Origin of the sequence: Rhizobium sp. ZPR4 (genome assembly GCF_040215725.1) — a bacterium.
Taxonomy (GTDB): domain Bacteria; phylum Pseudomonadota; class Alphaproteobacteria; order Rhizobiales; family Rhizobiaceae; genus Rhizobium; species Rhizobium rhizogenes_D.
Genome location: NZ_CP157967.1, coordinates 899,909 through 1,015,251, shown reverse-complemented (window position 1 = coordinate 1,015,251; position 115,343 = coordinate 899,909). Strand labels below are relative to the sequence as shown.

100 protein-coding genes and 4 tRNA genes (1 of these 104 cut by a window edge) are annotated in these 115,343 nt (G+C 59.1%); 40 read left to right on the top strand and 64 right to left on the bottom strand.

Features of this window, described 5'->3' with window-relative positions; genetic code table 11:
• Nucleotides 1-323 precede the first annotated feature (323 nt).
• Nucleotides 324-1,697, bottom strand: coding sequence for a PleD family two-component system response regulator (locus ABOK31_RS04925; RefSeq protein ID WP_174174350.1), 1,374 nt, complete (start codon nt 1,695-1,697; stop codon nt 324-326).
• A 16-nt stretch (nt 1,698-1,713) separates the two neighbouring features.
• Nucleotides 1,714-2,085, bottom strand: coding sequence for a response regulator (locus ABOK31_RS04920; RefSeq protein ID WP_028754034.1), 372 nt, complete (start codon nt 2,083-2,085; stop codon nt 1,714-1,716).
• 131 nt (nt 2,086-2,216) lie between these two features.
• Here ABOK31_RS04920 and ABOK31_RS04915 point away from each other — a divergent pair, with 131 nt between their 5' ends.
• Both ABOK31_RS04915 and ABOK31_RS04910 read left to right on the top strand, forming a co-directional pair.
• Complete coding sequence (locus ABOK31_RS04915; RefSeq protein ID WP_349957948.1) at nt 2,217-2,525, top strand: DUF3572 domain-containing protein; 309 nt, start codon at nt 2,217-2,219, stop codon at nt 2,523-2,525.
• 2 nt (nt 2,526-2,527) lie between these two features.
• Entirely contained in the window at nt 2,528-3,175 is a 648-nt protein-coding gene (locus tag ABOK31_RS04910; RefSeq protein ID WP_174174347.1) for a hypothetical protein, read from the top strand.
• A gap of 17 nt (nt 3,176-3,192) precedes the next feature.
• On the opposite strand, the gene ABOK31_RS04905 is transcribed toward ABOK31_RS04910, so the two are convergent.
• A complete protein-coding gene (locus ABOK31_RS04905) occupies nt 3,193-3,771 on the bottom strand; it encodes a GNAT family N-acetyltransferase (protein WP_349957947.1) in 579 nt (192 codons plus the stop codon).
• Between the two features lie 83 nt (nt 3,772-3,854).
• Here ABOK31_RS04905 and ABOK31_RS04900 point away from each other — a divergent pair, with 83 nt between their 5' ends.
• The 3 genes from ABOK31_RS04900 to ABOK31_RS04890 all read left to right on the top strand — a co-directional run bounded on the left by ABOK31_RS04900 (nt 3,855) and on the right by ABOK31_RS04890 (nt 7,841).
• Nucleotides 3,855-5,144 carry a DNA polymerase IV gene (locus ABOK31_RS04900; protein WP_349958859.1) on the top strand — a complete coding sequence of 430 codons (1,290 nt, stop codon included), beginning with the start codon at nt 3,855-3,857 and terminating at the stop codon, nt 5,142-5,144.
• A gap of 190 nt (nt 5,145-5,334) precedes the next feature.
• Nucleotides 5,335-6,375 (top strand): GH25 family lysozyme, encoded by a 1,041-nt coding sequence (locus tag ABOK31_RS04895; protein ID WP_349957946.1) that lies wholly within the window; start codon nt 5,335-5,337, stop codon nt 6,373-6,375.
• Between the two features lie 194 nt (nt 6,376-6,569).
• Nucleotides 6,570-7,841, top strand: a complete 1,272-nt coding sequence (locus ABOK31_RS04890; RefSeq protein WP_349957944.1) for a L,D-transpeptidase family protein — start codon at nt 6,570-6,572, stop codon at nt 7,839-7,841.
• Here the strand turns inward: ABOK31_RS04890 and dnaE are convergent.
• The gene (gene dnaE / locus ABOK31_RS04885) at nt 7,838-11,326 is read right to left on the bottom strand and encodes a DNA polymerase III subunit alpha (RefSeq protein ID WP_174175003.1); all 3,489 of its coding nucleotides are present in this window, start codon (nt 11,324-11,326) and stop codon (nt 7,838-7,840) included. The genes ABOK31_RS04890 and dnaE overlap by 4 nt on opposite strands.
• Before the next feature lie 356 nt (nt 11,327-11,682).
• On the opposite strand from dnaE, the gene ABOK31_RS04880 reads away from it, so the two are divergent.
• Both ABOK31_RS04880 and ABOK31_RS04875 read left to right on the top strand, forming a co-directional pair.
• Entirely contained in the window at nt 11,683-12,276 is a 594-nt protein-coding gene (locus ABOK31_RS04880; protein ID WP_349957942.1) for a hypothetical protein, read from the top strand.
• Nucleotides 12,277-12,355: 79 nt separating this feature from the next.
• Nucleotides 12,356-12,823, top strand: coding sequence for a DUF5680 domain-containing protein (locus ABOK31_RS04875; protein ID WP_174174337.1), 468 nt, complete (start codon nt 12,356-12,358; stop codon nt 12,821-12,823).
• Between the two features lie 111 nt (nt 12,824-12,934).
• Here the strand turns inward: ABOK31_RS04875 and ABOK31_RS04870 are convergent, their stop codons facing one another.
• The 25 genes from ABOK31_RS04870 to ABOK31_RS04750 all read right to left on the bottom strand — a co-directional run bounded on the left by ABOK31_RS04870 (nt 12,935) and on the right by ABOK31_RS04750 (nt 37,000).
• Nucleotides 12,935-13,618 carry an ABC transporter ATP-binding protein gene (locus ABOK31_RS04870; protein ID WP_174174335.1) on the bottom strand — a complete coding sequence of 228 codons (684 nt, stop codon included), beginning with the start codon at nt 13,616-13,618 and terminating at the stop codon, nt 12,935-12,937.
• Nucleotides 13,619-13,632: 14 nt separating this feature from the next.
• Nucleotides 13,633-14,943 (bottom strand): lipoprotein-releasing ABC transporter permease subunit, encoded by a 1,311-nt coding sequence (locus ABOK31_RS04865; protein ID WP_174174333.1) that lies wholly within the window; start codon nt 14,941-14,943, stop codon nt 13,633-13,635.
• 27 nt (nt 14,944-14,970) lie between these two features.
• Complete coding sequence (gene proS, locus ABOK31_RS04860; protein ID WP_174174332.1) at nt 14,971-16,293, bottom strand: proline--tRNA ligase; 1,323 nt, start codon at nt 16,291-16,293, stop codon at nt 14,971-14,973.
• Nucleotides 16,294-16,911: 618 nt separating this feature from the next.
• Nucleotides 16,912-17,187: a DUF1467 family protein gene (locus ABOK31_RS04855; RefSeq protein WP_349957939.1), complete on the bottom strand. Its 276-nt coding sequence runs from the start codon at nt 17,185-17,187 to the stop codon at nt 16,912-16,914.
• 98 nt (nt 17,188-17,285) lie between these two features.
• Nucleotides 17,286-17,690 (bottom strand): methylmalonyl-CoA epimerase, encoded by a 405-nt coding sequence (gene mce / locus ABOK31_RS04850; RefSeq protein ID WP_174174328.1) that lies wholly within the window; start codon nt 17,688-17,690, stop codon nt 17,286-17,288.
• A gap of 24 nt (nt 17,691-17,714) precedes the next feature.
• Nucleotides 17,715-19,388: a ribonuclease J gene (locus ABOK31_RS04845; RefSeq protein ID WP_174174326.1), complete on the bottom strand. Its 1,674-nt coding sequence runs from the start codon at nt 19,386-19,388 to the stop codon at nt 17,715-17,717.
• A gap of 14 nt (nt 19,389-19,402) precedes the next feature.
• Entirely contained in the window at nt 19,403-20,167 is a 765-nt protein-coding gene (locus ABOK31_RS04840; RefSeq protein ID WP_349957937.1) for a biotin--[acetyl-CoA-carboxylase] ligase, read from the bottom strand.
• Complete coding sequence (nuoN, locus tag ABOK31_RS04835; RefSeq protein WP_349957936.1) at nt 20,167-21,609, bottom strand: NADH-quinone oxidoreductase subunit NuoN; 1,443 nt, start codon at nt 21,607-21,609, stop codon at nt 20,167-20,169. Before nuoN ends, ABOK31_RS04840 begins: the two co-directional genes overlap by 1 nt.
• An 18-nt stretch (nt 21,610-21,627) precedes the next feature.
• Nucleotides 21,628-23,139, bottom strand: a complete 1,512-nt coding sequence (locus tag ABOK31_RS04830) for an NADH-quinone oxidoreductase subunit M (RefSeq protein ID WP_174174321.1) — start codon at nt 23,137-23,139, stop codon at nt 21,628-21,630.
• A complete protein-coding gene (gene nuoL / locus ABOK31_RS04825; RefSeq protein ID WP_174174319.1) occupies nt 23,139-25,133 on the bottom strand; it encodes an NADH-quinone oxidoreductase subunit L in 1,995 nt (664 codons plus the stop codon). Before nuoL ends, ABOK31_RS04830 begins: the two co-directional genes overlap by 1 nt.
• A gap of 7 nt (nt 25,134-25,140) precedes the next feature.
• Nucleotides 25,141-25,449, bottom strand: a complete 309-nt coding sequence (gene nuoK, locus ABOK31_RS04820; RefSeq protein ID WP_007689961.1) for an NADH-quinone oxidoreductase subunit NuoK — start codon at nt 25,447-25,449, stop codon at nt 25,141-25,143.
• A gap of 31 nt (nt 25,450-25,480) precedes the next feature.
• The gene (locus ABOK31_RS04815; RefSeq protein WP_174174317.1) at nt 25,481-26,095 is read right to left on the bottom strand and encodes an NADH-quinone oxidoreductase subunit J; all 615 of its coding nucleotides are present in this window, start codon (nt 26,093-26,095) and stop codon (nt 25,481-25,483) included.
• A gap of 149 nt (nt 26,096-26,244) precedes the next feature.
• Nucleotides 26,245-26,736 (bottom strand): NADH-quinone oxidoreductase subunit NuoI, encoded by a 492-nt coding sequence (gene nuoI, locus ABOK31_RS04810; protein ID WP_092710917.1) that lies wholly within the window; start codon nt 26,734-26,736, stop codon nt 26,245-26,247.
• 40 nt (nt 26,737-26,776) lie between these two features.
• Entirely contained in the window at nt 26,777-27,820 is a 1,044-nt protein-coding gene (gene nuoH, locus ABOK31_RS04805) for an NADH-quinone oxidoreductase subunit NuoH (RefSeq protein ID WP_015339512.1), read from the bottom strand.
• A gap of 12 nt (nt 27,821-27,832) precedes the next feature.
• Nucleotides 27,833-29,914, bottom strand: coding sequence for an NADH-quinone oxidoreductase subunit NuoG (nuoG, locus tag ABOK31_RS04800; RefSeq protein ID WP_349957934.1), 2,082 nt, complete (start codon nt 29,912-29,914; stop codon nt 27,833-27,835).
• Nucleotides 29,915-30,155: 241 nt separating this feature from the next.
• On the bottom strand, nt 30,156-30,947 hold the full coding sequence (locus ABOK31_RS04795) for a 5' DNA nuclease (RefSeq protein WP_349957933.1): 792 nt from the start codon (nt 30,945-30,947) through the stop codon (nt 30,156-30,158).
• A 9-nt stretch (nt 30,948-30,956) separates the two neighbouring features.
• Nucleotides 30,957-32,261 carry an NADH-quinone oxidoreductase subunit NuoF gene (nuoF, locus tag ABOK31_RS04790; protein WP_174174312.1) on the bottom strand — a complete coding sequence of 435 codons (1,305 nt, stop codon included), beginning with the start codon at nt 32,259-32,261 and terminating at the stop codon, nt 30,957-30,959.
• Between the two features lie 10 nt (nt 32,262-32,271).
• Nucleotides 32,272-33,393: an NADH-quinone oxidoreductase subunit E gene (locus ABOK31_RS04785; protein WP_174174311.1), complete on the bottom strand. Its 1,122-nt coding sequence runs from the start codon at nt 33,391-33,393 to the stop codon at nt 32,272-32,274.
• A gap of 15 nt (nt 33,394-33,408) precedes the next feature.
• Nucleotides 33,409-33,726 (bottom strand): hypothetical protein, encoded by a 318-nt coding sequence (locus tag ABOK31_RS04780; protein ID WP_174174310.1) that lies wholly within the window; start codon nt 33,724-33,726, stop codon nt 33,409-33,411.
• Nucleotides 33,726-34,916, bottom strand: coding sequence for an NADH-quinone oxidoreductase subunit D (locus ABOK31_RS04775; RefSeq protein ID WP_047627059.1), 1,191 nt, complete (start codon nt 34,914-34,916; stop codon nt 33,726-33,728). Before ABOK31_RS04775 ends, ABOK31_RS04780 begins: the two co-directional genes overlap by 1 nt.
• 65 nt (nt 34,917-34,981) lie before the next feature.
• Nucleotides 34,982-35,584, bottom strand: a complete 603-nt coding sequence (locus ABOK31_RS04770; protein ID WP_075852281.1) for an NADH-quinone oxidoreductase subunit C — start codon at nt 35,582-35,584, stop codon at nt 34,982-34,984.
• Nucleotides 35,585-35,602: 18 nt separating this feature from the next.
• Nucleotides 35,603-36,184, bottom strand: a complete 582-nt coding sequence (locus tag ABOK31_RS04765; RefSeq protein ID WP_015339504.1) for an NADH-quinone oxidoreductase subunit B — start codon at nt 36,182-36,184, stop codon at nt 35,603-35,605.
• The gene (locus ABOK31_RS04760) at nt 36,175-36,540 is read right to left on the bottom strand and encodes an NADH-quinone oxidoreductase subunit A (protein WP_034489570.1); all 366 of its coding nucleotides are present in this window, start codon (nt 36,538-36,540) and stop codon (nt 36,175-36,177) included. Before ABOK31_RS04760 ends, ABOK31_RS04765 begins: the two co-directional genes overlap by 10 nt.
• Before the next feature lie 258 nt (nt 36,541-36,798).
• Nucleotides 36,799-36,875 (bottom strand) — tRNA-Asp (locus ABOK31_RS04755).
• 48 nt (nt 36,876-36,923) lie between these two features.
• Nucleotides 36,924-37,000 (bottom strand) — tRNA-Asp (locus ABOK31_RS04750).
• A 391-nt stretch (nt 37,001-37,391) separates the two neighbouring features.
• On the opposite strand from ABOK31_RS04750, the gene ABOK31_RS04745 reads away from it, so the two are divergent.
• A tRNA-Val gene (locus ABOK31_RS04745) sits at nt 37,392-37,467 on the top strand.
• A gap of 366 nt (nt 37,468-37,833) precedes the next feature.
• Here the strand turns inward: ABOK31_RS04745 and ABOK31_RS04740 are convergent.
• The 6 genes from ABOK31_RS04740 to ABOK31_RS04715 all read right to left on the bottom strand — a co-directional run bounded on the left by ABOK31_RS04740 (nt 37,834) and on the right by ABOK31_RS04715 (nt 52,114).
• On the bottom strand, nt 37,834-39,126 hold the full coding sequence (locus ABOK31_RS04740) for a capsular biosynthesis protein (protein ID WP_349957931.1): 1,293 nt from the start codon (nt 39,124-39,126) through the stop codon (nt 37,834-37,836).
• Complete coding sequence (locus tag ABOK31_RS04735) at nt 39,126-40,703, bottom strand: sulfatase-like hydrolase/transferase (protein WP_349957930.1); 1,578 nt, start codon at nt 40,701-40,703, stop codon at nt 39,126-39,128. Before ABOK31_RS04735 ends, ABOK31_RS04740 begins: the two co-directional genes overlap by 1 nt.
• Nucleotides 40,704-40,834: 131 nt before the next feature.
• Entirely contained in the window at nt 40,835-41,689 is an 855-nt protein-coding gene (locus ABOK31_RS04730; protein WP_349957929.1) for an SDR family oxidoreductase, read from the bottom strand.
• 18 nt (nt 41,690-41,707) lie between these two features.
• Entirely contained in the window at nt 41,708-43,066 is a 1,359-nt protein-coding gene (locus tag ABOK31_RS04725; protein WP_349958857.1) for an aminotransferase class I/II-fold pyridoxal phosphate-dependent enzyme, read from the bottom strand.
• Between the two features lie 62 nt (nt 43,067-43,128).
• Nucleotides 43,129-50,592 carry a beta-ketoacyl synthase N-terminal-like domain-containing protein gene (locus ABOK31_RS04720; protein ID WP_349957927.1) on the bottom strand — a complete coding sequence of 2,488 codons (7,464 nt, stop codon included), beginning with the start codon at nt 50,590-50,592 and terminating at the stop codon, nt 43,129-43,131.
• A 343-nt stretch (nt 50,593-50,935) separates the two neighbouring features.
• Nucleotides 50,936-52,114, bottom strand: a complete 1,179-nt coding sequence (locus tag ABOK31_RS04715) for a polysaccharide biosynthesis/export family protein (RefSeq protein ID WP_349957926.1) — start codon at nt 52,112-52,114, stop codon at nt 50,936-50,938.
• Nucleotides 52,115-52,766: 652 nt separating this feature from the next.
• On the opposite strand from ABOK31_RS04715, the gene ABOK31_RS04710 reads away from it, so the two are divergent.
• From ABOK31_RS04710 to ABOK31_RS04680, 7 genes are all read left to right on the top strand, one after another.
• The gene (locus tag ABOK31_RS04710; RefSeq protein WP_349957924.1) at nt 52,767-53,603 is read left to right on the top strand and encodes a class I SAM-dependent methyltransferase; all 837 of its coding nucleotides are present in this window, start codon (nt 52,767-52,769) and stop codon (nt 53,601-53,603) included.
• Between the two features lie 140 nt (nt 53,604-53,743).
• A complete protein-coding gene (locus ABOK31_RS04705) occupies nt 53,744-54,808 on the top strand; it encodes a hypothetical protein (RefSeq protein ID WP_349957923.1) in 1,065 nt (354 codons plus the stop codon).
• A 1-nt stretch (nt 54,809) separates the two neighbouring features.
• A complete protein-coding gene (locus ABOK31_RS04700) occupies nt 54,810-56,090 on the top strand; it encodes a capsule biosynthesis protein (RefSeq protein WP_349957922.1) in 1,281 nt (426 codons plus the stop codon).
• Nucleotides 56,091-56,103: 13 nt separating this feature from the next.
• Complete coding sequence (locus ABOK31_RS04695) at nt 56,104-56,757, top strand: ABC transporter ATP-binding protein (RefSeq protein ID WP_349957920.1); 654 nt, start codon at nt 56,104-56,106, stop codon at nt 56,755-56,757.
• A gap of 95 nt (nt 56,758-56,852) precedes the next feature.
• A complete protein-coding gene (locus tag ABOK31_RS04690) occupies nt 56,853-58,052 on the top strand; it encodes a capsule biosynthesis protein (RefSeq protein ID WP_349957919.1) in 1,200 nt (399 codons plus the stop codon).
• Between the two features lie 17 nt (nt 58,053-58,069).
• A complete protein-coding gene (locus ABOK31_RS04685; RefSeq protein ID WP_349957918.1) occupies nt 58,070-59,176 on the top strand; it encodes a hypothetical protein in 1,107 nt (368 codons plus the stop codon).
• A gap of 56 nt (nt 59,177-59,232) precedes the next feature.
• Complete coding sequence (locus tag ABOK31_RS04680) at nt 59,233-61,419, top strand: glycosyltransferase family 2 protein (protein WP_349957917.1); 2,187 nt, start codon at nt 59,233-59,235, stop codon at nt 61,417-61,419.
• A 22-nt stretch (nt 61,420-61,441) separates the two neighbouring features.
• On the opposite strand, the gene ABOK31_RS04675 is transcribed toward ABOK31_RS04680, so the two are convergent.
• Complete coding sequence (locus ABOK31_RS04675; protein ID WP_349957915.1) at nt 61,442-64,897, bottom strand: AAA family ATPase; 3,456 nt, start codon at nt 64,895-64,897, stop codon at nt 61,442-61,444.
• Nucleotides 64,897-66,132 carry a DNA repair exonuclease gene (locus ABOK31_RS04670; RefSeq protein WP_349957913.1) on the bottom strand — a complete coding sequence of 412 codons (1,236 nt, stop codon included), beginning with the start codon at nt 66,130-66,132 and terminating at the stop codon, nt 64,897-64,899. Before ABOK31_RS04670 ends, ABOK31_RS04675 begins: the two co-directional genes overlap by 1 nt.
• Nucleotides 66,133-66,356: 224 nt before the next feature.
• Here ABOK31_RS04670 and ABOK31_RS04665 point away from each other — a divergent pair, with 224 nt between their 5' ends.
• Together ABOK31_RS04665 and ABOK31_RS04660 are read left to right on the top strand one after the other, a co-directional pair.
• The gene (locus tag ABOK31_RS04665; protein ID WP_349957911.1) at nt 66,357-67,343 is read left to right on the top strand and encodes an aldo/keto reductase; all 987 of its coding nucleotides are present in this window, start codon (nt 66,357-66,359) and stop codon (nt 67,341-67,343) included.
• A gap of 107 nt (nt 67,344-67,450) precedes the next feature.
• Nucleotides 67,451-68,188 carry an SDR family oxidoreductase gene (locus ABOK31_RS04660; protein ID WP_349957909.1) on the top strand — a complete coding sequence of 246 codons (738 nt, stop codon included), beginning with the start codon at nt 67,451-67,453 and terminating at the stop codon, nt 68,186-68,188.
• Between the two features lie 150 nt (nt 68,189-68,338).
• Here the strand turns inward: ABOK31_RS04660 and ABOK31_RS04655 are convergent, their stop codons facing one another.
• Nucleotides 68,339-68,857, bottom strand: coding sequence for a helix-turn-helix domain-containing protein (locus ABOK31_RS04655; protein WP_174174283.1), 519 nt, complete (start codon nt 68,855-68,857; stop codon nt 68,339-68,341).
• A gap of 89 nt (nt 68,858-68,946) precedes the next feature.
• Here ABOK31_RS04655 and ABOK31_RS04650 point away from each other — a divergent pair, with 89 nt between their 5' ends.
• Nucleotides 68,947-69,588 (top strand): dihydrofolate reductase family protein, encoded by a 642-nt coding sequence (locus ABOK31_RS04650; RefSeq protein ID WP_349957907.1) that lies wholly within the window; start codon nt 68,947-68,949, stop codon nt 69,586-69,588.
• A 190-nt stretch (nt 69,589-69,778) separates the two neighbouring features.
• Here the strand turns inward: ABOK31_RS04650 and hupB are convergent, their stop codons facing one another.
• From hupB to clpP, 4 genes are all read right to left on the bottom strand, one after another.
• Nucleotides 69,779-70,054, bottom strand: coding sequence for a DNA-binding protein HupB (gene hupB / locus ABOK31_RS04645; protein ID WP_015339480.1), 276 nt, complete (start codon nt 70,052-70,054; stop codon nt 69,779-69,781).
• Between the two features lie 203 nt (nt 70,055-70,257).
• Nucleotides 70,258-72,678 (bottom strand): endopeptidase La, encoded by a 2,421-nt coding sequence (gene lon / locus ABOK31_RS04640; protein ID WP_174174281.1) that lies wholly within the window; start codon nt 72,676-72,678, stop codon nt 70,258-70,260.
• Nucleotides 72,679-73,098: 420 nt separating this feature from the next.
• Nucleotides 73,099-74,376, bottom strand: a complete 1,278-nt coding sequence (gene clpX / locus ABOK31_RS04635) for an ATP-dependent Clp protease ATP-binding subunit ClpX (RefSeq protein WP_047627083.1) — start codon at nt 74,374-74,376, stop codon at nt 73,099-73,101.
• 297 nt (nt 74,377-74,673) lie between these two features.
• On the bottom strand, nt 74,674-75,306 hold the full coding sequence (gene clpP, locus ABOK31_RS04630; protein WP_174174280.1) for an ATP-dependent Clp endopeptidase proteolytic subunit ClpP: 633 nt from the start codon (nt 75,304-75,306) through the stop codon (nt 74,674-74,676).
• 411 nt (nt 75,307-75,717) lie between these two features.
• On the opposite strand from clpP, the gene ABOK31_RS04625 reads away from it, so the two are divergent.
• Nucleotides 75,718-76,962, top strand: coding sequence for a GGDEF domain-containing protein (locus tag ABOK31_RS04625; protein WP_349958855.1), 1,245 nt, complete (start codon nt 75,718-75,720; stop codon nt 76,960-76,962).
• Nucleotides 76,963-77,102: 140 nt separating this feature from the next.
• On the opposite strand, the gene pstB is transcribed toward ABOK31_RS04625, so the two are convergent.
• From pstB to ABOK31_RS04590, 7 genes are all read right to left on the bottom strand, one after another.
• Complete coding sequence (gene pstB, locus ABOK31_RS04620; RefSeq protein WP_083961298.1) at nt 77,103-77,936, bottom strand: phosphate ABC transporter ATP-binding protein PstB; 834 nt, start codon at nt 77,934-77,936, stop codon at nt 77,103-77,105.
• Between the two features lie 29 nt (nt 77,937-77,965).
• Nucleotides 77,966-78,817, bottom strand: a complete 852-nt coding sequence (gene pstA, locus ABOK31_RS04615) for a phosphate ABC transporter permease PstA (RefSeq protein ID WP_174174276.1) — start codon at nt 78,815-78,817, stop codon at nt 77,966-77,968.
• 11 nt (nt 78,818-78,828) lie between these two features.
• Nucleotides 78,829-79,800, bottom strand: a complete 972-nt coding sequence (gene pstC / locus ABOK31_RS04610; RefSeq protein ID WP_174174274.1) for a phosphate ABC transporter permease subunit PstC — start codon at nt 79,798-79,800, stop codon at nt 78,829-78,831.
• 76 nt (nt 79,801-79,876) lie between these two features.
• Nucleotides 79,877-80,848 carry a phosphate ABC transporter substrate-binding protein PstS gene (gene pstS, locus ABOK31_RS04605; protein WP_234910559.1) on the bottom strand — a complete coding sequence of 324 codons (972 nt, stop codon included), beginning with the start codon at nt 80,846-80,848 and terminating at the stop codon, nt 79,877-79,879.
• A 314-nt stretch (nt 80,849-81,162) separates the two neighbouring features.
• Entirely contained in the window at nt 81,163-81,507 is a 345-nt protein-coding gene (locus ABOK31_RS04600) for a cupin domain-containing protein (protein ID WP_349957904.1), read from the bottom strand.
• A 140-nt stretch (nt 81,508-81,647) separates the two neighbouring features.
• A complete protein-coding gene (locus ABOK31_RS04595; RefSeq protein ID WP_349957903.1) occupies nt 81,648-82,931 on the bottom strand; it encodes an O-acetylhomoserine aminocarboxypropyltransferase in 1,284 nt (427 codons plus the stop codon).
• 168 nt (nt 82,932-83,099) lie between these two features.
• Nucleotides 83,100-83,528: a CoA-binding protein gene (locus tag ABOK31_RS04590; protein ID WP_015339469.1), complete on the bottom strand. Its 429-nt coding sequence runs from the start codon at nt 83,526-83,528 to the stop codon at nt 83,100-83,102.
• Nucleotides 83,529-83,641: 113 nt separating this feature from the next.
• Between ABOK31_RS04590 and ABOK31_RS04585 the strand changes: the two genes are divergently transcribed.
• The 9 genes from ABOK31_RS04585 (at nt 83,642) to ABOK31_RS04545 (ending at nt 91,397) form a co-directional block, all read left to right on the top strand.
• The gene (locus tag ABOK31_RS04585; RefSeq protein ID WP_174174269.1) at nt 83,642-83,968 is read left to right on the top strand and encodes a hypothetical protein; all 327 of its coding nucleotides are present in this window, start codon (nt 83,642-83,644) and stop codon (nt 83,966-83,968) included.
• A gap of 823 nt (nt 83,969-84,791) precedes the next feature.
• Nucleotides 84,792-85,628: an EamA family transporter gene (locus ABOK31_RS04580; protein WP_349957902.1), complete on the top strand. Its 837-nt coding sequence runs from the start codon at nt 84,792-84,794 to the stop codon at nt 85,626-85,628.
• Between the two features lie 237 nt (nt 85,629-85,865).
• Nucleotides 85,866-86,330 (top strand): 50S ribosomal protein L13, encoded by a 465-nt coding sequence (gene rplM / locus ABOK31_RS04575; RefSeq protein WP_004122374.1) that lies wholly within the window; start codon nt 85,866-85,868, stop codon nt 86,328-86,330.
• A gap of 2 nt (nt 86,331-86,332) precedes the next feature.
• Nucleotides 86,333-86,803, top strand: coding sequence for a 30S ribosomal protein S9 (gene rpsI, locus ABOK31_RS04570; protein ID WP_075852256.1), 471 nt, complete (start codon nt 86,333-86,335; stop codon nt 86,801-86,803).
• Between the two features lie 139 nt (nt 86,804-86,942).
• Entirely contained in the window at nt 86,943-87,206 is a 264-nt protein-coding gene (locus ABOK31_RS04565) for a hypothetical protein (protein ID WP_174173789.1), read from the top strand.
• Nucleotides 87,207-87,270: 64 nt separating this feature from the next.
• Nucleotides 87,271-87,648, top strand: coding sequence for an antibiotic biosynthesis monooxygenase (locus tag ABOK31_RS04560; RefSeq protein ID WP_174174267.1), 378 nt, complete (start codon nt 87,271-87,273; stop codon nt 87,646-87,648).
• Nucleotides 87,629-88,582, top strand: a complete 954-nt coding sequence (speB, locus tag ABOK31_RS04555) for an agmatinase (RefSeq protein WP_349957899.1) — start codon at nt 87,629-87,631, stop codon at nt 88,580-88,582. Before ABOK31_RS04560 ends, speB begins: the two co-directional genes overlap by 20 nt.
• Nucleotides 88,583-88,719: 137 nt before the next feature.
• Complete coding sequence (gene argC, locus ABOK31_RS04550) at nt 88,720-89,652, top strand: N-acetyl-gamma-glutamyl-phosphate reductase (RefSeq protein WP_349957898.1); 933 nt, start codon at nt 88,720-88,722, stop codon at nt 89,650-89,652.
• Between the two features lie 434 nt (nt 89,653-90,086).
• Nucleotides 90,087-91,397: a tlde1 domain-containing protein gene (locus ABOK31_RS04545; protein WP_174174262.1), complete on the top strand. Its 1,311-nt coding sequence runs from the start codon at nt 90,087-90,089 to the stop codon at nt 91,395-91,397.
• A 24-nt stretch (nt 91,398-91,421) separates the two neighbouring features.
• Here the strand turns inward: ABOK31_RS04545 and ABOK31_RS04540 are convergent, their stop codons facing one another.
• On the bottom strand, nt 91,422-92,525 hold the full coding sequence (locus tag ABOK31_RS04540; protein WP_349957897.1) for a COX15/CtaA family protein: 1,104 nt from the start codon (nt 92,523-92,525) through the stop codon (nt 91,422-91,424).
• A 112-nt stretch (nt 92,526-92,637) separates the two neighbouring features.
• Between ABOK31_RS04540 and ABOK31_RS04535 the strand changes: the two genes are divergently transcribed.
• Nucleotides 92,638-92,847, top strand: coding sequence for a DUF2842 domain-containing protein (locus ABOK31_RS04535; protein ID WP_174174258.1), 210 nt, complete (start codon nt 92,638-92,640; stop codon nt 92,845-92,847).
• Nucleotides 92,848-92,982: 135 nt separating this feature from the next.
• Complete coding sequence (locus tag ABOK31_RS04530) at nt 92,983-94,242, top strand: GNAT family N-acetyltransferase (protein WP_349957895.1); 1,260 nt, start codon at nt 92,983-92,985, stop codon at nt 94,240-94,242.
• Here the strand turns inward: ABOK31_RS04530 and ABOK31_RS04525 are convergent, their stop codons facing one another.
• Entirely contained in the window at nt 94,243-96,498 is a 2,256-nt protein-coding gene (locus ABOK31_RS04525; protein ID WP_349957894.1) for a Wzz/FepE/Etk N-terminal domain-containing protein, read from the bottom strand.
• Nucleotides 96,499-96,697: 199 nt separating this feature from the next.
• Here ABOK31_RS04525 and ABOK31_RS04520 point away from each other — a divergent pair, with 199 nt between their 5' ends.
• The 6 genes from ABOK31_RS04520 (at nt 96,698) to ABOK31_RS04495 (ending at nt 102,910) form a co-directional block, all read left to right on the top strand.
• Complete coding sequence (locus tag ABOK31_RS04520) at nt 96,698-97,273, top strand: polysaccharide biosynthesis/export family protein (protein WP_069616269.1); 576 nt, start codon at nt 96,698-96,700, stop codon at nt 97,271-97,273.
• A gap of 12 nt (nt 97,274-97,285) precedes the next feature.
• Nucleotides 97,286-98,431, top strand: a complete 1,146-nt coding sequence (locus ABOK31_RS04515) for a glycosyltransferase family 4 protein (protein WP_174174255.1) — start codon at nt 97,286-97,288, stop codon at nt 98,429-98,431.
• A gap of 76 nt (nt 98,432-98,507) precedes the next feature.
• On the top strand, nt 98,508-100,064 hold the full coding sequence (locus ABOK31_RS04510; protein WP_349957893.1) for an undecaprenyl-phosphate glucose phosphotransferase: 1,557 nt from the start codon (nt 98,508-98,510) through the stop codon (nt 100,062-100,064).
• Entirely contained in the window at nt 100,061-101,323 is a 1,263-nt protein-coding gene (locus tag ABOK31_RS04505; protein ID WP_174174253.1) for an O-antigen ligase family protein, read from the top strand. The genes ABOK31_RS04510 and ABOK31_RS04505 overlap by 4 nt, the downstream gene beginning before the upstream one ends.
• Nucleotides 101,320-102,555, top strand: a complete 1,236-nt coding sequence (locus tag ABOK31_RS04500) for a glycosyltransferase family 4 protein (RefSeq protein ID WP_349957891.1) — start codon at nt 101,320-101,322, stop codon at nt 102,553-102,555. Before ABOK31_RS04505 ends, ABOK31_RS04500 begins: the two co-directional genes overlap by 4 nt.
• Before the next feature lie 64 nt (nt 102,556-102,619).
• Entirely contained in the window at nt 102,620-102,910 is a 291-nt protein-coding gene (locus tag ABOK31_RS04495) for a DNA-binding protein (protein ID WP_349957889.1), read from the top strand.
• Between the two features lie 106 nt (nt 102,911-103,016).
• Here ABOK31_RS04495 and ABOK31_RS04490 read toward each other — a convergent pair whose 3' ends face one another.
• A complete protein-coding gene (locus ABOK31_RS04490; protein WP_349957888.1) occupies nt 103,017-104,039 on the bottom strand; it encodes a PHB depolymerase family esterase in 1,023 nt (340 codons plus the stop codon).
• 223 nt (nt 104,040-104,262) lie between these two features.
• Nucleotides 104,263-104,475: a hypothetical protein gene (locus ABOK31_RS04485; protein ID WP_075852240.1), complete on the bottom strand. Its 213-nt coding sequence runs from the start codon at nt 104,473-104,475 to the stop codon at nt 104,263-104,265.
• Nucleotides 104,476-104,713: 238 nt separating this feature from the next.
• Between ABOK31_RS04485 and ABOK31_RS04480 the strand changes: the two genes are divergently transcribed.
• Both ABOK31_RS04480 and ABOK31_RS04475 read left to right on the top strand, forming a co-directional pair.
• Nucleotides 104,714-105,109, top strand: a complete 396-nt coding sequence (locus ABOK31_RS04480; RefSeq protein WP_174174250.1) for a hypothetical protein — start codon at nt 104,714-104,716, stop codon at nt 105,107-105,109.
• Between the two features lie 93 nt (nt 105,110-105,202).
• Nucleotides 105,203-105,898, top strand: coding sequence for a thermonuclease family protein (locus ABOK31_RS04475; RefSeq protein ID WP_349957887.1), 696 nt, complete (start codon nt 105,203-105,205; stop codon nt 105,896-105,898).
• A 36-nt stretch (nt 105,899-105,934) separates the two neighbouring features.
• Here ABOK31_RS04475 and ABOK31_RS04470 read toward each other — a convergent pair.
• Both ABOK31_RS04470 and ABOK31_RS04465 read right to left on the bottom strand, forming a co-directional pair.
• Nucleotides 105,935-106,011: transfer RNA gene (locus ABOK31_RS04470), tRNA-Pro, on the bottom strand.
• An 86-nt stretch (nt 106,012-106,097) separates the two neighbouring features.
• The gene (locus ABOK31_RS04465; RefSeq protein WP_174174248.1) at nt 106,098-106,502 is read right to left on the bottom strand and encodes a BA14K family protein; all 405 of its coding nucleotides are present in this window, start codon (nt 106,500-106,502) and stop codon (nt 106,098-106,100) included.
• 175 nt (nt 106,503-106,677) lie between these two features.
• Between ABOK31_RS04465 and ABOK31_RS04460 the strand changes: the two genes are divergently transcribed.
• Nucleotides 106,678-106,938 carry a hypothetical protein gene (locus ABOK31_RS04460; protein WP_349957886.1) on the top strand — a complete coding sequence of 87 codons (261 nt, stop codon included), beginning with the start codon at nt 106,678-106,680 and terminating at the stop codon, nt 106,936-106,938.
• Between the two features lie 78 nt (nt 106,939-107,016).
• On the opposite strand, the gene ABOK31_RS04455 is transcribed toward ABOK31_RS04460, so the two are convergent.
• The 8 genes from ABOK31_RS04455 to ABOK31_RS04420 form a co-directional block, all read right to left on the bottom strand.
• Nucleotides 107,017-107,343 (bottom strand): hypothetical protein, encoded by a 327-nt coding sequence (locus tag ABOK31_RS04455; RefSeq protein ID WP_349957885.1) that lies wholly within the window; start codon nt 107,341-107,343, stop codon nt 107,017-107,019.
• Nucleotides 107,344-107,592: 249 nt separating this feature from the next.
• Nucleotides 107,593-108,696 carry a porin gene (locus ABOK31_RS04450; protein ID WP_349957884.1) on the bottom strand — a complete coding sequence of 368 codons (1,104 nt, stop codon included), beginning with the start codon at nt 108,694-108,696 and terminating at the stop codon, nt 107,593-107,595.
• A gap of 357 nt (nt 108,697-109,053) precedes the next feature.
• Entirely contained in the window at nt 109,054-109,599 is a 546-nt protein-coding gene (locus ABOK31_RS04445; protein WP_106997502.1) for a MerR family transcriptional regulator, read from the bottom strand.
• Nucleotides 109,600-109,831: 232 nt separating this feature from the next.
• A complete protein-coding gene (locus ABOK31_RS04440; protein WP_069616254.1) occupies nt 109,832-110,170 on the bottom strand; it encodes an integration host factor subunit alpha in 339 nt (112 codons plus the stop codon).
• 107 nt (nt 110,171-110,277) lie between these two features.
• Nucleotides 110,278-111,249, bottom strand: a complete 972-nt coding sequence (locus ABOK31_RS04435) for a beta-ketoacyl-ACP synthase III (protein ID WP_349957883.1) — start codon at nt 111,247-111,249, stop codon at nt 110,278-110,280.
• A gap of 19 nt (nt 111,250-111,268) precedes the next feature.
• A complete protein-coding gene (gene plsX, locus ABOK31_RS04430) occupies nt 111,269-112,315 on the bottom strand; it encodes a phosphate acyltransferase PlsX (RefSeq protein WP_174174245.1) in 1,047 nt (348 codons plus the stop codon).
• A gap of 102 nt (nt 112,316-112,417) precedes the next feature.
• Nucleotides 112,418-112,975 (bottom strand): DUF177 domain-containing protein, encoded by a 558-nt coding sequence (locus tag ABOK31_RS04425; protein ID WP_174174244.1) that lies wholly within the window; start codon nt 112,973-112,975, stop codon nt 112,418-112,420.
• A gap of 9 nt (nt 112,976-112,984) precedes the next feature.
• Nucleotides 112,985-113,542: a ubiquinol-cytochrome C chaperone family protein gene (locus ABOK31_RS04420; RefSeq protein ID WP_174174243.1), complete on the bottom strand. Its 558-nt coding sequence runs from the start codon at nt 113,540-113,542 to the stop codon at nt 112,985-112,987.
• A gap of 280 nt (nt 113,543-113,822) precedes the next feature.
• On the opposite strand from ABOK31_RS04420, the gene ABOK31_RS04415 reads away from it, so the two are divergent.
• Nucleotides 113,823-114,332 carry an outer membrane protein assembly factor BamE gene (locus ABOK31_RS04415; RefSeq protein WP_075852230.1) on the top strand — a complete coding sequence of 170 codons (510 nt, stop codon included), beginning with the start codon at nt 113,823-113,825 and terminating at the stop codon, nt 114,330-114,332.
• A 99-nt stretch (nt 114,333-114,431) separates the two neighbouring features.
• Here ABOK31_RS04415 and ABOK31_RS04410 read toward each other — a convergent pair whose 3' ends face one another.
• Nucleotides 114,432-115,343: the final stretch of a sodium-translocating pyrophosphatase gene (locus ABOK31_RS04410; RefSeq protein ID WP_174174242.1), read on the bottom strand. The gene runs 1,227 nt beyond the window's last position; the window shows 912 of its 2,139 coding nt (coding positions 1,228-2,139); its start codon lies beyond the right edge, outside the window — the gene reads right to left on this strand; the stop codon is at nt 114,432-114,434.

Genomic DNA, 115,343 nt, shown 5'->3' with positions numbered 1-115,343 from the left:
GGTAGAAAAGATCGAATACAGATATTCAAGGGTATTTGAATATACAAATTACACTTAGTTAATCCATCACCTTCCAACGGACATCTCATCGACAAGCCGCCAACAAAACAAAACTATATACCAACACAACAAGAATATTTCAAAGGCACCAAAAAAGCGAAGGCATATACCAAATTCAAAAGTATAAGTATGCGGCGTTTCTTTAAAATAGAGCTATGTGGCTATGCCTGCAGGTTAAAGAACAAAAAAATTTGAATTGTTGTTCAAAACCCGAAAAATACCCTCAATATTCATGGGTAACCGCACTTCTCGACCATTCATCCCTAGGCCGCTGAAGCGACAACCCTGTTGCGTCCTGCTCTTTTGGCCTCGTAAAGCGCAAGGTCCGCCTGCTTCATCAATTGCTCCGGCGTCTCGATTGTCTCCAAACGGCACGAAATCCCGAAGGATGCCGTGATGTTAAGCGCAACACCGTTTTCGCGCAATTTCACTGGCATATTTTCTACCGCAGCGCGTAGCCGTTCTGCGACTGCGGCAGCCGTATCGGCAGGCGTATCCGGCATGACCACAACGAACTCCTCGCCTCCATAGCGGCATGCGAGATCGGCACCGCGCACCGTGGACCGGATCCTTGCGGCAAATTCCTTGAGAACTTCATCGCCGGCATCGTGGCCATGGGTATCGTTGACGGTCTTGAAGCGATCTATGTCCGTAATCAGAATCGAGAGCGGCCGGCCTCGCGCCAAGGAGCGGTCGAAAAGCACCTTGAGATGATTGTCGAGGTAGCGCCTGTTGTGCAAACCAGTGAGCGCATCGGTGACAGCAAGTTCAATCGTCTGCTGCACGCTGGCGCGCAGGCGATCATTATAGCGTTTGCGGCGTATCTGCGTGAGGCAGCGAGCGACGAGTTCGTTCGGATCGATCGGCCGGACGATATAATCGTTGACGCCGAGATCCAGCGCGCGGACGATCATGTCGTCTGCTCCCTGCTCCGTCACCAGCAGCACGGGTAGAAAACGCGTACGCTCCAGCGAACGAAGCTGCGAGCAGAGCCGCAGCGGGTCGTAGTCGTCGAAATTCGAGTTGACGATGACGAGTTCGAACGGCCGTTCAGCTGCCTCAAACAAGGCTGCCTGCGGATCGGACATCGCGACGACCTGAGCAATCGGCTTGAGCGTGCGGATGATACGCTCCTGCGAATTGGCGCGGCCATCGACCAGCAGCACTTGGCCAGCTTCCTCGGCGCGGCCGTCGCCGGCCCGCATCAGATCGTCGATACCGAAATTGCGCGCGGTCTCGTTGCGCATATGCAGCTCGTCGCTCAAGGTCTTCAGGCGAAGCAGGCTCTTGACGCGTGAAATCAGCTGCAGGTCATTGACCGGCTTGGTCAGGAAATCGTCGGCACCGGCCTTCAGACCGCGCACACGGTCGGCGGGCTGATCGAGCGCCGTGACCATGACGACAGGAATATGCGTGGTGCGAGGATCAGATTTCAGGCGTTCGCACACCTCAAAACCATCCATGCCGGGCATCATAATATCGAGAAGGATGAGATCGACTTGCGTGCTCGCGCAAATGGCGAGCGCCTTCAAACCGTCTTCAGCGGTCAGCACTTCGAAATATTCGGCAAGCAGCCGTGCTTCCAGAAGCTTCACATTGGCCGGAATATCGTCGACTACCAGAATGCGTGCGGTCATCAGTTCTTCCCCATCATCAGGCGTCGCCCAGATAGGTCTTAATGGTCTCAATGAATTTCGGCACCGAAATCGGCTTCGAGACATAGGCCTCGCAACCGCCCTGACGAATGCGCTCCTCGTCACCCTTCATGGCGAAGGCCGTGACCGCGATCACCGGGATGACGTGCAGATCGTCGTCCTCCTTCAGCCATTTGGTAACCTCCAGGCCAGAAACTTCCGGCAGCTGGATATCCATGAGGATCAGGTCGGGGCGATGCTTGCGCGCAAGATCGAGCGCTTCCATGCCGTTGCGGGTCTGGATCGTCGTATAGCCGGAAGCCTCGATCAGATCGCGAAAGAGCTTCATATTCAGCTCATTGTCTTCTACAATCATTACCTGCTTAGGCATGGAAAGCTGTCCCTGCATCCGGTATTGCATCCATTCTCTCGAAATATAGGGTCGCGAGGAACCGATTCCAGAAATACTTGAATCGCAAACTACCGGCATTTGGTTGAAAAATAGGTAACTCACCCTTCAAAATGCAAAGTAACTTCAAGAACCCGAAGAAGAGCGCGGCCGACCCGCAAGAGACTGCGATTGCCGTACTCGGCTGGCTGGCCAATGAACCGGATATGTTCGGCCGCTTCTTGGCGCTGACCGGTGTAGAGCCGGCACAGGTGCGCAACGCCATCAACGAGCCCGCCTTTCTTGCCGGCATGCTCGACTTCCTCATGAACCACGAACCGACATTGCTGGCCTTTTGCGAGGCGAGCGGCATTCCGCCGGAGGCCGTCGCCGCCGCGTCGGCGCATTTTTCGCCGCCCGGCCTCGCCTCTGGAGAATACTGATCATGGATGCCCCGCTCGAATTCGACGTATCGCATATCCGGCTGCAGGAGCGGCCGCTGATTGTTTGTGATGTCGACGACGTCGTCTTGCACTTCTTTGCGCCCTTCCTGACCTTCATCGACGCCGAAGGCCATGAATTCCTGCCGCGCTCCTTCCGGCTGACGGGCAACATCGTCTCCAAGGCCAATGGCTCCGCGCTGGAAGAAAAGGATGTGCACCGGCTGATCGAGGCATTCTTCGAGGCGCAGGAACAGTGGCAAACGCCGCTTGATCGCGTCGTCGATACGCTCGGCGAATTCTCGAAAGATGCCGACATCGTTTTCCTGACAGCCATGCCGCCGCAATTCTGGGAACAGCGACGACGGCTTCTCGACAGGCTCGAACTTGCCTATCCGCTGCTCGCGTCGCTGCAGCCGAAGGGGCCGATCGTGCGCTCGCTGCATCGGCAGCGCGCAACGCCCGTAGCCTTCGTCGACGACATGGCTCACAATCTGCATTCGGTCAGCGAGCATGTTCCGGAATGCCTCCTCATCAATCTGAAACCGGATTCCATCGTTCACCGCATGGCGCCGGTCGCAGCCGCGGGTATTCCGGAAGCCAACGAATGGAGCCAGGCAGCGCCGCTGATTCAGGCCCATATCGCGCGCTGACACCACTGGCCATACCCTCAAAGGACGAGGCGCATCAGAGGCCTGCCGTCCTTGCGCTTCGCAACTTCCGAAAATCCGGCTGCCTCGAATATGCGCTGCGAGCCGACATAGAGGCCGACGGACTTCGATTGCTTCGTACGCTCGATCGGACAGCCTTCCAGCAGGCGCGCGCCGGACGCGCGGGCGAAATTCACGGCCTCCGACAACATGCGATGACTGTGTCCCTTGCCGCGATCCTTCGAATTCATGAAGAAACAGCTCACTGCCCAGACCGAGCTGTCCTCCGCATCGGCGGGATCGAGCGGGCGTGACACTGTTTTCGGCGAGTTCCATTGCGGCAGCTCGCTACGCGGACCGACCTGCACCCAGGCAATCGGCTGCCCGTCGATATAGCCTAGAAGCCCGGGCGGCGGCCCTACCGCGATGCGTTCCTCGATCAACTGCTTCTTTGCCATCGCATCCATCGTCTTGCGCTGCGATGTCGGGACGCGGAAATAGGTGCACCAGCAGCCATAGCAGGCGCCGCTTGGTCCGAATAACGTCTGGAAATCGTCCCAGCGATCCGGCGTCAACGGCTGTACGCTTAAATTCTGCACTCCCGCCTCCCCAACAGTTTCCGGGCTTGAGACTCGCAAGTTTAAAACATAAAGTAGCGATGTTCAATTTTTGTTCTCGCTCGATGACCCATGCGCCCGACAAGATTTCCGGCTTCTGTCGCGATTGCTTGAGCGAGCAATCGGCCACGCGCACGCGCTGTCGGAACTGCGGCAGCCCTCGCCTCGTCTACCATCGGGAGCTTTACGCGCTGACGCTGGCGCATATTGATTGCGATGCCTTCTATGCGTCGATCGAGAAGCGTGACAATCCGGAGCTCGCCGACAAGCCTGTCATCGTCGGCGGCGGCAAGCGCGGCGTCGTCTCCACCGCCTGCTATATCGCCCGCATCCACGGGGTGCGTTCCGCCATGCCGATGTTCAAGGCGCTGGAAGCTTGCCCGCAAGCCATCGTCATTCGTCCAAACATGGAAAAATACGTCCGCGTCGGCCGCGAGGTTCGGGGCATGATGCAGGAGCTGACGCCGCTGGTTCAGCCACTTTCGATCGACGAAGCCTTTCTCGAGCTCGACGGCACACAGCGGCTCCATCACGATCCGCCGGCCCGCATCCTGGCGAAATTTGCCAAACGGGTGGAGCGGGAAATCGGCATCACAATCTCGGTCGGGCTTTCCTATTGCAAGTTCCTTGCCAAGGTGGCCTCCGACCTGCAGAAGCCGCGCGGCTTCTCCGTCATCGGCCGCGAAGAGGCTCTCTCCTTCCTGGAGCCCCGGCCGGTCACGACCATATGGGGGGTCGGCAAGGCCTTTGCCGCAGCGCTTGAAAGCGACGGCATCCGTACCATCGGCCAATTGCAGGCCATGGAGGAAGGCGATCTCATGCGTCGCTACGGCGTCATCGGGCAGCGGCTTTTCCGCCTCTCGCGCGGTATCGACGACCGAACCGTGCATCCCAACGAAGCGGCAAAGAGCGTGTCTTCCGAAACCACCTTCTTCGACGATATCTCCCGCCATGACGATCTCGTGCCGATCCTGCGCGACCTCTCGGAGAAAGTTTCGCGCCGCCTGAAACGCAGCGACATCGCCGGCCAGACCGTGGTGCTGAAGCTGAAAACATCAGATTTCAAGACCCGAACGCGCAATCGCCGCCTGGAGGATCCGACACAGCTTGCGGACCGGATTTTCCGTACAGGATTGCGCATGCTCGAGCATGAGACTGACGGCACGAAGTTCCGCCTCATCGGCATCGGTGTTACCGATCTCGGCGACGCCGGGCGTGCGGACCCGCCCGATCTTATCGATGTGCAGGCCACGCGACGGGCCGCTGCGGAAGCAGCCATGGACAAGCTCCGAGAAAAATTCGGCAACAAGACTGTCGAGACCGGCTACACGTTTGGCGACAAACGCCATAAATAACAATTCTTTAGCACAAGTCACCAAATGGTGATTTTTGACTGTGCCGCAAATAATTGCGCTACGCGCGCGATTCTTTAGCGCGAGAAAGCTCGGATTCAAACTTTTTTGGTAAATTTCCATTAGGACTTGGATTCTGTAACTTCCGAACGGCGCGGATCCGCCGTCGATTGTGTTTTGCGTACGGGTTCCTATGCGTCTATCGGCTGTATCGACCATTTTTCTTGCCTGCCTGACGATTTCAGGCTGCGCCGCCCGAGGTGAGCGCGAAGCCGCGCAAGCCGCCCCGCCCTCCAAGGAATTGACGGGCTCCATCGCAAAGACCAGCAGACCGACGCCGTCCGTCGAAATCGGCGAGACGGTTTCGCGCGTCGAGCGGCAACAGGCGCTCGCAGTCGCCATGCCGACGAATCTGCGGCCGGAGGGGATCATGCCTTCCGACCAGAGTAACGACGATACGCCCGTGCCGCTGCAACGGCCGCTCGCCATGCTCTCGCCATCGAACCCGATGCCCCGCGCTCTGCGACAGCAGCCGATGCAGATCTACAGCCATCGTTTCCGCGATGCGAAGCCGATCAACTTCGGTACGTCCACCTCGCCCCGCAAGCTCGCGGTCCATGGCGTCGACGTCTCGCGCTGGCAGGGCGAGATCGACTGGGATACGCTGCGCACCCAGGGTGCGAACTTCGTCTATATCAAGGCGACGGATGGCGGCGATCATCTCGATCCCATGTTCAAGAAGAACTGGCGGGCCGCTCAGCAGGCCGGCCTGAAGCATGGCGCCTATCATTTCTTCTATTGGTGCCGGACTGCCGGAGAGCAGGCCGACTGGTTCATCCGCAACGTCCCGAAGGAGGCCGGCGCTCTTCCGCCTGTTATCGACGTGGAATGGAACGGCGAGTCGAGCTGCAAACGGCGCCCCTCGCGTGAGCAGGTTCTCGCCAAGATGCAGGTGTTCATGGACAAGCTGGAAAAGCATTACGGTCAGCGTCCGATCGTCTACACCGCGCCGGATTTCTATCGCGACAATCTGAGTGGCGAGCTGCTCAACTATCCCTTCTGGCTGCGCGCTGTGGCTCAACATCCGTCCAAGGTCTATCCCGGCCGCAAATGGCTGTTCTGGCAATATTCCGGCTCTGGCGTATCGCACGGCGTCGAGGGCAGGATCGACCTCAACGCCTTCCACGGCAGCGAGCAGGACTGGCACAATTGGGTGGCCTCCAGCGTCCACTGATCCTTCGAAAGTCCAAGATTTCAGGCATCGCCGAAGCAGAGTTTGACCACTCCGCTTCGGCGATGCCGCATTTGGCTGCAGTGAAGCAGGCTCGCGCTTTCGTGCGCCCAGCAAAGCACCACCTTTCAGCAAGTCTTCCTTAAACTTCGAAGTCTAACCTTGGCCGCAACGAGTATTGCGTTTTGGTTGTGTCTATGAAGCCATTTTTGTTGCTTGGGCTCGCGCTATTGTCGGCCACCGCCCTTTCTCATCCCGTCTTTGCTGCGCCGGATGCCCGCACCCTGCAGATCGTAGTGTCGAAAGACAGGCAGTCGCTTGCGGTCTATGACGGCGACCAGGTGATCGCGACCTCGAAGGTTTCGACCGGCAAACGCGGCCATACGACGCCGAGCGGCATCTTCTCCATTCTGGAAAAGAAGGTTTATCACGAGTCCAATCTCTATTCGGCTGCGCCCATGCCCTTCATGCAAAGGCTAACATGGTCAGGCATCGCACTGCACGAATCGAACTCGGTTCCGAATTATCCGGCATCCCATGGCTGCGTGCGTATGCCAAAAGCCTTCGCCAAGATGCTCTACCAGATGACCGAGCGCGGCGTACATGTGGTCATCGCCAATCAGCCGCTGGTGCCGCAGCCCTTCGAAAACGCGATGCTGTTCCAGCCGCTGGCTGCTCCGCCGCCGGCATTGTTTTCCGGCATTGAACTGCGGCCGATGACCGCGAGCTTTCTGCAGCAAGGGCAACCCCTGCAGGTTGCGACAAACGATGTTACCTCGATCCAGATACCGAAGGTTCAGGAGATCGTTGCGCGCCCTGCCGATCCCGCTCCGCTCAGCATTCTCATCACCCGGCGCGGCTTGCGCGAAAACGTGCGCGACCTTCAGGGCATCCTGAATGGCATGGGCTTCATCACCGGAACGCCTGACGGCATGCTCGGGCCGGCGACGGTGCAGGCGATCGAAGACTTCAAGAAGGCGCATGATATCAAGACTACAGGCGGCCTCGTCAGCCCTGCGCTGATGAAGGCCGCCTATGCTGCCGCCGGCAAGGGCGAGCCGCCGAACGGTGCCATCATGGTCCGCCAGAACTTCAAGCCGCTCTTCGAAGGTCCGGCCATCATCGCAGAACCGCAGGAAGCGCTCGGCGTGCATTTCTTCACCGCCAACGCGATCGACCGTATCAGCGGCAAGGCCGACTGGTTCGGCATGACGCTCGAAGAAGATCTGAGCAAGCAGACGAAGAAGCGCTATGGCATCACCAGCGAGGAGCAATCACAATCGCTCGATGCCGCCGGGCAGGCGCTCAGCCGCATCACCATTCCCGACGATGTCCGCCACCGCATCGAGGATATCCTGACGGCCGGCTCGTCGCTGACGATTTCCGACACCGGCGTTGGTCCTGAAACCGGCAACGAAACCGATTTCATCACCATCACCAATAACGGCGCGTTGGGTAAGAAGGGCTAAACCAATTCGACGTCGATGACACCCGGCGCCGTACGCAATGCGGCAGCGATTTCCGGCGTGATGCGATATTTCTCCGGCAAGGCCACCTCGACCTCGCGCATCCCTTCCTCCTTGATGACGATGAAGGAGACGAGGCCGTCGCCCTTGGCATTCAGATGCGCGGCAACCGCCTTCAGCGGCCCGGAATCGCGGACATAGACGCGCAGCGCCTTCTGCATCTGCAGCGACTTTTCCTCCAGCGATTGCGCCGTCTGCAGGCGCAGGCTGATGCCTTCCGGGCGCTCATCCGCTTGGGCCGTGATGACGAAGGATTTGCCGACTTCGAGAACGTCGCGATACTGGTTCAATGTTTCCGAGAAGAGCACGGCTTCGAACTGACCGGAAGCATCGGAGAAAACGAAGATGCCCATCTTGTTGCCGGTGCGCGTCTTGCGCTCCTGCTTCGAGATGACAGTGCCGGCAAGGCGGCCGTTGCTCGCGCCCTGCTTCACCGCAGCGGAGAAATCCGCGAAGGGCTGCACGCGCATCTTGTCGAGAACGCTCTTGTAGGTGTCGAGCGGATGCGCCGTCAGATAAAAGCCGAGCACCTGGAATTCGCGCAGCAGCCGTTCCGAGGCAAGCCAGGGCGTGTAGGATGGGAACACGATCTTTTCCGGGCCTGAGGCAGCGCTTCCGAACATGTCGTGCTGGCCGCTGCGCTTGTTTTCCTGCGCCACCTGGGCATAGCCCATGATGCGGTCGAGGCCGGCGATCAGCTGGGCGCGGTCGATTTCGAAGCAATCGAAAGCGCCGGCGCAGATCAGGCTTTCCAGAACGCGGCGATTGATCTGCTTGGGATCGATGCGCAGGCAGAAATCCTCGATGCCGGCAAAGGGCTGGTCGCCGCGCACTTCGACGATATGATCGACGGCGGATTCACCAACGCCCTTGATGGCCGCCAGCGCGTAATAGATGCGGTTGTCGCCGGTTTCAAAATGGCGGAACGAAGTCTGCACCGAAGGCGCAATGACCTCGATGCCCAGGCGCTTGGCATCCTGACGGAAGTCGTTGACCTTTTCGGTGTTGGACATATCGAGCGTCATCGACGCTGCCAGGAACTCCACCGGATAGTGGGCCTTCATATAGGCGGTCTGGTAGGAGACGATGGCGTAGGCAGCCGCGTGCGATTTGTTGAAACCGTAATTGGCGAATTTCGCCAGCAGATCGAAGATGACGTCAGCCTGCCCCTTCGAAACCTCGTTTTTGATGGCACCATCGACGAAGCGCTCGCGCTGCTGGTCCATCTCGGCCTTGATCTTCTTACCCATGGCGCGGCGCAGAAGATCGGCCTCACCGAGCGAATAGCCCGAGAGCACCTGGGCGACCTGCATCACCTGCTCCTGGTAGACGATAACGCCCTGGGTTTCTTTCAGCAGGTAATCGATCTTCGGATGGATCGATTCGATCTCTTCCTCGCCGTGCTTGCGGGCGTTATAGACCGGAATATTCTCCATCGGGCCAGGACGATAGAGCGCCACTAGCGCGATGATGTCCTCGATGCAGTCCGGGCGCATGCCGATCAGCGCCTTGCGCATGCCCGCACTTTCCACCTGGAACACGCCGACCGTCTCACCGCGCGAGAGCATGTCGTAGCTCTTTTTGTCATCGAGCGGGATGCTGGCCAAATCAATCGAGACGCCGCGCTTGGCGACGAAATCGACGGCCGTCTTCAGAACCGTCAACGTCTTCAGACCAAGGAAGTCGAACTTGACGAGACCGGCCTGCTCCACCCATTTCATGTTGAACTGAGTGACCGGCATGTCCGAGCGCGGATCGCGGTACATCGGCACGAGCTTCGACAGCGGACGGTCGCCGATGACGATACCGGCGGCGTGTGTCGAGGCGTGGCGATAAAGGCCTTCGATCTTCTGGGCGATGTCGAGAAGGCGGGCGACGACCGGCTCCTTGTCCGCCTCCTCCTGCAGGCGCGGCTCCTCCTCGATCGCCTTGCTAAGCGGCGTGGGATTGGCGGGATTGTTCGGCACCAGCTTGCAGATCTTGTCGACCTGGCCATAGGGCATTTCCAGCACGCGGCCGACGTCGCGCAAGGCGGCGCGCGCCTGCAGCGATCCGAAGGTGATGATCTGCGCCACCTGCTCGCGGCCATATTTGGCCTGCACATAGCGGATCACCTCTTCGCGCCGGTCCTGGCAGAAGTCGATATCGAAGTCCGGCATCGAGACGCGTTCCGGATTAAGGAAGCGCTCGAACAGCAGCGAGAAGCGCAGCGGATCGACGTCGGTGATGGTCAGCGCATAGGCGACCAGCGAGCCCGCGCCGGAACCGCGGCCGGGGCCGACAGGGATGTCGTGGCGCTTGGCCCACTTGATGAAGTCGGCAACGATCAGGAAGTAGCCGGGGAACTTCATACGCTCGATGACGCTGAGTTCGAATTCCAGCCGCTCGCGATAGTCCTTTTCCTCATAACCCGGCGCCATGCCGAGCGAGGAGAGACGCTGGTCGAGCCCTTCGACGGCCTGGGCCCGCAACTCCGCCGATTCGGCACGTTCGGCCTCCTCCGCATCATCGGTAGCCCCGGTGAAGCGCGGCAGGATCGGCTTGCGCGTCTTCAGGATGAAGGAGCAACGACGGGCGATCTCGACGGTGTTTTCCAGCGCCTCTGGCAAATTGGCGAAGAGCTTGGCCATATCGGCGCGGCTTTTCAGATAGTGATCCGGGGTCAGGCGGAAGCGCGTATCGTCCGAGACGATGGCGTTGTGGGCCACCGCCATCAGTGCGTCGTGCGCATCATAATCATCGCGCGTGGGGAAAAAAGCTTCGTTGGTCGCAACGAGCGGAATCTCATGCTCGTAAGCCATCGCGATCATCTTCTGTTCGTGGCGACGATCATAAGTGCCATGACGCTGCAATTCGACATAAAGCCTGTTGCCGAACTGTCGTTTCAGTGCCAGCAGCCGGGAGAGCGCCTGTGCGGCATGCCCTTCCTTCAGGGCCATATCGACCGGGCCGGTCAACGAACCGGTGAGCGCGATCAGGCCTTCCGTGCCGATCTCTTCCAGCCAAGATGCAGCGACGTGAACGGCATGATTGCCTTCGCCGCCGAGATAGGCACGGCTGACGAGATCGACGAGGCGTTCATAGCCCTCTTCCGTCGCAGCAAGAAGGACGATGGACGGCAGCTTTGCCAAAGCCTGTTGCGGCCCGCGCTTTTCGCCCTCGCCGCCATCTTCCATATCGATCGATACCTGGCAGCCGATGATCGGCTGCAGCCCTTCGTCCATCGCCTTTTGCGAGAACTCCAGAGCGACGAAAAGATTGTTGGTATCGGTAATCGCGATGGCAGGCTGGCTGTCGCCGGCAGCCTTGGCCAAGATCTTCTTGAGCGGCAATGCGCCCTCTAGCAGAGAATAGGCGGAATGAACCCTAAGGTGTACGAATTCCGGCATCTCGCCGACCGGAACAACTGCGCCACCCATATCCGCCATATCAAACCCTTCCGCATGCTCAGATGAATCGGCGGCATTTTCGGCATTGCGGATCAGAAAGTCCATAAGTTGCTCCCATCAAATACGGGAGCAGCATGTGCATATGGGGGATAAAACTTACATCGCCATCATGATCAGGGAAAAGCTGGCAACGAACATGACGATGGAAGTGAATGCTGCAACGTCTCGAATAATGTCGGTCATTTACGCGCTCCTTACTCGTTATGTTTCTTTTTTGTTCTATTTTTGTTCGAGAGTCAATAGAAGCATCAATAAATTTCATCAGGCGGTTTTTCAGCTCTCCGATAGACGCCGGGGCAACCCGAGGCTATGCAAAGGCGAATAGGGAGATCACGATGAAATCACTTGGCTGCGTTCTCATTCTTCTGTCGCTTACAACCGCCGTCCGTGCCGAGGACGTCATCGCACCAAACCGCATCGTCGATGCCGTGATCGGCGACTGGAACAAGGACGGCAATGCGGACCTTGCCCTTCTGGTGGCACCCGCTCCAGGCGATGAGGCTGACACTTCCATCGGGATCTACATCTATCTGCGCGACCGTGAACATTCTTTGCTGCAACTCGCCGTAAACGCGCCGGATAAGATATGGGGCAGAGCCGCGCCGGATGGCATTTACGGCCAGGAGCCATCGATCGCCGCGCTGCCGAACGGCTCAATCGCGATCACCTCGCAAAATGATGCCATCGGGCGCGATCGCTGGCACCAGACGTTGACGCTCGCCTATCGCAACAACAGCTTCGTGGTTGCCGGCTACACCTACGACTCCCGTGATACGCTCGAACCGGACAACAGCCATAGCTGCGATTACAATGTGCTGACCGGCAAGGTGACGAAGGATGGCAAGACACTGAAGGCCGATGCCAAGACCGTCACAATTCAGGACTGGCAGGACGACATCGGGCAGAAGGCTTGTGGCAACAGCCAATAAGTGACTTTGTTCTCTTTTTGTTCTTTACAAAATATTCGATCAGTGGCATCGTTTGCGCTCACCAACATTGGAGAGGGTCATGCCGGATCTTGCCGAGCTGAACGATTTTATTGTCGTCGCCAAAGCCGAGACCTATGTCGGCGACGGGGAGAGATTGCCATCCTGCCGCAGCGGTTCGCATGACATCGGCTTTACGAGCGGCCGCTGGCGTTATCTCGACAGCTATTTTGGCGGCACGGATTTCGCCGGACAGGAGCTTGTCTGGCAGGATGACGAGCCGGTCTGGGCCATGAATTATTTCGGCCATATCGTCGAGCCCGATCTCATCGACGGGAGGCGTGCCGGCATGGTCATCAAGGCGGCGCTGCTGCGCCTTTATCTGGATGAAAAACGCTTTCTCGGAGGCTTCGAGTTCGAACACGCGTTCGGCCGCTATATCGACCAAAGCACGGGAACCTGCAGCCATTTCATCGGCCATGAGGCCATCATGGTGAACGGGCGCAAGGCCTATGAGCTGGATTATCGCGGCGGCCTGATCGTTCCCTAAAGCACGTCGCGATATTTCAGATTCGCTTCCTGTGCTTTAGGTCTTTGATTTTGCACATGTGGTTGTCGTAAAACCGCTACGCATTTTTGCGCGACGTGCTTTAACGAGCGATCAGACTTCAACCACCTTGCCATCGCTCAGCGTGACGCGACGATCCATGCGGGCGGCAAGCTCATGATTGTGCGTGGCAATCAGGGCCGCAAGGCCCGATTGGCGCACCAGCGCTTCCAGTGCATCGAAGACGTAATGAGCCGTGTCCGGATCGAGGTTGCCGGTTGGTTCGTCCGCCAGCAGCACCAGCGGCGCATTGGCGACGGCGCGAGCGATCGCCACGCGCTGCTGCTCGCCACCAGAGAGCTCGGCCGGGCGATGATCGGCGCGGTGACCGATACGCATGTAATCGAGAAGCTGGGCGGCACGCGCGCTGGCATCCTTGCGCGAAAGACCGGAAATGAGCTGCGGCATCATGATGTTCTCGAGAGCCGAGAACTCCGGCAGCAGGTGGTGAAACTGGTAGACGAAGCCGATCTCGCTGCGGCGGACAGCCGTGCGCTTGTCATCCGACAAGGCTTCGCAGGCCTGGCCGTTGACGAGCACCTCGCCGCCATCCGGATGCTCAAGCAGGCCGGCGACATGCAGGAGTGTCGATTTTCCCGTGCCTGATGGAGCGACCAGCGCCACCATCTCGCCGCTGCGCAAGGTGAAATCAGCACCCTTCAGGATCGACAGGCGCGTCTCTCCCTGCCCGTAATGACGCTCCACGCCAGAGAGCTGGAGAACGACGTTGCGTTTCATCAAATGCGGTATCCTTATTCGTAGCGCAGCGCCTGCACCGGATCGAGCCGCGAGGCACGCCAGGCCGGAAAGATGGTGGCAAAGAAGGACAGAGTGAGCGCCATCACAATGACGGAGATGGTCTCACCGAGATTCATCTGGGCCGGCAATTTGCTGAGGAAATAGACTTCCGGATTGAAGATCACTGTGCCCGAAATCCAGGAGAAGAACTGGCGGATGGACTCGATGTTCAAGCAGACCAGGACACCGAGTACGACGCCCGCAAGCGTGCCGACGACGCCGATCGCCGCCCCCGTCATGAAGAAGATGCGCATGATCGCGCCCGAGGTCGCACCCATGGTGCGCAGGATGGCGATATCGCTGCCCTTATCCTTCACCAGCATGATGAGGCCCGAAATGATGTTCAACGCAGCGACGAGGACAATCAGCGTCAGGATCATGAACATCGTATTGCGCTCGACCTGCAGGGCCGAGAAGAAGGTGGCATTGACCTGCCGCCAGTCCGTCAGGAAAATCTGCCGCCCGGCCGCCTCCTCGATCTTCGGTCTGAGATCGTCGACGTCATCGGGATTGGTGATGAAGAGCTCGATCTTCTCGACGATGCCCTCGGCATTGAAGAAGACCTGTGCCTCCTCGAGCGGCATGAAGACGACGGAGGAATCATATTCCGACATGCCGACTTCGAAGATGCCGGAGATCGTATAGGCTTTGACGCGCGGATTGACACCAAAGGGCGTGACGTCGCCATCCGGCGCCGTGAGCGTGATCTGATCGCCAACCGTCAGACCCAATTGCCGCGCCAGCCGGCTGCCAACCAGGACACCCTGTCCCGAAGCGAAACCAACCATGTCTCCGGAAACGATGTGATCGGAGACCGATTTGAGCTTGGTCAAATCCTCCGAGCGGATGCCGCGCACCAGTGCGCCGGTGCCGGAGCCGCCGCGGCCGGAGGCAAGCGTTTCGCCCTCGACGAGCGGCAAGGCCATCGTAACGCCAGGAACTGCGGAAAATTTCTTCGCCAGATCGGCATAATCGTTCAACGGCGAATCGATCGGCTGAACAACGACATGACCATTGAAACCGAGAATCTGCTTGAAGAGCTCGGCACGGAAACCGTTCATCACGGCCATGACGATGATCAGCGCCGCAACGCCGAGCATGATGCCGACCAGAGAGAAGCCGGCAATGACCGAAATCGAGGCTTCCTTGCGCCGGGAGCGAAGGTAGCGCCAGGCCACAAGCCGCTCGAAACCGGAAAACGGGCGAGACGATGGGCCGGCCTTGAACGAATTTTCCTGCTGTTCCACTGCCGCGCTCACCGCCATTCGCCTTCCATCCTTTAGTATCGTCAATCAGCCTGCCAGCCGATTGATCGCTGCCTCGACCGTCATCGTCTCGCGAGCGCCGGTCTTGCGGTCCTTCACTTCCACTTCGCCGCTCGCAATCGAACGCGGGCCGACGATGATCTGCACAGGCACACCGATCAGATCGGCCGTTGCGAATTTCGTTCCGGCGCGCTCGTCGCGATCGTCGTACAGCACGTCCTTGCCGGCCTTCGACAATGCGGCATAGACCGTTTCGCAAGCCTCGTCACAGGCTTGGTCGCCGGCCTTCATGTTGATCACCACGACATCAAACGGCGCGACCGAAGCCGGCCAGATGATTCCGTTCTCATCATGCGATGCTTCGATGATGGCGGGAACAAGGCGTGTCGGACCAATACCGTAAGATCCCATGTGGACAGCATGTTCCTTGCCGTCCGGACCCTGCACCTTGGCACCCATAGGCTCGGAATATTTCGTGCCGAAATAGAAGATATGACCGACCTCGATGCCGCGCGCCGACAGGCGATCGCCTTCCGGAATGGCGTTGAAGGCGGCTTCGTCGTGCATTTCCGAGGTCGCGGCGTAGACCGAGGTCCACTTGTCGAAGATGCTCTTCAAGCCGGCGACATCATCGAAATTCGTGTCTTCACCAGGAATGTCGAAATTGACGAAATCCTTGTGGCAGAAGACCTCCGACTCGCCGGTATCGGCAAGAATGATGAATTCGTGGCTGAGATTGCCGCCGATCGGGCCAGTGTCGGCCCGCATCGGGATTGCTCTCAGGCCGAGGCGATTGAAGGTGCGCAAGTAAGCGGCGAACATCTTGTTATAAGATTGTACGGCGCCTTCCTGCGTTAGATCGAAGGAATAGGCATCCTTCATCATGAATTCGCGCGAGCGCATCGTGCCGAAACGCGGACGGATTTCGTCACGGAACTTCAGCTGGATGTGATAGAGGTTCAGCGGCAAGTCCTTGTAGGACTTGATGTATGACCGGAAGATGTCGGTGACCATCTCCTCATTGGTCGGACCATACAGCATGGGCCGATCCTGCCGATCCTTGATGCGCAGCATCTCCTTGCCGTAGGCGTCATAGCGGCCGCTTTCCTGCCAAAGCTCGGCCGACTGCAGTGTCGGCATCGACAGCTCGATGGCGCCGGAACGGTTCTGTTCCTCGCGGATGATCTTGTTGACCTTGTCCAGCACGCGTTTGCCCAATGGCAGCCAGGAATAGATGCCTTGCGACTGCTGACGGATCATGCCGGTGCGCAGCATGAGCCTATGGGAAACAATTTCAGCCTCCTTGGGATTTTCCTTCAGGATGGGCATGAAGTAACGAGACAGACGCATGACGCTTGTTCCAGATTGTTTGACGTTCCGCTGAGGGTGGAATCGTTAGCAAATTATGTACTGGAGGCAGTTCATAACTGCTTCGGCGCAGGAAGGAAACCCGCATTCTTCAACAGAAGAATTTGACAAAAGCCCGAGAATACAGGGGATAGAGCCTATTTTCGATGTTTCGAAAAAGCGCACGTTTATAAGGATTTACGACGGAAATTCGTCAACAGAAAAATTCTGCGCGGCTGTAGCAAAAAAGCAAAAAAAAGGATGACAAAGCTCAATGTTTGAGCTAATTTTAGCTCACAAAAGAGGCAAGAAGGCTAAATTCTTGCCGTTTCGCGGTCAAGTCTTGGGAGGATCAGATCTTAGGCGCGCTCGTTCGCTGCCCCGGTAACGGATAAGGATCACGCGATACTTTAAAACAAGGCTTATAGCCTTGTTTTTTTTTGCTTTCTCAGCGCCTCAATGTGCCATGACTTGCCCGGAACCTTTGGTTCGCTCTTCAGCTGAAATAATATACATGACCTGCAAATTCTTTGCGCCACCCTCATGACAGGCGTGTGACGAATTGATGGCGATCGCGAGGCGCCCGTATTCCAGGCGCCTTTCATCTACAATTTTCGTAGATCACTTGTAGCTTGGAACGATCCGCGGGATGGAATCTATACTCAGGCCGAAGTAGCGCGAGGCGACATACCAGGCGCCATAGATGAACGCCGATACAAGTGTCGTGACCAGCACAACCCGCCATGCACGAAATTTCGTCGGCGCGCTTTCGACTGTGCCGAGGATCACATGTTCATCCTCGGCCTGGGTTCGCAGGCCGAAAGGCAGGACGGCGAAAAGCGTGATCCACCAGATGACGAAATAGACGGCGAAACCGGCGGCAATCTGCTGTGCCATTATACTCCCTTCGAGACGAGTTTGTCGCCTCTTCCTCTTCCAAGCTGCTTATAGGGGCAAAGCAGTCGTCTTTCAAAGCACCGATCAGCGCTTTAGTGTCACACTTGCTCAAGTTCGATGAGCGTGCCGAAGAAATCCTTGGGGTGCAGGAAGAGCACAGGCTTGCCATGCGCGCCGATTTTCGGCTCGCCATTGCCTAGCACGCGCGCTCCTTTTGCGACCAGCTGGTCGCGCGCCGCAAGGATATCCGCAACCTCGTAGCAGATATGGTGCATACCCCCATCCGGGTTCTTGGCGAGGAAGGCAGCGATAGGCGAGATTTCGCCGAGGGGCTCGAGCAGCTCGACCTTGCTGTTCGGCAGCTCGACGAAAACCACGGTGACGCCGTGCTCCGGCAATGACTGCGGCGCAGATACAGTTGCGCCGAGCGTTTCGCGATAGGCTCTGGAAGCTGCCGCGATATCGGGAACGGCGATCGCGATGTGATTGATGCGTCCCAACATGGCTCTCTCCTCCCCGAGGCGACCTCAGCCGCCAGTGCGTGTCACGAATACCGTCACGAGCGGCTTCTTGCCCCAGCCCTGGTTGGCAGCGGCACGCACTGCACGGCGAACGGCCTCCTGCAGCATGTTGAGATCCTTGCGGCGAGCGCGGGGAATACTCTCGATGGCGCTGACAATGGCGTCGAAGAGAGTGTCTTCCATCTCCTCGCCTTCGTCATCATATGCCGGCAGGCCGATGGGCACGAGATCAGGATCGCCGACGATGTCGTAACGGGCATCGAGCACGACGTTGACGGCGACATGGCCGACATAGGAGAGCTTCTTGCGCTCGCCGATGCCCATCTCGTCGAAATCGCCGATCAGGATACCGTCCTTGAAAATGCGGCCATGCGGCGCTTCGCCGATCACCTCGACCGGACCCGGTGCCAGGCGCAGAACATCGCCATTGCGCACACGCGGCACGGTGGCAATGCCGCTCTGTTCGGCCAGTTCCTTATGCGCAGTCAGATGCGTCGCCTCGCCATGCACGGGTACGACGACTTTCGGGCGCGTCCATTCATACATCTTCTGCAGCTCGTTGCGCCGGGGATGCCCGGAGACGTGGACGAGCGCTTCGGCGTCCGTCACCACATGCACACCCTGCTCGATCAGGCCGTTCTTGATGTCCTGGATAGCCTTCTCATTGCCGGGAATGGCGCGCGAGGAAAAGACGACGATATCGCCTGATGCCAATGCGACATTGCGCATCTCATCCCGGGCGAGCTTGGCGAGGGCAGCGCGCGGCTCGCCCTGGCTGCCGGTCAGGATCACCACGACCTTGTCGCGCGGGATATAGCCATATTCGTCTTCGGCGATGAAAGGCTTGATGCCTTCCATGAGACCGATATCGCGGGCGACATCGACCACGCGCTTCAGCGAACTGCCGAGCAGCAGCACTTCGCGACCGGCGGCCTCGGCGGCCTCGGCGACGGTGCGGATACGGCCGACATTCGACGAGAAGGTGGTGATCGCCACCCTGCCCTCGGCATCCTCGATGATCTTGCGCAGGCTTTCGGAAACGTCCTTCTCCGAGGGCGAAACACCATCGCGCAGCGCATTGGTGGAATCGCACATCAGCGCCAGCACGCCCTCTTCGCCAAGCTGACGGAACCGGGTCTCGTCGGTCAGCGGACCGAGCGACGGCTCGTGATCGATCTTCCAGTCACCCGTGTGAACGACATTGCCGAGCGGCGTGCGGATCATCAGCGACATCGGCTCGGGGATCGAATGGTTGACGGCAACGCCTTCGATCTCGAACGGGCCGACATTGATGCGGTCGCCGGCCTTGAACAGCGTCACCGGGATCTCGCCCATCGACTTCTCGTAATCGCGCTTGGCTTCGAGAAGGCCGGCAGTGAAGGCGGAGGCGTAGATCGGAACATTGAGCCCCGGCCAGAGATCGTTCAGCGCGCCGTAATGGTCCTCGTGGGCATGGGTGATGATGATGCCCTTGAGGTTCTTGCGTTCCTTGGCGAGGAAACGGATATCCGGCAATACGAGATCGACTCCAGGCAGATCCGGGCCCGGGAAAGTAACGCCGCAATCGACCATGATCCACTGGCGCTGCTCCGCCGGACCATAGCCGTAGAGCGCGAGATTCATGCCGATTTCGCCGACGCCGCCGAGGGGCAGAAACACCAGTTCGTCTTGTTTCGCCATGTGGTCCCTACCCATTACCTAAAGAAAACGTCGCCTGCGGCAATCGGCATGATCCTGCCGTCCTCAGTCTCGAGCATCAACAAGCCATTATCATCGATTCCGGAGAAATGACCCAAAATTGAGCGATCCGGCAGATTTACCGTGATCTTTTCTCCGATGCCGCATGCAAATTCGCGCCAGCGCGCGGTGATCTCCCGAATGCCCTTGCCGCGGTTCCAGACATCCAGTGCCTCGGACATAGCAGCATAGAGATGGGCAAACAGCTCGTCCGGCGACACCATCGAGCCCTGCTGTCTCAGGCAGGTGACGGGATACATCGGATTATCGGGCATGACGGCAATATTGATGCCGATGCCGATGACGAGCGCATAACGGCCGTCCGGCAGAGCCTCGCCTTCGATCAGGATGCCGCAGGTCTTCTTGCGGCCGATCAGGATATCGTTCGGCCACTTGATCTCGGCCGGTTCAGCTGCGAGCGGCAACACGCTGCGCACAGCCTGATGCACGGCGACTGCGACAGCAAGCGGCAGAGACCCGAGGCGGTCCATGGGAGCGGGATCGATCAGAAGGAGAGAGGCGTAGAGATTACCGGCTTCAGATACCCAGGGCCGGCCGCGGCGGCCGCGTCCACCGGTCTGGCGCTCGGCAGTCACCCAAAGGTTTCCTGGGTCACCGGCGCGCGCGCGTTCAAGGCAGACGCTGTTTGTGGACGAGGTTTCCCGAAGAGCATCGTGCCGGAAGTCGGCGAGCGACTTCCGGCTATTCATATCAGACGCCATCAAAACAACGTCGCAGCAGCAAGATCGGCAGCACCGCCGATTACGCCGCCGAAGAAGACGTAGGCAATGACGAACAGGCCGGAGAGACCGAAGACGAGGCGCAGCGAACCGGCGGTCCGTGCGAATTCGTCCTTGGCTTCATCGAACCACATCACCTTGATGACGCGCAGATAGTAGTAAGCGCCGACGACCGAAGCCAGAACGCCGATGATGGCAAGCGCATAGAGATGCGCCTGGATGGCGGCGACGAAGACGAAGTACTTTCCGAAGAAGCCGGCGAGCGGCGGGATGCCGGCGAGCGAGAACATCAGCGCCGTCAGCACGACCGCCATGAAGGGGTTGGTCGTGGAAAGGCCGGCGAGATCCTCGATGCTTTCGACCTGACGGCCATCCTTGCGGCGCATCGCCATGATGATAGCGAAGGAGCCGAGCGTCATGACCATGTAGATGACCATGTAGAGCATAACACCGGAGACGCCGGTCTTGGTGCCGGCGGCAAGGCCGACGAGCGCATAGCCCATGTGACCGATCGACGAATAGGCCATCAGTCGCTTGAAGTTGCGCTGGCCGATAGCTGCGAAGGAGCCGAGCACCATCGAGGCGATCGAGATGAAGACGATGATCTGCTGCCAATCGGCCAGGACCGGATGGAAGGCCGTGACCACGATGCGGGTCAGGATCGCCATGGCCGCTACCTTCGGCGCTGCCGCGAAGAAGGCGGTGACGGGCGTCGGCGCGCCTTCGTAAACGTCCGGCGTCCACATGTGGAATGGAACGGCAGAGATCTTGAAGGCAAGGCCTGCAAGCACGAAGACCAGGCCGAAGACGAGGCCGAGCGAACGGGTCTCGGCGCTCAGCGCGGTGGCGATCGCATCGAAGGTCGTGTGGCCAGTGAAGCCGTAAACCAGCGACATGCCGTAGAGCAGCATGCCGGAGGACAGCGCACCGAGTACGAAGTACTTCAGGCCGGCTTCAGTCGACTTCAGGCTGTCGCGGTTGATCGCGGCCACGACGTAGAGCGCCAGCGACTGCAGTTCCAGCGACAGGTAGAGCGAGATCAGGTCATGCGCCGAGATCATCAGCAGGATGCCGAGGGTCGCGAGCACGAGCAGGACCGGGAACTCGAAGCGATCGAGCTGCTGCTCGCGCGCCTGCCCCATGCTGAGGAACATGGCGACGATCGAGCCGATCAGCGCGACGATCTTCATGAAGCGGGAGAAGCCGTCGGCGAGATAGGCGCCGCCATAGGCAAGGCCCTCGCCCGGCACGAAGATGATCCAGAGACCGGCCACCGCGAGGAGCGCGATGGCAAGACCGGTGACCGTGGGTCCCGAACGCTCGCCCGAGAAGACGCCGATCATGAGCAACGCAAGTGCACCGACCGCGAGGATGAGCTCCGGAATGGAAAGATGCAGGCTTGCAAGAATTGTGTCAGCAGTCATGTCGAATAGGTCCCGTCATCAATTCATCGACAGCGCAACATTCTGCGCAGCGTGCAGGGCAGCGGTATAATTGTTCACCAGCAGATCCACCGAAGCCGCCGTGGCATCGAAGATCGGAGCCGGATAGACACCGAAGAGGATCGTCAGCGCGATCAGCGGATAGAGGATCAGCTGTTCACGCGGCGACAGATCGAGAAGCTTCTTCAGATTTTCCTTCTCCAGCGCGCCGAAAATGACGCGGCGGTAGAGCCAGAGAGCGTAAGCCGCCGACAGGATCACGCCGGTCGCGGCGAAGAGCGCAACCCAGGTGTTGGCGCGGAAGACGCCGATCAGGGTCAGGAATTCGCCGATGAAGCCAGAGGTGCCGGGCAGACCGACGTTCGCCATGGTGAAGACCATCATGGCGACGGCATATTTCGGCATGTTGTTGACCAGGCCGCCATAAGCCGCGATTTCGCGGGTGTGGGTACGGTCGTAGATCACGCCGACGCAAAGGAAGAGCGCGCCAGAGACGATACCGTGCGAGAGCATCTGGAAGATCGCACCCTGCACGCCCTGCTGGTTGGCCGCAAAGATACCCATCGTCACATAGCCCATGTGGGCGACCGACGAGTAGGCGATCAGCTTCTTGATATCGTCCTGCATCATCGCGACCAGCGAGGTGTAGATGATGGCGATGACCGAAAGGGCAAAGACGAGCGGCGCGAAATATTCCGAAGCATTCGGGAACATGCCGAGCGAGAAGCGGATGAGACCGTAGCCACCGAGCTTCAGGAGGATGCCCGCCAGGATGACGGAGCCTGCCGTCGGCGCCTGAACGTGTGCATCGGGAAGCCAGGTGTGGACCGGCCACATCGGCATCTTCACCGCGAAGGAGGCGAAGAAGGCAAGCCATAGCCAAGTCTGCAGCTGCGGCGGGAACTTGTAGGCGAGTAGCGTCGGGATATCGGTCGTGCCGGCCTGCCAGTACATGGCCATGATGGCGAGCAGCATCAGCACCGAGCCGAGCAGTGTGTAGAGGAAGAACTTGTAGCTGGCGTAGACGCGATCCTTGCCGCCCCAGACGCCGATGATCAGGAACATCGGGATGAGGCCGGCTTCGAAGAAGACGTAGAACAGCACGATATCCAGCGACACGAACACACCGATCATCATCGTCTCGAGGACGAGGAAGGCGATCATGTAGTCCTTCAGGCGCTTTTCGACCGAGAGCCAGCTTGCGAGCACGCAGAAGGGCATCAGGAAGGTCGACAGGATGACGAACAGCATGGAAATGCCGTCGACGCCCATGTGGTAGCTGATGCCGCCCGTCAGCCACTCATGCTTTTCGACCATCTGGAAACCCGGATTGGCATTGTCGAACCAGATCCAGACGAACAGCGACACGATGAACGTGACGATGGTCGTTGCCAGCGAAATGTTCAGGACGTTCCGGCGGCCATTGGCACCGTTGTCCTGTGTAAACAGCAGGAGAACGACTCCGACCAGCGGCAGGAATGTGACCGTTGAAAGAATGGGCCAATCGGTCATCAGAGGGAACTCCCGAGCATCATCCAGGTAACGAGGGCTGCAATGCCGAGCAGCATCGCGAAGGCATAGTGATAGAGGTAGCCGGTCTGCAGGCGCACGACGCGGTTGGTGACATCGACGACACGGGCGGCAATGCCGTTCGGGCCGATGGTGTCGATGACCCCGATATCGCCCTTCTTCCAGAGGAAGCGGCCAAGCGCCTTGGCGGAACGGACGAAGAGGAAGTCATAAAGTTCGTCGAAGTACCATTTGTTCAACAGGAACTCGTAGAGCACGCGCTGCTGCTGAGCGAGGCGGCGCGGCGTTTCCGGCGACTTGATGTAGAAATACCAGGCGGTGACGAGGCCGAGAAGCATGGCGATGAACGGGCTGAGCTCAACCCACAAAGGCGCATGTTCCATCTCTTCGAGGATCTTGTTGTCCGGGAGCGTGAACAGGGCATGCTTCCAGAATTCCTCGTAGGCGTGACCGACGAAATCGGCGTTGAAATACATGCCGGCACCGACAGCACCGATCGCCAGCAGGTAAAGCGGGATCAGCATGACGTTCGGCGATTCATGCACGTGATGCATGACTTCGTGCGAAGCGCGCGGCTTGCCGAAGAAGGTCATGAAGATCAGGCGCCAGGAGTAGAAGCTGGTGAACATCGCAGCGATGACGAGCAACGTGAAGGCGAAGCCAGCGGCCGCATTGTGCGAGGCGAAAGCCGCCAGGATGATCGCATCCTTCGAGATGAAGCCGGCAAAACCGATATGGGTCAGAGGGATACCGACGCCGGTAATCGCCAGCGTGCCGATGATCATCATCCAGAAGGTCTTCTGGATATGCGGACGCAGGCCACCCATATGACGCATGTCCTGCTCACCATCGACGGCGTGGATGACCGAGCCGGCGCAGAGGAAGAGCAGAGCCTTGAAGAAGGCGTGGGTGAAGAGATGGAAGATCGCAGCGCCATAAGCGCCGACGCCGAGGGCGACGAACATGTAGCCGAGCTGCGAACAGGTCGAGTAGGCGATGACGCGCTTGATGTCGTTCTGTACGAGGCCGACGGTCGCGGCGAAGAAGGCCGTGATCGCGCCGACGATGGTGACGACGGTCAGCGCATCCTGCGACAGTTCGAAGATCGGCGACATGCGGGCGACGAGGAAGACGCCGGCGGTGACCATGGTTGCGGCATGGATGAGTGCGGAAACCGGCGTCGGGCCTTCCATGGCGTCCGGCAGCCAGGTGTGCAGCAGGAACTGCGCCGACTTGCCCATCGCGCCCATGAAGAGCAGCAGGCAGACGGCCGTCAGCGCATGGCCGCGATCGAGATGCATGCCGAAGAGGTTGAGCACGATATCCGTCGGCTGACCGCCCTGCCCGGAAGCAAAGCTCTGAGCATTGCCGAAGATGACGTCGAAATTGATCGAGCCGAAGAGGACGAAGACGCCTGCGATGCCGAGCACGAAGCCGAAGTCGCCGACGCGGTTGACGATGAAGGCCTTCATCGCAGCGGCCGAAGCGGACGGCTTCTTGAACCAGAAGCCGATCAGCAGATACGACGCAAGACCGACGCCTTCCCAGCCGAAGAACATCTGGGCGAGGTTGTCGGAGGTCACCAGCATCAGCATGGCGAAGGTGAAGAGCGAAAGATAGGCGAAGAAGCGCGGACGATGCGGATCGTGGTGCATGTATCCGATCGAATAGACGTGAACCAGGGTCGAGACCGAATTCACGACGATCAGCATGACCGAGGTCAGCGTGTCTACGCGCAGCGACCAGGAGACGTCGATGCCGCCGGACTGGATCCAGCGCAGGACTTCAACCTTGATCGGGCCATCCGTATGGCCGAGCGCCACCGTGAAGAAGACGATCCACGAGAGGACGGCCGCGATGATCATCAGGCCGGTGGTTACATATTCCGAAGCCTTGGCGCCGATCGCGCGGCCGAAAAGGCCGGCGATGATCGCGCCAATCAGGGGAAGAAAGACGATAGCCTTATATAAAAACATAGCTTTATCAGCCCTTCATCACGTTGACGTCTTCAACCGCGATGGAGCCGCGGTTACGGTAGAAGACGACGAGAATTGCAAGACCGATCGCAGCTTCAGCCGCAGCGACGGTCAAAATGAATAGAGCGAAAACCTGGCCGACGATGTCGTTGAGGAACGACGAGAAGGCGACCATGTTGATGTTGACCGCAAGCAATATGAGCTCCACGGACATCAGGATGATGATGACGTTCTTGCGGTTCAGAAAGATACCAAAGACGCCGAGCACGAAGAGGATGGCGCTGACCGTGAGGTAATGGGAAAGTCCGATGACCATGTTCTTGTTCCTTTGATCCTCGTGCCTCGCCTCAGACGCCCTGCCCCGGCTTGACCTTGACCACCTCGACGGCGGTCGCGGGCGTGCGGGCGACCTGTTGGGAAATGTTCTGGCGCTTGATGTGCGTGCGATGCTTCAGCGTCAGCACGATTGCGCCGATCATCGCGACCAGCAGAACCAAGCCAGCGATCTCGAAGAAATAAACGTAGTTGGTGTAGAGCACGTCGCCGAGGGCGGCGGTGTTCGTCCGCTGCGTCAGAGCCGGGATCGGCATGGCGACGGACTTGGCAATGGTCGGCGAAATCACACTGCCGCCGATGACGACGATGAGCTCGGCCGCGAGGATGACGCCGATCAAAGCGCCGATCGGTGCGTATTCCAGAATGCCGGCCCTGAGCTCGGAGAAATCGATATCGAGCATCATGACGACGAAGAGGAAGAGAACCGCCACGGCGCCGACATAAACGACCAGCAGGATCATCGCCAGGAATTCAGCCCCCATCAGCAGGAAGAGGCCGGCCGCGTTGAAGAAAACCAGGATGAGGAACAGGACCGAATGGACCGGATTCCGCGCCGAGATAACCATGAACGCCGACGCCACAGCGACAAAGGCGAAGATATAGAAAAAAAGAGCCTGCAGACCCATGTTGGTGCCTTTTTCGTCTTCCCCCGGGCAGCCGGGAGTTTCCCTGCCCGATGGAGCTCGACCGGACGATAGGTCCGGCAAAGCCCCGGTCTAGATTGAACCGCGACGGCGACAATCGGCCGCCCGTCACGGCATATTCAAAACTCCGCTCAGCGGTACGGCGAGTCGATCGCGATGTTGCGCGCGATTTCGCGTTCCCAGCGGTCGCCATTCTCCAAAAGCCGCGCCTTGTCGAAGTAGAGCTCTTCGCGGGTCTCGGTGGCGAATTCGAAGTTCGGCCCTTCGACGATGGCGTCGACCGGGCATGCCTCTTGGCAGAAGCCGCAATAGATGCACTTCACCATGTCGATGTCGTAACGCACCGTGCGGCGGGTGCCGTCGTTGCGGCGCGGCCCGGCCTCGATGGTGATGGCCTGGGCAGGACAGATGGCTTCGCAAAGCTTGCAGGCGATGCAACGCTCTTCGCCGTTGGGATAGCGGCGCAGCGCATGTTCGCCGCGGAAGCGCGGGCTGACCGGCCCCTTTTCGAAGGGGTAGTTGATCGTTGCCTTCTGCTTGAAGAAGTAACGCATCGACAAAAAGAATGCGCCAACAAATTCCTTGAGGAACAGCGAGCTGACGGCGTTGGAAATTCCGGCCATCTTCAACCTCCAAATCTGCTTGAAGCGAGGATCGACATCATCATGCCCATCCCGTCAGCTTCAGCACGAATGCAACGATAACGACCATGGCGAGCGACAGTGGCAGGAAAACCTTCCAGCCAAGGCGCATGAGCTGGTCGTAGCGGTAGCGCGGCACGAATGCCTTCACCATCGCGAACATGAAGAACACAAAGCACGACTTCAGCAGGAACCAGATGATGCCCGGAACCCAGTTCAGGATCCAGATATCGACCGGAGGCAGCCAGCCGCCAAGGAAGAGGATCGTCGTCAGCGAGCACATCAGGACGACGGCGGCATATTCGCCGAGCATGAACATCATGTACGGCGAAGAACCGTATTCGACCATGAAGCCGGCAACCAGTTCCGATTCCGCTTCTGGAAGGTCGAAGGGCGGACGGTTGGTTTCAGCGAGCGCCGAAATGAAGAATACGATGAACATCGGGAAGAGCGACAGCCAGTGCCAGTCGAGGAACGAGGCCGGCAGGCCGAGCTTGGTGCCGAGACCGGTCTGCTGCGACAGCACGATATCCGTCAGGTTCAGCGAACCGACGCAGAGCAGCACGGTGACGATGACGAGGCCGATCGAGACTTCGTAGGACACCATCTGCGCTGCCGAACGGAGCGCGCCGAGAAACGGATACTTCGAGTTCGAAGCCCAGCCGCCCATGATGATGCCGTAAACTTCCAGCGACGAGATCGCCAGAATGTAGAGGATGCCGACGTTAATGTCGGCAACGACCCAGTTCTGCGCCACCGGCACAACGGCCCAGGTAGAGAGCGCCAGCACCACCGAAACCAGCGGCGCCAGCAGGAACACGGTCTTGTTGGCGCCGGCCGGGATGATCGGCTCCTTGAACATGAACTTCAGCAAGTCGGCGAAGGACTGGAACAGGCCGAAGGGACCGACGACGTTCGGGCCCCGGCGCAGCTGCACGGCAGCCCAGATCTTACGGTCGGCAAGCAGAATGTACGCGATGAAAACCAGCAGGCAGACCAGGAGCAGCAGCGACTGGCCAATCATGATCAGCGCCGGCCAGAGATAGGTCGAAACGAATGAATCCATAGTCCTGTGCCCTTACTCTGCCGCAACGCGGAAATTGTTGCGGGCCAATGCCGAGCACTCGGCCATGACAGCCGATGCGCGCGTTATCGGGTTCGTCAAATAGAAGTCTTTGATCGACGAAGCAAATGGCGATTTGCCCATCGCGCCGGCTTTTTTCGCAAGTGCGGCAATTTGGGCGCTATCGGCTTCGGCAATCTCGTCGATGCCGGCGAAATGCGGGAAGGCTGCGTGGAGCTTCGCGCGCAATTCTCTCAGCGAATCAAAGGGAAGCTTCTTGCCGAGTACGTCGGAAAGGGCACGGATGATCGCCCAGTCCTCGCGGGCGTCGCCCGGTGCGAAACCGGCGCGGTTGCCCATCTGAACACGACCTTCGGTGTTGACCCAGGTGCCCGACTTTTCGGTGTAGGCAGCCGCCGGAAGGATGACGTCGGCGCTCTGCGCGCCGTTGTCGCCATGCGAGCCGATATAGACCGTGAACTTCGCACCCTTGCGGTTGAAATCGAGCTCATCGGCGCCGAGCAGGAAGAGAACGTCCATCGACGACAGCATGGAAGCCGCGTTGACGCCCTTTGCGCCCGGCACGAAGCCGAGATCGAGGCCGCCGACGCGCGAGGCCGCCGTGTGCAGCACGGCAAAGCCGTTCCAGCCGTCCTTGACGACGCCGACGACCGCAGCGAGCTTGGCGGCATTTGCCAGCACTTCAGCACCGTCTTCGCGGGTCAGCGCGCCCTGGCCGATGATGATCATCGGCTTCTGAGCATTCTTCAGCACGTCGGCAAAGCTGTGCGAGCCGCTGACGAGATCGGCCAGCGTATCCGGGCCAGCGCCGAGATAGTCGTAGGAGTAGCGAAGGTCCGCAGCCTCGCCGATCACACCGATCGGGAACTTGCCGCGGCGCCAGCGTTTGCGGATGCGCGAGTTCATCACGGCAGCCTCGAAGCGCGGATTGGCGCCGACGATCAGCAGCGCGTCAGCGGCTTCGATACCCTGTATGCTCGGGTTGAAGATGTAGCTTGCGCGGCCGAGCGACGGATCAAGCGCCGTCCCGTCCTGGCGACAGTCGAGATTTTCCGATCCCAGCGATTTCAGCAGTTCGCCGAGGGCGTACATTTCCTCGACCGAGGCGAGATCGCCGGCGATGGCGCCGATCTTGTCACCGCTGGTGGCGGAAACCGCCGACTTGATGGCCGCGAAAGCATCGCTCCAGCTTGCCGGCTGCAGGCGGCCATCCTTGCGGACATAGGGCTTGTCGAGACGCTGGGTCTTCAGACCATCCCAGATGAAGCGGGTCTTGTCGGAGATCCACTCTTCGTTGATCTGCTCGTTGACGCGGGGCAGCACGCGCATGACTTCGCGGCCGCGCGTATCGACGCGGATTGCCGAGCCGAGAGCGTCCATGACGTCGATCGATTCGGTCTTGTTCAGTTCCCAAGGACGAGCCGTGAAGGCGAAGGGCTTCGAGGTCAACGCGCCGACCGGGCAAAGGTCAACGACGTTGCCTTGCAGCTCGGAGGTCATTGCCTGCTCGAGATAGGTGGTGATTTCGGCGTCTTCGCCGCGGCCGATGAGGCCGAGTTCGGAGATACCAGCAACCTCAGTCGTGAAGCGGACGCAGCGCGTGCAGTGAATGCAGCGGTTCATCACGGTCTTGACGAGCGGGCCAATATACTTGTCTTCGACGGCGCGCTTGTCTTCCTGATAGCGCGAGCTGTCGATACCGAAGGCCATGGCCTGGTCCTGCAGGTCGCATTCGCCGCCCTGGTCGCAGATCGGGCAATCCAATGGGTGGTTGATCAGCAGGAATTCCATCACGCCTTCGCGGGCCTTCTTGACCATCGGCGTGTTGGTGAAGACTTCCGGAAGCTCGCCGTTCGGGCCGCCGCGGATATCGCGAACGCCCATGGCGCAGGATGCCTGCGGCTTCGGCGGGCCACCTTTCACCTCTACAAGGCACATGCGGCAATTGCCGGCCACCGACAGTCGTTCATGGAAGCAGAAGCGCGGGACTTCGGCGCCGGCTTCCTCGCACGCCTGGATAAGCGTGAAGTGATCCGGAACTTCGATCTCTTTACCGTCAATCTTCAGTTTTACCATCGTCCACTCAGTCCTATGTCACGTCTTCAGCCCAACCTGGCCGCAGACAATTTCATGATCGCAAACCGGACTGCCACCGGCGCGGCATGAAACCGCATGGCACCGGTTCGCTCACAATAAGCTTTGCCAAGCCTTGTCCCCACAAGACCAGCTTTGCGATCGAGCCATGCGGGTCGCGCCCGCAACGTCTCCATCGCCGTCATTCACCCTCCTCGACCGCCGATGCGGTCGAGGAAAAATCTCAACTCCGGCCCTTCGGCAGCAGCGCCTTCGCCTGGCCGACCCAGTCGTCGCGCCGGATGCGACCGTCGAAGCCGAGCTCCGCATCGATCCGCTCGACATCCGCATCGCTCCACGCGGCGATATCGGCAAATCGCTTGATGCCGCGTCCGTTCAGCACCTGCTCCAGCTTTGGACCGACGCCGGAAATCCGCTTCAGGTCGTCAGCCTTCTCAGCTACCTTGCGGCCGCGCGCAGGGGCCGGCTTGGCTGCAACTGGTGCGGCGACTTCAACCTTCTCTGCGGCAACCGGCGCAGCAACTTCAACCTTCGCCGTCTTCTTTGCAGTTGTCGTCGCGGCCTTGGGCGCGGCAACTACAGGTTTCGGCTCGGCCTTCTTTACGGCAGCCGGCTTCTGGTTGGCAGCAGCCGACTTCAGTGCGACTGGCTTCGGCGCAGCTGTCTTGACAACAGGCGCTGCCTTTACAGGCTTTGCGTCCCCTGCCCCGCCATTCGCAGCAGTCGGCTTCGCAGCGGTTTCCGCCTGATGCTTTTCGTCGTCCAGGGCTTCGGCCAGTTTGGTGGTTGCTTCAACGGCGCCCTGGAAAGCGCCGAGGAATGCACCCGCCAACTGCGAGGTAAAGCCGAAGCCGATCGCAGTGACCGCAGCAATGGCTGCGGCCGGATGGGCCATCAACGGGTGGATCGGCATGATCGGCGCGTTCCCAAACATACCGGCAGCAACACGGCCGAAATCAGCCGATGCACTATCGGTCGCTCCGCTGTCCTGCCTGATATCGTTGGTCTTCGCCATCTTCGATCCTTACTCGGCTGCTTCCAGTACCGCGCCGTGGCTCGTCGCGTTGGCGGTATACTGGTCGATGCGCTTCTCGATCTCGGGACGGAAATTGCGGATCAGGCCCTGGACCGGCCATGCGGCAGCGTCACCGAGCGCACAGATGGTATGACCTTCGATCTGCTTCGTCACCTGGAACAGCATGTCGATCTCGCGCTTCTGCGCGTTACCACGAGCCATACGCTCAAGAACGCGCCACATCCAGCCCGTGCCTTCGCGGCACGGCGTACACTGGCCGCAGCTCTCATGCTTGAAGAAGGCCGAGATGCGGGCGATCGCCTTGATGATGTCGGTCGACTTGTCCATGACGATTGCCGCTGCCGTGCCGAAGGACGACTTGACTTCGCGCAGGCCGTCGAAATCCATCGGGCAATCGATGATGTCGGCAGCCGGAACGACCGGGCACGATGCACCGCCGGGAATGACGGCCAGCAGATTGTCCCAGCCGCCACGAATGCCGCCGCCATGCTTTTCGACCAGCTCGCGGAAGGTAATGCCCATGGCCTCTTCGACCGTGCAGGGACGGTTGACGTGGCCCGACAGCATGAACAGCTTCGTGCCGACATTGTTCGGACGGCCGATGGATGAGAACCAGCCCGCGCCGCGACGCAGGATCGTCGGAGCCACGGCGATGGATTCGACGTTGTTGACAGTCGTCGGGCAGCCGTAGAGACCCATATTGGCCGGGAACGGCGGCTTCAGGCGCGGCTGGCCCTTCTTGCCTTCGAGGCTTTCGAGCAGCGCGGTTTCTTCGCCGCAGATGTAAGCGCCGGCACCATGATGAACGTAAACATCAAAATCCCAGCCGAGCTTGTTGTTTTTGCCCAGCAATCCCGCATCATAGCACTCGTCGATCGCCGCCTGCAGGGCTTCGCGTTCGCGCATGTACTCGCCGCGAACGTAGATATAAGCTGCATTCGCACCCATGGCGAAACCGGCGATGACGCAGCCTTCGATCAGCGTATGCGGATCGTGGCGCATGATATCGCGGTCCTTGCAGGTACCGGGCTCGGATTCGTCGGCATTGACAACGAGGTAGTGCGGACGACCGTCGCTTTCCTTCGGCATGAAGGACCACTTGAGACCGGTCGGGAAGCCTGCGCCGCCGCGACCGCGAAGGCCGGAAGCCTTCATCTCGTTGATGATCCAGTCACGGCCCTTTTCGAGAATTTGCTTCGTGCCGTCCCAATGACCGCGCGACATCGCGCCTTTCAGGGATTTGTCCTTGAGGCCGTAGATATTGGTAAAGATGCGATCTTGATCTTGTAACATGCTTCACCTCTTACCGCGGCTTCTTGCCGAAGACCTTGATATATTCCGCTTCGCCACCCTTAGCGAGTGCCTCAGCCTGCTTGACCCACTCATCGCGTTCGATGCGGCCCTTGAAATTCAGATAGCCGTCGACCCAATGGCGCTCGGCCTCATGCCAGCTGGCAATCTGCGCGAAGGTGAAGATGCCGAGTTCGTGCAAGGTCCCTTCGATCTTCGGGCCGACGCCTGAAATGAGCTGCAGATTATCCGGCTGCGCGGGTCTTTCGATACCGGCAGGACGATCCTTATCATCAAGCGACGGCTTTCCTGCGACAGGCTCTGCGGCTGCAGTTCCCGAAAGCGGCTGCGTTTCGGCGGCCTTGGCGTTCTTGGCAGCAGCAGCCGGCTCGGTTGCCGGCGTCTTCAGGCTCTGATTGGTTTCAGCATCCGTGCTCTTGGCGCGAGCGGCCTCGGACGGCGGGATCGACACGGCCTCAGCTGTGGCCTTGGCCGTCTTGCCTGCGACGCTCTTTGCCTTCGCCTCGTCCGACAGGAGAGATGTCAAGCCGCCTTCCGGCGCGGAGAAAACGCGATCGATCTGCGGACCGGTCGGAATTTCATGGCCCTTGCCTGCGGCGAAGGCATCGATGATCTCTTCGAGACGTGTCGGCGTCAGATCCTCATAGGTATCCTTGCCGATCACCACCATCGGTGCGTTGACGCAGGCGCCCTGACATTCGACCTCTTCCCAGGAGAGCGTGCCGTCAGCGTTGCGTTCGAAAGCATGGTCGTTGATCCGGCTTTTGCAGATCTTGATCAGCCCCTCGGCGCCGCGCAGCATACAGGGCGTCGTGCCGCAAACCTGGACGTGGGCGCGCGTGCCAACCGGATGCAGCTGGAACTGCGTATAGAAGGTCGCGACTTCGAGGGCGCGGATATAGGCCATGTCGAGCATGTCGGCGATCGATTCGATAGCCGCCTTGGTGACCCAGCCTTCCTGCTCCTGCGCGCGCATCATCAGCGGGATGATCGCGGATTGCTGACGACCATCAGGATATTTCTGGATCGTCTTTTCAGCCCAGACCGCATTCTCCTTGCTGAAGGCGAAGGCGGCAGGCTGGAATTGATCTTCGGCTAGTCGACGAACGGACATCTTTCACGCCTTATCTCAGTTTAAGGACCCACACCGCGTATTCGTCAAGGACGAGAATTCGCAGGCATAGGCCGACTGGTCTTTCTGCATAAACACAACAAACTTGCCGCCATTCGGCACAGCGGCCTTGATTTCGTAACCGCGGGAAAGGAGGTCGCCCATGGTCGAATCTCCGCCCGCCGCAGCCTCATTTCCGCCTTGCGCAGAATTCGTGCTCATCGCATTCGAACCCTGCAAATTCATGCTCGGCAGGCCCTGCGTCTTGACGGACTGCTGCGCCGAGGCACCGCAGGCGACCAGAAGCGCCGGAATGACAACCTGCCAGGTCCGCATCAACGATCGACCTCACCGAACACGATATCGAGCGAGCCCAGCACCGCGGCGACGTCGGCCAGCTGATGGCCGCGGCACATGAAGTCCATGGCCTGCAGATGCGCATAGCCCGGCGCACGGATCTTGCAACGATACGGCTTGTTGGAGCCGTCCGAGACCAGATAGACGCCGAATTCGCCCTTCGGCGCTTCGACAGCCGCATAAACCTCGCCGGCCGGCACGTGATAGCCTTCGGTGTAAAGCTTGAAGTGGTGGATCAGCGCTTCCATCGAGCGCTTCATCTCGCCGCGCTTCGGCGGAACGACCTTGCCGTCGAGCGACGAAACCGGTCCGGTCTTGGCATCGCCGAGCAGACGATTGACGCACTGCTTCATGATGCGGACGGACTCGCGCATTTCGATCATGCGGATGAGGTAACGGTCGTAGCAATCGCCATTCTTGCCGATCGGAATGTCGAATTCGAGATCGGAATAGCATTCGTAGGGCTGCGCCTTGCGCAAGTCCCAGGCAGCACCGGAGCCACGGACCATGACGCCGGAGAAGCCCCAGGCCCAACAGTCTTCCAGCGAGACCACGCCGATATCGACGTTACGCTGCTTGAAGATGCGGTTACCGGTCAGAAGGTCGTCGATATCGTCGAGTGCCTTGAGGAAGGGATCGCACCAGTCGCCGATATCCTGAACGAGCTTTTCCGGAAGATCCTGGTGAACGCCGCCCGGACGGACGTAAGCTGCGTGCATGCGCGAGCCGGAAGCGCGCTCGTAGAACACCATCAGCTTTTCGCGCTCTTCGAAGCCCCAGAGCGGGGGCGTCAGCGCGCCGACGTCCATGGCCTGCGTGGTGACGTTCAGGAGATGCGACAGGATGCGGCCGATTTCCGAATAGAGCACGCGGATCAGCTGGCCGCGAATCGGAATGTCGATGCCGAGCAGCTTTTCGACGGCCAGTGCATAGGCATGCTCCTGGTTCATCGGCGCCACATAGTCGAGGCGGTCGAAATAAGGAACGGCCTGAAGATAGGTCTTCGTCTCGATCAGCTTTTCAGTGCCGCGATGCAGCAGGCCGATATGCGGATCGACGCGTTCCACAATTTCGCCGTCCAATTCGAGGACAAGACGCAAAACGCCGTGCGCAGCCGGGTGCTGCGGGCCGAAATTGATGTTGAAGTTGCGAACGTTATGTTCTGTCATGGCGGCGATGCTCGCGTTTTCAGAATTTCAGAGAATGGCAGGCGAAGCCCGCCACACGCCAACAATCAGGCCTTCGCCTTCTCGTCGCCCGGGAGCACGTAGTCCGTGCCCTCCCACGGCGACAGGAAGTCGAAGTTGCGGAATTCCTGCTTCAGTTCCACCGGCTCGTAGACAACGCGCTTGGCGGCATCGTCGTAGCGGACCTCGACGAAACCGGTCGTCGGGAAGTCCTTGCGCAGCGGGTGACCTTCGAAACCATAATCCGTCAGCAGGCGGCGCAAATCCGGATGGCCGGTGAAAAGAACACCGTACATGTCCCAGGTTTCGCGCTCGAACCAGTCAGCACCGGGATAGACGGCACAGGCGGAAGGAACAGGCTGATCTTCACCGACCGGAACCTTGACGCGGATGCGCAGGTTCTTCTTCGGCGACAGCAGATGATAGACAACATCGAAACGCTCGGCACGCTGCGGCCAGTCGACGCCGCAGATATCCGTCATGTTGACAAAGCCGCACTTGGCGTCGTCGCGCAGGAAGGTCAAAAGGGCGATAACGTTTTCGGTCGTCGTCGTCACATTAAGCTCGCCGTACTTGATCTCGCTCGATGAGATCAGGGCGCTGCGAACTTCTGTGAGGTAGGCGGCAAGCTCGTTCAGGGCTTCACTCATAATACCTTGTCCCCTGCCTTACCGTTCGATCGTGCCGGTGCGCCGGATCTTCTTCTGCAGCAGGAGCACGCCGTAAAGCAGCGCTTCTGCCGTGGGAGGACAGCCCGGAATATAAATGTCGATCGGAACGACACGGTCGCATCCGCGAACGACGGAATAGGAATAGTGATAGTAGCCGCCGCCGTTGGCGCAGGAACCCATCGAGATGACGTAGCGCGGCTCGGGCATCTGGTCGTAGACCTTGCGCAGAGCGGGCGCCATCTTGTTGGTGAGCGTGCCGGCGACGATCATGACGTCGGACTGGCGCGGCGAGGCGCGTGGCGCAAAGCCGAAGCGCTCAACGTCGTAACGCGGCATGGAAACCTGCATCATCTCGACGGCGCAGCAGGCGAGACCAAAGGTCATCCACATCAGGGAGCCTGTGCGGGCCCAGTTGATCAGCTCATCGGTAGAGGTGACCAGAAAGCCCTTGTCGGCGAGCTCGTTGTTGATTTCGCCGAAGAACGGATCGTTGCTGCCGACCGGTCTGCCGGTTGCGGGATCAATGATCCCCTTCGGCTGCGGCGCTACGAGCGTCGTGTTGCTTGGGGCTACTCCCATTCCAGGGCTCCCTTCTTCCATTCATAGATAAAGCCGATGGTCAGCACCGCGAGGAACACCATCATCGACCAGAACCCGAACCAGCCGATCGCACCGAACGAAACGGCCCACGGGAAGAGGAAGGCGACTTCCAGGTCAAAGATGATGAAGAGAATCGATACCAGGTAGAAGCGGATATCGAACTTCATGCGGGCGTCATCGAATGCATTGAAGCCGCATTCGTAAGCCGACAGCTTTTCCGAGTCAGGCGCCTTGAAGGCGACGGCAAACGGCGTGATCAACAGCGCCAGGCCGATTACCAAGGCAATACCAATGAAAATCGCTATCGGAATATAGGAACTGAGCAGTCCAGTCATCATGTCCATCCCTGCTTGCGATCAGCGCCGGGGCGGCGCATCTGAGCAAATGCCCAGCAAGCGAAAGAGCGTTGCAACAAAGCCGTGGTTAGCGCAGCCGGAGCGCGCGCGCAAGCCTTTTGAATCTGTCCGTTAGGGTACTATCGAGCGGTAGATATCAATGTGTTGCGACGGCAACGCGACAAATCGGCGCTGATGCGAAAAGGCTCTTTCGCAATCGCAATAAATTGATGTTTGATTGTAATGGCTTGGAGAGAATGGCGCGAGTGACGGGGCTCGAACCCGCGACCTCCGGCGTGACAGGCCGGCACTCTAACCGACTGAGCTACACCCGCGCATTGTTTGGCCTTTCAGCCGGTGCAGATCCGAAATTTGCCTTGAAATGGCGCGAGTGACGGGGCTCGAACCCGCGACCTCCGGCGTGACAGGCCGGCACTCTAACCGACTGAGCTACACCCGCATTTCATTTCAAGCATTCCAGATGCTTCCGCACCCATCAAAGCGGCCCTCGCCGTTCGATGAGCGGCTAACTACGGGGTTCGTGTTTGGGTGTCAAGCAGGTTTGAATACAAATCGATGACAGAGTGCGAATTGTTTTGGACAAGCTCGCCTGCAACTTTCCGTTCCGGCGATTTGGCATGGCAGGTTCCCGCTCCACGCATTTCATCCGCGCCTGATATGCACAGGGGCGATCCGGCAAGCCTCACATCCGCTCATGTGGATGAGCACGACCGGAGCGGTGTAAAATTCAAAAAAATCAAAAAATCTTCACAAACACTCTTGCGGTTTGTCGTCGTTACGCATAGATCACGGCCACCGAACGCGACGGGGAAATGACCCGCTTCGCTGAAGGGCGATTAGCTCAGTTGGTAGAGCGCCTCGTTTACACCGAGGATGTCGGGAGTTCGAGTCTCTCATCGCCCACCATTCTTCTCTTCACAAATTCAATTGTCAGTTTGATTGGCCGCCGGCGGTTCTTTGCGCTCACGATGCGCGGTTTTGCGCGTCCAATGCCTGCGTCTCAGTAGTTGCCGAGAATAATGACGGCCAGAAGCACCACGGAAACAAGCACGAGGGCTGCGATAATCATCAGCAGCTCCTTCAACATGAATCGTTCCATCTTGCTGTCATCCATGGCGTTTGCTCCCCGCAAACCGTTATCCACATTCATTCCCAGCATCGAATCGCCGCGCTGAGTTCCGCATCAGTGCATATGTAAGTGGCCGCATTGTCAATTTTAGCCTGAAGACCTCGCGGCGGTACCAATTCTTCTTCCGTTACATTGCATCATCCTTACGGCACATGAAGCTTTATCGGCCGCCGCCTCGGTGGCGGGTCGATGTAGGCGTCAGGCAGATTGACTGTCCGTGACAATAGTCTGTCGGCGATCTGTGCGGCGGCGGCACGCGCGCCCTCCCCGGAACAAAAGTTGCCGCGCACCTGTACGGCCGCCGCCAGCAGGCGAAAGAATGCGTCGCGCAGCTCCGGCGACGGCGGCGACGGCTCCAGCCAGAATCGATGCAAGCTGCCCTGATCGCTCAGTCCATCGATATCGTAGATCGCCGCTCCCAGCGCCTTGACCGGCTTCCCCGCTTGCAGCGCGGAAAGTGCCGCAGTCGAGTTGACCGTCACCATGCCCTGGCTGGCGGCAATCAACCGGTCGAGACTGCCGCCGTCGATCAGATGGATGCGAGGTGATAATCCGCATGAAGCGCCAATGCGATCAACACAGGCCCGCCAATCCACGAGCCCGTTGTCGAGCGGATGGAGCTTGAGGACAAGATGTGTATCCGGCGCGGCATTCTCCGCGAAGGAACGGAGAAGCAGCCGGATGACATCCTGCTGTTGATGGAAAGGCGAATGCGCTCGAAGCTGAAAATCGGTCTGAAGCTGTAGCGGATAGACGAAGAATCGTTTGCCGCCGGCAATCAGATCCTCGATCAAACCCTCCGCCTCTCGTGCCCTCCTGCCGCTGGAAGGAAGTTTCCTCAGCCAGCCGGCATACTCCATCAAGGGATGGTAGAGCCCATGCCGCCGGTAGCCTGGATAAAGAAGCCACAGGAAGACGGTTGGGAGATAATAGGCGAGATCATAAAGCGCTTCTGACCGGAACGTTTGGCTGTAGCGACGCGTCCAATCCGGCTCCGGCAGCTTGGACGCCACCTTCAATATATGGGCAGGATCGGCCGGAAAATGCGAATTGGAGGAAAGCCCGTCTCGCTCGAGCGTCACCCAGTCCGGCCGCAAATATCCCATCTCGACGACGTTGACGATAACGCCGGTACGCCGCGCCTCTTCGATGGCAACCTGATGATAGGGGCGCTCCTCGCCGTGCAGAATCAGGTCGGTGACGTTCTCAGCCTCGATTCGCTGCCTGACATAGGCGCGCCATCCGGCAAAATCGCCACGATAGTTAGAGGCGCCGTGCCAGCGCCAGGAAATCCAGTCCCCGGCATTCAGGTTGATGCGGATGCAACGGCTGCCGGCCCTCTCCAGGATCCTGGCGATCTCGACGAACAGTGGCGAGGATGGCCCCTGCAGGAACAGGAAGACGCGCGGGCGCGCGGTCCCTTCCCCGCTGGGCATCACTCCGGAACCTCGGTGGCAAGGCCGGCATAATGCAGCAATGTGCCGATCAGGTTCCAGGGCGCCTCTTCCTGCGACGGCTGCGGCTTTTGCGAATGGGCGCGCGCTCGGCCAAGCGGAACGATGATGTAATCGGTGCGCGGATCTGGGAACGGATCGGCAAAGGCCTTCAGCAAGGGCGCATGATCACCATAGAAAAGCAGCCAAACCGGACGGTCCAGCCTATCGAGGTGATGGGCGAGATTGCCGAGCGCGTGATCGGCGCGCATCAGGAGCTCGCCATAGATATCCACCGGATTGACGAGGTCGCCGCAGCGGCCCGGCTCCCAGGGGCCATGATTCGCCATGGATGCGACAAAGAGGAAGTTCTTGCTCGTGCCATCGTCGTCGATCGTCCGAATCACGCTCTTCGTCAGCGAGAGGTCGCTGACATAGGGGCCATCGCGCTCAGGATTGTGATCGAACTCGTCCAGCATCATCATCCGGTCGAAGCCGAGTTGCGGCAATGCCTTGTGACGCAGGAAGAACGTCTTGTCGTAGGGATGGATGAACTGCGTCTTCCAGCCCGCCTTCTTCAGCCGTGCCGGCCAGACCACATCCTTGTAATGGCTGGCGCGCAGATAGGGGTAGCTGGCATCGATATGTACATTTTCAGGCAGCAGCCCGCTCAGCACCGCAAATTCGGTTCGCAGCGTATAACCACCCTCGAAGACGCTGGTCATGCGGCCCCATTGCGCGGCCTGCTCGCGCAGACGGTCGAGATTGGGAAGCTTGACATTGTCGACGCCGAAATGTCTGAGATCGATAAAGGATTCGGATTGCCAGACGACGATGAGCGGCTCGTCTTCGCCGTGCTCCCAAAGCTCCTGAAGCGCCGACATGAAGCGCCCGGACAATTCCGCGACGATCGCCTCGCGCCGGACACCGACCCAGATAACAAAATGAAAGACGACTGAGGCAAAGGTGCCGAATCGCACCGTATCGATCTTCACGTCAACCTTGCCGAGAAACTTCTGTGTGAACCGGCAGACCGGTTCGCTCACAACCCTACTGAACAAAGCGAGCCATGGCGCGAAGGCGACAACCAACATCAACAGGACCCATAGCAATCGGTTCGACGCCGGCAAAACCGATGGCTCAAGATACATGTAGAGGCCGCTGAGACCGAAAACATAAGCGAAGGCAATGATCCAGAAGACGATGTTCAGCGAGGTCGCGTAGAAGATCTCCCTGTATTTGAAGACGTCCACGACGAGCGCGATGTCCGAAAAGACCAGAGGCTCACGGATGAACTCGAACTTCGCCCTCGATATGCCCGTGAAGATGACGAAGAAGCTGATGACAGCCTGCGTGCTGTAGAGCGGGCGCCAGGAAATGGCGAAGAAAGCGACATAGATCAATATGATGACCGGAATCCGTGCCGCCCAATCGCAGGCCACCCGCTGCCAGCTCCTTTTCGGGCGATTCTCGGCGGTGACGGCCGCCGGCATGGCGAAAGGATCGGTCAGCAAGACGATGACGCAGGAAAACGCGAAGCAGGCAAGCGTCAAAAGAATTGGAAAATCATGAAGCTTCAAGATTGCGCCATCCAAATGCCAGCCGCCTCTGCGGCATTTCTCATATTCGCGAGGAGCCGGCCGCCAATTCCCTGACTTACCTTCTCTTGCACTTGTTTCACCGACAGCGCAACACTGGTAGTTGCTTCGTATTACTTATCACGATCAAAGCCCTGCTCGGTGGAATCGGCAAGGCCGCGACGCACCTCGTCACCAAATATTTTTCGCGTCTTGCGCGAAAACCACCATAGCAGCGGCGGTTTTATCAGTGGTCCGAAAAATGCGAGCGCCGTCAGCGAAAATCCGAAGTGGATTCTTTGTTTGCCGCGATCCAGTCCGTGGACGATTTTTGCCGCGACCGCCTCGGCACTCCACGGTTTGACGGCCCCCATCAACATTACCGCTTCGCGAGGTCTGAGAGAGATTTCCCGGCGGTATTGCGGCGTCATCGTATCGGGTGGGAAGCAGATGGAAATCTGTATGCCTGAAGCGGCAGCCTCGGCGCTCAAAGCTTCGGCAAAACCAGTCAGCGCCGATTTGGATGCGCAATAGGCGGTATAGCCGAAGATGCCGATCAAGGCTGCTCCCGAGGAGATCATCATGATCCGGCCGCTGCGCCGGCTCTTCATGCCCTTATAGACCGCGCGAACCGCGTTGACCGTCCCGAGGACATTGATGGCGATCTGCTCATCGAAAACCGATGTCGGCATTGCATCGAAGGCGCAAGGCTCGACGATACCCGCAGAAGCTATGAGGATATCGCAAGGGCCGAAGGACGCTTCGCAAAGCTTTACCGCCTCAATGGTCTGTTCGGCTGAGGCCACATCAACGGAAGTCGTCCGGATAAAGGTGGCGTCAACACCTGGAAGCGCTGCGATTTCGGCGCGCGCCTCTTCGAGGCGCCCCGGATCGCGAGCGAGAAGCGAAATCCGAGCGCCTCTGGCTGCATAAAGCTTCGCTCCCGCCAGACCAATTCCGCTTGAACCTCCCGTGACGATAACGTGCATGAGACGATCGCCCCGAACTTACGAGCCGCCTGGAGCCTGGGCCATGGGCAGCAGCTGCATCATCTTGTCCATGTCCAGCGAGGCAAGGCCGAAATTGCGGTCCTTCAAACTCTTGAGTTTTTCCGCCGTCAGCGCGACCGTCCGCCGGATCTGCTCCTCGGTATGATTGCAGGTGATGAAGAAGCGAAGGCGCGCCATGCCCTCCGGCACTGCCGGATGGATGATGGGCAGCACATTGATGTCTTCGGCGAGCAGGTCGTTCGAAAGCTGCGCCGCACGAAGCGAATCGCCGACGATCACGGGCACGACCGAATGACCCATGCTGAGGCCGGTATCGAGGCCCGCCGCCTTTGCTTCTTTCAGAAAAAGATGGCCATTATGGCTGAGGCGCTGGGTTCGCTCCGGCTCGGACTCGAGGATATCGAGCCCAGCGATAGCTGCGGCGGCGAGAACCGGCGAAAGACCGACGCTATAGACGAAACCGCCGGCTTCCGCTTTCAGAATATCGGCAAGCGCGCTGCTGCCAGCAATATAGCCGCCACAGCTGGAAGTCGTCTTCGACAGCGTGCCCATCCAGATATCGACATCACGCGGATCGAGATCGAAATGCTCGAATGTGCCGCGACCCGTCTTGCCGAGAATGCCAAGCGCATGCGCTTCGTCGACCATCAGCCAAAAACCGTAGCGCGCCTTCAACTCCAGCAGGGCGGGCAGATCGGCGATATCGCCATCCATCGAATAGATGCCTTCGACGATGACGAGGACGCGCCGAAAATCCGATGAGAGCGTCTTCAGGATATTTTCGAGATTCTCGACATCGTTATGCTGAAACAGCCGGCGTGTCGCGCCGGAAAGCTTGATGCCGGCAAGCGCACTGTTGTGAATGAATTCGTCGTGGATCACGAGATCCTGCGGCCCCATCAGGCAGCCGATCGCCGTGACATTGGTGAGGTAGCCGCTGACGAAGCAAACCGCGGCATCGACGCCATAGACTGCGGCGAGCCGTCGTTCGAGCTCAACATGGTCAGGCCGCTCGCCTGCGACCAGGCGGCTGGCCGACGCCGAAATTCCGAAATGATCGATCGCCTCTTTGGCACGTGCGGCGACATGCGGGTCGGTATTGGTCGCCAAGTAGTCATAGGAAGCAAAATTGACAAACTCGCGCCCGCCGATGCGCGTCGTCGCTCCAGCGGCGGCATCGTGCGACCGGTAGAAGGGATTGGCAACGCCGAGCAATTCACCCGCCATGCGCTGGGTTGCGACGCGCTTGTATTCGGGCAGATCGTCGAAGCGTGTCGCCTGGCGTGGCTGTGCCTGTGGTTGCCGGTTCAGCCGTTCGGTCCGATTACGGCCGGAGGATTCGCCGACACGGCGCATCTGCTCGAGCAGCTTGCTTTTCTTCTGCTCCGCCGGATTGCCATCTTCAGCATCATACGTGGTCACTGGACGGCCCTTTTTTCCTGTTCTGAGGCATGGCTGCGCGCCAGACGCTCGACCACCCCGTTATCACCTGCCGCGTCACCATTAGCATCATCACCATTGCGATTCATGACACGATCACGCAGGCGGCTGACGACATCGCCCACGGTCGTGCCCTCGCCTACGCCGCTCAGAGGAATATCGAAGCCGGTCTTCTGCTGGAAGCTCATGCCGAGCTCCATGGCCATCAGGCTGTCGAGGCCGATATCCTTCAAAACCTTGTCGGGCGTCACCGTGTCTTCCGTTACGCGCAGGATGGCGGCAATCTCCGCAGCGACGAGCGCATGCAGGGCGGCCTGAGCCTCCTCTTCCGATTTCCCCTTGATCAGTTCCTTGAGATCGATGCTATCGCCCTCGTTCAGAGCCTGGTGGCTGCCCGCATGCCGCATCAGCGGTTCAAACAGCGACCGGCCGGAGATCGGCAACAGACGAACGGCATTCCAATCGATCTCGGCGATCATGATCGCCGCCGCATCGACCGCACCTCTATCCGCCAGCATGTAGCGCTCGACCTGTTCCAGCGCGTCGCGTGCCTTCAGCGCCGCCTTACCGATGCGCTTGGAGAGGAGATCATTGACCTCGATATTGCGGGCAAGGAATCCCTTGTCGGCGATGGCGCCGAAACCGACAGCGAGCGCGGGCCTACCGGCGGCCCGACGCGCACGCGCCAGACCTTCGAGATAGCCGTTTGCCATCACGTAATTGGCCTGTCCGGGATTGCCGAGCATGGTCGTTGCCGAAGAGAAAAGCAGGAACAGCTCCAGCTTGTCGTCCCGTGTCAGGCGATCCAAGTTTTCGGCACCACGGATCTTGACCTCGAGAACGGGACGATTGCGCTCCGGCGTCAGGTTGGCAAGGAGCGCATCGTCCAGAACCATGGCGGCATGAATGACACCCTTCAGAGCCCCTTCGGCGCGAAGCGAGGCAAGTAGCGTCTCGACCGCGGCAGCATCCGTGATATCGCAGGCATGCAGCGTCGTGACGACACCCCGCTTGGCCCAATCTGCCACCGCCTTTTTCGTTTCCGCGTCGGCAATGCCGCGGCGTGAACACAGCGCTATGCGGCGCGCACCCTTCGAAACAAGCCAATCGGCGGCGGACAGCCCAAAGCCGCCAATGCCGCCCGCAACCAGGAAAATGCCCCTGGCATCGAAGCGCAGGGATTTCGCAGGCGCCCGCAGGACGCTGTCGACGCCCGCAACAGGCGGCCGCACCACGATTTTGCCGATATGGCCGGCATTCTGCATCAGCCGGAAGGCATTGCCGATCTCGTCATAACCGAAAGCGCGATATGGCAGCGGCGTCAGCTTTTCCTCGGCGAAAAGCTGGCCGATCTCCCTGAAGATGCGCCGTGTCAGGTCGGGTACATTGACCAGGAGCTGATCGGCATCGATACCGAAATAGCTGACATTACGCCGGAACGGACGCAGGCCGATCTTCCGGTCAGCGTAATAGTCACGCTTGCCAAGCTCTAGGAAGCGGCCGAAAGGCTTGACCAGCTCGATGCTCCGCTCCATCGCTTCCGAAAAGAGCGAGTTGAGAACAAGATCAACACCTTCACCGCCCGTAAGCCGCCGCACGCCGGACACGAAATCCAGCGAACGGGAATCCAGCACATGATCGGCGCCGAGCATTTCCAGGAAACCACGTTTCTCGGCCGTGCCGGCCGTAGCGATCACCTTGGCGCCCCTATGCTTGGCAATCTGGAGTGCTGCCAGACCGACGCCGCCGGCAGCTCCATGGATCAGGATGGTTTCACCTGGCTGAATGCGTCCAAGCTCGACCATCGCATAATAGGCGGTCAGAAAGGCAACCGGCACGGTGGCGGCAGCAACGGTTTCCATCCGCTCCGGCAGCTTTGTCACGCCATCGCGATGGACGCGCACATGAGTCGAGAATGCAGCAGGCCCGATCCCCATCACCTTGTCGCCCGGCTTGAGATTATCGACCGCATCGCCGACAGCAAGAATTCGCCCGGCGAATTCCATGCCGATCGTGGTGCCGGCAAAGCCGTCTTCCAATGCTTCTTCGGGCAGAAGGCCCATCGCCCACATGACATCCCGGAAATTGAGGCCGGTGGCTTCGACGGAGACGACAACCTCTCCTTCGCCGGCCGCGGGAAGACCCGTCTCCTCCCAGGCCACGCTATCCAGGCGCCCGCCCACATGCTGGCGGATCGTTGCTGCTGCGAAATCGCGGCGGCTCGCTTCAATGGCATCGAAGGGACCGGCCACGGCTCGGATTTCTTGGACCTTTCCGGTCGCGCGATCCAGGAACCATTCCCTATTGTCCGTTTCCGCCATCATCAGGGTATCGACCACCGAGAGCGTTCGACTGTCAGCCGTATCGGCATCCAGCAGATGCACGTCGAAGGCGTCGTACTCGTTCTGAAGGACGCGTCCGAAAGCCCACAGGCCGGCATTGGCATCATCGACAGAGCCAGCCGACAGCGGAGAGCCGCCGGGCGCCACAATGACCAGTCGAGGCCGCGCTCTATCGCTATTCTGCGACAACAGGCTCGCCAATTGCGTGAACGCCGAGAGACGTGACAACGAGAGCTCCGCTGCATCGCCGCGCTTCATATCCGCAAAATAAACGATGCGGCGAGTAGCCGGATCAATGGCACCGAGGGCGTCGACGATATCCGGAGACGATGCGCCGAGATCGATGACCGTTATATTCTTGCCCAGAGTGCCGAGACCCTTCCTGCCCTGCTCCGACAAGATCAGGATCGGATCGGCGGCTTCCACGACAATGGCCTCTTCCGGCTGCCGCTCGGATACAGCCGACACCGTAATCAGCGTGCCTTCGGGGACGGTCTGTTCACGGATCAGAGGCTTGGCAAAGCCCAGAGTGCCGAGGAGATCGGCGATCTGCTGAGGCGTACCGAGCCGTCCAACCGGAAACTCCCACGACTGGCTATCGGCAAACCAACCTTCGGACAAACCGAAGACGAAATCGTTGAAGACGCTCGGCGCGCGCTCGGCGAGCAGCAGCTGTGCGCCGCCGGCGGCGACGGTCCGGACCATCCGCTTGATCTCGTCATTATGGCGCATCAGATGCTGGCTCTGATCGCCGGAGGCGACCACAATGTCGCCAACATGACGATCCGTCAGCCTGGCCGGATCGGCCACGATAACATGCGCATCACGCTCGAAGGCGATCTCCAATGCTCGACGGGCTTGCTCGCGCGGCTCGGCGATCACGAGACGTGCACCCGCGGCCGCAGCGATCGTTGCCAGCTTTCGACTGAAAGCCACCGAGACCGAGCCGAACTCAAGAACGTGCCCGATTGCCCCGGCATTAGCCTCGATGGAGGAAGCCAATGCCTCTGCCAGCATCGAAAGCCGCCTCTCGCTCAACGGAGAATGAACAAGCACATGCTCCAGCGTCGCCCCACCCGGCATATTTGCACCTTGGGCCGCAGGCTCACGCTCCAGCACATGCGGTCGTATCATCGCCAAGTGCTCGATCGTCTCGCGATAGGCATCGCCAATGAGGACACTCTCGGCCACGCGCCCGGCGTCCTCGCGATAGATTTCCTGCAGCAGCTCCGCCACCGGCGGCAGCGTCGGCTCCAGGGGAACATGCCATTTGCCGTCCCCCGTCTCCGCAATGCCGGCATCCTCCAGAATGTAAAGGCAATTGACGATGAAAGACCTGAACTCTGGATCGCCGGGAAGGCCGGAAAAGGCGACAGTACCGTTGCGATCCGCAACCTTCAGCGCGATATCATGGCAGGCCCGATAGATTGCGGCATCGAGAAGAAGGCTTGCATTGTTGAGCGCAAGGTTCTCTTCGGAGCCGCCGTGCAATGGAACTCGCCATGCGCCGGCGCCGGGTCCATCTCCGCCGGCGAAAATAGCCGAAGGCATGCTCTCATAATGAAAGGCGATGGAATCGAGCGTCGCCCTGCGGCGCAGCTGCGTACGGCGAAAACGGCAATCGTCAAGAGCGACGACCGGCCTGTCATCTTTATCGAACAGGGTGAAACGGGCCTTGATCGAATTCGCGCTGAACCGCTCGATCTCGATAATGGCTTTGACGATCGATCTTCCCTTGCCGAAAGCTCTCACGGTGCCGAAGTGAACGGGAATGTAGGGAGCGCCGGTTTCATCGCCGGAGAACTGATCGAACAATGCGACCAAGCCGTGAAACGCCGCATCGACCGACATGGGGTTGAGATTATAGCTGCCGAATGGGTGAGACGGCGGGGCGGCCGGCTTCAGATCCACTTCGATCATATGATGACCGAACGCCACGGCTTTCGACAGAAGTTGGAAACGCGGGCCATAATGCAATCCGAAACGTTCCGCCGTTTCGTAAGTCACATCGGAGGTCAGCGTCGATTTGCGCTCTTTGCCCGATCGCTCGAAGGCTTTGCGGTCCCCCTCGCCTGCCAGCGGTTTGCGGCAACGTCCAACCACGTGAACCGTCCACTCGTCATGGCTTAGGCGCTCGCGCGACCGGATCTCGATATCTCCGGTCTCAGGCGACAGGATGGTCGACAGCTCGACCATTCGCTCCTGGGCCAATTCGAGCGGCCGGATGATTTCGAGATTGCCGATTTCAACCTCATCCGTCCCGTAATAGCGTTGCGCCGCCGTTACCGCGATTTCGACGAAGCCGCTGCCGGGCATGATTGCCTTGCCGTCAACCACATGTTCGGCAAGGTCCGGGAAAAGACGGGCATCGAGATGATTCTTCCAATTCGAACCATTGAGATCGGCACGCCAACCGAGCAGCGTATATGGGCTCTTGTGATCCCGACCGAAGATATCGATCTCGTCCGTCGTTGGATGGGTGCGAAGCTCCACCGGCTCGAAAGGCAGAGGCGGAAGTTGGACGAAGGCGTTGCGGGTGGCACTGCCGCGTGCACGCAACGCAGGCGCTCCGTTGGCGACTGCGCGCGCAAATGATTGCGAAACCGGATCATGGTCAGCGACGGGCGCCTCCCGCAACAAGGTCGGTATCGCAATAACCTGAACCGATGCCTGTTTGGCGATCTCCGCGACATAGTTCGACAGAATCGGGCGCGGCGAAATCTCGATGAAAAGGTTGCATCCCATCGCCATGGCGACCTGACAGCCAGCCTTGAAGAGCACCGGATCGCGCACGTTGCGCCACCAATATTGGGTGTCCAGCAGGCGCCCGTCGCGAAGTTCGCCGGTCACCGTCGAAATGAAGATCCCCGTGCCGCTATCCGGCGCGAGATCGGGCAGGTCCGCGAAAAACGCCTCCTTGGCACGATCGATGATGGGATGATGAAATGGATAATTGATGTCGAGGACATGCGCCACGATCTGGGATTTGCGCGCAGCGTCCCTGTAGGCCTCTATCTCATCGGCGGGACCGGAGATCGTTACCGAATTCGGCGCGTTGATCGCCGCGATACATATATTGTCGAGGCCCCTGGATTTCGCAAAGGCCAGTGCGGCATCCTCGCCAAGCACAACGGCGGCCATCTTGCCCTCGCCGGCAAGAAGGTCCTGATGCAGCGAGCGCTTGGCGACGATTGCAACCGCCTCGGCCGCCGTCAGCGCCTTGGCGGCATAGGCGGCTGCGATTTCGCCGACCGAATGGCCGAAGACCGCGTCCGGCTTGACCCCCATGGACCATAGGCAATCCGAGAGGGAAGCCTGGATTGCGAACAACAGCGGCTGCGCGATCTTGGTATCGGCCAAGCGTGCGGCAAGATCAGAAGCGACCAGAACATCGGTCAGCTTCTCACCGAGATAGTACTCAAAAAGCGCGCTGAAGGACTGGAAGCATTGGCGGAAATGGCGGTTTTCCTGATAGGCGCCGACACCCATTCCTGCCCATTGCGAGCCGTTGCCGGAAAAGACGAAGGCGATCTTGGCGGCTTGCGCCGGAGCTTCGCCCGCCTCGCCGACCGAACTTTTGCCTGCGAGATGCGCATCGATCGCGGCAAGCACGGCCGCGCTGTCCTTCGCGCGGGCAGCAAAGCGGTGGCGCATGGGCTCGCGATTGGCGGCAGCGGAAGCAACGATCTGCCGAGCCTCCTTGGGCTCCGCAGTTTCAAGACGCGTCCTGTATCCTTCGAGCAGTGCCGAAAGAGCCGATGCCGTGTGAGCGCTGACGGCAAAAACGACCCCCTCGCCCCGGATTGGCGGCTCCGGCGGCGCAATCGGATCGGGGTCACTGATGACAACGTGCGCGTTCGTGCCGCCGAAGCCGAAGGAGTTGATCCCGGCAAAGCGCGCCTGCTTGGCCGGAAGAAGCTCGATCGTTGACGTGTTGACCCGAACGTTCAAACCCTCGAAATCGATGGACTCGTTCGGATGGTCGAAATGCAACGAAGCCGGGAGGAAATTATTCTCCAGCGCGATGACGGCCTTCAGCAGCCCGAAAAGACCGGATGCAGGTTCGGTATGGCCGATATTGGTCTTGATGGAGCCAATCGGCACCGGAGCCCGCCGATTGCGTCCTATGACTTCGCCGATCGCCCATATTTCAGCGGGGTCGCCGACCTTCGTTCCCGTTCCATGGCCCTCGATAAAGGCGATACGATTGACATCGATATTGCGGCCTTCATAGATCGACTGAAGCAAGGCAGCCTGCGCCTCACGGGACGGCATGGAAATGCCGTTGGTGCGCCCTGAAGAATTGACGCCTACGGCATGTATCCTGGCATAGCTGCGGTCCTTCTCGCGCAGAGCAACATCCGTCCGGCGCAATACAATCGCTGCACCACCTTCTGCGCGGACGTAACCGCGGCCGTTATCGTCATAGGCGCGGCAAAGTCCTTCCGGCGACAGCATGCGCGCCTGAGCGAAACCCACGAAGGACATGGGGTTGAGCAAGATATTGATGCCGCCTACGATCGCCGTATCGATCTCGCCGTTCTCCAGCGCCTTCACCGCCAGGTCGAGCGCAACCAGCGACGACGAACAGGCCGTGTCGATCGTCATGCTCGGTCCGCGCAAGCCGAATATGTGCGAAATGCGGTTGGAAACGATGGAAAGCGTGTTGCCCGTCATGAAATACGGGCTACCCGACGCGGGGTCTTCCAGCGTCAGATTGCCGTATTCAAGGGAGGATGCCCCGACATAGACGCCGACGCGCTGCCCCTCGAATCCATCGATCGGCAGGTTTGCATCTTCCAAAGCCCGCCAGACTATATTCAGAAGGATACGCTGCTGCGGATCCATCTGCATCGCTTCGCGCTGAGAAAGACCGAAAACCGCGGCATCGAATGCGTAGACATTATCGAAGACACCAGCTGCAAAACTGTAAGTCTTTCCCTGAATACCAACAGCCGGATGCCAAAAGCGCGCGAGATCCCAGCGCCCCTCTGGTATGCGGCTTACGGTACAACGCCCCTCTTTGAGGACAAGCTGCAGTTCTTCAATCGAACTCGCCCCAGGGGCAACGCTTGCGCGTCCGATAATTTCAACTGTCATGATCTCTCAGCAATACTCGAATAAGTGCACCAAACTGGCCAAATTCAATATCAACTGCTCACATTATTATCTGTGGTTGTTATCGACAAAAAATCTGCGTGTGCAACCAATATGCGGCAGCGCAACAACCGATGCAATATGCGATCTCTCACACCCTTCAATCCAAGCCGAAGATCGCAGCTATTGCTTGCGACGATTGTCGTGTTTTCTACAAGTCAGTTCGCGATGAATTTCCGTTGCCGACAAGGCACGTTCCGTCACAATCATACAGATGTCGGCATCCACCAACGAATAGGGGCGCAGGTAGACGAGACACAGCCGCTGCCCCTCCATTTTTCCAGGATTACTGCCCCAGATTCACCGCTGTTGCTGCTCCCTGGGACGCGATACCTAGCGGCGTACCGATAAGATTCAAGAACTTCCTGATGTCGACGGAAGGATGGCGCGACACGTAGATGACATCACGGCTCTTGACCGGGAAAGTCTGTCCTACGATCAGGCTGTCGGGATTGGACATATCGAACCGATAGACGATCGGATAGCGTCCCTTGGCATCCGGCACCATTCCCTTGCGCAGCAGGTCCTGGAAACGAGCCGGACCGAGCAGGATCTTGGCGATTTCAGGCTCTTCGTAGCGGAACAGGAAGAAGCCTTTGGCGTTGCTCGCATCATCGATCGCGCCATGACCCAGCGCGACGGCCTCGAGCAGATTCAGATCGTTCGCCCCGAACTCGATACGGCCGTCTCCGCGAACAGAACCGAGCAAGGTGAAGGTTCTCGGATCGCGGACAAGGAAAATCTGGTCGCCCGGCTGGACATAGATATCCTCCGAAGGATGCTCGATGATCGACTTCAGCAGAACCGTTCCGGTTCTGCTGCCCCGAACCAGCGTAACATAGGTTTCGTAGGGCTGCGTCGCAGGCCCACCCGCCTTGGCGATAACCTCGGTGATTTTTTCCTTGGTCAGATCGAGCGGAACCATGGAAGGACGGCCAACCGCACCCGAAACGGTGACGGTTCGCGACGGCGTGCCCATGCTTGTCACGATAACATCGGGCTCGACGGCCTTGGTTGCCAGAGCCGCCAGGATTGCCTTACGAGCCTGGTCAAGCGTCTTGCCCACAAATCGAACTGAGCCGGCATAAGGGATCGCCGCCGTACCGTCCGGCTGCACGACGATATCGAGCGATACCTGCTTCGATTGCGCCGTGGAAAACAGGCCATCGGCGCCAGCCTCGAAAATCGTGACCTTCAATGCGTCGCCGACACCGATAACGACCGGACCGATGCCACCGCCCATGCCAAAACGGCGATTAAGTGTCGATGAAACATAGTCGGAAACCAAGCGCGCGCTGCGGCTGTCGATATCGACAATGTCGAAAACCGCAGCATTTCTGCGACCCAATTCGACACTCGATTGGCCGGCATCCTTCACAATAGCGCCAGCCAGCGGACCTTCGCTCGAAACGGAATTACATCCCGCCAGAACCACGCAACAAAGTACGGCGCCAATACGAAACAATTGAAAACCTCAAACTAATTAGCTGCCGTGATTACCTGATGGCATACATCGACATAGAATGCATCAAATCTATCGACGCCTTGAAAAGCATAACGGGTGCGCGTCAACAAGCCCAAACGCCGGGAATACAATCAAAAATATCGGGTGCGATCATCTGAACACACCCGGGATTCAAGAAGCGCCCGATCAGATCGGGTTTATAAGGGGCAAAGGCGCACAAAGCAATTTGGACGAGTATTATTTGGGGATTTAAAATTAAAATTTTCTGAAAAATAAAAAGGAACCGTTAAGTAACGACAATAGTAAAAAATCGCCCGACCAGCGACATGAAGTTCCGCAGAATCGTACTTGTGCCGCTTTTCACGGGATTGCTATTGCCTGTAAAAGAGTTAAGTCCTGACCCGCAACCCACGCAGAGATGACAGACCATCACAATCGGTACTTGCCGAATTTCTGCCTCCAGCAAGATAGTATCAATGGCTCCGCCACGAATCAGTCTCGGCAATCCTCGATTGTCCACCGGCGCTCATAAATTCCGCCAACTTGCTGCGAGGCGAAAAGCGGCTTGGGGGCCGTTATGCGTCAACGTGAAAACGATCCTATAATTTCTCCGGATCGGCGGGATGCCGATTGAAATGAAGGTTATGTATTAATGCTTGGTTTTTCAAAGCGCTCTCAGAAAAAAGCATCGAAAAGTCCCCTGGAGATATTCGATCAGTACGAGCAAGGCAGACCAGCTCACCAAAACGCCATCAATGCGCTTCAAGGATGGAACTGTGCGTTTCCGCCGGAATTCGGCCTCAATGCCGGCAACCTGCCTCTTTATGCGGACGACCGCATCGATTGGGCATTGCGCACATTCGGATCGATAGAAGGCAGGATCGTTCTCGAAGTCGGCCCGCTTGAGGGAATGCATACCCATATGCTGAATTGCCATCGCCCGGCGCGGATTGATGCGATCGAAGCAAACCGTCTCTGTTTTTTAAGATGTCTGGTTACCAAGCAGATCCTGAATATCGACACTGCCTCTTTCATGCTCGGCGACATTCAGACGTGGCTGACGGAAGGTGAAGAGATCTACGACTTTGCGCTTGCATCGGGGGTTCTTTACCATATGGCCGACCCCGGCGAGTTTCTTCGTCTGCTGGCAAAGCGATCGAATGCGGTTTTCATTTGGACGCACTTCGTCCTTGAGGACGCGATGCCCGAGGGTGACGTGCGGTGGCTGCCCTTCAGCGGCAAAGTGGAGACGAAACTGATAGATAGCGTTGCAGTGCGCTACTACGAGCGTAGCTATCACCATGCCAATGCCAATGCGTCTTTCTGCGGCGGCATGAAGGACCGACACTTTTGGATGCACAGGGATGACATACTGATGCTGCTGCGTACATTCGGCTTCAATGATGTTGTCATCAGGGACGAAAATCTGAGCCATCCAGGCGGCCCCAGTTTCTCGCTGCTGGCGCGAAAAGCGCCGAGCGACGCCTGACGAGGTTCGAATGCCAAGGCCCGACATTTGCGATATCGATAGGCATCTTGATAGATGTAATACTACGCAGGGCGCAATGACCTCACTCCAGAACCAATTTCGGCCTTGTGCCGATCTGGTAAAAGCGCCGGAGAAACTCCGTGCTTTTTAATCTCGAATATGACCATGGCAATGTTATCGAGGGCTATCTGATCCCCGATGGCTTTTCCGACAGACCCCAGATCAGAATCTCTGACGCCGACGGCGATCTGATGATACTGCCATGCAACCAGCTCAAACAGGCGGTCATCGACTCGGGACGGCACGAAGATGGTCATGTGGGGTTCAGGCTCGATACGACAATCATACCGGATCTCGTGGAACGCACGTCGCTGATGATCCATGACGCCAAGTCCGGACTATTGATCTATCGGCGGCCGCAAGTATCGAACACAATACCGTTGAAAGTCGTACGGCTTGAGACACAACTGCTGCCAATGGTCAAATTCGACTACTATTGCGGTCGCAACTTTCAATATGAGCTTTCATCCGTCGAGCGCTTCGGTCACGAAACGACCCTCCAAGCCTTTCATCTGAACGCCATCGAGTCGATCTATATTAGTGGTCGGCTGTTGATGCGCAATTATGAAGAGTTCCTCGACAAGGGATTCAAAGCCATCGTTCTGCTTACCGATCCCTATTACGAACTTGCTCTGCGGATATTCCTTCTGAAACGAATGGCGAAAACTCAGATTTCCTTCTTCGGCGATCGCGACAAGATCATCCTGGCGCCTGCTGCGGAGCATTTTGCCGAGGTGAGCCTCGAAAACGAGGCCTCTCTCAAGGCGGCCCTGAAGAAAGCGCCTCAGAGTGTCAGAAACGTTCTGGTATCTCCGGTCACCCGACAATTGGCCACGACCATACCGGAACAGACGGTGACACGCGGCGATGTCGCAACTGCGATCGACCTTCTCGCGCGCTTTGCCATTGTCGGTTTCGATACGGACAGTCTTTATTTTCAGCAAGCGCTCAGCGAGCTCATCGGGGTTGCGGTTGACGATTTTCCATTGCCACCCAGACACAGCACCCTTGAAGACGTTGCGGCAAGGTTGCGTTCATTGCATATTGCCGAGCTTATGCTCGAAGAGGATTTGATTTTCGATCACTATGTGCGTCAGGCGATGAAACCAGCCGCGCCCGAATTGCCGGAAACGATTGCAAACTGACATGCCGAAGCCAGTCATTGAAGACGCGATAGTTCAGGACTCTCCGCGGGTAAAAACGAGCCGTCATATCCTGCCTTCGCTGTTTCGGCGCAGGCTGCCGGCGCAACATGCGCGCACCGATCTCGAGGATGTTGAATACATACCAGTGCATGATGACAACGAGCCTGAAACACAATCGGGCGGCAAGCCGCCGCTGAGACTCATCGGCTTTGTCCTGCTCGTCATCCTGCCGTTCCTGGCAAGCTCGATCTATTACGCCTTCATCGCTTCCAATCAATATGTGGCGGAAGCGCGCTTCGCCGTCCGTGCCGTGTCGGGAACAGGCGACACCAGCGATGGTGGTGATTCCGGTGGAGCCACCAGCGCTCTCAACATGCGCTCGGCTTCGCAAGACGCCTATGTCGTCACCAGCTTCATCCACTCAACGGAAATTCTGAACCGGATCGGCAAGAAAATCGATTATCGATCGATGTTCATCCGGCAGGATACGGATTTCCTGTCGCGATTCAGCTCGTCGCGGTCCGACGAAGAGTTTCTGAAATACTGGAACGATCACGTCAGCGCTTACATAGACGTGACTTCCGGCATCATCACGCTGAAGGTCAGAACCTTCTCGCCCGATGATTCCGTCAAGCTTGCAGATGCGATCATCGAGGAAAGCGAAAAGCTCATCAACGAGCTTTCCGAACGGGCGCGCAACGACATCGTGCAGAGCATGAAGGCCGACGTCCAGAAAAGCGGCAAGACCTATGGCGACACACTGATCGCCCTCAACCAGTTCCAAAACGCATCCGGCCTTCTGAGCCCGCAGACACAGGCGCAGAACAACGGCACGCTTCTGACAGGGCTGCTTGCGCAAAAGCTGGAATTCGAAACGCGTCTCTTCGTCATGCGGCAGTCCAACGCCCAGAATTCTCCGACCTATCAGCAGCTTAATCTCGCCAAGGACAGCCTCGATGCACAGATCGAGAAGATGAGATCGGAGTTGACAGGCCCTGAGAATGCGAGCCTTGCAAAGGCTCTGCTGGACTATTCCAGGCTGGAGACCGATCGTATGATCGCGGAAAAGCTCTACGAAAGTGCACAGAAGAACTACGATGCCGTGCTCGCCGAAGCTCTGCGCAAGACGCTCTATCTCGCCGTTTTCGTCAAGCCGGTACTGCCGGACGAATCGATCTTTCCGCGTCGCGTCAGTACGCCACTGATTATATTGCTTGCACTTGTTGTCACCTGGGCAACGCTCTCTCTTATCTGGGCATCCGTCGAGGATCACCGGATATGAGCGGGGAAACACCATGATCAGCTTCAAGAACGTCTCGAAATTCTTCAAGACGCAAAGCGGCAAGAAGGTCATTCTCGACCGAGTGCATTGTGAGTTCGAATCCGGTTATTCCTATGGCCTGCTCGGCGTGAACGGTGCCGGAAAATCGACGACGATCCGCATGATTGCAGGCACGATGCTGCCGAATTCAGGCAAGATCAGCAAGAATGTCCGGGTATCCTGGCCGCTAGGCCTCGGCAGCGGCTTCAATCCCCTCATGACGGGGCGAGCCAATGTTCATTTCGTTGCGCGCGCTTATGGTGAGGATGTCAGGCGCGTCTCCCGCTTCGTCGAAGAGTTCGCCGAGTTGGGAGACTACCTCGACGCGCCGGTGCGCACCTACTCCTCGGGCATGAGCGCGCGATTGGCATTCGGGCTCTCAATGGCCATCGAGTTCGAATGCTATCTGGTGGACGAGGTTCTTGCCGTCGGCGATGCGCGCTTCCAGGAACGCTGCCGCATCGCATTCGAGAACAGGCGCAAGAATTCCGATATTATCATGGTGTCCCATAGCATGAGCATGATTAATACACATTGCGACAGGGGTATTGTACTTGTCGATGGCAGACTTATCGTCTTCGATAAGGTAGAGCAGGCTATCGAAGCCTATTATAGATTGAATCGATAGACGACCAGGGATCGACGGCAAGGCCCAATATGGCTCATGATACCGAAAACGCGCCAAAAACGCTTCAGCTCAGCGCGACGGAGCATAGCCGGAACGTGGCCACGAATCTGTCGGTGACCGCGCGAAAGCTGCGCTTCTCGACATCGAGGCGCAGCCAGCTGTTCAAGGCTGTCGGCCTGCGGCCGCGTCCGATGCAGCAGATCATCAGCAAGGCCATCCTGGCATCGACCTTTCTGCTGCTTGTCGTCCCCAATATAGCTTCGATCTACTATTTTACCTGCGTTGCGTCCGATCAGTATCAATCGGAAACGCGCTTTACGGTCCGCACGTCCACGCCCGCACTCGGGAGCAATCAGCTTACGAAGGTGACCGGCCTGCCGCCGGCGCAGATCGTCCAGAACACCCTGATCGTCACCAACTTCATCAAGAGCAAGGATATGGTTACCGCGCTCGAGGAAAGGGTCGACTTTCAAAAGATCTACGGCAATGAGTCGATCGATCGGATTGCGCGCCTGAAAAAGGATGCGAGCTCGGAAAAGCTGCTCAATTACTGGGAAGACATGGTTTCCATCAAAATCGATGCGAACAGCGGGATCGTGACGGTCAAGGCACGCGCTTTCACCGCGGCCGATGCCCAGAAGGTATTGCGCGAGGTTGTCGCCGCGTCCGAAGTCGTTGTCAACGACGTCAACACTCGCATCTGGCGCGACGTCATCGCAACCGCCCAGGCGAATCTCGACAATGCAAAGGATCAACTGCAGAAGGCGCGGGATCAGCTTTTGATTGCGCGCAACCAGACAGGCGTCCTCAGTGTCGAGGGATCGTCAGCCGTTATCACCAACTTGATCTCATCCGTGCAAAAGGAGAGGATAGAGCTTCAGCAGAAATATGATGCGCTGCTTGGAACGGTCTCCCCCGATGCACCGCAGATGCGCGTGTTGAAACGCGAGATCGATAGCAGGCAGAAGCAGATCGATCAGCTCAACAACCAAGTCGCGGGCCAGAACAAATCCGAACAGAATCTCGCGGATGTTTCCGTGGATATGTCACAGCGCGAACTGGAGCAGAGCCTTGCCGAGCAGCAATTTGCCACCAGCATGAAGACGCTGGAGCAGGTCAAGTTCGTCAGCAAGCAGCAGCTGCTGTACCTCGATACGTTTCTGGCGCCCAGCCTGCCCGACGAGGCCGAGTATCCCCAGCGGGCGCTCTGGATCGCCGGAATCTTGGGCGTGACGCTCCTGGCCTGGGGTGCTGTTTTCGGCATCCTTGCAAATCTCCGAAGTCGCCTGGCGTGATTTTGCGCGGAAGCCCCATGCAAGTTTTGCGCGACATCATCTACCAGATGCTTCCAAGACCGCGGCCATCGGGCTCTCCGACGGACGGTGGCGAGCGTGTTGCGAAGCGCCTGCTCATCTTGTCGCGCCATCCCAATCCGAGCTTCAGTTACTATCTTGATGAGCGGGCCAAGACACTTGGCCATATTCCGGTGATTATGAAAGGCCTCGACGACCCACTCGACGCTATCGATAGCGACGGGCTCTTCGTCATTATCTGCCGCTACATCAAGCAGCCGCAATTGCGCTGGCTGGAAGAAAGGCGGGACATACTCGCCGGGGTCGCCTATTTCGTCGACGACGACATTCCCGCCGTCGTGACCGGCAACGAGGCAGGTTGGCTCTATAAGTTCAGGCTGATCAAATTGGCTGTCCGCCCAATGCCGAGGGTCAATAGGCTCCTCACTCATGTCTGGACCTCGACCGAACCCCTGGCAAACGCGCTCGCGATGAGCAGTCATCGGATCGATATCCTGCCCCCGCTTCCCGCGAATGCGACAGAAATCGTGGTCAATGGCAGGGATGACGGAGCCGCGCCGCTGAGGATGGTCTACCATGCCACCGGCGTGCATCGCCGCGAACACGAGTTCCTCATGCCGATCGTCAGAGCCGCGATGGAAAAACACGGCAACCTGCATTTCGAGGTTTTTGCTGCCGACGCTCTTGCTAAACGCTGGGCTCTGCAAGGGATCGACCCCGCGAGAATGACGATCATCCCGCCGCTCCCCTGGCCGGCCTATCTCGCAAAGACAACACATCACCAAGCCGATATCGCTCTGGCTCCTCTTTTGTCGGGAAGGACGAATGCGAGCCGCTCGGATACCAAGCGGATCGACATCAGCCGCCTGCAGGCAGCAGCCATATTTTCCCGATGCCCGACTTTCGAACGATGCGTCGTTGCCGAGGAACTTCACATCGGCAATACCGCCGACGAGTGGCTGGCCGCTATCGACCTGCTCATCGGCGACCGCGTGCGGCGGCTCTCTGCCCGCGATGCCACGCGACATTCGATCGAGAAAATGCGGCTGTATGCCAGTCCGACATTTCCCGGCATACGTTTTGAACCTCTCAGCGGCGCGGGCTAGGTCAAAAATTTCGCGGGCAATGCCTCTCCTCGCATGTGGATGAAATCAATATTTCGATGACACTCAAAATCATACCGAACGCCGATCTCGAACGGGAAATATCTGCTGACGCCGATCTCAGCCTATGGAAATCCCTGGGTGATGATCCGGCTTTCGAGATCAGATTTTCGCCCCTGCGAAAGAAACTGGTCGTCATCCATGTCATCGCGACGGACGAACCCATAGATCCAAAATTCTATATCAATCGCGGCTATGGCTTCCGAGAGAAGGATGCAGTCTCCCTTCCGGAAGGGCATCGCTTCGTCATCACCGCCGACATCGGTTCGGTCGGCTCCATCTGCGCCCTGCGTGCCGACCCAGCCAGCTTCCCGACCATGTTCCAGTTCGCCGCCAGGGCCTTTGCGTCCGAGAAATCGGCCGAAGGATATATTTCGACCCTTCTTGAACTGGATGGACGAACCAAGCGTGTCGATCTCGGCAAACTGCCCCAACATTGGATGAAATTGCCCAGGCTGCGCTTCAGGCGGCGCGCCGCAAGTCTGACCGTGCAATATGCCGACGCCAGCTATGGGCTTGCCCTCGCCATGGAGACGGTACCGGTATCCGCAACAACGGGAACTTGGCTAAGCGTCGTCGTCCCAGTCTACAACGCGCCGACCCGCTATCTGGACGACCTCATCAAATCCTTCGAGGATCAGGGCGAAACAGGCACCGAGCTCATCCTGAGCGATGACGGCTCGACGTCGCCGGAAACGCGGCAGTGGTATCAGAGCCGGCAATCGAAAGACAATGTCCGCTTCGTGCTGAACGAACGCAACGGCGGGATTGCAGTGGCCACGAATGCCGGCCTGTCGCATGCGCAAGGACAATGGATCGCCCTTCTCGACCACGACGACGTCATCGCACCGCATGCCTTCAAGCTCATCCGGCATACGCTGGAGCAAAATCCGGATGCGAACTTCCTTTACACCGACGAGCTGGTGGTCGACGACACCTTGAAGCCGACCGGCGCCATGCTGAAGCCAGCCTATGATCCCGTGCTGCTGACGGGCGTCAATTACATCAACCACTTCTCCATCTATCGCCACAGCCGGCTTCGGGATATCGGCTATCTCCGCACAGGATATGACGGCTCGCAGGATTACGATCTGCTGCTGCGCTATCTGGAGGGCGTTCCCGAAAACAGCATCCTTCATCTGCCCTACCCTGCCTATTGGTGGCGCCGTAACGGCAAGACCTATTCACGCAAATTCATGGATGCCGCCACGACCAATGCCAGGAAGGCACTGGCAGAGAGATTCGAGCGACAGCAGCGCGCGATCGCCGTGGAAGACGCTCTCACAAAGACCCTGCACCGGGTCGTCTTCGAAGCGCCTCATGAATGGCCGAAAATTTCGATCGTCATCCCGAGCAAGGATAATCTCGATCTGATCTCCCGTATCCTCGGCGATCTCTTCCAAAAGACGGATTATCCGAATTTCGAAGTCCTGGTCATCGACAACGGCTCTACGGATCAACGGGTCCTCGATCTCTACGAGCGCTATCAACAGTCCGAACCGCGCTTTTCCGCCTTCGTCACACCGGAGGCCTTCAATTTCTCGCGCTCGGTCAATCGCGGCCTGAGCGCAGCGACGGGAGAGCATTATCTCATCCTGAATAACGACGTCGAAGTCATCGAGGCGGGCTGGTTGAAGGAGATGGTCTCCTGCCTCGCCTATGACAGGACCGGCATCGTCGGCGCCAAACTGCTCTTCGCCAACGACAAGATGCAGCATGCCGGTGTCGTGATCGGCTTCGGAGGACTTGCTGGTCACTGGTACTTGAACAAGCCGAAGGAGTTCGGCGGACCGATGAACCGGCTGCATGTGCGCAACACAATGACCTGCGTGACCGGAGCGGTGATGCTGATCTCGGGGGACTGCCTGCGGAAGATCGGCCTCTTCGACGAGGAGAATTTCGCGGTCGCCTATAATGACGTGGATTATTGCCTGCGGGCGCACAAGGCCGGCTATCGTATCGTCTGGACGCCCTTTGCCTGTCTCTATCATCATGAATCGCTGTCGCGCGGCTCGGACAAATCCGGCGAGCGGAAGAAGCGCTTCGAACAGGAAAAGCAGAACCTGCGCCGGCTGCATGACACGCAGGGCTTCATCGACCGCGCGCTAAACCCGGCCTATAGCCGTGACAAGTCTGACCCGAGGATCGTGGTGCCGACGCAATTGCGTATCCCGTCGATGTCGTAGCGCGATTTTCCGGCAGGCCGCGTCAGAGCTGAATCAGATCCAAATCCTTGCCGATCTCGCTTTTGGCGATGTCGACCACACTCCTCTCATGGGTAAACAGGATCGTCTGGAAACGATCGGCCGTCGCGGCCAGCACTTGCAGACCGGCCCGAACGCGCTCATCATCGAAAGTCTGGAAAATGTCATCGACGATCAACGGCGCCGGCTCGTTACGGGCGGAATAATCTTCGAGAAATGCCAGCCGCAGTGCGAGATAGAGCTGGTCGCCCGTGCCCTCGCTAAGACCATCCAGCGGCACGCGTTCGCCGGCAGCGCGTTCCGCCAGCAGCTGTAGCGCATCGCTTTCATCATGCGCTTCGACAAGGCGGGAGAACCGGCCGCCCGTCAGCTGCGAAAACAGTTCGCCGGCACGCCGGATGACGGGATCGGCCTGCTTCTCGCGATAGGCTTCCATCGAACCAGCCAGCATGCGCACTGCGATCTTGAGGACGACCCATTGTCGCGCGAGGTCCTTTGCCTCCTGCTCGGCCGAGAGTTTTTCGAAAACCGCGTATTCTGCGCTGACGCCGGTTTCCAGGGCCTGCCGTTGGCGGCGATTCTCCGCGAGCCGTGCGGAAAGCTCGCCATGCAAGGCAAACTGCCGCTGATCTTCCTCAGTCAATCGCTCGACTTCGAGGTCGGCGGCAACGCGCTCGAAGCCGGCAAGTTCCGTACGGAGATCGTCCTCAGCCTTGCCATCAGCCTGCTGGCGGAAACGATCGCGGCTTTCGACGAGGCGCGTGGCGAGACGCATACGCTCGCGCAGCCGCAAGAGCAGTGCCGGCAGATCTTCGACACCGCCGAGATCAGCAGTTAATTGGTCGAGATCGCCAGCAATAGCGGCAAGCGCTGCCTCCTGGCGTGTCACCAGCCCTTCCCCACGCTGCCGTTCTTCTTCGAGACCATCGCGCTTCTTCAATTCGCCGCGCATGGCGTTGACGCGCGTATGCAGCGCCTCGGCGGCAGCATCCGGCGGCAGATGATCCAGCTCATAGCCGCTATTGGCACCAAGCGTCGCCAGCTGCCGCTCGAAATCCGCCATGTCGCGGCGCATGCCATTGACGCGACGCAGACGGTTTTCGCGCTCTGCCAGAACATCGGGCAGCTCCTGCCATGCCTTCAGGGCGGCAGTCGCCATGTCCAGGGTCGTGTCGGACGGTAGCCCAAGCAGTTCAACGGCTTTGGCGAAGGCACTGCGCCACTCGGCATGTTGTCGTTCGAAGGTGTGCTGCTGGTCGTCAAACCGGGCCAGCCGATCGCGCGCCGCACCGATCTCACCTTCCCGCGTGCGGCTTTCGCTCCAGCGTTCCGAAAGAAGGCGCAGATGCTTGCGTAAACCTTCCGCAATCGCGGCCGGCGGAAGGCGGCCGCTCTTGTAGCCGCTCGCCTCAACGATATCCTGCAAGGCAGGCAAGACGCGGCCTTCCGCCAGCGCATTCTCATCGCGTGCGTCCACCAGATCCCGCAATGCCTTGCGCTCGCGCCGCAGCAGCTCCACTCCACGTCGCCATTCCAGCATGGTCGAAGGATCGAGGGCATCGATACCGCAGGGTTCGAAAAGGGCAGCAAAGGTTGTCTGCGCGCCCTTCAGCGCTTTCTCGAAGTCCTTGAGCCGACCGGAAGCCTCTTCGCGCTCCTGCAACAAGCGCGCTTGACGCAAGCGATAATCGGCATGGCGCGCGACACGATCCGCATCGCTCAAGGCGGCATCTGCCAGACGATCCGCCTCGGCGACGCCAACGGTCAGTGCGGCAAGAACCTTCGCTTCCGGAGCCGCGCCCTCCGTCCACTTTTGCTGGATCGAGGTCCATTGCGCATCACGGCTTTCGCGCGCGGCGATGATCTGCTCTCGGGTGATGACCGACCCGGTGCGCTCGGCTTCCGCGAGCGTGCGTTCTATCTCTGCCAATTGCTCGTCATAGGTCTGCAGCTTGCTGGCTGCCTCGCGCACCTTCGATCGGGCCGCGTCGATGGCATCGCGATGCCCTGTAATTTCAGTCGCTTCCGGCAGCGGCACCGAGAATAATATATCGATGTCACCGATCGGTGGCTGCAGCCGTCCCGCAGCCTCAGCTAGATCAGATTCGATGCGGCGTATCTGTGTTTCCAGACCGTCGAGGCGGCTGAGGGCCGAGAGGTCGGTGCCCAGCGCCTCCAGCTGATCGATATAGGACCGCGGATCGATCAGCCGGCCGGCCAGGCTGTCCCTTTCAAGAGCCGCAAGCTGCCTGCGCTCGCTTTCGGCTTGCACGGCGAGAGACTGCATCTCCCGCACAAGCTGCTTGCCCTCATCCACCAACTCGGACAGGCGCGCACGATCGATATCGCTTGGCTGCTGCCGCTCCAGTTCGGCTTCGGCAAGACCGAGACGACGAGCCAGCTGCGACAGCGTCGTGTCGTAACCGGCGAGCTCCTGATCGACGCGAGGCAGATCGTGGCGCTGGGCACGGTAGTTGCCGGTATCGGCAAAAAGCTGCGTGACATCGCCCGACATCTGCAGCAGCGCTTCATCGATGTGAATGCGCGAAAGGTCTTCCTCTGCACGAAGAACCGCTTGCTGCGCCCGTCGCAGCTCCTCTTCGCTTGCTTGTTTGTCGCGCAGTCTCTGTTCAAGCTTGTCAGCAAAGCTGTCCGGGATGGCGGCAAGATCGGAAAGATTATTAAGTGCGAGGGTTTCCGCATCGATTTCTGATAGCAAGGGCTGCAGGGTCTTCAGCCGCTTCAGCCGATCGAGCGCCTCGCGCGTGCCACGGCGCTCCGCCTGCAGCCGCTCCAGTTCCGTCTCCAGCTCTGCCGCCTCGGCAAGAAGCTTTTTCCAGTCGCCGGATTTCAGCTCGTTGTCCCGCTCGGCCTTGCGCGCATCTTCGTAGCGGTCGAGAGCCTGATAAAAGCTGCGGTCCTTCGAGCGTCGGGCCGCATAGATGCCATCGGCCTCGGCCTCCAGCGATTGGCGCAGACGGGACAGGCCGGTGAGGCCGGAAGCGGCCGAAAACAGCAGGCTGCCGATCTCGCCGCCGCTACGCAGCATGGCGGTCGCGCCCTGCCGCAGCCTTTGCGAGTCGAGGCCGAAGGCGCGCTCGAAGACATCGCGGCTCAAATTGCCGAGGAAGGGCGAAAGTGCGTCCTCGGCGAGCGGCGATTCCTTGTCATCGGGGGCCAGCAGCGTTCCCTTGCGGCCGCGGCGGCGACGGAAGCTCAGCTTGGCGCCATCGCGCGCACTGATATCAGCGCCGATCCGCAGGGTTCCAGGCTCGTGCAGGAAGCTTTGCTCGGCGGCTGTGGGGAAGCCGAACAGAAGATCGGAGATCGCGCTCAAGGCCGAGGATTTGCCTGCCTCGTTCGGACCATAGATCACATGCAGCCGCGCGCCGGGGCGAAAATCGAGCGCGCGGTCGGTCAGCGCGCCATAGCGGAGAATATCGAGCCGGGTAAAGCGCATCAGGCAGCCCCCTGCCCGCGTGCGAGCAGCAATTGCCGCGCCTCTTCGATGAGAGCTTCCATGCTATCGTCCAGCGGCTGCTCCGTTGCGCCAAGACCACCCGGCAGGCGCACGGCGATCTCGTCTGTCAACCGACCTGCTTCCGCCGCGATATCGGTATCGCCGGCATGCTCGGTGAGAAGCTGGCGCAGATCGAGCGCGCCGTCCACGTCCGCCGATTTCTCCGGTGGCGGCTCCAACCGCAGCTCCAGCTTTTCCAGCCAGATATCCTCATGCACGCGGTGACAGGCGGCTTCCACCTCGTCACGCCATTGCTGGCGGTTGGCGGCGATCGCGCCATGCAGCGGCGTCACCCCCGAAAGCCGGACGCGAAGCGCTGTCATGCGCCCATCCATCTCGTCGGCCAAGGGCTGCACCGCCTGCTCGACGCGACGGAGGATCGCCGATTGATCGTCCTCCGGGCCAATAGCGATATCGGCCTGGGCGAAACGCGCCTCATCGACGATGATGCGCTGATGTTCGATACGTCCGTCTTCGACGCTCACCAGCACCGCGCCCTTGGCACCCCGCTCGCGGATACTGCGGCCCTGCAGATTGCCCGGAAAGATGACCAGCGGGTCCTGCGCCACCACTTCGAAATCATGCACATGACCGAGCGCCCAGTAGTCATAGCCGCGCGAGCGCAGGTCCTCGACGGAGCACGGTGCATAGGGCGCATGCGGCTCGCGGCCGGTCAGCGAAGTATGGAGGATACCGATATTGAACCAACCGGAGACGGGTGCAGGATAGCTAATTGCCAGATTGTCGTTGGCGGACCGTTCGGCAAAGCCCTGGCCGTGCAGCGCCACCTTCAGCGCCTCCAGCCTGACGCTGCCCGGCTTTCCGGTCGGAAACTCATGAACATTTGGCGGCAATGTGATGGTCTTGGTGATAACGCTTGCCGCATCGTGATTGCCGCGCAGCAGGTAGACCGGAATGCCCGCCCGCTCCAGCCGCGCCATTTCGCGATTGAAGAACAGACCGATCTTGTTGTCCTTCCAGTCGCCGTCATAGACATCGCCGGCAATGACGAAGAAATCGACCCGCTTCTCGATCGCCAGCCCCACAAGCGTCGAGAAGGCCTTGCGGCTGGCTTCGACGAAGACGGCAGCGACGGCGGCATCCTTCAAGGCAAGGCCCTGGAACGGGCTGCCAAGATGCAGATCGGCGGCATGAATGAAGCTGAAAGAGGGCATGGGCTCCGATAACAGTCAGAAATCCGATCTCCCCTTTTAAGGAAACGAAGGCGCTGTGAATACCGCGCCGGCGGCTTCATCCAACGGTTTCGTAAGCCGGCGCGCGCCTGCCAATGTTTCACAGTCACGCGATTGCGATCCTTGATCGCCGATGTGCGCTTGTGGCCCTGTCGGACGGCTGCTACTGCCCTATCATCTTGCGAGCAAAAGAGAGGAGACATCGTATGAGACATCATGCTTTCGGACGGACGCCCTTTATCGTGACCGATGTCGGCTTCGGAGCCTGGCAGATCGGCGGCGCATGGGGAGATGTCAGCGAGGCCGACGGCCGCGCAGCGCTGAATGCCGCCCTCGATGCCGGCATGACCTTCATCGACACTGCCGACGTCTATGGCGACGGCCGCTCGGAGAAAATCATCGCTGACGTGCTGAAGGCGCGCGGCGGCGAGCGGCCGATGGTGGCGACCAAGGCCGGCCGTCGGTTGAACCCGCATGTCGCCGACGGCTATAACAAGGCCAATCTCGAAGGCTTCATCGATCGCAGCCTGAAAAACCTCGGCGTCGAAAGCCTCGATCTCGTGCAGCTTCATTGCCCGCCGACCGAAGTCCTCTATCGGCCAGAGGTTTTTGCCGGGCTCGACGAACTAAAGAAGGCTGGCAAGATCAGGGGATACGGCGTCAGCGTCGAGAAGGTTGAGGAAGCGCTGAAGGCGATCGAATATCCAGGCGTGCTCAGCATCCAGATCATCTACAACATCTTCCGCCAGCGCCCCGACCATCTGTTCTTCAAGGAAGCCAAGCGCAAGAACGTGGCCGTCATCGCCCGCGTTCCCCTCGCCTCCGGCCTACTGTCAGGCAAGATCACCCGCGATACGCAGTTCGCCAGCGACGATCACCGCAACTTCAACCGCCATGGCGAGGCCTTCGATGTCGGCGAGACCTTTGCCGGCGTGCCGTTCGAAGTCGGTCTCCAGGCCGTGGAAGAGGTCCGCAAGCTGGTTCCATCAGGCGCCAGCATGGCAGCCTTTGCTCTCCGCTGGATCCTGATGAACGAAGCCGTCACGGTCGTCATCCCCGGCGCCCGCAATGCCGAGCAGGCCAGGGCCAATGCAGCCGCAGCCGATCTGGCACCACTCTCGGCCGATGTCATGGCGGCGACACGCGAGATCTACGAGCGCCTGATCGCGCCGCATGTTCATCATCGCTGGTAAGGCGATTTTGGCATGGATAGCCGGAACCTGCGCTTCCGGCTATCACAACGCTTTGGATGGAGAAAAGTGAGTAAAGAGGCTCGAACCGAGCCTGGAGGAGGAATACCATGAAAGTAGCACTGGTAACGGGCGCCTCGCGGGGCCTTGGCGCCGTGATCGCCTTACAGCTTGCGGAGGCCGGCTGGGCTGTCGCGGTCAACTATGCCCGGGATACCGAGGGTGCCGAAAGGGTCGTCGAGACCATCCGGCAGCACGGCGGACAGGCCTACGCCGCCCAGTTCAGCGTGATCGACAAGGACCAGCTTGTGGACGGTCTGGAAAAGATCAAGGCATCGCTCGGACCGGTCGATCTCATCGTCAACAACGCGACTGGACCCCAGCCGGAAATGCCGCTCATGGAGCAATCCTGGCGGACCTATCTCGATCAGATGGAATTCTTCGTCAAAGCGCCGTTGGAACTGCTGCAAGCGGTGCTGCCAGATTGGCGGGCGCGCAAGTCTGGCCGCGTCATCAATATCGGCTCCGAGGTTGCGGAGCTCGGCAATCCCAATTTCGGCAACTACGCCTCAGCCAAGGGCGCCATGCTCGCAATGACACGTTCCTGGGCAAGGGAACTCGCACCGGAAGGGATCACGGTCAATCTCGTTGCCCCCGGCTGGATACCGGTCGAGCGCCATGCCGGCGCTTCACAGCAGGCAAAGGACGGCTACCTCGCGCATACGCCGCTTGCCCATTTCGGCAAACCCGAAGACATTGCCGACGCCGTCGTCTTTCTCGCCTCGAGCAAGGCGGATTTCATCACGGGCCAAAAACTTGCCGTCAATGGTGGCCGGACGTTGCTCTGACGCCGCCAGGCAGAGAAATGGATTCGATAACGGACGCCTCCAACCGGGACAGCGGTGTTTGCCGCTATTTTTCGCCATCGGCAGACATTGCAGTTCCTGCGCACAGTCGCCGAACCGAAACATTCCGGCTGTCATCAACGCAAAACTATTTCACTCTTTGCGTTCCATTTTTGCGCGGACCTCGAGAAAGGCGTTTGTAAGGCCCATCAAGACGGACGATGTGACACTACCATTTGCTCCGCCGATCGGGTCCGCAATGTGAATGTTTCTAAGATCGTTCATGAAGTCGTCCCATAGGGTCGGGCCGCCGTTCTCAAGAAGTTCAGCGCGGATGCTCAAATCTTCGCTGACAGGCAGATGCCGCCTGCCCCAGGCGCCGATCGTAGCAATCATCGGCACAAGCTGAATCGCCGGTTCCGTCAGACTGTAAATCGCCTTCTGACTATGGCTGGGATCGTCCAGCTTGGTGATCAAGCCGAGCGAGACGAGACGCTTTAGTCGCGCGGCAAGTATGTTGGAGGCAATCCCCTCCTCGGACCGATTGAGCAACTCGCGAAAATGCCGGCGATTGCCGAACATGATGTCTCGAATGACGATCAGGCTCCAGCGGTCCCCCAACACTTCCATTGTCAGGTTGATCGGGCACCCCGACCGCCGCTCGATATCCATATTCGCTTCCTTTAGTGAACCAATTGCAATGTAGGATCGGCCATGTTACGACACAACCAGTTGCAAATTGCAATTAGATGGAGGAAGGCATGCCGAAAGTTCGCGTTGCAGGATTCTCGCTCTCTGTCGATGGCTTCGGAGCCGGACTGGAGCAAAGCCTGAATGATCCCTTAGGCAAGCGTGGTCCGGAATTGTTTGAGTGGTTTTTCCCCACCCAGGCATTCCAGGCGATGTTCGGCAAAGAGGGTGAAACGGAGGGTGCCGACGCGAAATACGCGGCGTCGGCAAATACCGGTTTTGGTGCCTTCATCCTCGGCCGCAACATGTTCGGCCCCATTCGCGGCGAATGGCCCGATGAAAACTGGAAAGGCTGGTGGGGCGACAATCCGCCCTATCATGCACCGACCTTCATTCTGACCCATCACCCCCGCGAGCCAATCGTCATGGAGGGCGGTACGACCTTTTATTTTGTCACGGGCGGGATCGAAGAGGCGCTTACGCAGGCCAAGGCGGCGGCCGGAGGCAAGGATATCAAGATCGGCGGCGGTGTCAGCACAGTGCGCCAATATCTTCAGGCGGGCTTGGTCGACGAGATACACTATGCCATTTCGCCCGTCGTGCTCGGGAGGGGCGAAGCAATGTTCGCCGGCATCGACCTGCCCTCGCTCGGCTTTCAGGTCGCCGCCCATGAGGCGACGAAGAAAGCCACTCACATCGTCTTGAAGAAATGAGGCCATCCTATCGTTGGTCATCTATGCGGACTGGCCCTATCCGCTTGACGGCTTCGCAACTGCTCGCCCTGCCCGGCATTGAATTTTCAGCGCATAATTGCAGCATGAGATTATAAAAAAGGGCCCGCAAAAGCGGGCCCCGATTGTCATTCACCCGCAAGGCAAACGCCTCATAGCGGGTGAAAACGAATTAGCTGTTGACCGAGTCCTTCAGGCCCTTGCCGGGCGTGAACTTCGGTACGTTACGGGCAGGAATATCGACCTCGGCACCGGTGGACGGGTTACGGCCCTTGGTGGCTGCACGGTGGGAAACGGTGAAGCTGCCGAAACCAGCAAGGCGAATGTCGCCGCCCTTCTTCAGTTCGGCCTGGACAGTATCGAAAACAGCGTCGACAGCGGAAGCAGCGTCAGCCTTCGTGATACCGGCCTTCTCAGCCACTGCGGACACGAGCTCATTCTTGTTCATGTTTCCACCCCTTTCTCTGGTATGAAACGACTTATCAGTAAGCGGGGTGCAAAATAGCAATGCTCTTACCCGCCGCAACCCCAAAAGCCCTGCAAATCAAGGAAAAGCAAGCGTTGCCATACGCTTTTCACAAAAAAAGACCGGCAAAAATGCCGGTCTTTTCGTCCATTTATGTCAATTCGACAGAATTGAGGCGAAGGGGCTCAATGAGCGATGGAAGAACCCACTTCGTCAACGCCTTCGACCGTTGCGATCACAGGCGTTTCCACGGTGCCATCCCACTCGATCGGCTCAGGACGGCGAACAAGCGCGTGCTTGATCACCTCACCCATGCGCGACACCGGAATGATCTCCATGCTATTCTTCACGTTATCCGGAATCTCCGCCAGGTCCTTGGCGTTCTCTTCCGGGATCAGCACCTTCTTGATGCCGCCGCGCATTGCCGCCAGCAGCTTTTCCTTCAGGCCGCCGATCGGCAGCACACGGCCGCGCAGCGTGATTTCACCCGTCATGGCGACATCCTTGGAAACCGGGATGCCGGTCATGATCGAAACGATCGCGGTTGCCATGGCGACACCGGCCGACGGACCATCCTTGGGCGTAGCACCTTCCGGCACATGCACATGGATGTCGCTCTTGTCAAAGAGCGGCGGCTTGATGCCGAAATCAACAGCGCGCGAGCGGACATAGGAGGCCGCCGCCGAAATCGATTCCTTCATGACTTCCTTCAGGTTGCCGGTGACCGTCATGCGGCCCTTGCCCGGCATCATCACGCCTTCGATCGTCAGCAGCTCGCCGCCGACTTCGGTCCAAGCGAGACCGGTGACAACACCGACCTGATCGTCGCGCTCGGCTTCGCCATGGCGGAAGCGCGGCACGCCGAGATAGTCGGAGATATTCTCGGCCGTAACGGCAACCGACTTGGTCTTGCCCTTGATGATCTCGGTGACCGCCTTGCGGGCGAGCTTCATCAATTCGCGCTCGAAGTTACGAACACCGGCTTCGCGGGTGTACTGCTGGCTGATCGCCATCAGGGCATCGTCGCTGACCGAGAATTCCTGCGGCTGCAACGCATGTTCCTTGATGGCCTTCGGCAGCAGATGCCGCTTGGCGATCTCGCGCTTTTCATCTTCAGTATAGCCGGCGATACGGATCACTTCCATGCGGTCCATCAGGGGCGCGGGAATATTCAGCGTATTCGCCGTCGTGATGAACATCACATCAGACAGATCGTATTCGACTTCCAGGTAGTGATCCATGAAGGTCGAGTTCTGCGCCGGGTCCAGCACTTCCAAGAGGGCCGAAGACGGATCGCCGCGATAGTCCTGGCCGAGCTTGTCGATCTCGTCGAGCAGGAAGAGCGGGTTGGACTTCTTGGCCTTCTTCATCGACTGGATGACCTTGCCGGGCATCGAGCCGATATAGGTGCGGCGGTGACCGCGGATTTCGGCTTCGTCGCGAACGCCGCCGAGAGCCATACGGACATATTCACGGCCGGTCGCCTTGGCGATCGACTGGGCGAGCGAGGTCTTGCCGACGCCCGGAGGGCCGACGAGGCACAGGATCGGGCCTTTGATCTTGGTCGCGCGAGCCTGCACGGCCAGATATTCGACGATGCGCTCCTTGACCTTTTCAAGACCGAAATGATCCGCTTCGAGGATCTTCTCGGCATTGTTCAGATCAGCCTTGACCTTCGACTTCTTGTGCCAGGGGATGCCCAGCAGCCAGTCGAGATAGTTGCGCACCACGGTCGCCTCGGCCGACATCGGGCTCATCTGCCGAAGCTTCTTCAGCTCGGCATCGGCCTTTTCCTTGGCTTCCTTCGACAGCTTGGTCTTGGAGATACGCTCTTCCAGCTCGGCCATCTCGTCGCGGCCTTCTTCGCCGTCGCCAAGCTCCTTTTGGATCGCCTTCATCTGCTCGTTCAGATAGTATTCGCGCTGCGTCTTCTCCATCTGGCGCTTGACGCGCGAGCGGATGCGCTTCTCGACCTGCAGAACCGAAATCTCGCCTTCCATGAAGCCGAGCGCCTTCTCCAGGCGAGCCTTGACGCTGGTGGTTTCCAGCATTTCCTGCTTTTCGGTGATCTTGATCGACAGATGCGATGCGACGGTATCAGCCAGCTTCGAATAATCGTCGATCTGGCTGGCAGCCCCAACCACTTCCGGCGAAATCTTCTTGTTGAGCTTCACATAGCTCTCGAATTCGGAGACGACCGAGCGGCTGAGTGCCTCCAGCTCGACCTGGTCTTCTTCCGGCTCATGCAGGACATGGCCGAGGGCTTCGTAGAAGTCTTCACGGCCGGTATATTCGTCGATCTCTGCGCGCGCACGGCCTTCCACCAGCACCTTGACGGTGCCGTCGGGCAGTTTCAGCAGCTGCAGGACATTTGCAACGGTACCGACCTTGTGGATGGCGTCCGGCGCGGGATCATCATCGCTGGCATTGATCTGGGTGACCAGCATGATCTGCTTGTCCGAACCCATGACCTCTTCCAGCGCGCGAATGGATTTCTCCCGTCCGACGAACAGAGGCACGATCATGTGGGGGAAGACCACGATGTCGCGCAACGGCAGTACCGGATAGGCAATGCTGTCGTGTGTCGCAGACGTTTTCTTACTCATGTCATTTCCTTTCCGTCGTCCCGTTCCCGGGCTCTCTGCCGGCTTGGGGGATTTAGCCGGCTCTCTCACTTGGTAAACAAGTGGAGCTTCACACTGCCTATTTCAAGTCACAGGAAACGCCCGCCACAAGGCGACGATCCCGCGTATTCGCGAGGAGGAACGCAACAACAAAACACCAAGGCCCGGCAACTCGAACACCACCGGCGACGCTAAAATCCGAAGAAAAAACGCCGGGCCTGCGCCCTGTCCGCCTAGTGCTCCAGAATCATGCCATCATGGCTGCAGCAGGGACTCTTCACAACCGGTTCCGACGGCATTCCAATAAGCTTATCCAAGACTTTATCAGCAAACTGTACGATTTTTCAAACAGAAAGGGGCCCGTCGATGACGAGCCCCCGATTCGTGATCACGGATGGTGGATCAGGCCGTTGCGTTGGCCTTTTCCTCCTGCCGGTCGGCATAGATGTAGAGCGGGCGGGCAGAGCCACGAACCACTTCCTCGGAAATGACCACTTCGCGCACGCCTTCCAGCGCGGGTAGTTCGAACATGGTGTCGAGGAGGATCTTTTCCATGATGGAGCGCAGACCACGAGCACCCGTCTTGCGGACGATCGCCTTGCGGGCGATTTCGCGCAGGGCATCCTCGTGGAAGGTCAGCTCGACGTCTTCCATTTCGAACAGGCGCTGATACTGCTTCACCAGCGCGTTCTTCGGCTCGGACAGGATCTGGATCAGCGCATCCTCGTCAAGGTCCTCCAGCGTCGCCAGAACGGGCAGACGGCCGATGAATTCGGGGATGAGACCGAACTTCACCAGATCTTCCGGCTCCAGCTCGCGCAGCACTTCGCCGACGCGACGGTCATCCGGAGCCTTGACAGTGGCGCCGAAGCCGATCGAGGTCTTCTCGCCACGGGCGGAGATGATCTTGTCGAGGCCCGCAAAGGCGCCGCCGCAGATGAAGAGGATGTTGGTCGTGTCCACCTGCAGGAATTCCTGCTGCGGATGCTTGCGGCCGCCCTGCGGGGGAACCGAAGCCACGGTGCCTTCCATGATCTTCAGAAGCGCCTGCTGCACACCCTCGCCCGAGACATCGCGCGTGATCGACGGATTGTCCGACTTGCGGGAAATCTTGTCGACTTCGTCGATGTAGACGATGCCGCGCTGCGCGCGCTCGACGTTGTAGTCGGCAGCCTGCAGCAGCTTCAGGATGATGTTTTCGACGTCTTCGCCGACGTAGCCCGCTTCGGTCAGCGTCGTCGCATCGGCCATGGTGAAGGGAACGTCGATGATGCGGGCGAGCGTCTGAGCAAGATAGGTCTTGCCGCAGCCGGTCGGGCCGACGAGCATGATGTTCGACTTCGCCAGCTCGACGTCACCGTTCTTCGATGCGTGAGCGAGACGCTTGTAATGGTTGTGAACGGCAACAGAGAGAATCTTCTTTGCCTGCCGCTGGCCGATGACGTATTCGTCAAGAACCTTGATAATGTCCTGCGGGGTCGGAACACCGTCACGCGACTTCACCATCGAGGATTTGTTTTCCTCGCGGATGATGTCCATGCATAGCTCGACGCACTCGTCGCAGATGAATACGGTCGGTCCGGCAATCAACTTCCGGACTTCATGCTGGCTCTTACCGCAGAACGAACAATAAAGCGTGTTCTTTGAGTCGCCGCCGTTGCTGCCGCTGACTTTGCTCATATCACTTTCCTTCCAGCACGCCGCAAATTTCCAATTTGAAATCGCGGTCCACTCTATGCGCCCGCCGGACCTGCCCCTCGTTTGCAGATCGCGGCGCCCTTCAGGGTACTGAACGCAGGCCAGGCAACCAACCGGAACTGCGTGGCAACGATCCCCCTTCGAATGCCGAATGCTATGTCATAAAAACGCTACATAGCATTAATGCCTACTATTACCGTGTTCCGCTCCACATTAAACCCCTATTCGATCACAAATGGGATAGAACTGTGGCGTAGAAGTCACCGCCTCGTGGATTAATCACGAGGCGCTTTCACCCTCTATTTCGGTACGCGACGTCAGCACCTTGTCGATCAGACCCCATTCCTTGGCCTCCTCCGAGGACATGAAATGGTCACGATCGAGCGTCTGCTCGACCTCTTCATAGGTCCGGCCGCAATGCTTGACGTAAACTTCATTGAGGCGACGCTTCATCTTGATGATGTCGCGGGCGTGGCGCTCGATATCCGAAGCCTGGCCCTGGAAACCGCCCGAAGGCTGGTGAACCATGATGCGGGAATTCGGCGTTGCGAAACGCATGTCCTTGTCGCCGGCGGCCAGAAGCAGCGAGCCCATCGACGCAGCCTGACCAATGCAGAGCGTCGAAACGGCCGGCTTGATGAACTGCATCGTATCGTAGATCGCCATGCCGGCGGTCACGACACCGCCCGGCGAATTGATATAGAGCGCGATTTCCTTCTTCGGGTTTTCGGCCTCGAGGAAGAGAAGCTGGGCGCACACCAGCGTCGCCATATGGTCTTCGACCGGTCCGGTCAGGAAAATGATGCGTTCCTTCAGCAGGCGGGAATAGATGTCGTAAGACCGTTCCCCGCGGTTGGTCTGCTCGACAACCATCGGCACCAGAGCCATAGCTGTATCGACTGGATTTCTCATGTGCGTCCTTTATCAAACTTGCCCCGGCGACGGAAACGCCGGGAATCGGAGTAAAAATCCTTTACTCCTACATAGAGTGTCCCTGCCCTGCACTTCAAGACGCCCGAAAGCATAACGTCAAAAAGCACTAATGCCCCACGAGGCGTTGACAAAGCATTTCTAACCACGGCTCCTCGAATGCCAAGACGCCGTAGCGACGCACCATCCGCTACCCACTACAATTCGCAATCGCAAGGTGAAGGAAGCATGAAGGTCTGTGCCGGTCTGGCGGAGATCTCCAGCACAGGCAAAATTTACCAACTGATTTAAGGAACTTGCCATCTTATTGGGCAAGGATGAGCCGATCGCGGAAATCGTCGTGCTGTTTGCGCCGACGGCCGAAAACAGCGGAGACATCCGATCGTGCTGAATATGACCACAGGCCTCACCATATGGTGTTCGGAAGCCATCACCTTGGCGACCGTCCTCCTTCTTGCCTGGCGGCACGATCGCAAATCCCCCGCCTATTTGATCTGGGCTCTGGGTTTCACCGTCAGCGCCGCGGGCTTCGCCCTGGTGGCAGCTCGCGGCGTCATCCCCGATATCTGGTCGATCCAGATCGGCAATGCCGTGGGGCTGCTTGGCGAAAGCGCCTGGATCGTCGGCTTCCGCATAATGGACAAACGCAAGCTGGAATGGTCGGCATTTCTGCCGCCCGTGCTCTGGCTGATCGGCGTCAGCCTGCCATGGGTCACGGATAATTTCATCAATCGCATCATCGTCTACGATCTCGCAGGAGCCGTCGGCGCGACCTTGCTCGCCTTCGCCGTCCAGCCGGCTGACGGCCGGCGCGAGCCGGCACGCGGACAGCTCGGCATCGTCTTCGTGACACTCGCCTGCTTCTGCTTCGGCTCGGCTCTCTGGATGGTGTTGATGGCCCCGCCATTGGGACAGGCCATGATCTATCGCGGCTACATGGCACTCGGCTATGCTCTGCTCATCATCGTCGCCATCATTCTCAACGGCAAGCTTCTCATGGAACGCGCCGAGCGCCGCTGGCGGGCGATTTCCATCACCGATACTTTGACCGGCGTTCTGAACCGGCGCGGTCTCCAGGAAAGCTACGAGATTCTTGTCGGCGAAGGACAGCAACAGCCACGGAAGCTCGCCGCATTGCTGTTCGATCTCGACCATTTCAAGAAGATCAATGACCGCCATGGCCACCAGGCAGGCGACGCGGTTCTGGTCGAGTTTGCCCGTATCGCCCGTCAGTTCGTGCCTCGCACTGGCGCATTCGGCAGAATGGGCGGAGAGGAATTCGTCGCCTTCGTTCCGATAGACGAGCAGTCGCAGGCCGAAGCGCTGGCGGAAACCATCCGCGCCGATTTCTGCCGCGTGCCGCTGCTTGCCGGCCGCTCGCTGGTGCCGGCGACGGTCAGCATCGGCGTTGCGATCATGCCGCGCGACACGGTCAGCTGGGACCGGCTGGTTTCCTTTGCAGACCGCGCACTTTACGCCGCCAAGCGCGCAGGTCGCAACTGCACCATCGTCTTCAATGAAATGGAGACCGCGGGAGAGCCCGACGCGACGACTGCGGCGGATGAAGGCGAGCTGGTGCCGACGCTCGACGACCAGATCCACGCCTTGCGGCGCATGGGCACGATCGCCAGGATGTGACCGGCCTATCCGGCACATCCCATTCGATAGTTTTGGCTTGACCAAATCATACAATCGCCCAACAAAGCGGCCGCTCTCAAACACAAAAGGCGCGCCTGAACAGCGCGCCTTCGCAAATCGTGCGGCAATCTCCGGCCGTATCAGCCGTAACGACCGGTGATGTAGTCTTCCGTGCGCTTGACCTTCGGCGCCTGGAATATCTGCTCGGTCTGGCCGTATTCGATCAACTCGCCAAGATACATGAAGGCGGTGCTGTCGGAGATACGGCTCGCCTGTTGCATGTTGTGCGTGACGATGACGATCGTGAAATCACCCTTCAGCTGCGACACCAGTTCTTCGACCTTGGCGGTGGAGATCGGGTCAAGAGCCGAGGTCGGTTCGTCGAGAAGCAGGACTTCGGGGCGAATGGCGATGGCGCGAGCGATGCAGAGGCGCTGCTGCTGGCCGCCGGAAAGGCCAAGTCCGCTCTGGTGCAGCTTTTCCTTCACTTCGCTCCACAGCGCCGTTTCCGTCAGCGCCGCTTCGACGCGAACGTCCATTTCCGCCTTGGAAATCTTTTCATAGAGCCGAATGCCGAAAGCGACGTTTTCATAGATCGACATCGGGAACGGCGTCGGCTTCTGGAACACCATGCCGACCTTGGCGCGCAGATCGTTCAGATCGACGTCCTTGGTGAGGATATTGCGACCGTCCAGCAGGATCTCGCCCGCAACCGTCTGGCCCGGGTAGAGATCATACATGCGATTAAAAGTGCGCAGCAGCGTGGACTTACCGCAGCCCGAGGGGCCGATGAAGGCGGTGACCGCATTTTTGCGGATGTTCATATTCACGCTCTTCAGAACGCGATGGCCGTTCTGATAGGTGAAATCGAGGTTCTTCACCTCCAGTTTCGCCAGGCCGAGATCCGACTGGGACGCGGCGTCCTTCCCCGGCTGTGCGTTGACGCTCTGGAAATTGCTGTCGCTCATGTTCATGGTCTCATTCCTATCGTTCGGCGGCTGCGTCACTGGCGGCGCCCACTCAAGACACGGGCAAGGACGTTTAGCGCAAGGATGGCAACGGTGATGATCAGCGCGCCGGCCCAGGCAAGTTGTTTCAGATCCTCGCCGGCATCGGCGGCGAGCGTGTTGATCGCAACCGGCAGCGTGGCGATCGGACCGGTCAGGCCCGCATTCATGAATTTACTATAACCGGCGGTGAAGAGAAGTGGCGCGGTTTCGCCGCTGATGCGGGCGACAGCCAACAGGATGCCGGTGAGGATGCCGGTCCAGGCGGAGCGATAAATCACCAGCGTCATGGACTTCCAGCGCGGCGCGCCGAGCGCGGCGGTCGCCTCGCGCAGCGCATTCGGCACCAACAGCAGCATGTCCTGCGTCGTGCGGTTGACGACCGGGAGGGCGATCAGCGCCAGCGCGAGGATGCCGGCGATCGCGGAGTTGCCGTGCATGGGCACGACGACAGCGCCATAGACGAACACGCCGACAATGATCGAGGGCGCCGACAGCAGGATGTCATTGATGAACTTGGCAAACTCGGCAAGCTTGGTGCCGTTGGCATATTCCACCAGATAGGTGCCGGCGAGAATGCCGATCGGCGCGGCGATCAGGATGGCGCAGCCCGTGACCAGCACAGTACCGTAGATTGCGTTGATCAGGCCACCGCGGGAGCCCTGAGCCGGGATCGACATGGTGAACACGTCGAGGCTGAGCGCCGATACACCGCGATAAAGCAGGCTCACAAGGATCACGCTGAGAAAGAATATGCCAAGGACGGCCGCGAGGAAGCACAAGGCCATCATCACCCGGTTCTTACCATAGCGTCTCGACACGAGGTTCTGACGAATTGCATTTTCCATGGGCTTTATCCTCAATGCGAGTCGCCGCGGCCGATCATCCACCTTGCGAGCGCAAGCACGCAGAAGGAAAGGACAAACAGGAGCAGACCGAGCGCAATCAAGCTCGACAATTGCAGACCGTCGGCATCGCCGAAGTTATTCGCGATCTGGGCGGAAATGGTGGTGGACGGCGAGATGATCGACGATTGCAGACGGCTCACCGAGCCGACGACGAAGGTAACGGCCATTGTTTCGCCAAGCGCGCGGCCGAGGCCGAGCATGATGCCGCCGACGAGGCCGCGACGTGTGTAGGGGATCAGGATGTGGCGAGCCACTTCCCATGTCGTCATGCCCATGCCGTAAGCGGATTCACGCAGCATCGGCGGCACAGTGCTGAACACGTCGCGGGCGATCGCGGTGATGAACGGGAGGATCATGACGGCGAGCACGAGGCTTGCCGTCAACAGGCCGACGCCCGGCGCCGGCGGCTGGAACAGCAGGCCGATCACAGGCACCTGGCCGACAGTCATCATGAGAAAGGGCAGAATATAGTTCTGCATCAGCGGCACGAGAATGAACAGACCGACGATGCCGTAGATGATGGAGGGAACGCCGGCCAGAAGCTCGATGGCCGTGCTGATCGGACGGCGCAGGCTGCCGGGGCAAAGTTCCGTGAGGAAGATGGCGATGCCGATGCTCAGGGGAACGGCAATCAGCATGGCGATGAGTGCACTTACCAGCGTACCGACCACGGCGGGCACAGCGCCATAGATATCGGCAGGAGCGCTCCATTTCGTACCCCAGAGGAACGAAAGTCCGAAGGCCTGGAAGGTTGGCAAGGCATCGATAACGAGAACTGCAAGGATTGCCAGCAGCAGAAGCACGACAAGAGCAGCCGAGCCAAGCGTCATAAAATAGAAAATCCGATCCTGTGTCCGGAATTTTCTGGTGGCGGCGGTGGTATCCAGTGCCTGGAAGCCAGCCGTCTGAGTCGCGTCAGCCATCGATTTCCCCTTGTCCCGTCACGTAAGCCGGCGGACAGAGTTATACCCTGTCCGCCGCAACTTCTCACGCAGCAAATTACTTCGTGCCGAATTCCGTCTTCCAGGACTTCTCGACGATCTCGGCAACATTGTCCGGGATCGCAAGATACGACAGGGCGGTCGCGTCCTTCTGACCATGCTCATAGGACCACTTGAAGAACTTCAGCGCTTCTTCGTTCTTGGCAGCATCGGCCGGCTTCTTATAGAGCAGAACCCAGGTCGAAGCGGCAATCGGCCAGCTCTTTTCGCCCGGCTGATTGGTGATGATCAGGTTGAAGTTCTTGGCCTTGGCCCAATCTGCGTTGGAAGCAGCAGCCTTGAACGTGTCGAGGCTCGGCTCGATAACCTTGCCGGCAGCGTTCTTCATCTTCGCGAAACCGATGTGATTGGCGACGACGTAGGAGTATTCAACGTAGGAGATCGAACCAGCGGTCTGGTTGACGGTGGTGGAAACGCCTTCGGAACCCTTGGCGCCGAAGCCGACCGGCCATTCAACTGCCGTGTTCGAACCAACCTTTTCCTTCCACTCCGGCGAAACCTTCGCCAGGTAGTCGGTGAAGTTGAAGGTCGTGCCCGAGCTGTCGGCGCGATAAACGACGGAGATCGTCGTGGAGGGCAGCTTTACTTCCGGGTTGAGAGCCTTGATGGCTGCATCGTCCCACTTGGTGATCTTGCCGAGGAAGATGTCGGCCAGCGTCTTGCCGTCGAGAACGAGTTCGCCCGGCTTTACGCCTTCAACGTTATAGGAAACGACGATGCCGCCGGAGATCATCGGGAACTGGGCAATGCCGTTCTTTTCGAGGTCAGCGTCGCTCATCGGCTTGTCCGAAGCGCCGAATACGATGGTCTTGTCGAGGAGCTGCTTGATGCCAGCGCCCGAACCGACCGACTGATAGTTGACGACATTGTTCGTCGCAGCCTTGTAGCCTTCAGCCCACTTGGACAGAACCGGTGCGATGAAGCTCGAGCCGGCGCCCGTGATATCGGCAGCAGAGGCCGAAACGGACATAGCCGCGATGAAGCCTGCAGTCAGGCAGAGCGAACGAAATTTTTGATTCAACATGATTGAACTCACTTCCCAGAGTGATGAAAGGATGGCGAGCAGGAGCTAAGCACGAAGTATCCCATCGGTTAGGAACCCCACCTCGATCTCCTGGCGACAGTGATGGCTCTAATGCCGCATTGTTTCAGTTTGATGACAGTTTAATGAAGCGGCGGTGACACAACCTGCAGCAAGCATGGCGGCCATTGCGGAGCCGCAGGGAAAGGCTCGCATCCTTTCATGAAGCAGGGCGATCTTCACGTTTTGAATCAAGATCATACTCAAAGGCGGATTACATAGTCCTTGCGAGTCGTTTCAATAACTTCCCAAGTCCCCTTGAAGCCCGGCTTCAAGATCATGCGGTCGCCTGCACGCAGATGAAACGTCTCGCCGTCATCGGCTGTCACAATGGAATAGCCGGAGAGAATGTTGAAATACTCCCACTCGTCATAGGCGATCTTCCACTTCCCCGGCGTCGCCTCCCAGATGCCGGCATAAAGGCCGCCCTCAGCCTCATCGAGGCTCCAGGTTCGGAAGGCCGGGGCTCCCGAAATGAGACGATCCGCTGCGGGCGCGCCCGCCTCAGGCTCCACACCCTCGACATTCAGTTGCAGATAGGTTGCCACTTAAGTCTCCCGTCCGTCACGCTTCACCAGGACCAAAAAAGTCCGCGACCGCCATTGGCGATCGCGGACCGAGACAAGCATGAAATGCACTTCGGTCAAAGAGACCGACAAGCTTTTTCGGCCTCCCGCCGGGGCAGTCCTCAGACTTTTGCCAGTGCCTGCTCCAGGTCGGCGATGATATCCTTGACGTCCTCGATGCCGATGGACAGGCGCACCACATCCGGGCCGGCACCGGCGGCGACCTTCTGCTCGTCAGTCAGCTGCTTGTGAGTCGTCGAGGCGGGATGGATGACGAGCGAGCGCGTATCGCCGATATTGGCAAGATGCGAGAAGAGCTCAAGGCCTTCGACCAGCCCCTTGCCGGCTTCATACCCCCCCTTCAGTCCGAAGGTGAAGACCGAGCCCGCACCTTTCGGCGAGTAACGCTGCTGCAGGGCGTGGTTCGGATCGTCCTCCAGGCCGGAATAGTTGACCCACGCCACCTTCTCCTGCGCCTTCAGCCAACGCGCAACGGCGAGCGCATTGTCCGAATGACGCTGCATGCGCAGCGGCAGCGTTTCGATGCCGGTCAGGATCAGGAAGGCATTGAACGGCGAGATGGCCGGGCCGAGATCGCGCAAGCCCAGCACCCGGCAGGCGATGGCGAAAGCGAAATTGCCGAAGGTCGCGTGCAGCACGATGCCGTTATATTCCGGACGCGGTGAAGACAGCATGGGGTAATTGCCCGAAGCGGACCAGTCGAAAGTGCCGCCGTCGACGATGATGCCGCCCATGGAATTGCCATGGCCGCCGAGGAACTTCGTCAAGGAATGCACGACGATATCGGCGCCATGCTCCAGCGGCCGGATGAGATAGGGGCTCGCCAGCGTATTGTCGACGATCAACGGCAGGCCATGCTTGTGCGCGATGGCTGCGATTGCCGCGATATCGACGAAGGTGCCGCCGGGATTGGCAAGGCTTTCGATGAAGATGGCGCGGGTGCGGCCATCGATCTGCGCTTCGAAGGTCGCAAGATCCGCAGGATCGGCCCAGCGGACGCGCCAGTCGAAACTCTTGAATGATTGACCGAACTGATTGACCGAGCCACCATAAAGCCGTTTGGCCGCGACGAAATTGTCGCCCGGCTGCATGATGGCATGGAAGACGAGCAACTGGGCCGCATGACCGGAGGCGACCGCGAGGGCCGCGGTTCCGCCTTCGAGGGCGGCCACCCGCTCTTCAAGCACGGCCTGTGTCGGGTTCATGATACGGGTGTAGATATTGCCGAACTGCTGCAATCCAAACAGTGCAGCGGCATGATCGGCATCCTGAAAGACGAAGGATGTCGTCTGGTAGATCGGCGTCGCGCGCGCGCCTGTCGTCGGGTCCGGCTGCGCGCCCGCGTGGATCGCAAGCGTGTCAAAACCTGGGTTGCTGGCTGGCATATTTTTCCTCCCGCCGGATTTTGTTCGTAACGGGAAAAGCATAACGCCTGGCATATGAAAGTTAACCGCGAACTTTGCCGTGCTTCTTGGCTCGCGGAAAAAACTTGCCATCTTTCAGTGAGATCGCGCGATAAACGGCCGGAGACCGCCGTCGCGTGTGATCTCCGGTCATGCCACCAGGCGCGGATACTCGATCGCCGGGCAGCGGTCCATGACGACCCTCACCCCTGCGGCTTCCGCTCTTGCCGCGGCGGCGTCGTCACGCACGCCAAGCTGACCCCAAATGACCGGTGGCCGCGGCTCGATCATGATCGTCTCCTCCACGACCGATCGAAGATATTCGGGCGCCCGAAAAACGTCGACCATATCCACAGGCTCGGGAATGTCGGCCAGCCGCGCATAGACCCATTGTCCCAGAATTTCCTTGCCGGCCTGTCCGGGATTGATGGGGATGACGCGATAGCCCCTGTTCAGGAGATAAGCCATCACACCGTTGCTCGGGCGCGCGGGATTGGGCGAAGCGCCGACGAGCGCGATGGTCCTTACGGACAAGAGGATATCGGCTATATAGGAATCGTCATAACTATCGTGGTTCATCACGAAGCCTCCCACCTCGATCACACTTGCGTTTTGTCACAAATATGGAAACCGCAATGGCGGTCTCCGCGTATATATATTGTATTATAACAACTTCAGGGAGGATTACTCAGATGAAAAAATTCATCCTGCTGGGCCTGCTCGTCACCTCGGCAGCGACGCCGGCATTCGCGATTTCGCGATATAATTCCATGTCCATGACCTGCGCAGAAGCCAGGGCGGTCATCAACCGGGAGCGCGCGGTCATCATGCGCTACCCCGCCAAGAGAACACCGAACATGACGCTCTATGATCGCTATGTCGCGGATAGCGGCGCATGCGATCTGGGCTATTACGCCTATCAGGATTATCTCCCCACGAAGGATCGCGCTTCCTGTCCGGTGTATATATGCCGGCCGTCAACCGACCTCGATGACGATGATTTGATTTTCCCACGCTGATCGCAATGCGCTACGGCTAGACGTGGCGGACGACTCACGAGTTCGGTACGACCATTGATTGTCCCAGGCACGATGCATCTTCGGCAATGCAGTCGTGCTGGCGTCTTCATGCGCCCGTGTCCAGGCCATCCCCCAAAGCGCTTTCATAAATTTCCCCGATGCCGTGGGGTTGCGTTCTCATGAAATGCAATCTTTGTTCGCTATTTATTCACATATAAATTAGAAACTTCGCATGGACAGTCAATTCAAACGAGAACCGAATGCGAACGCGGAACATATGCTATTTCATTATTTTCCCACAGAATAATTTTCGCGTTCGCGCAACGATATACCCTGCGAATTTTTGGCTCTGGGATTCTATACTTAACTCTTAGTATGATTTTTATCAGCGGTGGCGCGCGTTAGCTGTAATATTTTTCATCTCTTGTAGAATTATCCACTCTATTCATGAGAGGAAGAGGGGCTGCGCGCGGCGTTTTCGCCGCGATTTTCGCACACCAAATCACAGGCAGCATTGCAAGCGACACGGCCCTCTGTCGTTTTTAAGTAAGAAGTGTCTAATGCTACTCCCGCGTTCACAGGACATGCGATATTTGTTCGCGCTTCATACTCCAATAAATTAGTTATTTATAATGCTGGAAAGGACAATTTGGAACATAACGAAAACGTCGCTCTCGACGTCCGTGATGATCGGAGCAGGCGGGCAATCCTCCATAATGACCGATATTTCGTTGCTTTTCGATGTATTGCGGATCATATGGGGGCTACACTCCCACAAAATACCAAGCATTGCCGTTAGGCCTGTCAATTCCCGAGGTTTTCCGTGTCTCTCGACGTTATCGCGCTCGTCCTTTTCGGCGCCCTGCTGCATGCGACATGGAATGCGATCATCAAGGCCGGAACCGATAAGTCGCTCGATGCGGCGCTGGTTTCAGCCGGCGGCGCAGTCGCGGCATTGCCTCTTCTGCCATTCCTGCCTCTGCCGGCCTCTGCGGCCTGGCCGTTCATCGGTGCATCCGCCATCCTTCAATTTGCCTATTTCCAGCTGGTGGCGGCCGCATATCGAGCCGGGGATATCGGGCTCGTCTATCCGCTGATGCGCGGTGTCGCGCCACTCATCATCGTCTCCACAAGCAGCTTCATCCTGAAGGAGACGCTTTCGGGCGGCGCGTTGATCGGCACCATGACCATTTGTGCCGGCATACTGACGCTTGCCTTCGAGGCGCGAAAGGGCAGCCGCCAGGCGATCGTTCTCGCGCTTGCCAATGCCGTCGTCATCGCGACCTATACCTATGTCGACGGCATCGGCGCGCGGGCATCGGGCAATTCAGTTTCCTATACCCTATGGATGGCACTCCTGCCCCCCGTTCTCCTTTTCGCCTGGGCGATATCGCAACGCGGCATCAATGCCGTCGCCGCCCATGTCCGCTATAACTGGTGGCGCGGACTGATCGGCGGCGGCGGATCGATCGCTTCTTATGGGCTGGCATTGTGGGCGATGACCAAAGCGCCGGTCGCCATGGTCGCCGCCTTGCGCGAGACCTCGATCCTCTTCGCTTTGGTGATATCGGTCGTCGTCTTGAAGGAGCGATCGAGCATCTGGCGCTATATTGCCGGCGCCATCATCGCCGCCGGAGTGCTGGTTTTGCGCCTGGGTTGACCATAAAATATGTGGTTTTATTTTACCACATAAGCAACATATTGATTTTTCTTTATAATTTTTACAGGCCGCCAATGAGGCGATATTGACGCAGGCTCTCAATCGCTCTATAAGCCGCCGCAGATCGCAGCCTTTTCGGGCTGCTTTCTTTTTGGCACGCATTCATGTGCGCCAAACCAAGCAACAAGAAACGCCCAGACGCCTTCGGGCCAAGGGTCCAAAAAGAGAGTATGCAACATGGCAACCTTCTCCCAGAAGCCTGCAGAGGTGGAGAAGAAGTGGGTTCTCATCGACGCCGAAGGGCTTGTCGTTGGCCGTCTCGCTTCTATCATCGCAATGCGTCTGCGCGGCAAGCATAAGGCTACCTTCACGCCCCACGTCGACGACGGCGACAACGTCATCGTCATCAATGCCGACAAGGTCGTCTTCACCGGCAAAAAGTACGAAGACAAGGTTTACTACTGGCACACCGGTTATGCCGGCGGCATCAAGGAGCGTACGGCTCGCCAGATCATCGAAGGTCGCTTCCCGGAGCGCGTCGTTGAGAAGGCCGTCGAGCGCATGGTTCCCCGCGGCCCGCTCGGCCGTCGCCAGATGAAGAACCTGCGCGTCTACGCCGGCTCCAACCATCCCCACGAAGCCCAGCAGCCGGTCGTCCTCGACGTCGCCAAGCTGAACAAGAAGAACGTAAGGAGCGCCTGATAATGGCTGACCTTTCCTCCCTGAAGGACCTCGGCACGACGTCGGAAGCAGCTGCTGCTCCGGTTCACGTCCGCAAGGTTGACTCGCTCGGCCGCTCCTACGCGACCGGCAAGCGTAAGGACGCCGTCGCCCGCGTTTGGGTCAAGGCCGGCTCCGGCAAGATCATCGTCAACGGCAAGGACTACACGGCTTACTTCGCCCGTCCGGTTCTGCAGATGATCCTGCGTCAGCCGATCGTCGCTGCTGCCCGTGACGGCCAGTTCGACATCATCGCAACCGTTGCCGGCGGCGGCCTCTCCGGCCAGGCCGGTGCCGTTCGTCATGGCCTGTCCAAGGCAATCACCTACTTCGAACCGGGCCTGCGCTCGGTGCTGAAGAAGGGTGGCTTCCTGACCCGCGACAGCCGCGTCGTCGAACGCAAGAAGTACGGCCGTGCGAAGGCACGTCGTTCCTTCCAGTTCTCCAAGCGTTAATCGCTTATCCGAGATCGGATTTTTGGAAAGGCCGGGTTTTCCCGGCCTTTTTCTTTTGCAGCAGCAAAAAGATGCAAATCCGCCAAGGCAAGCGGCCCATTTTGTGACAAAGTTCCGGTACAAGCACCGGGAGAGTTCAATGCGTGGATTCATCTTTTCGCTTCTGCTTTTGATCGCCAGCGCAGCACCCGCTCTGTGTGACGATGCCCAGCCAGCTCCGCCAGCCGACAAGGCCGCAGAGATGCAGAGCATGAAGGATTTTCTCCAGGCAACTCCGGACTGTCGCGAGTTCAACGACAGCTGCTCCTATTGTGTCGTGACCGATGGACAGGCCAATTGCTCGACGCCGCAGATCGCCTGCGTGAAAAAGGCATATCAATGCACCGCCAGATCGGGCAAATAAGCATCGAACACGACCTATCCGCGATTCACAGAACGGAATTCCGTTCCATCCCGTGAGGCACGTCATGAGCACCAACAAAGCATCCCGCTTTGCGGCCACTCCCGAGCCGCCCTACTACATCGTCTCCTTCGCCTCGATCCGGACAGCCGGCGACAATGGCTATGGCGCCATGGGTGAGCGCATGGAGGAAATGGCGCTGGCGCAGGACGGCTGTCTTGGGCTTGAGAGCGCGAGAGGCGCCGATGGCTTCGGCATCACCAATTCCTTCTGGCGGGACGAAGAGAGCATCCTTGCCTGGAAGAATGTCATGTCGCATCTGGCGGCGCAGAAGCTCGGCCGCGAGCGCTGGTACGAGCAATACAAGGTTCGCGTAGCGCGGGTAGAACGGGCCTACGACTTCCAGCGGGACAAAGGGGACGCGCTTGCCGAGCACATCGATTGATCACGCCTTCACTGCCGCCAGCCTGACCTCGGCTGCCAGCGACCCGACCTTTGCCGGCGCGCTCTCCTTCATGCGCCGCCGCTTCACAAAATCGCTTGAGGGCGTCGACGCCGTGGTCTGGGGCATACCCTTCGATGCAGCCACGTCAAACCGGCCGGGAACGCGCTTCGGACCGCAGGCGATCCGCCGCGCTTCGGCGATCTTCGACAATGATCCGCAATATCCCTTCGACCGCGATCTCTTCGCCGAGATGGCCGTGATCGACTACGGCGACTGTCTGCTCGACTACGGCAATCATCAGGATACGCCCGCTGCAATCGAAAGACAGGCGACGACGATCCTCGACAGCGGCGCCTTCATGCTGACGCTCGGCGGCGATCACTTCATCACCTGGCCGCTGTTGAAGGCGCAAGTCGCCAAGCATGGGCCACTGGCGCTGGTGCAGTTCGATGCGCATCAGGACACCTGGTTCGATGATGGCAAGCGTATCGACCACGGCTCCTTCGTTGCCCGCGCCGTGCGCGACGGGCTGATCGACCCGGACCGCTCGATCCAGATCGGCATCCGCACCCACGCGCCTGAGGATTTCGGCATCCAGATTCTGTATGGCCATCAGGTCGAGGACATGAGTGCCGGCGACATTGCCTCCCTGATTGTCTCCCATACCAAGGGCGCACCGACCTATCTGACCTTCGATATAGATTGCCTCGATCCGGCCTATGCTCCGGGCACGGGAACGCCGGTCGCAGGAGGTCCTTCCAGCGCGAAAATCCTGTCGGTGTTGCAAAGGTTGCATCAGCTTGACATCAGGGGCGCTGATGTCGTCGAAGTCTCCCCCGCCTACGACCATGCCGACATCACCGCCATTGCGGGCGCGACCGTGGCGATGTATATGCTCGGTCTCCACGCCGAACGACGTGCGAGCGGTCGCTGAGACATGATTTCGGGACAGGCATGATGGCTTTCCAAGGCTGCCCTGTCGTTTCCGAAGCGGCTGTTATGAAATTGAATCAACGACATGGCAAACTGAGTCCGGAAGTACTCTCAACCTATTGAAAGAGCAGGAATAAGATGGCACCGAAAATCTTCATCGATGGCGAACACGGAACCACGGGCTTGCAGATCCGCACGCGCATGGCCGACCGCCGCGATGTCGAGCTGCTGTCCATTCCCGAAGCGGAACGCCGCAATGCCGCCATGCGCGAGGACATGCTGAACAGTGCTGACATCGCGATCCTCTGCTTGCCCGACGATGCGTCGAAGGAAGCGGTGAAGATGGTAGCGGGCAACAATAATGTCCGCGTTATCGACACCTCGACAGCCTTCCGCATCCATCCCGACTGGGCCTATGGCTTTGCCGAAATGGACAGCAACCAGGGCAACAAGATCAGGGCGGCACGTTTCGTCGCCAATCCCGGCTGCTATCCGACGGGCGCAATCGGCGTCATCCGGCCGCTGCGCGCCGCCGGCATCATCCCGACAGGCTATCCCGTGACGGTCAATGCCGTGTCCGGCTATACGGGCGGCGGCAAGCAAATGATTGCGCAGATGGAAAACCCGGAGCATCCGGATGCCATCACCGCACCGCATTTCCTCTACGGCCTGCCGCTGACCCATAAGCATGTGCCCGAGATGACGACGCACGGCCTGCTGGAGCGTGCGCCGATCTTCTCGCCCTCCGTCGGACGCTTCCCCCAGGGCATGATCGTGCAGGTGCCGCTGCATCTCGGCGATCTCGCAGAAGGCGCGACGCTGGAGAGCATTCATGCTGCGCTCGTCGACCATTATGCCGGCCAGGATATCGTTCAGGTCGTCTCGCTCGATGAGAGCCGCGCCCTGCCCCGTGTCAACGCCGTCGAGCTCGCCGGCAAGGATACAATGAAGCTCTTCGTCTTCGGCACGCAGGGCGGAGCGCAGGTCAATCTGGTGGCGCTGCTCGACAATCTCGGCAAGGGCGCATCCGGTGCAGCCGTACAGAACATGGATCTGATGCTGAGCGCTTAACTCAGCCCGACGCAGATTGAAGCTCGATCAGCCCGGCCTATTCATCCATAGAGGATTGATCGGGCCGGGCTTTTTTCATGCCTGCAAGGCGTTTTGCATGATTTCGAACTCGCCATCGTCCTCGGCCTTATTTTTGCCGCTACGCTAAATTAGCCGAAGCTACACGGAAAAGTGAACGCCTGTGAGGCTCCGCGACCAATTGTCGGCCGGATTTACTCTCTAACGGCTTCACTGGCCCGGGTGAGTGGGGCGTTCAAAACTATCCCTTTTTTCAATGAATATCCAAGAATGAGCCATCGTAAAGGAATTGGTTACCATAATTCGGCATGCTTCCAGACAGCCGGCAAGTTGGCGACCGAACGCGACTTTCGCGTTAGGGCGCGTGTGCGTTCTTGAGCCGGCTTGGTGTCTGTGTAGTTTGGATAACGAGTATCATGGCGTTCGTGACCGAAACGTTCGGTAACTTCAATTCGCGCTCCGGCTACGCCTCGCGATCAAAAAAACCCTTCAGCATCCGTCCCGGCACTCTGGCCACCGGCGTCGCAGTCGCGGCTTTCGCCTGGGTCGCGGCGACGCTGATGACGACGCAATCGATGGTGCTGTCGCTTCCAGGCGCAGCGACATCGGCCGACAGCTTCCTGACGCCGCGAGCATCAGCCTTCATCGTTCCACAAAGCCCTATGGCGCATACCGCCCGGTATGCCAGCCAGACGACTTCACTGCATGGGCAAAGCCGCTTCGGCAACGTTGTAAGTGCAGAGGTTCAAACGAAAGCTAACGGTGCGGATGCGGTTCGTGTGCAACTGGCATATGCACTCGCACAACAGACATCCGATATGAAGCAGGCTCAGGATGCGGCAGCAAGCATCAAGAGCGGCCGTCTCGAAGTGGCCGCGGCACCACCGCAGACGATCGACCGTCTGCGCAAGGTGATCGCGATCAATTTCGCAACCGCAGTGCAATCGCTGAGTCAGGCAAAATACACAGCCGCCCTGATGCCGGCCGCAGGTCCCCTCAAGACAACCGAGCAGCCGACTGCAGTCGCTTCTGCAGCGCCTGAAGTCAGCCTGCCAGCCATTGCGGAAGCAAAGCCGTTGCCCGCCAGGGACGCCGACATTGCGGTGGCCGAGGCCGTGCTGAACGTTATCCCGATGGCCCGCCCTGCCCGCGAAACGCCCATGCAGCGCGCCAACGCCACAAGCGCTATCGCCAAGGCGACGGGCAATGAAACAACCGCACAGCCGCCATCGCGCATGATGGCCTATGCCGATCCGGATGACAGCTCCGTTCGCAAGACGAAGCCGTTCATCAACCCGTTTGCCGCAATCAGCCCTGGCGCAGGCACCGCGATCTACGATATCGAGGCGAAGACGGTCTATCTGCCGAGCGGCGAACGCCTCGAGGCCCATTCCGGCCTTGGCCACATGCGCGACAATCCCCGCTATGTCGACCGCAAAAACACCGGCCCGACGCCGCCTGAAACTTATAACCTGACCTATCGGGAAAGCCTGTTCCATGGCGTGCAGGCACTGCGCCTGACCCCCGCAAACGGCGCCCGCGTCTATGGTCGCGACGGCTTGCTGGCTCACACCTACATGCTCAGAGGCGGCCGCGGCGAATCGAATGGCTGCGTAGTCTTCAAGGATTACAACCGCTTCCTGGCTGCCTTCAGACGTGGTGAAATCAAGCGCCTGAAAGTGGTCACACGCGTGTCGTCGGCGGCAAGCGTCGCTTCCTCGCGCTAGAAAGAGCTTGAGGCGCAGAGCGCCTCAATTTCTCACGACGATCGAGGTCTGGCGCGGCAGTTCGCCATAGAAGCCGCGCCAATTGGCAATTGCGAAGCCGAAGACGATCAGAGCGCCGGCCTGATGCGCCAGGGCCAGATCGAGCGGCACATGCAGCAGCAATGTCGAAATGCCAAGGATCGCCTGAATCAGCACGAGCACGAAGAGAACGACGGATCGCCGCGCATGGGTCGTTTGCGCCGCCGCGCGCAGCGAGACGATCATGTTGATTGTAACGACGATGAACAGCGCATAGGCGCCGAGACGGTGAACGAACTGGACCGTCTTCGGATTCTCGAAGAAATTGATCCAGGCCGGCGACTGTATGAACAGATCGCTCGGCACGACGGCACCATCCATCAACGGCCAGGTATTGTAGCTGAGGCCCGCATCGAGACCTGCGACGAGAGCGCCGAGATAGATCTGGAATAACGCCATGAAGACGATCAAACCCGCAAGTTTCGCCGAATGGCGCGTCGGCGGCGGTTCGTTCGAATGCGGCGAAAGGGCGCGCATGAACCACATGCAGGCGGCAAAGATCAGACAGGCGGTCACGAGATGGGTGGCAAGGCGGTACTGGCTGACATCGGTACGCGCTTCCAGCCCCGAGGAGACCATCCACCAGCCGATCGCGCCCTGAAAGCCGCCCAGCAGGAAAATGCCGGCCAGCGGCAGCCAGAGCTTGCGCTCGACGCGACCGGTCAGGACGAAGAACAGCAACGGCAGGCCGAAGATGACGCCGATGGTGCGGGCAAGCAGGCGGTGCGCCCATTCCCACCAGAAGATGCCCTTGAACTCCTCGACCGTCATATCCTTGTTCAGGATCTGGAATTGCGGGATGCGCTTGTAGAGATCGAATTCGTCCTGCCATTCCTGTGCGTTCAGCGGCGGGATGACGCCGTGGATCGGCTGCCATTGCGTGATCGACAGGCCGGAATTGGTGAGACGCGTCGCACCTCCCACCAGCACGAGGGCGAAAAGAACCAAAAGCACGCAGGCGAGCCAGATGCGGATGGCGCGACGATTGCGGTCCTGACGAGCCACTTCCTTCAAAATAGCCTGTTCGGTCGTGAAATTAGTGGCAGCCATGGCTTCTCCCTTCGATCAGGCTGTTGATTTGCCCGATAGGGGCGTGCAAAACAAGTCCCGGGAGTTTGCGGCATGCCGTCGCGGCATGCTGTTATAATGAGGAGAAAACCCCGTGCCCCTTCGCCTGCGCAAATTCATAGGCATGATCCTGCTCGTGCTGTTGGTTGCAATCTATGCGATCGTCGCCATGATCGTTGCAGTGCGAACGCTTGCAGATCAACCCGGCTGGGTGCATTTCCTCTATTTCCTTGTCAGCGGCGTCATCTGGGTGCTGCCGGCGATGGGTATCATCAAATGGATGGCCGGGCCGCGCCCGCAATGACGCTCGCCCCGGTGCGATTTACACAAGACTAACCCTGATCCGCTCCTTGTCCGGCGCGAATGTCCCATCTTAAGTCAAAAATAAGCCGTTGCCCGCCAGACTGCGTCCGAATACCGCCGGAGCGGAGAAGATCGGATGCAGACCCAGACGCGAGATATCGCCGGCATGGCCGCCGCCGAAGCAGCGGATGAACGGACTGCGTCCATCGAGACGGAGCCTGCGGCCATCGATCAACTTCGGGTCGACATCTTCGACAGGATGGCACCGCTCGAAGCCGAATGGCGCGCGCTGGAACAGGACGATCTCAACTCGCTGCACCAGAGTTACGACTGGTGCGCGGCCTGGATGGAAAACTTCGAACGTCCTGTCGCCATCATACGCGGCTCCATCGGGGACGAAATCGCCTTCATCCTGCCGCTCGAGATCATCAACAGCCGCGGAATAAGGCGAGTCGAATTCATCGGAGGCCATCACAACAATATCAATACCGGCCTGTTTTCTGCCAGGTTCCTGGCGAACGGAGAGCTGACACCCCTTCAGGCGAACGCAATCTCTGCGGCTCTGCGCGGCAAGGCGGACGTGGTCATCCTGCGCAACGTCCCGCTCGAATGGCGCGGCCGCAAAAGCCCGCTCGTCTCGCTGACGTCGATCGAAAACCAGAACCATGCCTTTCAGATGCCTTTCCTCGGCAGTTTCGAGGCAAGCCTGAAGCAGGTGAATGCCAAGCGTCGGCGCAAGAAATTCAAGCATCAAAGCAGGATTCTCGACGCCAAGGGCGGCTACGAATATGTGATTGCCGGCTCTGACCAGCAGGACGCTCTTCTCGATCTGTTCTTCCGGCAAAAGGCTACCCGCTTCAAGGAGGCCGGCTTGCCGGACGCCTTCAAGGATGCCGGGACCAAGGCCGCGCTGCACGCGATGTTGCATCGGCGCGGAAACGGAGGTCTCGATGCAACGCTGCAGATGCATGTGCTGCGGCTGAAGGGCGAGCATGAGGGCCATATTCCGGCCATCGCCGCCTTATCACGCAAGGGAGATCACGTGATCTGCCAGTTTGCTTCTATCGACGAAGCTCTGGTTGCTGATGCAAGCCCCGGCGAATTGCTGTTCTGGCTGATGATCGAGCGGCTGCACCGCGAAGGCGTCGCTCTCTTCGATTTCGGCATCGGCGACCAGATCTACAAGCGTTCCTGGTGCCCGATGGAAACGGTGCAGTATGATTTCTTCCTACCGGTCTCTCGCATGGGTCATCTGGCAGCCATGGCGCAGCGGGGCATCACGCACACCAAGGTCGCGATCAAGTCCAATCGAAAGCTCTATTCCTTCGTCCAACGGCTACGGGCACAACAAGGCCGCCGCGCCAACTCGGATGACGGAGGCGGTGACGCGGATTGATCAGGCGGCGTCCCGACGCGTATTCGGATCATGCTCCTCGCGCCAGCCGGACATCAGGATGATGTGCTCATAGCCGGCCTTCTGGAATTCCGTCATTGCCGCAATGAAGTGGCTTTCATCAGGTTCAGGCATGGAGAGGATGATTTCCGTCTCCTTGCTGCGCGTCAGCCGTGCGACGCCGGAGACTTCGGCGGCGCCACACTCCACAAGAACGATGTCATAGGCCGAACCCAATGCGTCGAGGATCAACGACAGGCGGTCGGCGCCGCGCATCGCGCGGGCAAGGTCGCTCATTCCCTGCGGCACGAGATGAGCATCCGACAGGCGATCCGGATGGATCGTATCGCCAAATGCCGCTTCGCCACATAGCAGGTCGGTTACGCCTGGAAGTTCGTCATGCTCGACCATGAGCCTCGAGGGACATCCGGTGCCCGTCATATCGACCAGCACGATACGGCTTCCCGCATCGGCGATGGTCCGCGCCAGCATGACGGTCGCTGTCGAGCCACTGTCACCGGTCGGGGATATGGCGATCGCCAGCCGCGAGCCGCTGTCGATCAGATAATCGGCGACGGATTGGATGGAGAAATCCTCCTCTTCCTCCGCTGCGTGAACAGCCTGCCTGGGTTCATGGTCTGGAGCGATCACGGTGTCCGAAGCGATAGCGGTGTCGGGAGCAATTGCAGTGTCCGCAACCCGAACCGGGATTTCCTCTACCGGAACCGAAAGCATGCTTGCTGGCGCCTCGGCATTGCTGGCTCTGGCAACTGCCCGAACCGGGGCCGGCTCGCTGATGATTGGAGCACGCTCCGCCGTTTCCCGCACGGCGGCGTCTTCCTTGCGGGCAGGTCCGACGGGCCGCAATGCGCGGCCGCTGAACAGCTCCGCGAGCATGATAACGATAGCCGTGAGGATGAAAGTGGCAAGGGTAGCAACGACGACGATCGGGCCAACCTTCGGGAAAGACGGATCGACCGGCTCGACCGCCGTGGAAACGATGCGCGCGTCGGCAGGGCTGGAATTCTTATCCACTCGAGAGGCGGCCTCGCGATAACGGGCGAGATAGGTTTCGAGCAATTGCCGCTCGGCCGTGGCTTCGCGCTCCAGAGCGTTGAGGCCGACTTCGTCCTCCCCTGCCCGGGCGCTGTCGGCCTTCAGCGTATTCGATTGCGCCAGGAGCTGCTGTTCGCGCAGCTGCGCCACCTTCGCCTCGTTCTCGATGCTTGCCAGAATCCTCTGGGTCTCGCGGTCGATCTGCTGGCGGATATCGGCGAGCTGCGCCCGCAGGCTCTTCAGCCGTGGATGCCCATCCATCAGTGTCGTGGACAGATCCGAGATCTGTGACTCGAGGCTCGACTGGGTCGCCTTCAGCCGCTGAATGGTTTGCGAGCCTGCGACGTCGGCAAGCGTGTCGGTGGAGCGGCCGCTGGACAGCGCGCTGCGCACCGCCTGCGCCCGTGCCTCGGCATTGGCCTTGTCGCCGCGGACCTGCGCCAGCTGCGTTGAAATATCCGCGAGCTGCTGCGTGGCGAAATTGTTGTTCTGACTGGTCTGGAGAAGACCATTGGCGGAACGATAGTCCGCAACCTTCTTTTCGGCCTCGCTGACCTTATCGCGCAGCTTGGCAATCTCCGGCTCGAGCCAGCGCGTCGCCTCGCTGTTGGAATCGAGCTTGGCGCCGCTTTGCATGGATAGATAGACCTGCGCCATCGCATTCGGCACGCTGGCGGCGAGATCCGGATTGCGGGACGTAAAGCTGATGCCGATCACGCGCGAGCTGTTGATCTGATAGACCTGCAGGCGGCTGTTGAAGGCGTCCAGCATCCGCTCTTCCGGGGCCTTGTCGGCCGCCGCCCGCTTCAGATGCAGCTTGATCAGAATATCAGAGAGCGCGGAGCCGTTGTTGCCAGCAGCAAATTCGGGACGATCGTAGAGCTTGAGATTGGTGATGACCTGCTTGACCAGATCCGCCGATTGCAGGATCTGCACCTGGCTGGCAATATTCAGCTCGTCCAGCAGAGGGCCGGCACCGGCATCATTACCGGATGTCGTCGTCGCAAAGGCCGGCGCACGCTGCTCGATGAGGACGCGGGCTTCGCTGCGATATTCCGGCGACATGACCTTGGCAATCGCAAATGCCGCGCAGGCGCCGGCGAGCGTGATGGCAACGACGCGCACCCGCCTCCGCCACACCGCGCGAAAGAGCTGAGCGAGATCGATGTCCACATCCTGCTGGGTGTTGTTGACACCGGACATATGCAAAACTCCGTAATAGAAAAATAGAAAGCCAAAATTAATCGTAAACGACTATAGTAACCCAAGCGTTAATAGTATTTCGCCGATATTATTTTTGGCATCGCTAATTTTTTCCTGGAATTTGTTTTACTCTTTACCGACCGTTAACCCTAACGGACCGATAACGACGGCAGTGTCTTCCCTTTCTAATGAGCGCGAAATGCCCTTCGCAAAGTCAAAAATTGTCCTTGCACTCGGCATGGCTGCCGTGAGCGCCGCGCTCACCGGCTGCAACACCTATCAACCGGCCCCCAAAGCCTTCAACGAGGCCACGATCCAGCCCTATACGCTTGATAGCGGCGACCGGTTGCGCGTCACGGTGTTCGATCAAGCCGGCCTGACCAATACCTATACGGTCGATCAAGCCGGCTATATTGCCTTCCCGCTGATCGGTCAGGTCGCTGCCCGCGGCCGGACCTTGCAGCAGCTCTCCGGCCAGATCGCACAGAAGCTTCGCCAAGGATATATTCGCGATCCAGACGTCACCATCGACATCGACCGCTATCGCTCGGTCTATATTATGGGCGAAGTCGGCCAGCCCGGCCAATATTCCTACGTGCCGGGCATGACCATCCAGAATGCCATCGCGGTTGCAGGCGGCTTCACCAGCCGGGCCAACCAATCCAACGCGGATGTCACCCGCAAGATCAACGGTCATGTCATGACGGGACGGGTCGGCATCTCCGATCCGGTGCTGGCAGGCGACACCATTTATGTCAGAGAGCGGTTATTCTAACCGCGACAGCTCATGACCAGACCGCTTCGAATCCTTCATTGCTTCAGATCGCCCGTCGGCGGCGTCTTCCGCCATGTCCGGGATTTGGCGGAGGAACAGAGCAAGGCAGGCCACGAAGTCGGCATCCTTTGCGACAGTCTGACGGGTGGCGAGCATGAGGATCGTCTGTTCGACGATATCATGCCGTTCCTGGCTCTTGGCGTCGTCCGTCTGCCGATCCGGCGGCAAATTACCCTGTCGGATGCTGCTACGCTTTGGAGCAGCTACAAGGAAATCAAGAGTTTGCGGCCGGACGTGCTGCATGGGCATGGCGCCAAAGGCGGCCTGCTTGCGCGCGTTCTCGGCTCGATCCTGCGGGTCAACAGGTATCGCGTAGCCCGCCTTTACACAGCGCATGGCGGAAGCCTGCATTTCTCGCGCGGTTCGTTCCAGGGCATGCTGGTGCATAGCCTGGAACGGATGCTGGAATTTTTGACCGACGGCCTGATCTTCATCTGCGATTTCGAACGCCGCACCTATGAAAGAAAGATCGGCAAGCCGCGCACCCGTTCGGTGATGATCTATAATGGCATCAGCGAAAGAGATTTTCGCACCATACCGACACGATCGGACTCCGTGCATTTCGTCTATATCGGCATGTTGCGGGACCTCAAAGGTCCCGATCTGTTTGTGGACGCCTTTGCGAAAACGGAGCGGCGGATCGGCAGACCGCTCTCGGCACTGATGATCGGCGACGGGCCGGACAGAGACAAATATCACCGGATGATGGTCGAACGGGGCCTCGGTCACCGTATCGGCATGCTGCCGGCGATGCGCGTGCAGGAAGCGTTCGCGGTATCACAGAATATCGTTGTCCCCTCGCGCGCCGAGGCCATGCCCTATATCGTTCTGGAAGCGCTCGCAGCCGGAAAGACCGTCATCGCCTCGCGCGTCGGCGGCGTTGCGGAAGCACTTGGCGAAAACAGCCCCGCACTCGCAAAGCCGGAAGATGCCGATGACCTCTCGCGCATCATGGCCGAAGCGATCACAGAACCGCAATGGGGTGCTCGCAATATGCCCGATATCGGGACGATACGATCGAATTTTTCGGCTTCTGCCATGGCGCGGGATACTCTGCACCTGTATCAAAATATACTTGGCCTGAACAGCGACGGTTAGAATACAGCTAAGTGTTGTAAGTGTTTCTTAGCTGATATCTGATAGGCCTTGTCCGGTAACGACCGGATAAGCTGCCATGAACACTACCGAAAAGTCCGAGCAATTCAACTTGGACAATCTTCGCAAGCAGGTTTCGGAAATCCGCACTCGCGGTGCCGGCGAGACTCACGGCGATCGCCCAGACAGCATGAATGCCTATGCGCGACAAATCGCCGAGCAGTTTCGTGAAACCAACCAGTCTCCGGCTATCATCGTCGGACAATATCGGCTGTTCGAATTTCTGTCGCTGCTCGCCTTCGGGCTAGCGATCCTTCTCTTCGGGACGTCGGACAATCATCCCTTCCTGTCGAAGGCTGTGGTGACGGTCGCCCTCTGCGGTCTTGCCATCGTCTTCCTGCAGATTGCGGATGCCTATCAGATACCGGTCCTGCGCTCGCCGCATCATTTCCTGCACCGGATTCTCGGGTCTTGGGCTGCCGCCTTCGCGGTCATGGTCATCGCCCTCCTCCCCTTCGACCTCAACAATATCTACTCCCTCTCGCTTCTCAGCCTTTGGCTCGCGGCAGGCGCAGGGTTCCTTCTCGTGGCTCGCCTGCTGTTTGCCTATGGCATCCGCCATTGGGCCCGCAACGGCGTCATGGAGCGGCGCGCCGTCATCGTCGGTGGCGGCGAACCGGCAAAGGAACTGATCCGCGCGCTCGAGCATCAACCCGACAACGATATCCGCATCTGCGGCATTTTCGACGATCGCGGTGAAAAGCGCTCGCCAGTCATGGTCGCCGGTTACCCGAAGCTGGGCACGGTGTCGGAACTGGTCGAATTCGCCCGGCTCGTGCGCATAGACATGCTGATCATCGCGTTGCCGATCAGCGCCGAGGATCGCATTCTGCAATTGCTGAAAATGCTTTGGGTGCTGCCTGTTGATATTCGCCTGGCGGCCCATGCCAACAAGCTGCGCTTCCGCCCCCGCGCCTATTCGCATGTCGGCGCCGTGCCGATGCTCGACATCTTCAACAAGCCGATCCGCGACTGGGATGGCGTTGCCAAACGCATCTTCGACATCTTCTTCAGCCTGGTCGCACTTGCTTTGCTCTGGCCGATCATGCTCGGCGCGGCAATTGCCGTGAAGGCAACCTCGAGAGGGCCGGTCTTCTTCATGCAGAAGCGCCACGGTTTCAACAACGAGATCATCAACGTCTTCAAGTTCCGCTCGATGTACACCCATATGAGCGATCCATCCGCGCGCAATGCCGTGACCAAGAACGACCCGCGCGTGACCCCCGTCGGCCGCTTCATCCGCAAGACATCGATCGATGAGCTGCCGCAGCTTTTCAACGTACTGCTCGGCAGCCTCTCGCTCGTCGGCCCGCGGCCGCATGCCGTGCTTGCCGCCAGCCACAACCGCACCTATGCCGATGTCGTCGAAGGCTATTTCGCGCGCCATCGCGTGAAACCGGGCGTGACCGGCTGGGCGCAGATCAACGGCTGGCGCGGCGAGATCGACACCGATGACAAGATCAAATTCCGCACAGCCTATGATCTTTACTACATCGAGAACTGGTCGCTGCTCTTCGATCTGAAGATCCTGTTCCTGACGCCGTTTCGTCTGCTCAATACGGAAAATGCCTATTGAGCGCGATCGACCTGCCATCGCCCCGCGTCGCGCAGCCGCAGCTTGCCGCTATGCGGCTGGTCGGTACGGCCAGCGTCGCCATCGGCGTGTTCCTGTCGGGCTTCGTCATCGCCGAGCCGGCGCCTTACGAGCTGTGGCTCGCCTTTTTGATCGGTACCTGGTTCATCCTCGGGCTGAGAATATCGCGCAGTGTGGCGCCGCTTCTGGCCCTGTTCCTGACATTCAATGTCGGCGGGATGCTCTCGATCACGCAGATGCACGATCTTGCTGCCGGCAACCACCTCGACGGCCCGATTTATATTGCCGTCTCGACCTTTCTGGCGCTAAGCGCCGTCTTCTATGCTGCCATTACCGAGGATAACGAAAAGCGGCTGAAGCTGATTTTCAATACATGGGTTGTCGCGGCGCTGATTACCGCAAGCCTTGGCATTCTCGGCTATTTCCACGCCGTTCCGGGCTTCGACATCTTCACCCGCTACGACCGCGCCATGGGCGCGTTCCAGGATCCTAACGTCTTCGGCCCCTATCTCGTGGCGCCAAGCCTCTATCTCATGCACGGCCTGCTGATCGGCGACCTGAAGAAGGCGCCGATCAAGGGCATCTGCCTGTTCGTGCTCGCCTTCGGCATTTTCCTGTCCTTCTCGCGCGCGGCCTGGGCTCTCTTCGCCTTCGCCTCGGTGATGCTGATCTTCTGCATGCTGTTGAAGCATCGCAGCAATACGTTTCGGCTGCGCATCCTTGTGATGTCGCTGGCGGCGATCCTCCTGATGGTCGTCCTGCTCGTCGTCGCGCTGCAGTTCCCCCAGGTCAGCGACCTGTTTTCCACCCGCTTGCAGCTGGTGCAGAGCTATGACGGCGGGCATCTCGGCCGCTTCGAGCGCCATAGCATCGGCTTCCAGATGTCGATGGAACGGCCGCTCGGCATTGGGCCGCTGGTCTTCGGTCAGATCTTTCGCGAGGACGAGCACAACACCTGGCTGAAGACACTGACCACCTACGGTTGGATCGGCTTCGTAACGTGGATCAGCATGATCTGCTGGACCATCTATATCGGCTTCCGCAACCTGCTGAGGGAGCGCCCCTGGCAGCCTTACGTGATGATCGCCTGGATCGTCATTCTCGGCCATGTCGGCATCGGCAATGTCATCGACACGGACCATTGGCGCCATTTCTACATGCTGATCGGCGTCGTCTGGGGCTGCGGCGCCCTGGAGCAAAAGTATCAGCGCGACTTGAACAGAAGGGAAGCTGCGCCGTGAACATTCGCACCAACGTCAAGCGCCTGTCGTTGCTGCAGGTTCTCGAGCCGAGCGGCGGCGGCTCCGGGCGACATTTTCTCGATCTGTGCCGGGCTATGCAGCATCGCGGCCATTCCGTAACGGCCATCTATTCGCCGGTACGTGCCGAGCCCGCCTTCGTCGCCGAACTGGAAAACATCGGCCTGGACAAGGTGATCCCGCTCGCCATGCGGCGCGCGCCCGGCCCCTGGGACCTGACGGCATGGTGGCATCTCCGCAAGATCGCCGCCATTCACGGTCCGTTCGATCTGATCCATGGCCACAGCTCCAAGGCAGGCGCGCTCACGCGCTTGCGGCTGCCGGGACGGCATGTGCCGGTTCTTTACACGCCGCATGCCTTCCGCACTATGGACCCGACGCTCGGCGCGAAAGGCCGTCTGATCTATGGCGGTATCGAGCGCCTTCTCGGAACATGGCTGACGGATCGCCTGGTCTGCGTTTCGCAGGATGAATATAACCACGCCCTGTCGATCGGCATCCCGGAGAAACGCCTGCGCGTCGTGGTCAACGGCGTCAGCGCGCCTCCCGTCAGCCAGCGCGCTGCCATCCGCAGGCGATATGGCATTGCTCAGGATGCCCTGCTCTTCGGTTTCGTCGGCCGGATGACCCGACAGAAAGCGCCGGAACGCCTGGTCGCGGCTTTTGCGAGGATAGCGGCCCAGTTACCGCAAGCCTATCTGCTGATGATCGGGATTGGTGAGCTGGCCAACACTACAAGAGAGATGATCAAGGCGGCCGGGCTTGAAGATCGCGCCCGCATCGATGGCAGCATGCCGGGCGTGACGGCCATCGATGCCTTCGATGTCGTCGTCATGCCGAGCCGCTACGAGGCGATGTCCTATGTGATGCTGGAGGCCGCGGCTGCCGGCAAGCCGCTCCTCTTGGCGGACGTCGGTGGCGCACGCACGGTGCTGGAGCACGGCAAGAACGGCTACATCGTGCCGAACAGCGATAACCCGGAAGCGTTGGCGGTCGCGATGGCACGTTTTGCCGATCCGACGCTGCTGGCGAACTTTACCGCCGAAGCCCGCCGCCGCAAGGATGGCTATACGCTGGCCGGCATGGCCGATGCGACCGAAAAGATCTATCATGATCTGCTCGGCTACCCCGCCCCTGCCCCGCTGGGATTGGTGGCGAATTCCAGCTCGGACAACACGATGGAAGACCGCGAGAAAAGTGCGGCCGCCTTTTAAATCCACAGGCGATTTTTATCCGAAATCGGTTCCGCTTTTCGAGCCGATACGATAGACTTAACTCATGATTACTTCAGCACAATTGCGCGGCGCGCGCGCCATGCTCGGACTGACGGTGGAAACGCTCGCCAGCGAAAGCAAACTTCCGGTTTCAGCAATCGAAGCGCTGGAAACCGAAGCCGGTTCGGCAGACATGAGGGCACTTGCGACAGTTCGCTCCGTCCTCGAGAGCCACGGTGTACTTTTCCTCGCCGGTGGCAGTGACGGCACGGGCGGTCCTGGCATTCGCTTTAAGCACTGGTCCGAAAATGATGGCATTCGGCCGGAAAACCTGAATGCCACCAATGACGACTGACCTCTAAAGTGCATGGCGGTCTCTCAGACCCGCCCCTTGCGCGTTAAATCCCTGACCTTTCGCATATCACTATAGCAAGCCGCGGCGCAGGTTTGCACGGTCTGCCTTAGGCTGCGAGCTTCCAGCTTTTGACAAGCTCTTCGGGCGCCGAAAGGGCAGCGGGTAGGATATAGCGTTCAGTGTTGTTTGCCGGCTCCCAGCCTTCAACAATGGAGCCAACCGGCAGACCGTGCCCGAAATCGTTCAGCGTCACGAGTTCCAGGATCATATGGCCATAGTCGTCGCGCCATTCGCGCCGCTCGCCGCCTTCGAAAAGACGCAGCCGGCCCTTGGTGCGCGGGCGCTCGCGCGCAGTCAGCCATTGCGCGACGGATGCTTCCGCATTGGCAAAGGACACGACATCATCGGCGTCGCCATGCCAGATGGAGACGACCGGATAACGGTCGGCTTCGGGGGAAACCTCGCGAACGAGCTCGCCCCATTTTTCGGCCGGGCGGCTCGAGCCGCGCTTCATGACGTCAAGCGCCGACATGGCATCGCGGGCAGCGCCGAAAGGCAGGCCGCCGATGATGGCGCCTGCGGCAAAGAGTTCCGGATAGGTCGCAAGCAATGCGGCTGCCACAGCGCCACCGGCCGAGAGGCCCATGACGAAAATCCTGCTATCGTCGATCGCATGCAGACGGCGGCTGAAATCGATCATCTCTCTGATAGAGCCGAGTTCACCGCGATCGCGCGTGACCAGGCTCGGGCGAAACCAGTTGAAACAGAGATTCGGGTTGTTCGATGCCTTTTGCTCCGCATAAAGCACCGCAAATCCATGCTGGCGGGCAAGTGCCGTCCAGCCGCTCGCGCGATCGAAATCCTCGGCATTCTGATGACAGCCATGCAGGACGACGACGAGCGGCATCGGCCCTTTCACGCCCGGCGGCACATATTCGAGCATGCGCAGATTGCCGGGATTACGGCCGAACCACAAAACTTCCGTCAGCCGCTGCGGCGACGGACGCGTGGAAACGCGACGGCGCGACGGCTGAGACAGCGGCTGCGTCATCGGAAACTTGAGCTGCGGCAGCTCGACGGAATCGACAAGCAAGCGGCGAAGCCGGCTCGGAACTTTAAAATTCATCATGGACCTTTCTATCCACGTCAGCCGCGGTCGGTTTTTCTTCCGCTGCAGGCTGGCGCGCACTGTTCCTTTCCAGAATCAGTGACATCGAGAAATCGAATCTCTTTGTGCAACGCAGCAAATATAGGGAGGCCGGTCCGCTTCGAACAGGCACAAAGCATCATTGCTGCTATGTGAAATCAGCTTAAATCGATTAGATTTTCGGCCACAAAAAAACGCAGCTGCGTCAGAAATAAGCCCGTGCAAGCGCGAGCAGCTTCGCGTCGTCCTTCACGCCCTGGCGATAAAGCTGAATAATCAGTGCGCCCAGGCGCTCGGCCTCAAGGCTGCGAGGGTTCATGCCACGATCCTTGCAGACGATGTCCAGAACCTTCTCAAGTCGATCCAGATCGTCTGAAAAAAGCGGCAGATCTCGTGGATGGATAGGTGTGTCCAGCATTTGCGCGTCTCATTGTCCGTCGGGCAGAAGCACGCAGTACTTCGCCGGCACCCGTTTTATTCCCGACGACACGACTAGACTATGCGCCTTGCATACGGGGTTGGCAAGGAAGCATTTCAGCGCAGCGCATTTCTGATTCGCAAATTTTACGGAAAATTCGATCGAAGATACAATTTTAAGTTAGTGCATCACCAAGCCTTTATTCGCATCTGCGATAAGCGGAAAAAACGGAGGCGCAATGATGACCAAACTTCTGATCCGGACTGTTCTCAGCTTGACGCTTGCAGCGACGGCTCTGCCTGCCCTCGCGCAGAACTTTTCGAATCTCCCGCTGCGCAACCCTCGCCAGCCGCCCGAAGGATATATTTCTGTGCAATCGGGACTATCGATCTCCTACCCCGTGGCGGACGGCGACAGCGAGGAGCAGCAGGAGAAGGCCTTGAAATCCTTCTACAAGATTGCCGCAAGCAGCTGCGCCACCCTGCTCGACACGCTCGCCGATGCCTGCGAGATCAGTGCTCTGTCGAGCAATACCTCTGTCAACAATCTCGACAATCGCGGCACGAGACTTTCCATCAACGGACAGGTGACGATGTCGGTAAAACTGAAGTTGCCGACAGCCGCAGCGAAGTAGCCCTGCCCCATCGCAGCTCATGATCTCTGCCAAAGCCAACGGATCGGTAAGAAATGGCGGCGATAATCGCCCTCGCAATTGAGGGATGATACCATGGCGAAAGCGAAACGACGCACGCGGCGCAAGCCGCAGTCCAAGGCGGGCAATTCGATGTGGCTATGGGGCGTTGTCGGCCTGGCAACGGTAGCCGGCATCTACGCCTATCAGCATCGCAAGGATATGCCGTCGATGCTGGCCCGCGCCGACGCGGTCGCCAGCATGCCGCATATGGCCCGGGAAGCACCCGTGCCGGCGGCAAAGCCGCAGATCAAGACGGCAGCCGTCACTTCGGAGCCGCGCGCGACATCTGCCCTGCCGGTGCCGCCCGCCGCCATTCCCGTGGCGATGCCCGTCAACAAGATACCGGTCGAGAGACCCATACCCAGCTTGCGGGCACAGTCCGGCGGCCGTTTCGTGCTTTGTGCCGCCGGCTCGGGAACGAATTGCGTCGTCGATGGCAATACATTCTGGCAGGATGGCATCAGGATTCAGTTGGCCGATATCGATGTGCCGGATGCCGGTGCTGCGCGCTGCCCCAGCGAAAGACAGAGAGGCGTGGCCGCGAAACTGCGCCTGCAGGCCATTCTCAACGATGGAAGTTTCGTGCTTTCCGGCAGCAGCCGCCGCGACGACCCGAATGGCGGCAAGCTGCGCATTGCCATGCGCGCGGGGCGTTCGCTCGGCGACCAAATGGTGTCGGAAGGTCTTGCGCGCCGCTGGACCGGCCAGGCATCGTCCTGGTGTAGCTGATTTTCAGAATTTTGATTGGGAGTTCAAGGAGATAAATGGTCGGGGCGACTGGACTCGAACCAGCGACCCCTTGACCCCCAGTCAAGTGCGCTACCGGGCTGCGCTACGCCCCGACCTGCCGAAACGGCTTGTTTCGTTTAGAGTTTAGCGTTTCCCGACGCAAGCGAAAAGTGTCGGCCTGCTCAGAAAAAGTTGCCGTTCAACGGCACACCTGCCTCGGTCCATGGCTCGGCTGATAGGTGTTATCGGAGGCGCGGTAAGAGCGGTAGCGGCTTGCGCAGTCACGCGCATGATCGCCGTAGTAGCTCTGTGAGCCCTGCCTGTTGAACAGAGTGCCGGTCACGAAGGATTTGAAGAGCACGCCGCTGTCCGAATCATCGTCGTAGTAACTATCATTGCCATGCAGCCGATGGCCGCTACCCCAACGATTATGGTGGTGATGCCAATGGCCGTGGCCGTGATCGCGAACCTGAATGATGTCCGACTGTTCGGTTGCAGGCACGGTCAGGGTCGGCATGGTAATGGCATTCGCCGGCATGGCGGCACCGGCCGCCAACAAAAGACCAAAGCCTGCGGCAGTTATCGATCTCGCAATCGTAAACATATGCGACTCCTTCGAAATCCGGCGGCGCCATCAAGTAAATCCGCACAACAACCTTGCTGCCGAGCACGCCGTCATTATCTGTATATAGTGATTTGGAGCCACACTCATAGATGCCCTTCCGTCTTTATTGTGCGACGGATTTCGCGAGACGGAAAGCGGGCGGAAAGTCAAAGCAATGAAGCCCTATATAATGACTCTCCTGTTATGCGCGCCGCTGCTTTCTGCGTGCAACACGGCCGAATCGGTACAGCCCGTTCCGGGCAGCATCACCTATGGCGGCCAACCGCATATGAAGCTGACGAAATCGCCTCCTGGTTCGCAATTCCAGCATCACTTCACAAACCAGTGGGGCCAGGAAGTCGAGGAGACCTATATCGTCCAGCCAGACCGAAGCCTGAAACTCGTCAACCGCCAGGAAATGAGCCCGCCAGACTAACGGCTCGTTACGCTTGAAAACGAAAACTCCGCCGGCGTGAGCCGACGGAGCATGATGGGATGCATGTAAAGCCACGCCTTACCAGCAGCGATAGCAGCGGCGATAATAGGGACGGCCGTAATAGCCGCGATGATGATTGTCGCTGACAGCAGCCCCGACGAGAACGCCGCCGATGATGCCTGCAGCAGCCACAGCGGCAGCCTGATTTTCAGCCTGTTGCGCCTGCACGCGATTGGACTGATAGGTCGCGCCGACGCAGCGATTATAGCGCTGCGTTCCCGGACGGAACCCTTGCGACTGGCAGGTCATTTCGGCATTCATCGCAGATTCCTGCGGTGTCTGACAGCTCGATAGAATGGTCGATATAGCGACGAGGCTCGCCGCCATTGTAGCACGTATGCGCATATTCCCTCCGGCAATTTAGGATACAACCCCGGGGAAGCGAAATACAGCCAAAGGTAAGCTTTAGCAAGCCAACCTTATCAAGGTTCGCGCGAAAATCCGTCAAACCGTGGCAAAACTGCACGCAAGGATGGCATCGTGCTTAACAGCCGGATAGCGGGTTAGTGCAAAATGAAAAGGCCCCGCTCGATGACGGGGCCTCATATTCGATTTGCAAGCCCTCAGCCTGCCTGGACCGGGGACCGTTTTCGATCAGAAATTCCGCTCGAAACGAAGGATGCCGGCGACCGTATCATCCTTGATGTAGTCATAATGCACATAGGTGAGTTCCGGCTCGACGAGGAAATCCTTGACCGGATAGATTTTGAGGTTTGTGGTCGCTTCGAAGATCTTCGAATCTGTATAGGCAAGCTGCAGGTTCCACTTCAGCTTATCGTTGACCGGAACGCCGACACCGCCCCAGAGCGCCCAGTCACCCCAGCCGCACTTGGCCGCGTTGGTGCCGCTCGCGGTCGTGCAGGCCGAGATATCCTGGTTCGTACCGGCATATTTGTTCAGCTTGTCGCCATCGGTATTCCAGCCACCCATCAGGAAGGCCTCCACGCCACCGAACTTGGCGTCCAGGCGAGCCTTGATGGCACCTTCCTCAACGATGGAGTCATAACCGCCGACGACCTTGATGCCCCAATTGTCGGCCTTGTAGCCAAGACCAGCAACGACGTCCGGAGCATAGTGGTTGGATTTGTCGTCCGTCCACCAGCTGGCACCGTAAGAGGCCTCACCATCGGAGGTTGAATTGGAGTCTTCCAGCGAGATCACAGCCGAGAAGCCGTTGCCCGGATCGTATTTGTAGGTCAACTGATTGAGTTCATACGGACCGTCATAGATCACGTCGTCGTTGACGACATCGCCAGCATAGCCCACGTAAAGATTGTATTGAGAGTCGAGTTTACCGACCGTGAAGCCGCCGAGGCTGATATTGGCGAACAGCAACTTGGCGGAGGTTGCGCCCCCATCATTCCACTCCCAGCGGAAGATGGTATTGGTCTTCAACGGTCCGTATTCGGTGTCGGTCGCCGTATCGACATTGAGCTCCACACGCTCATGCCAGAGCGTGCCGACCTTGCTGCGCGGATTATAGGCGTCATACCACTCGCCTTCCGTGCGAACCTTTCCGCCGATCTTCAGGCAGGTTTCGGTACCGGGAATATAGAAATAGCCTGTGCCATATCCATCGCAGATACGGACATACTCAAGCGGTTCAGGTTCGGCGGATACAATAGCGTCAGCGGCATGGGCGGCGCTCGCTGCAGCGATGGCAGCGGCGGAGCCAAGAAGCAGGCTCTTGATGTTCATGGTGTCTCCATTCGACTATCCGTCAGAGATGGAGTCTCCCGGCAGACAACAACGTGCCCCTCCATAGCCTGACTGTTCCCCTCAAACAGGGCGAAGCAATAAGCTTCGCCGTCAAACTGAACTCGTGACCTTGCTACAGCAAGTTAATAAGGCTGCCGAACTACTTTTTTACAACGCAGAAGAGTGGCAAGCGTGATAAAAATGTCACTCACCTGTCGTAATGACAAAACAAACAAGCCGCGCACAGCCAATGCGCGCACCGGACAAGATAACACAGTCTATAGTTGTACGCTTACTAAATACAATATGCTTCAGCCGCCCCCCCCAACGCGTGCGGCCCAAACGGGTGCGGACGCCTTATCGCACCTGATCGAGGAGGCGTTTGCATTCCAGAAGATCGTAAAGCGTCTCCTGAAGCAAAGCGCGATCTTCCTTGCCGACACTCGATTTGCCGATGGAGACGTCAGGCACACCATCATCACCGCTGACGAAATTGAAGAAGCGGCGGCTGATCGGCGCCTTGGCGCGGCCAACGATCTGATCTTCCTCGGAATTGGCAGAGGCGACCCGCGGCTCGACGGCGGCGGGCTCCTGCGCAGCCGCAAGTGCTTCCACACTGGCCAGATCGCCATGCCCGACAGCGATGACGAACTTGTTGCCGTTGGTCTTCAGAAGCTTTTGGACGCCCTTGATCGTATAGCCGTGATCATAAAGCAAATGGCGGATGCCGTTCAACAGATCGACATCCTCGGGGCGATAGTAACGCCGACCGCCACCCCGCTTCATCGGTTTGATCTGCGGAAACCGGGTCTCCCAGAACCGTAGGACATGCTGCGGCAGATCAAGGTCTTCCGCGACTTCGCTGATCGTGCGAAATGCATCCGGGCTCTTGTCCATCATCATACTCCCACACTGCGCATACGGCGCCGTTTGGCCGGATCACGCAAAAAGCGGATGTCGGCATTCGTATCGCTCGATGATACGACTCACCATATTTCAACGGTTTGGCGGTGGAAATTCAAGTCACATCTTCAGCCGCTGCACAGGCTGGCGACAAAATCAACACAGAAGACGCTCCGAAGCGACCGCACAACAAAACATGCGGCCGAACGAAAACAGAAATCACAAGGATGAATCAGGAGGCGGGATTTACCGGCTTGGCCTTCGCCTTGCGGCTCGCATGTGCTTTCAGGATGCGGGTCTTGAGGACGTTCGACGCCTTGAAGGTCATGACACGCCGCGGGGAGATCGGCACTTCCTCGCCGGTCTTCGGGTTGCGGCCAATGCGCTCATTCTTGTCACGCACCTGGAATGTCGCAAACGAGGAGAGCTTTACCGTTTCTCCACGCACGATGGCGTTGCAAATTTCATCGATCACAGTCTCGACGAGCTCCGCCGACTCCGTTCTGGAGAGGCCAACTTTCCGGAATACCGACTCCGCCAGGTCTGCGCGCGTCACTGTCTTGCCCGTCATAGCTCCCCGCCCATATTGCTGCGAAATCTTCTTTAAGTTTTGCGAGACTATTGCCGTTGCGCCGAACGGTCAAGCTCTTGTTAGGAACGGCTTTTAGAGATGTGGCACTACCAGCGCAGCAGAACCGCACCCCAGGTGAAGCCGCCGCCCATGGCCTCCAGCATCACCAGATCGCCCTTCTTGATTCGTCCGTCACCGGCGGCAACGGCAAGTGCAAGCGGGATGGATGCAGCCGACGTGTTGCCATGAAGGTCCACGGTGACCACAACCTTCTCGGGAGCAATTCCGAGCTTCTTGGCGGAACCATCGATGATGCGACGGTTGGCCTGATGCGGCACGAGCCAGTCGAGATCGTCGGGCGTGGTGCCCGTCGCATCGAATGCGGCCTGAATGACGTCGGTAATCATGCCGACGGCATGCTTGAACACTTCACGGCCCGCCATATGCAGGACGCCGACCGTTCCCGTCGTGGACGGGCCACCGTCGACATAAAGCTTTTCCTTATGGGAGCCATCGGAGCGCAGGCTTGCCGTCAGCACGCCGCGATCGCTATTGGCACCGCTTCCCTCGCCGGCTTCCAGGATCAGCGCGCCGGCGCCATCACCAAAGAGAACGCAGGTCGTGCGGTCGGTCCAATTGAGGATGCGGGAAAATGTCTCGGCACCGATGACGAGCACGCGCTTGGCAAGGCCACCGCGAATATAGGCGTCAGCCGTGGTCACCGCATAGACGAAACCGGTGCAGACGGCCTGAACATCGAAGGCGAAGCCATGATGCATGCCCAGCCGGTTCTGGATATTCACCGCCGTTGCGGGAAAAGTGTTGTCCGGCGTCGAGGTGGCAACGATGATGAGATCGAGGTCATTCGGCGTCATCCCAGCATTGGCCAGGGCGGCACGCGCCGCCTGCTCGCCCAGAGAAGCCGTGGTTTCACCTTCACCGGCGATATAGCGTTGGCGGATGCCGGAGCGCTGGACGATCCAATCGTCGCTGGTATCGACAACCTGCTCCATCTCGGCATTGGTCATGACGCGCTTGGGGAGCGCCGCCCCAAAGCCGCGAACAATTGAACGGATCATTCTGCTTGTACCCCGTCTCTCATGCCGCTTCCGGCCCGATCGGGGGCAGCCGTTTGGCATGATATCTCTTCAAATCATTTTCGATTTTCTGCGTGAGCCCATTCTTGGCCATATCGTAGCCGACATCGATGGCAGCTGCGAAGGCTTCGGCATTCGCGCCGCCGTGGCTCTTGATGACGATGCCGTTCAGGCCGAGGAAGACGCCGCCGTTGACCTTGCTGGGATCCAGCTTTTCGCGCAGCAGGTCGAAGGCACCTTTGGCAAAGACATAACCGATGCGCGCCAGCAGCGTGCGCGACATGGCGGCGCGCAGATAGGCGCCGATCTGCTTTGCGGTGCCTTCGGCCGCCTTCAGCGCGATATTGCCGGAGAAGCCTTCCGTGACGACGACGTCGACGGTGCCCTTGCCGATATCATCGCCCTCGACGAAGCCGGAATATTCAAGCGATTCGAGATTGGCTTCGCGAATAAGACGGCCGGCGTCCTTGACCTCTTCCTGGCCCTTGATTTCCTCGACGCCGACATTCAGCAAACCGACGGTCGGGCGTTCGATCTCGAAGAGCGCCCGCGCCATAGCGCCACCCATCAGAGCGAAATCGAGCAGTTGCTGGGCATCGGCCCCGATCGTGGCGCCGACATCGAGCACGATGCTTTCGCCGCGCAGAGTCGGCCAGATCGCGGCGATTGCCGGACGTTCGATATTGGCCATCGTGCGGAGACAGAATTTCGCCATTGCCATCAGAGCGCCGGTGTTGCCGGCGGAGACGACCACATCAGCGTCACCCGTCTTTACTGCCTCGATCGAGCGCCACATGCTGGAGACGTAGCGGCCGCGGCGAAGCGCCTGGCTCGGCTTCTCATCCATGCTGATGGCAACTTCGCATTCGTGAAAGACCGATTTTTCGCGAAGCTTCGGATATTTGGCAAGGACCGCCTCGCAGCGTTCCTTCTGTCCGTACATGATGAATGTGATATCGGGATGCCTATCCAGCGCCTTGGCCGCGCCGGGAACAACAACCTCAGGGCCGAAGTCGCCACCCATTAGGTCAAGAGAAATTCTGATCACGCGTCCCTAGTCCTTTTTCTCCGCCGCGACGGGCGAATTTGGCGTCAAAATACCGTTTTCTCCCCCGGTTACAACTGAATTGTGCTCGAACGGCACCGGGGCCTATTCCTTTTTCCAGTCTTTCAGGACGGCGAAGGGCGAAGGCTTCCTGTCGTCTTCGCCGGTGTCTTCTATATGTGCATCGAACTCGACGCCGGGCTTGCGCGGATAAGGATCGATGGCAAGCGCGGCAAATTCCGCGACGACCGCGCCGGCATCTATCGTATCGCCGGTAAAGGTCTCCGGGAGATCCGGACCATCAGGATCGAGTATCATTTCTCCAGCATCCACAGAGGGCGCACGCGCCAGTTTGGAATCCTCGGGCACAAAAATATGCTCGAAGTCCTCGTCGATATCAGATTCGACCGGCTCGAGTGTGACAACGCAAGCTTGAACGATCTTTGCCTTCACATTGCCCTTGATGCGCACGCCGTCGCGCTTCCAGCGCGAAATCTTGAGATCGGCTTCGAGCTTGCCGACTGAGAGAACATCCCAGAGCACCGCAAGCCCGGCCAGTTCGCGCTCGTCGGCCTCGACATGCACATCCACCGGATTGGCGGAGATGTGTCCCACCTTCACCGGATAGGAAAACGGTGTCTCATCGGAGTCGTGTCTTTTCATTTTTATCTCCTAACCGGCTCGTTGGCCGACTTTATCCGGCACCGGCAGCGTCGCCGAGCCCGTCGCGATCTGATTTTCACTTACGGTCGCCAGATACGCTTCCGCAATCATCATCCAATCGGCCAGCGAACGCATGGATGCCGTGCTTTCACTCGCCTTGGGATAGATGTTGCGCTGTAGCGCCATGGCAAGCGCGGTGCGATCGTCGCTATCCATGGCACCCGCATAGCTTTCGAGCCGTCCATAGAACATGCCGGCGAGCTTTTTCATCCGCTTCGGCACGCTGTTGTCGCCGATACCGAGCTCGCGGATCGAATAATCGATGTCCTCGAAGAAAGCATCCACGATTTCCTGCGCCAGCTCCTGACCGCTTGTGGCCGAAGACCGTGTGCGGCGGAAGAACAGGATCATCATCACCGACAGCAATTCGAAACGCCCCATCACCGTATCGGGCACGTCGTAATCGGTGTAGAAAACCGGCTGTCGCGCCATGGATGTCAGGACCTCATACTGCCTGACGACGATGATCTGATTGTGATTTCTTTTGCGGAAGAGCCCAAAAATCATGAAAATTCCCGGAATTGGCTCCCTCGGAGCGCGCCGATTTTGCTTGGCCTTGTTGCATCCACGCAAAAGCTGGTTTACCGAAGCAGGCGCGAATTGCAATGCCGTTTGTGCCCGCTTCGAGGCTCCAGCCCTTACCGTCGTCACGTTGTGCATGATCGGTGACGAAGAGTGCCGAACAACATGATTGTGCCTTTTGCCATCGCGGAAAGGCCACAATGATGTGCACAGCAAGGTCATATCGGCCGTCCGGCCATCGGATTGATTCATTAGGGGAGATGAGATGTCGTTGACCAGACGGTATTTCAAGTCTGACATTACTTTCAGCAGCGCTGCCGCCATCGCCCTGGTGATTGCGACCGTAGGCCTTTCGGGTTGCAAGACCAGCGAGGTCATGAACAACGGCTACATCTTCGATCCGCAGTCGCTGGCGCTTGCGCCGGTCGGCTCGAGCCGCGAGCAGGTTCTGCTGTCGCTCGGCACGCCTTCGACCACAGCGACCTTCGACGGCGAAGTCTTCTATTATATCTCCCAGAAGCGCACGCGCGCCGTCGCCTTCATGAAGCCGAAACTGGTCGACCAGAACATTCTGGCGATCTATTTCGACAAGGACGGCGTGGTGAAGCAGGAAGCCAACTACACGCTGAAGGACGGCAAGGTCTTCGACATGATCAGCCGCACGACCCCGACCGGCGGTCGCGACATCACCTTCCTGCAGCAGATCCTCCAGGGTGGCGGCAGTGGCGTCAACGGTGCGAGGAACTTCCTCAACAACCTCAACCCTGGCCAATAAGCCGGGGAAGCATCTCAAGGAAAAACCCGCGAGGCACTGCGCCTCGCGGGTTTTCTTTATGCGTTCGGTTTGCTTTCCTTCTCGGAGCCTTCTTCAGGCTTATCCGGCGAGAATGGCAAGCAGCAGCAGCGCCACGATGTTGGTGATCTTGATCGCCGGATTGACAGCCGGGCCTGCCGTATCCTTGTAGGGATCGCCAACGGTGTCACCCGTCACCGAGGCCTTGTGGGCTTCCGAGCCCTTCATATGACGCGTGCCGTCCTTGTCGACGAAACCATCCTCGAAGCTCTTCTTGGCGTTATCCCACGCACCACCGCCCGATGTCATCGAGATGGCAACGAAGAGGCCGTTGATGATTACGCCGAGCAGCGAAGCGCCGAGCGCGGCAAAGGCAGAAGCCTTAGAGCCGGAGAGCAGCAGGACGCCGAAATAGACGACGACCGGCGCCAGAACCGGCAAGAGCGACGGGATGATCATTTCGCGAATGGCGGCCTTGGTCAAAAGGTCGACAGCGCGGCCGTAATCGGGACGCTCCGTGCCCTGCATGATGCCGGGCTTCTCACGAAACTGCTTGCGAACCTCCTCGACGATCGCCCCCGCGGCACGGCCGACGGCCGTCATAGCGATACCGCCAAAGAGATAGGGGATAAGGCCGCCGAACAGCAGGCCGGCAACGACATAGGGGTTCGAAAGCTCGAACGAGATCGTGCCCACATTGGCGAAATACGGGAACTTGTCGCCGTGCGCCGCGAAATATTGCAGGTCGTTCGAATAAGCCGCGAACAAGACCAGCGCGCCGAGACCGGCCGAGCCGATGGCATAGCCCTTGGTGACCGCCTTGGTGGTATTGCCGACCGCGTCCAGCGCGTCGGTGGATTTGCGCACTTCCGGCGGAAGATGCGACATTTCCGCGATACCGCCGGCATTATCCGTGACCGGGCCGAAGGCGTCGAGAGCGACGATCATGCCGGCAAGGCCGAGCATGGCGGTGACCGCAATACCCGTGCCGAA

Excerpts from the sequence above, each read along its gene's own strand:
- ABOK31_RS04925 (WP_174174350.1), bottom strand. The coding sequence starts at position 1,697 with ATGACCGCACGCATTCTGGTAGTCGACGATATTCCGGCCAATGTGAAG.
- ABOK31_RS04920 (WP_028754034.1), bottom strand. The coding sequence starts at position 2,085 with ATGCCTAAGCAGGTAATGATTGTAGAAGACAATGAGCTGAATATGAAG.
- ABOK31_RS04915 (WP_349957948.1), top strand. The coding sequence starts at position 2,217 with ATGCAAAGTAACTTCAAGAACCCGAAGAAGAGCGCGGCCGACCCGCAA.
- ABOK31_RS04910 (WP_174174347.1), top strand. The coding sequence starts at position 2,528 with ATGGATGCCCCGCTCGAATTCGACGTATCGCATATCCGGCTGCAGGAG.
- ABOK31_RS04900 (WP_349958859.1), top strand. The coding sequence starts at position 3,855 with ATGACCCATGCGCCCGACAAGATTTCCGGCTTCTGTCGCGATTGCTTG.
- ABOK31_RS04895 (WP_349957946.1), top strand. The coding sequence starts at position 5,335 with ATGCGTCTATCGGCTGTATCGACCATTTTTCTTGCCTGCCTGACGATT.
- ABOK31_RS04890 (WP_349957944.1), top strand. The coding sequence starts at position 6,570 with ATGAAGCCATTTTTGTTGCTTGGGCTCGCGCTATTGTCGGCCACCGCC.
- dnaE (WP_174175003.1), bottom strand. The coding sequence starts at position 11,326 with ATGGCGGATATGGGTGGCGCAGTTGTTCCGGTCGGCGAGATGCCGGAA.
- ABOK31_RS04880 (WP_349957942.1), top strand. The coding sequence starts at position 11,683 with ATGAAATCACTTGGCTGCGTTCTCATTCTTCTGTCGCTTACAACCGCC.
- ABOK31_RS04875 (WP_174174337.1), top strand. The coding sequence starts at position 12,356 with ATGCCGGATCTTGCCGAGCTGAACGATTTTATTGTCGTCGCCAAAGCC.
- ABOK31_RS04870 (WP_174174335.1), bottom strand. The coding sequence starts at position 13,618 with ATGAAACGCAACGTCGTTCTCCAGCTCTCTGGCGTGGAGCGTCATTAC.
- ABOK31_RS04865 (WP_174174333.1), bottom strand. The coding sequence starts at position 14,943 with ATGGCGGTGAGCGCGGCAGTGGAACAGCAGGAAAATTCGTTCAAGGCC.
- proS (WP_174174332.1), bottom strand. The coding sequence starts at position 16,293 with ATGCGTCTGTCTCGTTACTTCATGCCCATCCTGAAGGAAAATCCCAAG.
- ABOK31_RS04855 (WP_349957939.1), bottom strand. The coding sequence starts at position 17,187 with ATGGCACAGCAGATTGCCGCCGGTTTCGCCGTCTATTTCGTCATCTGG.
- mce (WP_174174328.1), bottom strand. The coding sequence starts at position 17,690 with ATGTTGGGACGCATCAATCACATCGCGATCGCCGTTCCCGATATCGCG.
- ABOK31_RS04845 (WP_174174326.1), bottom strand. The coding sequence starts at position 19,388 with ATGGCGAAACAAGACGAACTGGTGTTTCTGCCCCTCGGCGGCGTCGGC.
- ABOK31_RS04840 (WP_349957937.1), bottom strand. The coding sequence starts at position 20,167 with ATGGCGTCTGATATGAATAGCCGGAAGTCGCTCGCCGACTTCCGGCAC.
- nuoN (WP_349957936.1), bottom strand. The coding sequence starts at position 21,609 with ATGACTGCTGACACAATTCTTGCAAGCCTGCATCTTTCCATTCCGGAG.
- ABOK31_RS04830 (WP_174174321.1), bottom strand. The coding sequence starts at position 23,139 with ATGACCGATTGGCCCATTCTTTCAACGGTCACATTCCTGCCGCTGGTC.
- nuoL (WP_174174319.1), bottom strand. The coding sequence starts at position 25,133 with ATGTTTTTATATAAGGCTATCGTCTTTCTTCCCCTGATTGGCGCGATC.
- nuoK (WP_007689961.1), bottom strand. The coding sequence starts at position 25,449 with ATGGTCATCGGACTTTCCCATTACCTCACGGTCAGCGCCATCCTCTTC.
- ABOK31_RS04815 (WP_174174317.1), bottom strand. The coding sequence starts at position 26,095 with ATGGGTCTGCAGGCTCTTTTTTTCTATATCTTCGCCTTTGTCGCTGTG.
- nuoI (WP_092710917.1), bottom strand. The coding sequence starts at position 26,736 with ATGGCCGGAATTTCCAACGCCGTCAGCTCGCTGTTCCTCAAGGAATTT.
- nuoH (WP_015339512.1), bottom strand. The coding sequence starts at position 27,820 with ATGGATTCATTCGTTTCGACCTATCTCTGGCCGGCGCTGATCATGATT.
- nuoG (WP_349957934.1), bottom strand. The coding sequence starts at position 29,914 with ATGGTAAAACTGAAGATTGACGGTAAAGAGATCGAAGTTCCGGATCAC.
- ABOK31_RS04795 (WP_349957933.1), bottom strand. The coding sequence starts at position 30,947 with ATGGCGAAGACCAACGATATCAGGCAGGACAGCGGAGCGACCGATAGT.
- nuoF (WP_174174312.1), bottom strand. The coding sequence starts at position 32,261 with ATGTTACAAGATCAAGATCGCATCTTTACCAATATCTACGGCCTCAAG.
- ABOK31_RS04785 (WP_174174311.1), bottom strand. The coding sequence starts at position 33,393 with ATGTCCGTTCGTCGACTAGCCGAAGATCAATTCCAGCCTGCCGCCTTC.
- ABOK31_RS04780 (WP_174174310.1), bottom strand. The coding sequence starts at position 33,726 with ATGCGGACCTGGCAGGTTGTCATTCCGGCGCTTCTGGTCGCCTGCGGT.
- ABOK31_RS04775 (WP_047627059.1), bottom strand. The coding sequence starts at position 34,916 with ATGACAGAACATAACGTTCGCAACTTCAACATCAATTTCGGCCCGCAG.
- ABOK31_RS04770 (WP_075852281.1), bottom strand. The coding sequence starts at position 35,584 with ATGAGTGAAGCCCTGAACGAGCTTGCCGCCTACCTCACAGAAGTTCGC.
- ABOK31_RS04765 (WP_015339504.1), bottom strand. The coding sequence starts at position 36,184 with ATGGGAGTAGCCCCAAGCAACACGACGCTCGTAGCGCCGCAGCCGAAG.
- ABOK31_RS04760 (WP_034489570.1), bottom strand. The coding sequence starts at position 36,540 with ATGACTGGACTGCTCAGTTCCTATATTCCGATAGCGATTTTCATTGGT.
- ABOK31_RS04740 (WP_349957931.1), bottom strand. The coding sequence starts at position 39,126 with ATGCCCAGCGGGGAAGGGACCGCGCGCCCGCGCGTCTTCCTGTTCCTG.
- ABOK31_RS04730 (WP_349957929.1), bottom strand. The coding sequence starts at position 41,689 with ATGCACGTTATCGTCACGGGAGGTTCAAGCGGAATTGGTCTGGCGGGA.
- ABOK31_RS04725 (WP_349958857.1), bottom strand. The coding sequence starts at position 43,066 with ATGCGCCGTGTCGGCGAATCCTCCGGCCGTAATCGGACCGAACGGCTG.
- ABOK31_RS04720 (WP_349957927.1), bottom strand. The coding sequence starts at position 50,592 with ATGACAGTTGAAATTATCGGACGCGCAAGCGTTGCCCCTGGGGCGAGT.
- ABOK31_RS04710 (WP_349957924.1), top strand. The coding sequence starts at position 52,767 with ATGCTTGGTTTTTCAAAGCGCTCTCAGAAAAAAGCATCGAAAAGTCCC.
- ABOK31_RS04700 (WP_349957922.1), top strand. The coding sequence starts at position 54,810 with ATGCCGAAGCCAGTCATTGAAGACGCGATAGTTCAGGACTCTCCGCGG.
- ABOK31_RS04695 (WP_349957920.1), top strand. The coding sequence starts at position 56,104 with ATGATCAGCTTCAAGAACGTCTCGAAATTCTTCAAGACGCAAAGCGGC.
- ABOK31_RS04685 (WP_349957918.1), top strand. The coding sequence starts at position 58,070 with ATGCAAGTTTTGCGCGACATCATCTACCAGATGCTTCCAAGACCGCGG.
- ABOK31_RS04680 (WP_349957917.1), top strand. The coding sequence starts at position 59,233 with ATGACACTCAAAATCATACCGAACGCCGATCTCGAACGGGAAATATCT.
- ABOK31_RS04675 (WP_349957915.1), bottom strand. The coding sequence starts at position 64,897 with ATGCGCTTTACCCGGCTCGATATTCTCCGCTATGGCGCGCTGACCGAC.
- ABOK31_RS04670 (WP_349957913.1), bottom strand. The coding sequence starts at position 66,132 with ATGCCCTCTTTCAGCTTCATTCATGCCGCCGATCTGCATCTTGGCAGC.
- ABOK31_RS04665 (WP_349957911.1), top strand. The coding sequence starts at position 66,357 with ATGAGACATCATGCTTTCGGACGGACGCCCTTTATCGTGACCGATGTC.
- ABOK31_RS04660 (WP_349957909.1), top strand. The coding sequence starts at position 67,451 with ATGAAAGTAGCACTGGTAACGGGCGCCTCGCGGGGCCTTGGCGCCGTG.
- ABOK31_RS04655 (WP_174174283.1), bottom strand. The coding sequence starts at position 68,857 with ATGGATATCGAGCGGCGGTCGGGGTGCCCGATCAACCTGACAATGGAA.
- ABOK31_RS04650 (WP_349957907.1), top strand. The coding sequence starts at position 68,947 with ATGCCGAAAGTTCGCGTTGCAGGATTCTCGCTCTCTGTCGATGGCTTC.
- hupB (WP_015339480.1), bottom strand. The coding sequence starts at position 70,054 with ATGAACAAGAATGAGCTCGTGTCCGCAGTGGCTGAGAAGGCCGGTATC.
- lon (WP_174174281.1), bottom strand. The coding sequence starts at position 72,678 with ATGAGTAAGAAAACGTCTGCGACACACGACAGCATTGCCTATCCGGTA.
- clpX (WP_047627083.1), bottom strand. The coding sequence starts at position 74,376 with ATGAGCAAAGTCAGCGGCAGCAACGGCGGCGACTCAAAGAACACGCTT.
- clpP (WP_174174280.1), bottom strand. The coding sequence starts at position 75,306 with ATGAGAAATCCAGTCGATACAGCTATGGCTCTGGTGCCGATGGTTGTC.
- ABOK31_RS04625 (WP_349958855.1), top strand. The coding sequence starts at position 75,718 with ATGACCACAGGCCTCACCATATGGTGTTCGGAAGCCATCACCTTGGCG.
- pstB (WP_083961298.1), bottom strand. The coding sequence starts at position 77,936 with ATGAACATGAGCGACAGCAATTTCCAGAGCGTCAACGCACAGCCGGGG.
- pstA (WP_174174276.1), bottom strand. The coding sequence starts at position 78,817 with ATGGAAAATGCAATTCGTCAGAACCTCGTGTCGAGACGCTATGGTAAG.
- pstC (WP_174174274.1), bottom strand. The coding sequence starts at position 79,800 with ATGGCTGACGCGACTCAGACGGCTGGCTTCCAGGCACTGGATACCACC.
- pstS (WP_234910559.1), bottom strand. The coding sequence starts at position 80,848 with ATGTCCGTTTCGGCCTCTGCTGCCGATATCACGGGCGCCGGCTCGAGC.
- ABOK31_RS04595 (WP_349957903.1), bottom strand. The coding sequence starts at position 82,931 with ATGCCAGCCAGCAACCCAGGTTTTGACACGCTTGCGATCCACGCGGGC.
- ABOK31_RS04590 (WP_015339469.1), bottom strand. The coding sequence starts at position 83,528 with ATGAACCACGATAGTTATGACGATTCCTATATAGCCGATATCCTCTTG.
- ABOK31_RS04585 (WP_174174269.1), top strand. The coding sequence starts at position 83,642 with ATGAAAAAATTCATCCTGCTGGGCCTGCTCGTCACCTCGGCAGCGACG.
- rplM (WP_004122374.1), top strand. The coding sequence starts at position 85,866 with ATGGCAACCTTCTCCCAGAAGCCTGCAGAGGTGGAGAAGAAGTGGGTT.
- rpsI (WP_075852256.1), top strand. The coding sequence starts at position 86,333 with ATGGCTGACCTTTCCTCCCTGAAGGACCTCGGCACGACGTCGGAAGCA.
- ABOK31_RS04565 (WP_174173789.1), top strand. The coding sequence starts at position 86,943 with ATGCGTGGATTCATCTTTTCGCTTCTGCTTTTGATCGCCAGCGCAGCA.
- ABOK31_RS04560 (WP_174174267.1), top strand. The coding sequence starts at position 87,271 with ATGAGCACCAACAAAGCATCCCGCTTTGCGGCCACTCCCGAGCCGCCC.
- argC (WP_349957898.1), top strand. The coding sequence starts at position 88,720 with ATGGCACCGAAAATCTTCATCGATGGCGAACACGGAACCACGGGCTTG.
- ABOK31_RS04545 (WP_174174262.1), top strand. The coding sequence starts at position 90,087 with ATGGCGTTCGTGACCGAAACGTTCGGTAACTTCAATTCGCGCTCCGGC.
- ABOK31_RS04540 (WP_349957897.1), bottom strand. The coding sequence starts at position 92,525 with ATGGCTGCCACTAATTTCACGACCGAACAGGCTATTTTGAAGGAAGTG.
- ABOK31_RS04530 (WP_349957895.1), top strand. The coding sequence starts at position 92,983 with ATGCAGACCCAGACGCGAGATATCGCCGGCATGGCCGCCGCCGAAGCA.
- ABOK31_RS04525 (WP_349957894.1), bottom strand. The coding sequence starts at position 96,498 with ATGTCCGGTGTCAACAACACCCAGCAGGATGTGGACATCGATCTCGCT.
- ABOK31_RS04520 (WP_069616269.1), top strand. The coding sequence starts at position 96,698 with ATGCCCTTCGCAAAGTCAAAAATTGTCCTTGCACTCGGCATGGCTGCC.
- ABOK31_RS04515 (WP_174174255.1), top strand. The coding sequence starts at position 97,286 with ATGACCAGACCGCTTCGAATCCTTCATTGCTTCAGATCGCCCGTCGGC.
- ABOK31_RS04510 (WP_349957893.1), top strand. The coding sequence starts at position 98,508 with ATGAACACTACCGAAAAGTCCGAGCAATTCAACTTGGACAATCTTCGC.
- ABOK31_RS04495 (WP_349957889.1), top strand. The coding sequence starts at position 102,620 with ATGATTACTTCAGCACAATTGCGCGGCGCGCGCGCCATGCTCGGACTG.
- ABOK31_RS04490 (WP_349957888.1), bottom strand. The coding sequence starts at position 104,039 with ATGATGAATTTTAAAGTTCCGAGCCGGCTTCGCCGCTTGCTTGTCGAT.
- ABOK31_RS04485 (WP_075852240.1), bottom strand. The coding sequence starts at position 104,475 with ATGCTGGACACACCTATCCATCCACGAGATCTGCCGCTTTTTTCAGAC.
- ABOK31_RS04480 (WP_174174250.1), top strand. The coding sequence starts at position 104,714 with ATGATGACCAAACTTCTGATCCGGACTGTTCTCAGCTTGACGCTTGCA.
- ABOK31_RS04475 (WP_349957887.1), top strand. The coding sequence starts at position 105,203 with ATGGCGAAAGCGAAACGACGCACGCGGCGCAAGCCGCAGTCCAAGGCG.
- ABOK31_RS04465 (WP_174174248.1), bottom strand. The coding sequence starts at position 106,502 with ATGTTTACGATTGCGAGATCGATAACTGCCGCAGGCTTTGGTCTTTTG.
- ABOK31_RS04460 (WP_349957886.1), top strand. The coding sequence starts at position 106,678 with ATGAAGCCCTATATAATGACTCTCCTGTTATGCGCGCCGCTGCTTTCT.
- ABOK31_RS04455 (WP_349957885.1), bottom strand. The coding sequence starts at position 107,343 with ATGCGCATACGTGCTACAATGGCGGCGAGCCTCGTCGCTATATCGACC.
- ABOK31_RS04450 (WP_349957884.1), bottom strand. The coding sequence starts at position 108,696 with ATGAACATCAAGAGCCTGCTTCTTGGCTCCGCCGCTGCCATCGCTGCA.
- ABOK31_RS04445 (WP_106997502.1), bottom strand. The coding sequence starts at position 109,599 with ATGATGATGGACAAGAGCCCGGATGCATTTCGCACGATCAGCGAAGTC.
- ABOK31_RS04440 (WP_069616254.1), bottom strand. The coding sequence starts at position 110,170 with ATGACGGGCAAGACAGTGACGCGCGCAGACCTGGCGGAGTCGGTATTC.
- ABOK31_RS04435 (WP_349957883.1), bottom strand. The coding sequence starts at position 111,249 with ATGATCCGTTCAATTGTTCGCGGCTTTGGGGCGGCGCTCCCCAAGCGC.
- ABOK31_RS04425 (WP_174174244.1), bottom strand. The coding sequence starts at position 112,975 with ATGAAAAGACACGACTCCGATGAGACACCGTTTTCCTATCCGGTGAAG.
- ABOK31_RS04420 (WP_174174243.1), bottom strand. The coding sequence starts at position 113,542 with ATGATTTTTGGGCTCTTCCGCAAAAGAAATCACAATCAGATCATCGTC.
- ABOK31_RS04415 (WP_075852230.1), top strand. The coding sequence starts at position 113,823 with ATGTCGTTGACCAGACGGTATTTCAAGTCTGACATTACTTTCAGCAGC.